The sequence below is a fragment of the Pseudomonas sp. PA1(2017) genome (assembly GCF_001945375.1).
Taxonomy (GTDB): Bacteria; Pseudomonadota; Gammaproteobacteria; order Pseudomonadales; family Pseudomonadaceae; genus Aquipseudomonas.
Map to the genome: position 1 here is coordinate 259,921 of NZ_MSXU01000009.1, position 88,429 is coordinate 348,349.

The following is an 88,429-nucleotide window of genomic DNA, read 5'->3' on the forward strand; positions in this document are numbered from 1 at the left end:
GAGCTAGGATAGCCTGCGCCAGTTGCGCATCGTCGGCTTGCAGGCTCGGCATGCGTTCGCGGATGTGCTGCAGGGCGTTTTCCAGGTGAGCGCCGCGCACGGCGCCAGCGCTGGCGACGAAGCTGGCAGCGTCGTCTCTGGCGGCCAGCACGACCTTGTTATCGACCACCGAAGAGGTCGCGTTGGAGGTGGTGTCGATGGTGGCGGCAAGTGCGTCGACCAGGGTGTCTGTGGTTACCACGAAGCTGCTGGCGCTGGCGCCGGTAGCGAGGCCGAACAGACTGACGAAGGCGAGGGTGCGGACATTGGGCATGGGCTTGGTCTCTACGGCTCACGGAAAGCCGCATTCTAACCGCTCTGCAAGCCTGGGAAGAGAAAGACCGACACAGTTTGTTTACAAGGCAGTGACGATGAGATTACCGCTGCCCATAACGACAAAACCCCGCCGGCGCTGCATGCCGGCGGGGTTTTGCGGGAGAAGCTCAGATGTTGCGATTAGCGCCAGAACGGCTTGCTCAGCTCGGCGTAACGCTGGCTCTCGCTGATACCGGCATCGGCCAGCAGACGAGGGTCAAGGCGTGCCAGTTGGCGGCGGCTGACGATCCGGCGCTGCCACAGGAGCAGGGTGGCCAGGATGTTCAGCGGCAGGCTGGTGGCAGATTTGGACGAGTTGTCGACAAGCAGATCGGAACTGAGGGTACGTTCCATGGCGTGCATCCTTCCGCTTTTGGCGGGACTGGTTAAGTTCTGGTGCCCATTTTCGTCCTCGCGCGGGGTTTGCAGTAGCCACAGCTGAAGTAAATTAGCTGAGCACTAGATAGGTTGCTTTTTAACTGTTCCTACCATTTAGATGGTAACTGTAACGGTGATTGTGAATTTGCCGTGACTTAGCGTGTTTGGCAGTTTTTTACGCTGAAAATATCTAAATTTTCAGTGAATTAATTGCGGTACAGTTACGATTGTTCGGTATAGTTGCTTAGCTATTTATTTTTTTGAGCAGTAATTCTCGTTACCAATCAGCGCTGCTGTATTTTTCCCTTGACGCCGAATTGCACTCGAAAGGGGCGCGACCGCTCTAGCGCGCCCCTTTGCGGGTCATTCTACGGCCTTGAGCATGTCCTCGATGACCTTCTTGGCATCGCCAAATACCATCATGGTCTTGTCCAGATAGAACAGTTCGTTGTCCAGTCCGGCATAGCCGCTGGCCATCGAGCGCTTGTTGACGATGATGGTCTTGGCCTTGAAGGCTTCGAGGATCGGCATGCCGGCAATCGGCGACTTGGGATCGTTCTTCGCCGCCGGGTTGACCACGTCGTTGGCGCCGAGCACCAGCACCACATCGGCCTGGCCGAATTCGGCGTTGATGTCTTCCATCTCGAACACCTGGTCGTAAGGCACTTCGGCCTCGGCCAGCAGCACGTTCATGTGGCCGGGCATGCGGCCCGCTACCGGGTGGATCGCGTACTTCACGGTCACGCCCTTGTGCGCCAGCTTCTCGGTCAATTCCTTTAGTGCATGCTGAGCGCGGGCCACGGCCAAGCCGTAGCCGGGCACGATGATCACGCTGTCGGCATTGCCGAGCAGGAACGCGGCATCGTCTGCGGAGCCGGATTTGACCGGACGTTGCTCGCCGCTGCCAGCCGCCGGGCCGGTATCGGTCGCGCCGCCGAAACCGCCGAGAATGACGTTGAAGAACGAGCGGTTCATCGCCTTGCACATGATGTACGAGAGAATCGCGCCGCTGGAACCGACCAGGGAGCCGGCGATGATCAGCATCGAGTTGTTCAGCGAGAAGCCGATACCGGCCGCTGCCCAGCCCGAGTAGCTGTTGAGCATCGACACCACCACGGGCATGTCCGCGCCGCCGATGGGGATGATGATCAATACGCCGATCACGAAGGCCAGGGCTACCAGTATGGCGAAGGCCGTGAGATTGCCGGTGAAGGTGAAGTACAGGCCCAGGCCGGCGATGGCCAGGCCGATCACCAGGTTGATCAGGTGCTGGCCGGCGAACTGTACCGGCGCCCCCTGGAACAGGCGGAATTTGTACTTTCCGGACAGCTTGCCGAAGGCGATCACCGAGCCTGAGAAGGTGATGGCGCCGATGGCCGCACCGAGGAACAGCTCTAGGCGATTGCCGTTGGGAATCGGATCGCTGATCGCGGCGACGATACCCAGGGATTGCGGCTCGACGACGGCCGCGATGGCGATGAACACCGCCGCCAGGCCGATCATGCTGTGCATGAAGGCGACCAGCTCGGGCATCTTGGTCATTTCGACGCGCTTGGCCATGATCGAACCGGCAGTGCCGCCGACCAGCAGGCCGACGATCACGTAGCCGATGCCCTGTACCGCCAGCTCGCTGCCGAGTTTATGGATGAGGCCGAGGGTGGTGAGCACGGCGATGGTCATGCCGATCATGCCGAAGGTGTTGCCGCGCCGCGAGGTGGTCGGGTGCGACAGGCCCTTGAGCGCCTGGATGAAGCACACCGATGCGACCAGATAGAGAAGGGTGATCAGGTTCATGCTCATCGCTTACTTCTCCACCGCCGCTTTGGCGGCCTTCTTCTTGAACATTTCCAGCATGCGTCGGGTGACCAGGAAGCCACCGAACACGTTGACCGCTGCCAGTGCCACGGCCAGGGTGCCCATGGTCTTGCCCAGCGGGGTGACGGTGAGTGCGGCGGCGAGCATGGCGCCGACGATGACGATCGCCGAAATGGCATTGGTGACCGCCATCAGCGGCGTGTGCAGGGCAGGGGTGACGTTCCAGACCACGTGGTAGCCGACGTAGATGGCCAGCACGAAGATGATCAGGTTGTAGATTCCGTCGGAAATCAGATCCATCGCTGTGATCCTTTCTTGTAGTCGTTGGCCTCTCCATAAGGAGAGGAAGGCATCATTTATTGAGGCGCTTGATCTCGCCGCCCGTGCACATCAGGCAGGCAGCGACGATGTCGTCTTCCAGGTCGAGGTGGAAGGCGCCGTCCTTGATCACCAGCTTGAGGAAATCGAGCAGGTTGCGCGCATACAGGGCCGAGGCGTCGGCGGCGACCAGGGCGGGCAGGTTGCCGTGGCCGACCAGGGTCACGCCGTGCTTGATCACCACCTTGTCCAGTTCGGTCAGCGGGCAGTTGCCGCCCTGAATGGCGGCCAGGTCGATGACCACGGAGCCGGGCTTCATCTCGGCGACCGTGGCCTCGTGCAGCAACGTTGGCGCCTTGCGGCCGGGAATCAGCGCGGTGGTGATGACGATGTCGGCCTGCTTGGCACGCTCGTGCACGGCCCTGGCCTGGCGTTCCATCCAAGATGCCGGCATCGGCCGGGCGTAACCGCCGACGCCTTCGGCGCACTCGCGCTCCTCGTCGGTTTCGAACGGCACGTCGACGAACTTGGCGCCGAGGGACTCGATCTGCTCCTTCACGGCTGGGCGCACGTCGGAGGCCTCGATCACCGCGCCCAGGCGTTTGGCCGTGGCGATGGCCTGCAGGCCGGCAACGCCAGCGCCGAGGATCAGCACGCGAGCGGCTTTCACCGTGCCCGCGGCGGTCATCAGCATGGGCATGAAGCGCGGGTAGTGGTTAGCCGCCAGCATCACCGCCTTGTAGCCGGCGATGTTGGCCTGGGAGCTGAGTACGTCCAGGCTCTGGGCGCGAGAAGTACGCGGGGCCGCTTCCAGGGCGAAGGCGGTGACGCCGGCAGCGTTGAGCCGGGCGATGGTCTCGTTGCTGAACGGGTTGAGCATGCCGACCAGTACGGCGCCGCTTCTCATCAGAGCCAGCTCGGCGTCGCTGGGGGCGACCACTTTGAGAATCAACTCGGCGCCGAATGCCGCGGCGGCATCGCCGATGCTGGCACCGGCGGCGGTATAGGCTGCATCGGTAATGCTGGCGGCAATGCCGGCACCGTTCTGAACAGTGACCTGGTGGCCTTGGCCGATCAGTTTCTTGATGGTTTCCGGCGTCGCGGCCACCCGCGTTTCGCCTGCCTGGGTTTCGAGGGGAACACCAATGTGCACGCTTGCATCTCCTGCGATCGTTGCAGATTCACCCAGAGGGCGGCAGAGGTACGGTGTCGACTAAAGTCGTACCGCGGCATTCTGCAAACAGTGCGCGTCGGTAAGCAATATTCATGGAGTAATTATTTTTCATGACTACAAGTTATCGGAGATATTGTTATTTTTCATGCCCGATTATCTCGATAAAATATTGTATTTAAGCCGCTAAAATCGCCTTACATGAGGATATCGTGAATAAATGTCTGAAAATATGACCGCTAATTAAGTAGTGAAGTGCGGCGCGATGTCGCACTGTTCAAAATCATTTACAGATAGATAAAACGGCGTTTTTGAGATTTTTGTAGTAATTTTTTATAGTCGCTACTGATGGGCGTTAGACGTGCTCAAGGGTCTCCCAGGTCAATCAGGCAGGTTGATGCTGTGGATTTTGGGCGGGATGGAACGAGCCTTGGAGCCTGTTCAAAGTCTTATCTGTACATGAAGCGGCAACTACAAGGCAGGAGCAGACACTCAAACCAACCTGTGGGAGCCCCGACCTCGGGGCGAAACGATTGCAGCCTGACTGCCTATTTCGGCGGTGCCTGAGCGATTCGCCGCGAGGTCGCGGCTCCCACAATGGATCGGATAACGGCCGCTACCGCCACTTAGCCGCCTAAGTCGCCGAACTTGTGCTTAAAGATTATGAACAGGCTCCTAGAGGAGGAGCGCGCGTAGCTGAGAGAATACAAGCGCCCGGTATTGGCAGGCGGTACCGGCGGCGCCATGAGCGCTGGTAGCGTCGGTTATCAGCCCGTGCGCCAGGTAATTTCCTGCACGCCATCGGCGCTGATGCGCAGCCATTGGTCGGCCTGCTCATCGCTCTCGTTCTCGTCCCAGCTGCCGGGAGCGCAACGGACCTCCACGCCCAGAGCCGTATAAGCTGCCTGGGCGCAGGCGAGGTCGTCTTCCCACGGAGTGGAATCGCTTTCCAGGTACAGGCTGTGCCATTTGCCTACGGCCTTGGGCAGCCAAGTCACCGGAATGTCGCCGGCGCGGCACTGGAAGGTCTGGCCTTTCTGCTGCCAGTCCGTGCAGGGGCCCAGGGCTTGGGTCAGCCAGGCGGCCACGGCCTGGTGGTCGGCGTCCTTCAGGTAGATTTCGATATCCGGTTGGCGCATGTGGGTTCTCATCTGGTCGGGGCGTTCAGGACGCGTCTCGCTCGATCCAATCGTAGCGGATGGCGACGCTCACTTCGAAGCGTTCGGCGATCACCGCTGCGCGGCGCTCGGCACTGGCGCGCCAGCCGTGGGGCGTCATCGCCAGCAGGTCGGCGCGGGCTTGCTCGGTCTCGAGCGGCAGCCGAAAACTCAGGGTTTCGCTGTGTGCCAGGTGCATGCCAGGCGGGATCAGTTCGAGGTGCTTGCTGTCATCGTAGTCGCGCACTTCGTCATAGAGCTTCTGGCGCAGCTCCATCAGGTGCTCGCGAGTCGGGCCCATGCGCAGCAGGCCACCGCCGGGAGCGAGCAGGCGCTTGGCCTCCTGCCAGTCAAGTGGGCTGAATACGCTGGCCAACAGCCCGCAGCTGGCATCGGCCAGGGGCACGCGGGCCATGCTGGCGATCAACCAGTTCAACTGCGGGGCGCGCTTGCAGGCTCGCTTGACCGCCTCGCGGGAAATATCCAGCGCATAGCCGTCGGCATCCGACAGAGCATCGGCGATCTGCGCGGTGTAGTAGCCCTCGCCGCAACCGATATCCAGCCAGCGCTGTGGCTGATAGCCAGCGGCCAGCGCTGCCAGGCGCTCGGCCAGCGGCGCATAGTGGCCGGCGCTCAGGAAGCGGCGACGGGCCTCGACCATGGCGGCGTTGTCGCCCGGGTCGCGGCTGTTCTTGTGCTGCACCGGCAGCAGGTTCAGGTAGCCCTGGCGTGCGCGATCGAAACGGTGGTTGGCCGGGCAGGCCACGCCATTGTCGACGGAGGTCAGTGGCGCCTGGCAGATCGGGCAGGCGAGCATCAGGCGAGCAGCTTGACCAGGGTCTGGTAGTAGATCTCGGTGAGCACCTCGAGATCGCTGGCCAGCACGCGTTCGTTGACCTGGTGGATGGTCGCGTTGACCGGGCCGAGTTCGACCACCTGGGTGCCCAGGGTGGCGATGAAGCGCCCGTCGGAGGTGCCGCCGCTGGTGCTCGGCGTGGTTTCACGGCCGGTCACGTTGCGAATGCTGGTGCTGACCGCATCGAGCAGCGCGCCCGGCTCGGTGAGGAATGGCAGGCCCGACAGCGCCCAGTCGATGTGGTAGTCCAGGCCGTGCTTGTCGAAGATGGCATTGACCCGCTGTTGCAGGCCTTCGACCGTCGATTCGGTGGAGAAGCGGAAGTTGAAGATGGCCGTCAGCTCGCCGGGAATCACGTTGGTGGCACCGGTACCCGAGTTGAGGTTGGAGACCTGGAAGCTGGTTGGCGGGAAGAAGGCGTTGCCGTCGTCCCAATGCTCGGCCGCCAGCTCGGCGAGGGCCGGCGCGGCCAGGTGGATCGGGTTCTTCGCCAGGTGCGGGTAGGCCACGTGGCCCTGGACGCCGCGTACGGTCAGGGTCGCGCCCAGGGAGCCGCGGCGACCGTTCTTCACCACGTCACCGACCAGGGTGGTGCTCGACGGCTCGCCGACGATGCACCAGTCCAGCCGCTCGTTGCGCGCGGCCAGGCGTTCGACCACCGCCTTGGTGCCGTGGTGGGCCGGGCCTTCTTCGTCGCTGGTGATCAGGAAGGCGATGCGCCCCTTGTGGTTCGGGTACTCGGCGACGAAGCGCTCGACGGCGATGATCATCGACGCCAGGCTGCCTTTCATGTCCGCGGCGCCGCGGCCGCAAAGCATGCCCTGCTCGTCGATCAGGGCGTCGAACGGGCCGTGCTGCCAGGCCTGTACCGGGCCGGTCGGCACCACGTCGGTATGGCCGGCGAAGCACAGCACCGGGCCCTCTTCATTGCCGTGGCTGGCCCAGAAGTTGTCCACGTCTTCGATACGCATCGCCTCGACGGCGAAGCCCAGCGCCGCCAGACGGCGCATCATCAGCTCCTGGCAGCCCTCGTCCAGCGGGGTGACCGAAGGGCGGCGGATCAGGTCGCAGGCGAGTTCGAGGGTGGGGGACAGGGCCGTCATGGGAGCTCCGGTAAAACAGTGCAGGGCGAGAAGGGCGCATAGCTTAAAGCAAAACGCCCGGGGCTCGTAGGCGTAAGGACGGTCGGGCTGCGGCGCAGCCAGCATCGACGTCGGTGCAAGGCGTCTCGATACCTAGAAAAACGGCGGCCAATGGCCGCCGTTTTCAGGTCGCGTTGCCGCGGATCAGGCTTTCTGCGCCTCGTTCTCGGCGTCGTCCTGTACCACCGGAATTTCCAGCGGCTTGGGCTGCGAGGAGAGCAGCGCCATGATCAGGGCGGCCAGATAGGGCAGCGACTGCACCAGAAGCATGATCACCCAGAACTTCACGTCGTAGCTGGGCAGGCCTTGCACGATGCCGATACCCAGGGCAGCGCCCCACAGCAGCAGCATGACGAACACCTCTTCGCGAGCCTCTGCCAGTGCGACCATCAGGCCATGGCTGGAGCGCATCTTCGGGGTGCGGAAGAACGGGATGGTTTTGGTGAACATGCCGTACAGCACCGCCTTGGCGATGGTGTGCGATAGCGCCAGCCCGGCCACCGCCGCGCAGAAGGCATCCTTGAGGTTGACGCCCACCGCCCGCTGGTAGAGGAAGATGATCTTGCCGACCTTGAACAGGAACAGCGCCAGGGGCGGAATCGCGAAGATCAGCAGTGGCGGGTCGACCCGTTGCGGCACGATGATCATCGCTGCCGACCACAGCAGCGCACCGGCGGTGAAGAAGATGTTCAGGCCGTCGGCGACCCACGGCAGCCAGCCGGCGATGAAGTGATAACGCTGGCCGCGCTTGAGCTCGCTGTCCTTGCCGGCCAGCAGCTGACGGGCGTGGCCCTTCATGATCTGGATGGCGCCGTAGGCCCAGCGGAAGCGCTGCTTCTTGTAGTCGATGAAGGTATCGGGCATCAGGCCCTTGCCGAAGCTGTCGTGGGCGTAGGCGGCCGAATAACCTTTCTCGAACACCCGCAGGCCCAGCTCGGCATCCTCGCAGATGGTCCAGTCGGCCCACTTCAGCTCGTCCATCACGGTACGGCGGATCATGGTCATGGTGCCGTGCTGGATGATCGCGTTGCGGTCGTTGCGGGTCACCATGCCGATGTGGAAGAAGCCCTTGTACTCGGCGTAGCAGAGTTTCTTGAAGGTGCTTTCCTCGCCGTCGCGGTAGTCCTGCGGCGACTGCACCACGGCGATCGACGGGTCGGCGAAGTGCGGCACCATGTGCTTGAGCCAGTTGCGATCGACGCAGTAGTCGGAGTCGATCACCGCCACCACTTCGGCGTCCGGCGCGGTGTGCGGCAGGATGTAGTTCAGCGCGCCGCCCTTGAAGCCATGCAGCGGTGCGACATGGAAGAAGCGGAAGCGCGGGCCGAGTTCTTCGCAATAGTCACGCACCGGCTCCCACACCGCCGGGTCCTTGGTGTTGTTGTCGATGATCAGGACTTCGAAGTCCGGGTAATCGAGGTCGGCCAGGGCGTCGAGGGTCTGTTTGACCATTTCCGGCGGCTCGTTGTAGCACGGCACGTGGATCGACACCTTGGGCCGGTAATGGCTGTCGCCGACCACCGGCGTGAATGGCCGGCGGCGTTGCGTCCACACCGTCTCGGCCAACTCGTGGGCCTCGGTGAGCAGCACGATGAACACGCCGATGGCGCCGATGCCGAGCAGCACGCCGACCAGAGTGCTGAACCAGGTGCTGTATTGCTGGCTGTAGTCGTAGCCGATCCACACCAGCGCTGACCCACCGGCGAACGCCACGAAGGTCAGGAAGGTGCGGCCGCGCTGGCGCAGGGCACTGCCGTCGATCAGCATAAGGGCCAGCGACAGCAGCGCCATGACCACCGAGGCGACGGCCAGCATGCGCCATTTCGGAATGGCGACTACCGGGCCTTCGAAGTTGAATTTCGGCTGGCGGTCGAGGTTGTAGACGCCCCAGTAGGCGCCCACCGAACCTTCGTCGCCGGCCTTCCATGGCTGGTCGAAGGCTTCGATGACGAAGTAGTTGTAGCCCTGGGCGTTCAATGTGGTGACCAGGGTGCGCAGGTAGATGGCCTGGTCGGCCTGGGTCGCCTCGGCGCCGCCGCGCACCCGGCCATTGCTCGGCCAGCCCACTTCGGACAGCAGCAGGGGCTTTTTCGGGAACAGTTTCTTCAGGTCACGGGCGCGGTCCAGGGTGAACTGGGTGGAGTCCTTCATGGGAATGAATTCCCAGTAGGGCAGCACGTGGGCGGCGATCAGGTCCGCGTGGTCGGCCAGCTCCGGGAATTCGTCCCAGATGTGCCACTGCTCGGAGGTGGTGACCGGCACCTTGACCGCCGAACGCACGCGGTCCATGTAGGCGGTCAACTGCTTGACGGTGACTTCGCGGCGGAACAGCGCCTCGTTGCCCACCACCACGCGAACCACGCTGCGCGAGTTGTTGGCGATTTCGATGGCCTTGGTGATTTCCCGTTCGTTGCGCTCCTCGTCCGGGCTGATCCACACGCCCAGGGTCACGCGCAGGCCGAACTCCTCGGCGAGGGCGGGGATCTTGTCGAGGTCACCGTCCACCGAATAGGTGCGGATGCTGTCGGTTTGCTTGGACAGCAACTCGAGGTCCTCGCGCATCTCCTGATCGCTCGGGTAGACGCCAGTTTGCGGGCTCTGCCCCTGCCGGAACGGCGAGAACGAGTAGCCGGAGATCTGTTCCGGCCAGTCCGGGGCCGTGACCGGGCGGTTGTAGAGCGCCCAGATACCGGTGAACAGGGCGGCAATAGCCAGGAAAACAACTAGATTGAGACCGAACTTGCGCGAAAGCATGCTGTGTAAGGTTCCGAAGGGTGGAACGGGGAGAAGACCGGCGAACGCCGGCTGGCGCGCATGCTACTCCGTCGATGAATGACTGTATAGCACAGCTCCGGGGAGCTGCCCGGTGATGTTCGAACGCTGTGCACTGGCGCTCTGCAGGTACCGGCCCGATGGTGCTTGGGAAGCGCTGCCAGCCTTTCTATAATGCGCGCCCGGAAAAGAGGAGCCCCCATGTCGTTCGATGAACAGCGTTTCGCCGGTATCGCCCGGTTGTATGGCCGTGAAGGTGCAGAACGGCTGGCCGCCGCCCACGTGGCCGTGGTCGGTATCGGCGGCGTCGGTTCGTGGACTGCCGAAGCGCTGGTGCGCTCCGGGGTGGGCGAGATTTCCCTGTTCGATCTGGACGATGTCTGCGTCAGCAACACCAATCGCCAGGCCCATGCCCTGCAAGGGCAGGTCGGGCGTGCCAAGGTCGAGGTGATGGGCGAGCGCTTGCGAGCCATCAACCCCGCGTGCGTGGTGCACGAGGTGGCCGATTTCGTGACCCGCGAGACCATGGCCGAGTACATCACGGTGGAGCTCGATGGCGTGGTCGACTGCATCGACAGCGTGGCGGCCAAGGCGGCGCTGATCGCCTGGTGCAAGCGCCGCAAGATCGCCCTGGTGACCACCGGTGGCGCCGGCGGGCAGATCGACCCGGCCCAGGTGCAGGTCGCCGACCTCAACAAGACCTTCAACGATCCCCTGGCCGCCAAGGTGCGTTCGACCCTGCGCCGCGACTACGGCTTCTCGCGCACGCCGGGGCGCACCTACAGCGTGCCCTGCGTGTTCTCCACCGAGCAGCTGCGCTACCCTGGCGCGGACGGCGGTGTGTGCCAGAGCAAGGCATTCGTCGGTGAGGGCGTGAAGCTCGACTGCGCCGGCGGCTTCGGCGCGGTGATGATGGTGACGGCGACCTTCGGCATGGTCGCCGCCGCGCGTATCGTCGACAAGCTGGTGGCCGGTGCGCGCCGCCCCAGCGAGCGCGTGGCCGCGAAGATTTAAGCCGCGTCGATCAGCCGGCGCATCTGTTGCACCACGGCGTTCATGCCGCTGGCCCGTGAGGGCGACAGCTGACGGGACAGGCCGAGCTGGGCGAACCAGTCGGCGATGTCCAGCCCGGCCAGCTCGCCTGCAGGCAATCCGTTGACCCGGGCCAGCAGTACGGCCAGCAGGCCGCGTATCAGGCGCGCATCGCTACTGGCGCGAAAGTGCCAACGGTCGTGCTGTCGTTCACCGCTCAGCCAGACCTGGCTTTCACAGCCGTGTACGCGATCCGCTTCATGCCGTTCGGCGAGCGGCTCCAGGCGTTCGCCCCATTGCATCAGCAGGCGCGCGCGCTGTTCCCAGCCGGGGCAGGCGGTAAAGGCGTCGAGTGCTTCTTGCGCGGTGGTCGGCAGGGTCATCGCAACAACTCCAGGGCTTTGTCCAGGGCGGCGAACAAACGCTGCAGGTCGGCCTCGTCGTTGTAAAGGCCGAGGGATACGCGAATCGCGCCGTTTACGCCCAGGCGCTGTCGCAGCGGCATGGCGCAGTGATGACCGACCCGCACGGCGATGCCTTGCTCGGTGAGCAGGTGGGCGAGGTCGCCGCTGTGGATGCCATCGACGGTGAAACAGGCCAGCGCCGTGTGCGGCTCGCCGAGTAGACGCAGCCCTGGATAACGCTGCAGGCCGGCGAGCAGCAGGTGATGCAGCGCCGCTTCGTGGCGGCTGACCGCGTCGGCGTCGAGACGCTCGAGGTAGTCCAGGGCCGCGCCGAGGGCGATCACCCCGGATACCGCTGGCGTACCGGCTTCCAGGCCGAGCGGCGCGGGACGGAAGGTCGCGGCGTGATAATCCGCCTGCTGGACCATCTCTCCGCCGAACTGCCAGTGGTTCAGCTGCTGCAGCGCGTCGTGCCGGCCGTAGAGCAGGCCGACGCCATCGGGCCCATACAGCTTGTGGCTGGAGCACACGTAGAAATCGCAGCCCAGTGCCTGCACGTCCTGGCGGCGATGCACCACGGCCTGGGCGCCGTCCACCACGGTCAGGGCGCCGTATTCCTGCGACTGGCGAATCAGCGGCTGCACGTCCTGCCAGCGCCCCAGCACGTTGGACAACTGACTGAGAGCGAGCAGGCGGGTACGTGGGCCGATCAGCGCGGTGGCCTCCTGCGGGTCGATATCGCCAGCGGGAGTGAGCGGCAGTATCACAAGCTTGAGGGATTTGCGTCCGGCCAGTTGCTGCCAGGGCAGCAGGTTGGCGTGGTGTTCGGCGGCGCTGACGACGATCTCGTCGCCGGCCATGAATATCGATTCCAGCCCATAGGCGAGCAGGTTGAGCGATTCGGTGGCGCCGCGGGTAAAGACGATCTCGTCGCGGCTGGCCGCATTCAGCCAGCGGGCTGCCTTGTCGCGGGTCGCCTCGAACGCGCGGGTGGCACGTTCACCCGGCAGGTGCTGGGCACGATGCACGTTGGCAGCGCCGCCAGCGTAGTAGGCCAGCAGGGCATCGAGTACGGCCTGCGGCTTTTGCGCGGTCGCGGCGCTATCGAGGTAGGTCTGGCCGTCGGCGTCGAAGGCCCCGAGGCCGGGGAAGTCGGCGCGCCAGGGGGAAATCAGGGTCATCCGGATCTCGTCACGCTGGATGTGAAAACGGGCTGTGCCCACGAAGACGTCAGTCTATCGCGCGCACAGCCCGTTCGGGCGAAGCCAGGGCTCAGTTGTGAGCGTGCAGGGCTTCGTTCAGCTCGATGGCCGACTTGTTGGTCTTGCACTCGACCGCGCCGCTCTGGGAGTTACGACGGAACAGCAGGTCAGCCTGACCAGCCAGATCACGACCCTTGACCACCTTGACCAGGTTGTTCTGGTCGTCGAGCAGGGCGATCTTGGTGCCGGCGGTGACGTACAGGCCGGCTTCGACGATGTTGCGGTCACCCAGCGGGATGCCGATACCGGCGTTGGCGCCGATCAGGCAGCCTTCGCCCACGGAGATGACGATGTTGCCGCCACCGGACAGGGTGCCCATGGTCGAGCAGCCGCCGCCCAGATCCGAACCCTTGCCGACGAACACGCCGGCGGACACGCGACCTTCGATCATGCCCGGGCCGGCGGTACCGGCGTTGAAGTTGACGAAGCCTTCGTGCATCACGGTGGTGCCTTCGCCGATGTAGGCGCCCAGACGAACCCGTGCGCTGTCAGCGATACGCACGCCGCTCGGCACCACGTAGTCGGTCATTTTCGGGAACTTGTCCACCGAGAACACTTCCAGCAGGTCGCCCTTGAGGCGAGCTTCCAGTTGGCGCTCCGGCAGCTCGGCCAGATCGACCGCACCCTGGCTGGTCCAGGCGACGTTGGGCAGCAGCGGGAAGATGCCGGTCAGGTTCAGGCCGTGTGGCTTGACCAGGCGGTGGGACAGCAGGTGCAGCTTGAGGTAGGCCTCGGGCGTGCTGGTCAGGGCGGCGTCTTCGGCCAGCAGGGTAGCGACCAGCGGCTTGGCGCTTTCGGCCAGGCGGGTCAGCAATGCTGCTTGCACGCTGTCGACGCCTTTCAGGGCGCTGGCCAGCTCACCGGCTTGCTGGTTGGTCAGGGCGATGGCCTGGTTGCCGCCGCTGTAGCCGAGTTTCTCGGTGACCTTGGCGACCAGCTCGGCGCTCGGGTTGAGCAGTGGCTGGGCATAGAACACTTCCAGCCAGGCGCTTTGACGGTTTTGGGTGCCGACCCCGAAGGCCAGGCTGAACAGAGTATTGGACATGAGCTTTTCCTTGCAGCGAATTCGATTGGGAGGCGATATCAGGCCAGTTCGGCGGCGTAACGCTCGGGTTTGAAACCGACCAGGGTGCGGGTGCCAAGGTCCAGCACCGGGCGCTTGATCATCGACGGTTGGGCCAGCATCAGGTCGATGGCCCTGGCCTGGTCGAGATCGCTTTTCTGCGCGTCGTCGAGCTTGCGGAAGGTGGTGCCGGCACGATTGAGGATGGTTTCCCAGCCGTGTTCGTCGCACCATTTCTGCAGGTTGCCGCGGTCGATGCCGGCGGTCTTGTAATCGTGGAACTGGTAAGTGGCACCACGCTCGTCGAGCCAGGTGCGGGCCTTCTTCATGGTGTCGCAGGCCTTGATGCCATAAAGCACGTAACTCATTGGTCTACCTCTGGAGGACTCCACTCGTCGAGTCCCCGTTGCTACTTGTGAATACCGAGGCCGCCGATTATGCCACGTCGATTCGGCTTGCGGCGCATCCGCCTGCACGCTGCTGGCGTTAGAATGCACCGGCCCTCGCCAGGCGGCCGTCATCGCAAAGGATCTCTCCCCTCATGCAGCTTCTCTACACCATCCTGATCATGTTGCTGGTGGTCAGTGGCACCCGTATCAGTGCGCAGTTCATTCCCTTGCCGCTGCCCATCCTGCAGATCCTCATCGGCGCCTTGCTGGCGGTGCCGGCGCTGGGCCTGCACGTACGCCTCGACCCCGAGCTGTTCCTGCTGCTGTTCATCCCGCCGCTGCTGTTCGTCGATGGCTGGCGCATGCCCAAGGGGCAGTTTCGCAAGCTGCGCACACCGATCCTGTTCCTGGCCTTCGCCCTGGTGTTCGTGACCATTCTGGGCGCTGGATATTTCATTCACTGGTTGCTGCCCCAGGTTCCCCTGGCAGCCTGCTTCGCCCTGGCGGCGGTGCTGTCTCCAACCGATGCGGTGGCGGTATCGGCGATCGCCCATGGGCGTCTGCCCAACACGTTGAACAATCTGCTGCAGGGCGAGGCGTTGATGAACGATGCCTCCGGCCTTGTGGCATTCAAGTTCGCCGTAGCGGCCACCCTCACCGGTGTGTTCTCGTTCGCCGATGCCAGCCTGCAGTTCGTGCTGGTAGCCGCCGGCGGCCTGCTGATCGGCATGGCGCTGAGTTACCTGCTTGGTCGTCTGCGCGCCTGGATGATCGCCCGTGGCTGGGAGGAACCGGCGCCCCATGTGCTGCTCATGCTGCTGCTGCCTTTCGCCGCCTACGTGGCTGCCGAGCACCTGGGGCTGTCGGGCATTCTCTCGGCGGTGGCAGCCGGCATGATGCAGAGTCGCCTCGACCTGCTGCCGCGGCAAACCACCACGCGGCTGCTCAACCGGGGCGTGTGGGCGATGCTCGAGTTCACCTTCAATGGCCTGATCTTCCTGCTGCTGGGCCTGCAATTGCCGGACATCATCAAGGCGGTGATCGGTGATCACGCCGATACCTGGCACCTGCTGCTGCCGGCGCTGGGTTACGTGCTGGCCGTGTATGCGGTGCTGATGGCGCTGCGCTTTACCTGGGTTTACTGCTATTGGCGGACCTCGGGCATGCTGCGCCGTTGGCGCGGCAAGTCGACCCGCTTTGCCGGGCAATCGCGCATCGCCCTGACCGCCGTACTGACCGTCGGTGGTGTGCGCGGTGCGGTGACCCTGGCGGGCGTGATGTCGCTGCCGCTGTTGCTCAACAGCGGCGAGGCCTTTCCCGAGCGGGACCTGCTGATCCTGATCGCGGCCGGGGTGATTCTGGTGTCGCTTCTGGTGGCCAGCGTGGTGCTGCCCCGACTGCTGCCGCTGTTGCCTCAGGACAACGTCGCGCGGCAGGAGGCGGAACTCAACCAGCACCGCGCCCAGGTGCTGCAGGCGGCGATCCGCTGCCTGGAAGCCGATGACGAAAAGGCCGCCGATACCGACAGCGCCATCGCCACGGCAGAGATCCGCGCCAAGCTGATGAGCGAGTACCGCGACCTGCTCGAACGCACCCGCACCCGCCGTGCCGAGGAGTCGCGCGAGTACCAGCGCCAGGCCGACCAGCTGGAATATCGCATGCGCCTGCACGCCTTGCGCACCCAGCGCCTGGAACTCTACCGGATGCGCAAGGAAAACCAGCTGGACGACGACATGCTGGCAGAGATCCTACGCGATCTGGATAACGCGGAGGCGCGGTTACTCAAGGGCTAGGGGCGTGCTTAAAAAACGTTCATGATCTTGCAGCCTAGGTTCGTCGATTTCGGCGGCTAAGTGGCGGGAGCGGCCGTTATCCGATCCATTGTGGGAGCCGCGACCTCGCGGCGAATCGCTCAGGCACCGCCGAAATAGGCAGTCAGGCTGCAATCGTTTCGCCCCGAGGTCGGGGCTCCCACAGGTTGGTTTGAGTGTCTGCTTCTGCCTTGTAGTTGCCGCTTAATGCGCAGATAAGACTTTGAACAGGCTCTTAGAGCGCGTAGTGCTTGAGCTCACGGGCGATCAGCAGGCGCTGGATTTCGCTGGCGCCTTCGTAGATCTGGGTGATGCGCGCATCACGGTAGTAACGCTGCACCGGGAAATCCTCCAGATAGCCATAGCCACCGTGCACCTGCAGCGCCTTGGAGCACACCCGCTCGGCCATTTCCGAGGCGAACAGCTTGGCCTGGGAGGCTTCCGACAGGCATGGCTGACCGGCGCTGCGCAGGCGCGCGGCATGCAGGGTCAGAAGCCGGGCGGCGTTGATCTGGGTGTGCATGTCGGCCAGCAGGTTGGCGATGCTCTGGTGTTTGCCGATCGGCTTGTCGAACTGCACCCGTTCGCGGGAGTAGAGCAGGGCAGCCTCGAAGGCCGCGCGGGCGATACCGACCGCCTGGGCGGCGATGCCGATGCGCCCGCCTTCGAGATTGGACAGGGCGATGCTCAGGCCCTTGCCGCGCTCGCCCAGCAGGTTGGCGGCAGGAATACTGCAGTCGTCCAGGGTGATGGCGCAGGTGTCCGAGGCGCGAATGCCCATCTTGTGCTCGCTGCGCTCGATGCGAAAGCCCGGCGTATTGGTGGGCACCAAAAAGGCCGAGAGGCCCTGCTTGCCAAGCGAGGTGTCGGTTACCGCGAAGACGACCGCCAGCCCGGCGCGGCGGCCGTTGCTGACGAATTGCTTGGCGCCATTGAGTACCCAGCGGCCGTCACGCAGCTCGGCACGGGTGCGCAGGTTGTGGGCTTCGGAGCCGGCCTGGGGTTCGGTCAGGCAGAAGCAACCGATCACCGCGCCACTGGCCAGGCGAGCCAGCCACTCGCCTTTCTGCTCGTCGCTGCCGTAATTGAGCAGCGGGCCGCAACCTACCGAGTTGTGTACGCTCATCAGGGTGCCGGTGGCGGCATCGGCGGCGGAGACTTCTTCCACGGCCAGGGCATAGGCCACGTAATCGAGATAGCTGCCGCCCCAGGTGTCCGGCACGATCATGCCCAACAGGCCCATGTCGCCCATCTGGGCCACCGCGGCGTCGTCGATCCAGCCGGCCTTTTCCCAGTCCTGGGCGTGGGGCGCGATGGCGCGCCGGGCGAACTGCCGGGTGCAGTCGCGGATCATGCGTTGTTCTTCGTTCAGCTCGATGTCGTGCATAGCGACCTCTCTGTTGTCATTGACCCGCGCCGGATCACGGCAGGCGGGTAGCCGGGCATTCCTGGATCACAGCAAGTGCCTGGCTACAGAGTCGCCCAGGAACGGGCGATTCGCAAACGTCGAAGAAAGGCGTGGTGACGGGCGTCACCACGCGGCAGGGTCACTGCGCCTGGCGCAACTGCTCGAGCAGGTCGAAATCCGGGTAGCCATCGGCTGGCCAGCCCAGGTGCAGCTGGAAGGCGCGGATGGCCTTGCGGGTGTTGGCGCCGATGATGCCGTCGGCATGCCCGGAGTCGAAGCCGCGGGCGTTCAGGCGTTCCTGCAGTTCGACGCGCTCGCTGCGGCCCAACTGGCGGTCGCCCTCGGGCCAGCTGCCTTGCACGGCGTTGCCGCCGCGCAGGCTGTCGGACAGCAGGCCGATGGCCAGGGCATAGGACGTCGAGTTGTTGTAGCGCAGGATGCTGCGGAAGTTGCTGAACAGCAGGAAGGCCGGCCCGCGGTGCCCGGCTGGCAGTAGCAGCGTGGCGCTGGCGTCGTCGCGAGGCGTGCTCAGCGGCTGGCCGACTGGGTGGATACCCAGCTCGCGCCACTGCGCCATGTTGCGGCGCACTTCCGGATCGGTCAGGGCGTAGTCGAAGCCCTTCGGCAGCTGTACCTCGAAACCCCAGGGCTGGCGCAGTTGCCAGTTGGAGCTCTGCAGGTAGTGGGCGGCCGACGCCAGGGCGTCGGCGGTGGACGTCCACACGTCACGCTTGCCGTCGCCGTCGAAATCCACGGCGTGCTCGTTGTAGGTGGTGGGCATGAACTGGGTCTGGCCCATGGCGCCGGCCCAGGAACCTACCAGGCTCTCGGGGGCGATGTCGCCATGCTGGAGAATCTGCAGCACGGCCAGCAACTGACCACGCCAGAAAGCCTGACGACGGCCTTCGTAGGCCAGGGTGGCCAGCGAGCGCACCACGTTGTGGCTGCCGATATTGCTGCCGAAGTTGCTCTCCAGGCCCCAGATGGCGACCAGGGTTTCGGCATCGACGCCATAACGTTGCTCGATCTGGTTGAGCATGGCGCGATTCTGGGTCAGCAGGATGCGCCCGCGGGCGACGCGGCTCGGCGACACCGCGCCCTTGAGGTATTCCCACACCGGGCGGCTGAATTCGGGTTGGCTGCTGTCGGCCTTGACCACATCAGGGTTCGGCACCACGCCGGCGAAGGCACGGTCGAACAGGGTCGGGCTGATGCCCGCGGCGATGGCGTCGCTGCGCAGCAGGTCGCGCCATTGTTCGAAGCTCAGTTGCTCTTCGACGGGTTGGCTGGGGGCAGCGTTGCTGGCCGTAGCGTTCGGCACGCCACTTGTGGAAGCCAATGGTTGGGCAGGGGCATCGGCGCAAGCCGTGAGCAAAAGCAGGAAGCTGGCCGCAGCGGTGGCAGGCAGGCCGCGAATGAACAGGTTGGGCATGGTCATCTCAACACGTTTTGCAGGCGACCACCTTAGCACGGATGAGTGGAAATTCGGGCCGGGCGAGTTTTTCAAGCCGCCACAAATGAACAAGCCTCCCAGTTTTGCTGGGAGGCTTGGCGGTTGTAGCTGCCTTTTCCTTTGCCGGGGCGTTCCTGGCGTGAGCGGAACAGCGGCTGGGCGATGATGGATTTGGCCTTGTTGGGGCGCTTCTTCTTGCTCATGGCAGATCCTCGATCGGTGCCCGCCCGGATAGCGAGCGGCGCGAATCATGCGCCGTTGGGCAGACAATGTCCATACGCGAGGTAGGCGTTAACAGGTTGTTGAAAAACTAGCTGCGTTACCATCGCAGCGTTAAAAACAAACTCAAAATGCTCATGTACTACTCGTACACTCCGCTTTTGACTCACTGCGTTCGCCCTGCGGGCCAGCCTTCGGCTGTTACTCCGCTGCGCTACGTTTCGCCTGTTTTGATGTTTTATGGGGCCGCCGCCGGTATTGCGCTGTCTGCCTCGCCTACGTTTTTCAACGGCCTGTTAAGCGCCGAGCTTCAGGCGTTGGCCGGCCATCATCAACACCAGGCGCGACAGGCTGGCCCAGGGATCGCCCGGCGCCTGGCCCTTGACCTGTGCATCGATCTGCTGGGCATCCATCAGCAGGGCATTCCAGCGTGCCGGCGTGTGACGCTGCAGGGCCTTGCTGACCAGCGGGCGACGCTTGTCCCAAACAGGCGGGCGGGCGGAGGCGAAGGCCTTGTCCAGCGGGATGCCCTGGCCATGCTGATAGGCGATATTGGCCAGTTGGCGCAGCTCACGGGCCAGCATCACCACGATGAACAGCGACTCCTGCCCCTCGCCGCGCAGGCCATCGAGCATACGCAGGGCGTGGGCGGCCTCGCCGTTGAGGATGGCGTCGATCAGGCCGAAGACGTCGTAGCGGGCACTGTCGGCAACGGCAGCCTGCACGGTGCCTGCATCGATCTGCTGGCCGTCGGCGAGCAGCTTGAGCTTCTCGATTTCCTGAGCGGCGGCCAGCAGATTGCCTTCGACCCGCGCGGCGATCAGGTCGACCGCATCGGCACTGGCGTTCATGCCGGCCTGGGCCAGGCGCTGGCGAATCCACTGTGGCAACTGATTGGCATCTACCGGCCAGATCTGCACGAACTGGCAGTTGGGCCCGTCGATCAGCGCCTTGGCCCACTTGGTCTTCTGGGTGCTGCCGTCGAGCTTGGGCAGGGTGATCAGCAGCAGGGTGTCTTCCGGCGGGCGGCCGAGGTATTCGAGAATCGCTGCCGCGCCCTTGTCACCTGGCTTGCCGTTGGGGATGCGCAGCTCGATGACACGTTTCTCGGCGAACAATGACAGGCTGGCGCCGGCTTCGTAGAGCATGCCCCAGTCGAAATTGGCCTCGGCATGAAACACTTCGCGCTCGGTGAATCCCTGGGCGCGGCTGGCGCTACGAATGGCGTCGGTGGCTTCCTGGCAAAGCAGGGCCTCATCGCCACATACCACGTAAACCGGGGCGAGGGTGCCTTGCAGGTGTTTGCCGAGTTGGGCGGGAGCGAGTTTCATGGGGCAGAGAGCCGAGGGGCCACCTGAGTGGCCCCGTCTGGCTTAACGAGCAGGTAGTTCGATGGGCGATTGCTGCGGCTGCGCGGCTTCACGCTGACGGGCTGCTTCCAGGGCGTCGGCTTCGGCTTTCGCCTTGGCTTCGGCGGTCTGTTGCAGCTCATCCAGTTGCGCCGGGGTGATCTGCTGCAGGCGCTGGGCCAGCTGCTGAACCAGGTCGCGGCGCATTTCGGTGCGCAGCTGATTGGCCTGCTGGTCGTTGCCGATCAGGTTGTTGGAGTCCTGCACGTAGTAGTTCTGCACTTCGAGCTTGTTGCTCAGCAACAGCAGATTCTTGGCGCCGCGGATCTCGTAATCCAGGCTCATGGTGCGCTCGTATTCGACGCTGCGTGCCGAGCTGGTGTAGCTGGCCGAACGCTGGCTTTCCTGCTCGCGGGCCAGGTACAGCTTGTAGGCTGCGCCCGGGAACACGCGAACGCCGTTGTTCTCCAGCACGTCCTTGACGTCACGCACGGTGTCGCCGTAGGTGTCGCGTGCGCTCACGTCGAGTTCCTTGAGGGCGAACTGCACGTCGCCGGTGCCACGCAGCTGGAAGCCGCACGCGCCGAGCAGGCCAGCCAGGCCGATTACCAAAAGATTGCGCTTGATCATCTCGTATCCCCTTGTCCTGCCGGCTCCGCTGGCCGGCATGGCCGAAACTCTAGACCGGATGCCGGTCGCCAGTGGCGACCGGCCGTTCCCTGTCGCCTCAACTGGCGACGATATTGACCAGCTTGCCAGGCACCACGATGACCTTGCGGATCGTCAGCCCTTCGGTGAAACGTTGTACGTTCTCGTTGCTGCGCGCTGCGGCTTCGACGGCTTCGCGGCTGGCATCGGCCGGCACTTCGATCTGCCCGCGCAGTTTGCCGTTGACCTGAATAACCAGGGTCAGGCTATCCTGCACCAGGGCCGACTCGTCCACCACCGGCCAGTTGGCGTCGATGATGGCTTCCTCATGACCCAGCTCCTGCCACAGCTCGTGGCTGATGTGCGGGGTGATCGGGGCGAGCAGCAGGGCGACGGTTTCCAGGCCTTCCTGGATCAGCGCGCGCTGCTGGTCGTTGTCCTGAGGGGCTTTTTCCAGCACGTTCATCAAGGTCATCACCTGGGCGATGGCAGTGTTGAATTTGTGGTGCTGGCCAACGTCCTGGGAGGCCTGCTTGATGGCCAGGTGAATGGCGCGGCGGATTTCCTTGCCGGCGTCGTCCAGCTTGGCGATATCCAGTACGCCCGGCAGGCCCTGGCTGACATGGCCCTGGGCCAGACGCCAGACTCGGCGCAGGAAGCGGTTGGCGCCTTCGATACCGGCATCCGACCACTCGCAGCTCATGTCGGGCGGCGAAGCGAACATCATGAACAGGCGGCAGGTGTCGGCGCCGTAGGCATCGATCATCGCTTGGGGGTCGACACCGTTGTTCTTGGACTTGGACATCTTCTCGGTACCGCCGATTTCCACCGGCAGGCCGTCGCTGGCCAGTTTGGCAGCGATGACCTTGCCCTTGGCATCCCGCTCGACGGTGACGTCGGCCGGGTTGAACCAGTCCTTGCCGCCGTTATCGAGCACTCGGTAGTAGGTTTCGGCGACCACCATGCCCTGGGTCAGCAGGTTCTTGAATGGCTCGTTGGAGGTCAGCAGGCCTTCGTCGCGCATCAGCTTGTGGAAGAAGCGCGCGTAGAGCAGGTGCAGGATGGCGTGTTCGATGCCGCCGATGTACTGGTCAACCGGCAGCCAGTGGTTGGCCGCCGCCGGGTCGACCATGCCGCCGGTATAGTGCGGCGAGGCGTAGCGGGCGAAGTACCAGGACGATTCCACGAAGGTGTCCATGGTGTCGGTTTCGCGCTTGGCCGGTGCGCCGCATTTCGGGCAGCTGCATTCGTAGAATTCTGGCATGCGCGCCAGCGGCGAGCCGGCGCCGTCCGGTACCACGTCTTCGGGCAGCACTACCGGCAACTGGTCTTCGGGCACCGGTACGTCGCCACAGCTGTCGCAGTGGATGATCGGGATCGGGCAGCCCCAGTAGCGCTGGCGGCTGATGCCCCAGTCGCGCAGGCGGAACTGGGTGCGCGATTTGCCGAGCTCCTTGCGCAGCAGCGCCGCCTCGATGGCGTCGAACGCGCCCTCGAAGTCCAGGCCGTCGAATTCGCCGGAGTTGATCAGCTGGCCATGCTCGCCGTAGGCGTCCTGCCATTCGCTGCCGACTTCATCGCCAGCGCTGGTGCGCACCACGGCCTTGACCGGCAGGTGGTACTTGCGGGCGAAGGCGAAGTCGCGCTCGTCGTGGGCCGGAACCGCCATGACCGCACCGTCGCCGTAGTGCATCAGCACGTAGTTGGCGACCCACACCGGCAGCTTCTCGCCGGTCAGCGGGTGCTCGACGAACAGGGAGGTCGGCAGGCCTTTCTTTTCCTGGGTGGCCATGTCGGCTTCGGCGACGCTGCCAGCCTTGCATTCGGCGATGAACGCCTGCAGCTCGGGGTTCTCCTTGGCGGCCAGAGTGGCCAGCGGGTGCTCGGCGGCCACGGCGACGTAGGTCGCGCCCATCAGGGTATCCGGGCGGGTGGTGAACACTTTCAGAGCACCGGCTTCGCCGATGGAGTCGACGTTGTAGGGGAACTGCACTTCCATGCCGCGGGACTTGCCGATCCAGTTGCGCTGCATGGTCTTGACCTGTTCCGGCCAGCCATCGAGTTCGTCCAGGCTACTCAGGAGTTCATCCGCGTAGGCGGTGATCTTGAAGTAGTACATGGGGATCTCGCGCTTCTCGATCACCGCGCCGGAACGCCAGCCACGGCCGTCGATGACCTGCTCGTTGGCCAGTACGGTCTGGTCGACCGGGTCCCAGTTGACGGTGCCGTTCTTGCGGTAGATCACGCCTTTTTCGAACAGGCGGGTGAACAGCCATTGTTCCCAGCGGTAGTAGTCCGGCTTGCAGGTGGTGACTTCACGAGACCAGTCGATGGCCAGGCCCAGGCTCTTGAGCTGGGACTTCATGTACTCGATGTTCTCGTAGGTCCACTTGGCCGGCGCCACGTTGTTCTTCATGGCGGCGTTTTCCGCCGGCATGCCGAAAGCGTCCCAGCCCATGGGCTGCAGCACGTTCTTGCCCTGCATGCGCTGGTAGCGGGCGATCACGTCACCGATGGTGTAGTTGCGCACGTGCCCCATGTGTAGCTTGCCGCTCGGGTAGGGGAACATCGACAGGCAGTAGAAGGTGTCCTTGCCGGGCTGTTCGCTGACAGCAAAGGAGTTCTGCGCGTCCCAGTGGGATTGCGCGGCGGCTTCGATTTCACGTGGCTGATACTGTTCGTGCATGGCTACTTGCGCTAGGGAAAGGGGCTTTCGGGAAACGCCGTAGCATACATGACCCCCCTCGGCAGAGGGAAACGCTGATTGCGCGGCGCGCCGTCGACGGCGCCATTTGTCGTTGCGGCAAGCCGGATGCGGGGTGGCGGCTACGCTCAGTGGAAGGCGCCCTGCCTGGAGGTGTGCGATGCAAGTCCCCGTAGATATCCATAACGAGAGTGACCCCTATGGGCGGTTGCTGGAACGCCTGACCGTGGCCCTGGACGAAGCCGACAACCTGGCGCAGCTGTCCAGCCAGCCGCCTCCGGACATGGAGGTGCGCGGCCTGTCGCCCGACGAGCTGGCGCTGATTACCGCATACCTCGCCAAGGACCGCGCCTGGCTCAATGGCTGGCACGCCACGGCGGCGCGTCAATACCAGTCGGCGGTTGCGCAGCCGCCATTCGAGCGTCAGCCGGCCTTGGCCTGTCGCGAGCCCGAGTGCCACAAGTCCTGACCCTGGCCGCAGGTCGCTCCGTCCGCTTGCGCTGAAACGTCAACAGGCCCTAGGCTTCGAGCCTTTTTGGAGGTGCTCGATGCCGCTGCGCTATCTGCTCAAGCAGTTCTTCATGCCGCCCGGCGTCCTGTTGCTGCTCATCGCCCTGGGCTGGTTCCTGCGCCGGCGTTTCCCGCGGCTGGCCCTGTGCTGTTTCATGCTCGGGCTGGGCGGCCTGTGGTTGATGAGCCTGCCCGTAACGGTGGAATGGATGGCCAGGGCCATCGAGCGCGAGCCGGCAATCGCCCAGCAACAGTGGAGCACCCTGGCGCAGCAGGCGGATGTCATCGTCGTGCTCGGCGGCGGGCGCGATTCGGACGACCCCGCCTGGGGCGGCGAGCAGCCCAGCGCCATGGCGCTGGAGCGCACACGCTATGCGGCGCGGCTGGCCAAAGCCTCCGGCTTGCCGGTGCTGACCACCGGCGGCCTGCACTTCGGTCGCCCGCCCAGCGAGGCTGCGCTGATGGCCGAGGTGATGCGCGAGGATCTGGGTGTCGAGGTGCGTTGGCAGGAGGAGCGCAGCCGCACCACCTGGGAAAATGCGACCGAAACTGCTGCGCTGCTCGAGCCTGAAGGCATCCGTCGGGTTTTGCTGGTGACCCAGGCCTGGCACATGCCGCGCTCACGCTGGTGCTTCGAGCAGGCCGGTTTCGAGGTGATGACGGCGCCGGTGGGCTTTCTCGGCGTGGCCAATGGCCGGCCGATGGGGGGCTGGCTGCCGGAAGGCAAGGCCTTCTGGCAAAGCACCTTGCTGCTCAACGAGGTGATAGGCGCGCTGGCTTATCCGCTGGTTTACGGGAGGTAGCGTTAAGTGGTGGGCTAAAGCCCACCCTACGTTGTGGAGTGCGCCGCTTCTCAAGTGTGGGAACGGGCCATGCCCGTGATTTTCGCGCGCATGGACTAGGCGCCCCAGTGCGCTCCCACAGGCTATAACGCCTATCCGGAAAAGACAAGAAGGGTGGGCAGGATGCCGATTCGCATCAGCCCACCACTCAGTTCGACCCTGCTTACTTCGCGTCCCGACGCCGCCGCACCAGCGCCCAGCCGGCCAGCAGGCTGCAGAGAATGATCAGCGGCCACGAGCGCCATTGCAGGTAGGGCGTCAGGTGCTGCATTGGCTGCACCTGGCCGTAGAGCGTGGCCTGTTCGAATTGCGGCAGGCGCTCGGTGATACGCCCGAACGGGTCGATCAGCACGGTCACACCGTTGTTGGTGGCGCGGATCATCCAGCGGCCGGCCTCCAGGGCGCGCATCTGCGCCATCTGCAGATGCTGCAGCGGGCCGATCGACTTGCCGAACCAGGTGTCGTTGCTGACCGTCAGCAGCAGGTCGCTCTGGGCCGCCATCTCGGCGGCGAATTCCGGGTAGACCACTTCGTAGCAGATGAACGTGGCGATGCGGTGCCCCTTGGCTTCGAGCAGCGGCTGGTCGTGCTCGCCGCGGGCGAAGTCGGACATCGGCAGGTCGAAGAAGGCGATCAGCCCGCGCAGCATGTCCTGCAACGGCACGTATTCGCCAAACGGCACCAGGCGCTGCTTGAGGTAATCGCCGCTGCCCTGACCGATCACGCTGACGCCGTTGTAGTAGCGAATGTCGCCGTCGGCATTGGGCTGGCGGATCGGCACGCCGGTGATCAGTGCGCTTTTCCGGTCGCTGGCGAAGCGATCCATCATGCTCAGGTAGCCGATGGCCTGTTCCTTGAGCACCGGCACCGCGGTCTCCGGCCACACCAGGATATCCACCGGCTTGCTGGCGAAGCTCATGTCGCGGTACAGCGCCAGTTGGGCGTTGAGCTGGGCCGGGTCCCACTTGAGGTTCTGTTCCACGTTGCCCTGGATCGCCGCCACGCTGAGCGGCTCGCCTGCCGGTGCGGTCCAGACGTGATCCTTGAATGCAGCGCCGAGCAGCCAGGGCGCGATCAGCAGCACCAGCGCCTCGGCCAGTTGTGGCTTGTTGCCGAGCAGGCGCGGCAGGTTGACCAAGAGCGCTGCGCTCAATGCCAGGGCGAACGACAGCAGCCACACGCCGCCAATCGGCGCCAGGCCGGCCATGGGGCCGTCGAGCTGGCTGTAGCCGACATATAGCCACGGGAAGCCGGTGAGGAACCAGCCGCGAAACGCTTCCTGGGCCACCCACAGCGCAGCGAATGCCAGGGCATCGCCCAATGGCGCGCTGTCGCGGCGCAGGCAAAGCGCCCACAGCCAGGTGGCGAGGGCGAAGAACAGGCCCAGGCCGGCGACGAAACCCAGGGTCAGGAAGGCGGCCAGCGGCGGTGAGGCCGCGCCGTAGTCGTGGATGCTCACGTAAACCCAGCTGGTGCCCGAGGCGAATAGCCCGAAGCCGTACCACCAGCCGCGCCAGGCCGCCTGGCGCGGCGTCAACGCACGCAGGCCGCGGTAGAGCAGGGCGATGGACAGCAGCGCCAGCGGCCAGATGCCATAGGGCGCCAGCGCCAGGGTGGTCAGCGCGCCGGCCAGCAGGGCGATCAGGTTGCCGGCCCAGCCGGGTTGGAACAGTCGGTTCATCGAGGGACTCACGATAAGGGAGAGCGAACACCCCGCCAGATGGCGGGGTGTCGGGTCAGCGGGCCAGCGGCGTCAGGCGTAGCAGATGCACGCGGCGGCTGTCGGCGTTGAGCACGCGAAAGCGGAACTCGCCGATCACCGTCACTTCATTGCGCTTGGGCAGATGGCCGAAGGCGCTCATCACCAGGCCGCCAACGGTGTCGAACTCGTCGTCGGAGAAATCGGTGGTGAAGGTTTCGTTGAAGTGATCGATGGGCGTCAGCGCCTTGACCAGGAAGTCGCCGCTGGGCAGCGGCTTGACGTAACTGTCTTCCTCGACGTCGTGCTCGTCCTCGATATCACCGACGATCTGCTCCAGCACGTCTTCGATGGTCACCAGGCCGGCGACGCCACCGTATTCGTCGATCACCACCGCCATGTGGTTGTGGTTGGCGCGGAACTCGCGCAGCAGCACGTTGAGACGCTTGGACTCGGGCACGAAGGTGGCCGGGCGCAGCATGTCGCGGATGTTGAAGTCGGGCTGATCATTGAGCAGCAACGGCAGCAGATCCTTGGCGAGCAGGATGCCGAGCACGTCGTCGAGGGTTTCGCCGATCACCGGGTAGCGCGAGTGCGCCGCTTCGATGATCACCGGGAGGAATTCCTTGGGGGGCTGGCTGGCCTTGATGGTCACCACCTGGGAGCGCGGCACCATGATGTCGCGAACCTGCAGGTCGGCGACCTGGATGGCGCCTTCGACGATGGCCAGAGCCTCGCTGTCGAGCAGTTTGTTCTGGTGGGCATCACGCAGGACTTCCAGCAGTTCCTGGCGGTTTTTCGGCTCATGAGCAAAAGCCTGGGTCAGTTTGTTCAACCAGGACTTCTGCTCGTTGCTCGATCGGTCTTCGCTCATGGCGTTTTACTCGGGATCCCTATAGTCATTCGTCGCCGGCATACGGGTCGGGATGACCCAGCTCGGCGAGCAGTATTCGTTCCAGGCTTTCCATCTCTTCGGCTTCCGCATCGTCGATGTGGTCGTAGCCCAAAAGATGTAGACAGCCGTGAATCACCAGATGCGCCCAGTGCGCATCCAAGGTCTTGCCTTGCTCGACAGCCTCGCGCTCGACCACTGGCACGCAGATCACCAGATCGCCGAGCAGTGGAATATCGAGTAATTCGTCGGGTACATCGGCCGGGAAGGACAGCACGTTGGTGGCGTAGTCCTTGCCGCGCCAGGTGCGATTGAGCTCGCGGCCTTCCTCTTCGTCCACCAGGCGGATGGTCAGTTCCGAGTCGGCGCTGCGCTGGCGCAGAGCGATCGCGCACCAGGCCTGAAAATCGGCCTGCGCGGGCAGGCGGCCAGCTTCGCTCGCGACCTGCAGATCCAGTTCGATCATGGCTCGGAGCGCGCTCCCGGATCGTTGTCCGCCGGGCGGCGGTCGAACGGCTGGTGGTCGGCATCGAAGCGCTCGTAGGCCTCGACGATGCGCTGCACCAATGGGTGGCGCACCACGTCCTTGGGCAGGAAGTGGGTGAAGCTGATGCCCGGCACGTCCCTGAGCACTTCGATGACGTGCTTGAGGCCGCTCTTGGTGCCGCGCGGCAGGTCGACCTGGGTAACGTCGCCGGTAATCACCGCGGTGGAGCCGAAACCGATACGGGTCAGGAACATCTTCATCTGTTCCATGGTGGTGTTCTGGCTCTCATCGAGAATGATGAAGCTGTTGTTCAGCGTGCGGCCGCGCATGTATGCCAGCGGCGCGACTTCGATCACCTGCTTCTCGATCAGTTTGGCCACCTGCTCGAAGCCGAGCATCTCGTACAGGGCGTCGTAGAGCGGGCGCAGGTATGGGTCGATCTTCTGCGACAGGTCGCCAGGCAGGAAACCGAGCTTCTCGCCAGCCTCGACCGCCGGGCGCACCAGCAGGATGCGGCGGATCTGCTCGCGCTCCAGGGCGTCCACGGCGGCGGCCACGGCCAGGTAGGTTTTGCCGGTACCGGCCGGGCCGATGCCGAAGTTGATGTCGTGGTCGAGGATCGCCTTGACGTAGCGCTGCTGGTTGGCGCCGCGTGGACGAATCATGCCCTTGCGCGTGCGCAGGGCGACGTCGGTGTGGCTGCTGGGGCTGTTGAGTTCCTCGATACCCGATTCCTGCAGGAACAGGTGCACCATGTCAGGCGACAGTTCGGTGCTGTCGGTTTCACGGTACAGGCGGCGCAGCAGGTTCTCGGCAGACAGGGTCTGCCCGGCCTCGCCAAGCAGCTCGAACTGGTTGCCGCGGTTGCGGATCTCGATGCCCAGGCGCGATTCGATCAGGCGCAGGTGCTCGTCGAATTGCCCGCTGAGGTTGGCGAAGCGCTTGGCTTCGAAGGGCTCGAGGGTGAAGCGATGAGGTGTCGAGGTGGTATTCAAGGTCGTTTTAAGGCCGCCGTCGGCTGAATGGAAGGGAGAGAATAGCGCTAGCCAGGGACGAGTGAAAGCGCGGCTGACCGCCGCGCTGCACCTGGCGCGTCATCACGATATGCGGACAGCCGGCTGATTGTTCAATGACGTTCGATGAGTGTGCCGCGTAAGGAGTGCGGAAGCGCCTCGTCGATATGCACGTCGACGAACTGGCCGATCAGGCGCGGGTTGTCGCACGGGAAGTTGACGAAGCGGTTGTTCTCGGTCTTGCCCTGCAGCTTGCCCGGGTCCTTTTTCGAGAAGTCGCTGACCAGGATGCGCTGCACGCTGCCGACCATGCGCCGGCTGTTCTCGAAGCCCTGCTGGTTGAGGCGGTTCTGCAGGATCTGCAGGCGCTGCTTCTTGACCTCATCCGGGGTGTCGTCGACCAGATCGGCTGCCGGCGTGCCCGGGCGCGAGCTGTAGACGAAGGAGTAGGAGAAGTCGAAGCCGACGTCCTGGACCAGCTTCATGGTCTGTTCGAAGTCCTTTTCGGTCTCGCCGGGGAAGCCGATGATGAAGTCCGAGCTGATGACGATGTCCGGCACCGCCGCCTTGAGCTTGCGGATGCGCGACTTGTATTCCAGCGCGGTGTGGTTGCGCTTCATCGCCGCCAGGATGCGGTCCGAGCCCGACTGCACCGGCAGGTGCAGGAATTTCACCAGTTCGGGGATTTCGGCGTGGGCCTTGATCAGCGCGTCGGAGAATTCCAGCGGGTGGCTGGTGGTGTAGCGGATGCGGTCGATGCCGTCGACGGCCGCCACCAGATACAGCAGTTCGGCGAAGTCGGCGATGCCGCCATCACGGGTTTCGCCGCGGTAGCCGTTGACGTTCTGGCCCAGCAGGGTCACTTCGCGCACGCCGTTCTCGGCGAGGTGGATGATTTCGCCAAGCACGTCGTCCAGCGGGCGACTGACTTCCTCACCGCGGGTGTAGGGCACCACGCAGAAGGTGCAGTACTTGCTGCAACCTTCCATCACAGAAACGAAGGCGCTGGGGCCATCCACGCGCGGCTCGGGCAGGCGATCGAACTTCTCGATCTCTGGGAAGGAAATGTCCACCTGGGCGGTCTTGGTCACCCGTGCGGCGTCGATCATCTCCGGCAAGCGGTGCAGGGTTTGCGGGCCGAACACCACATCGACGTAGGGCGCACGGTCACGGATCGCCGCGCCTTCCTGGCTGGCCACGCAGCCGCCGACGCCGATCACCAGATCGGGGTTCTCCAGCTTCAGCTCGCGCCAGCGGCCAAGCTGGGAGAACACCTTGTCCTGGGCCTTTTCGCGGATCGAACAGGTATTGAGCAGGATGACGTCAGCGTCTTCCGGCCGATCGGTGACTTCCAGGGCCTGATGCTCGCCCAGCAGGTCGACCATGCGCGAGCTGTCGTACTCGTTCATCTGGCAACCGTGGGTTTCGATATAGAGCTTCTTGGTCATGGCGATTCGTCGGCGGTGAAAAAATGACCGCGGATTATAGGTGGGTTGGCCGTTCGAGGCCACAGGCGCAGGACGGGAGGGGCGGCGAGGCGATGCAGCGGCGTGCTAAGATTCGCGCCCTTTCATAGCACAGCCAGCCGTTCGTTACCCATGACCAAGCGCGACCCCATCTACAAGGTGATCTTTCTCAATCAGGGCCAGGTGTACGAGATGTACGCCAAGCAGATCTTCCAGAGCGATCTGTGGGGGTTCCTGGAAATCGAGGAGTTCGTATTCGGTGAGCGCTCGCAACTGGTGGTCGACCCCAGCGAAGAGAAGCTCAAGGCGCAGTTCGACGGGGTAGTGCGCAGCTTTGTGCCGATGCATTCGATCGTGCGGATCGACGAGGTCGAGCGTCTGGGTACGCCAAAGATCAGCGAAGCCAAGGGCGGCGGCAACGTCATGCCATTTCCGATGCCGCCCTTGCCGGAAAAGTGAGAGGCGAAAAGCGCCGCTGATCGGTTGATTACTTGAGTGGGGCGAAGGGCGACAGGCTGTCGGCAGCCTGTAGCTCCTGCAGGTAATTACGGAAGATCTGCCCCAGCACCTGGGTGGCGACTTCCTGCTCGGCGCGGGGCATCTGCATGGCCACTTCGTCGGCACCGTCCATAGCTTCGTCCGAGCCGTTGACCGCGGCCATCTTTAGCACGATGTAGGCCTGCACGTTGTTGGCTGCCACGCCTTCGCCACGAAAGAACATCATGCCCAGGCGATATTGCGCCTGGGCATGGCCCTGCAGGGAGGCGTGTTCGAACCAGCTCAGCGCCTGGGGCAGGTCGCGTTCGCCGGAGCGGCCTTCATAGTAGAACTCACCCAGCTCGTACTGAGCCTGCGCATCGCCACCTTCGGCGCTCTGTTGGCAGGCTTGCAGCGCGGCGGGCAGGTCTTCGGCGGCGACGTTGAGCGAGCAGCTCCCGGTCGCCGGGATCAGCAATGAGTTTCCATCCGCCACGCCGAGCGTTGGCAGCAGGAGCAACAGGCAGCCCAGGGACAGGGTGCGGCCGGTGCGCTTCATGAAGATCCGGATACCTCGACAGGCTGACAGGTGGATGGATGACGAGGCCAATTGGGCTCGGCATCACATTATGAAATAAGCGGCACCGTTCTTACAAAGTGTTTGCCGGCTTTTCTGCCCCAAGCTGGCGCAAGGGCAGTCGCTACCGGTGCCCGATAGAGCGCGTCGATGCGCGGCGGTGGCCTACCAGAGAACCATTTGGGCCACCTGCCGTTCACCTCCGGCGCCGAACGGCGCCGTTTCGCTCACGCCTGCTTGAGGGCCGCGAAGGCGCGCTCGGCCGCGTCCAGGGTCAGTTTCAGCTCGGCTTCGCCATGGGCGATGGAGGTGAAACCAGCCTCGAAGGCGCTCGGTGCCAGGTACACGCCACCGTCGAGCATCAGGTGGAAGAAGCGCTTGAAGCGCTCGGCGTCGCTGGCCATCACGTCATCGAAAGTAACGATATCGTCGGCGCCGCTGAAGTACAGACCGAACATGCCGCCTGCCTGGGTGGTGACGAACGGGATGCCGGCGGCATCGGCGCGATCCTGCAGGCCCTGCAGCAGGCGACTTGTGTAGTCGGCGAGCTCGGCGTGGAAGCCCGGGCGGCTGATCAGTTTCAGGGTGGTCAGGCCAGCGGCCATGGCCAGCGGATTACCCGACAGCGTGCCGGCCTGGTAGACCGGGCCGAGCGGAGCGATGCACTCCATGATCGCGCGCTTGCCACCGAAGCAACCCACCGGCATGCCGCCGCCGACGATCTTGCCGAAGGTCGACAGGTCCGGGGTGACGCCGTAGTGGGCCTGAGCGCCGCCGAGGGCGACGCGGAAACCGGTCATCACTTCGTCGAAGATCAGCACCACGCCGTGCTGGTCGCACTGCTCGCGCAGGCCTTCGAGGAAGCCCGGCGCTGGCGGCACGCAGTTCATGTTGCCGGCCACCGGTTCGACGATGATGCAGGCGACGGTCTGGCCGACTTCGCTCAGGGTCTTTTCGACCGCGGCGATATCGTTGAACGGCAGGGTCAGGGTGTGCTTGGCGAAATCCGCCGGTACACCCGCCGAACTGGGTACGCCCTGGGTCAGCAGGCCGGAGCCGGCCTTGACCAGCAGGCTGTCGGAGTGGCCGTGGTAGCAGCCTTCGAACTTGATGATCGCGTCGCGGCCGGTGTAGCCGCGGGCCAGGCGGATGGCGCTCATGGTCGCTTCGGTGCCCGAGCTGACCATGCGCACCATCTCCATGGACGGCACGATCGAGCAGACCAGGTCGGCCATCTCGGTTTCCATGGCGGTCGGCGCGCCGTAGGACAGGCCGTGGTCGAGCTGGCGGCGCACGGCGTCGAGCACGTCCGGGTGGCTATGGCCGAGGATCATCGGGCCCCAGGAGCCGACGTAGTCGACGTAGCGCTTGTCGTCTTCATCGGTGACGTAGGCGCCTTCGGCGTGCTTGAAGAACAGTGGCGTGCCGCCCACGCTCTTGAAGGCGCGCACGGGCGAGTTCACACCGCCGGGAATGTGTTTCTGGGCGTTGGCGAATAGCGTTTCGGAGCGGGACATTGGGGTCTCCTGAAAAAAGGTCAGTCAGTTCGATTCGAACAGGGCGCTGAAGGCACGCGCGCGATGCTCGACCTCGGCGGGTGAATCGGCGGCGAACAAGGCGTGGATCACGGCGATCATGCTGGCGCCACGTTCGATCAGCGGGGCGGCGTTGTGCAGGTCGACGCCGCCGATGGCGACGATCGGCAGGGCCACGCGGGCTTTGGCGGCCTCGAGCAGATCCAGCGTGGCGGCTGGGGCGCCGGGTTTGGTCAGTGAATTGAAGAAGCGGCCGAAGGCCACGTAGCTGGCGCCTTCGCCGGCCGCCTGTTCGGCCAGGGCGAGTTGGGCGTGGCAGGTGCCGCCAATGATCGCCTGGCGGCCGAGCAGGGCGCGGGCTGCTGCCAGCGAACCGTCCTGCTGGCCGAGGTGCAGGCCGACGCCAAGGCGCGCCGCCAGTTCGGCGTCGTCATTGATGATCAGTTCGGCGCCGTGGTTTTCGCACAGCGTACGCAGTGCCTCGGCTTCGCGCAGGCGGCGTGCTTCGTCGGTGGACTTGTCGCGGTATTGCAACAGTCGTGCGCCACCGGCCAAAGCGGCCTCTACATAGGGCAGCAGCTTGCCGCCGGCGAGCAATTGGCTGTCGGTAATCGCGTAGAGGCCGCGCAGTTTGCCGTGCGTGGCCATCAGTTGAGATCCAGTGGCAGGCGGCGCGGCACGAACTGGCCGCGCCCTGGCTGTTCGGCATCGCGCAGGGTGCGCCAGGTGTAATCCAGGGCGGTCTGCACGGCGCCGATCAGATCCTGACCGAGGGCCAGGCGGCCGGCCAGGGTGCTGGCCAGGGTGCAGCCCGAGCCATGGTAGCTGCCGGGCAGGCGTGGGCAGGTGAAATCGTGGCGGCTGCCGTCGCGCAGGTACAGGCGGTTATGGACCTCGCTTTCGTCGCCGTGACCGCCGGTGATCAGCAAGTGCTCGATATGGGGCAGCAGCTTTTCAGCGCACTGGTCAGCGTTGCCATCGGGCAGCTCGGCGAGAATGCGCGCCTCGGGCAGATTCGGCGTGGCGATGGTGGAGGCGGCGAACAGGCGTTCGCGCATGGCGTAGCCGACATCCTCCTTGCCCAGGGCGCCGCCGCCGCCAGCGCGCAGCACCGGATCGCAGACCAGTGGGATACCGGGCAGCTTGGCCATGATCATGAGCACGGTGTCGACCATCTCCACCGAGCCGAGCATACCCAGCTTGACCGCGGCCACCGGCATGTCGGCGATCACCGCATGGGCCTGGGCCAGTACCCAGTCGCGGTCGAGCACTCGGAAGTCGCTGACGTCGACGGTGTCCTGCACGGTCAGCGCGGTGACTGCCGGGGCTGCGTGGCAGCCTTGGGCGAGCAGCGCTTCGATGTCGGCCTGCAGGCCGGCGCCGCCGCTCGGGTCGTGACCGGACAGGCACAGCACCACGGGGCGCGATGGAGCGAGGCGGGCGGTGCTGCGGGGGTAATCGGGGAGGCCAAAGTCGATCATCTGTGTCGCGGGTTCCGGTTTACGGGTACGGCGGTGGCCGCGGTACCGGGTTGATCGGGCTCGCACCGGCACATGGCAGGCGGCATTTGGATGGGGCGCGAGCTTATCATTTTATGGGCGGCGATGAGGCCAGGCCGGTTCGGCGGTCGGGGCACCGGGCACGCGATGGTCTTGAGGCCCGCCAGGGGTGTTTGTAGGATGGCCTTGCCCGCGGATCGCGAGGCCTGCACTTTTACGTATCGACAGGGAAGAAGGCGCCTGACATGAACAATCTGTTGCGTGGCGTCTCATTGTCGCTTTGCCTGCTGGCGGGCCTCGCCCAGGCCGAGCCGCGGGTGGTGGCGCTGAGCTGGGAGGCCACCGAGCATCTGCTCAAACTCGACATCACGCCGGTCGCCGTGGCCGATGCCGATCGGTATCGCGCCCAGGTGGCACGCCCGCCGTTGCCGGCTGAGGTACCCAGCGCAGGGCCGCAGCGTGCGCCCGATCTCGAGCGGGTGGCGGCACTCAAGCCGGACCTGATCGTCATCGGCGAGCCGCTGGAAGGCATGCGCGACAAGTTGGCGCGCATCGCCCCCGTCACCGCCTATGGCAGCCCGTCCCAGGAGCACGACAGTTATCTGGTCGCCCGTGACGACTACCTGGCGCTGGCCCAGCGCTTCGGCCGTGAGGATCACGCGCTGCGCGAACTGGCGGCCATGCAGGTGCAGGTCGATGAGCTGCATCGCCAACTGGTCGAGCACTTTCGCGGTCGATTGCCCAAGGTGGCGGTGATCCGTTTCAAATCGGCGAGCACGGTTCGCGTCGACGGCGGCGACGGCGACTCGATGATCGACCACGCCCTGCAGCAACTGCATCTGCAGCCTGCCTACCCGCAGCAGCGTGAGGCGCTGTTACCGGTGCAGGCCCTGGCGAGCATCGAGGAGGGCGTGGTGCTGTACATCGAGCCGTTCGCCGGGCAGGCGCAGCTGTTCGCGACACGCGAGTGGCGGGCCATGCCGTTCGTGCGTGCTGACCGTTTCGCGGCGGTGCCCGATACCTGGGCCCACGGCGGGGTGTTTTCCATCCAGTATCTGGCCGAGGCCATCACCAAGGCGCTGTTGAGCCTGCCGGCGCCCTGACCTGACGTTTGGTCGTCATCGCCCTTGCGATGCGTAAGCCAGAACCCTAGAGTTGCCGGCATTCATATGTCGAGCTGTGAACGGCGTTGTCATCTCGAAGGCGTGGGGCCTTCCGATATCGCATAACATGGTCATCTGCGGGGCTGCATGCGTTCTTTCCTGATCCTTCTTCTGGCGCTTTGCCCGTTGCTGGCCAGTGCGGCCGGGCCGGCGGTCTTCGACGAGCGCACTCGCGTCCTACCGCTCGGGGAGCACATCGCGGTATTCGAGGACGTGCGCGGCGACAAGAGCATCGACGACGTGACCTCCAGCGCCCTGCAGGGTAGCTTCCGGCAGCACGACAAGGCAGTGTTGAATGCCGGCTACTCGCGTTCGGCATTCTGGTTGCGCATCGACCTGCAGTACCAGCCTCGCGGCGCGGCCAGCGTCAACCCGCAGAGCTGGCTGCTGGAACTGGCCTACCCGCCGCTGGATCATCTGGAACTCTATGAAGAGGGTGCCGATGGCCGCTTTCGCTTAACTCATCGCACCGGCGATGCATTGCCGTTCTCCAGCCGCGAGATCCGCCAGAACAACTACCTATTCGCCCTCGAGTTCCAGCCCGAGCAGGTGCGCCGCGTCTACCTGCGCCTGGAAAGCCAGGGTTCGATCCAGGCGCCGCTAAGCCTGTGGTCGCCAGCCGCCTACCTGGAAGAACAGCCGGCGCGTATCTATGTGCTGGGCATCATCTACGGCGTGTTGCTGGTGATGGCGATCTACAACCTGTTCATCTTCATCAGCGTGCGGGACACCAGCTACCTCTATTACATCTTCTACATCGCCTCGTTCGGGTTGTATCAGGTGTCGGTAAATGGGGCCGGCATCGAGTTCTTCTGGCCGGACAATCCCTGGTGGGCCAACGCCGCCACGCCGTTTCTGATCGGCGCCACGGCGCTGTTCGGCTGCCAGTTCGCGCGCAGCTTCCTGCACACCCGCGAGCACAGCCCGTGGGTCGACCGCAGCCTGTTGCTGCTGATGCTCTGGGGCGCCCTGGTGATGGTGCTGGCGCTGTGCGTCAGTTATGCCCTGTCGTTGCGCCTGGCCACGGTGCTGGCCCTGGTGTTCACTCTGGTGGTGCCGATCGCCGGCGCACTGGCCTGGTGGCGCGGCATGCGGGTGGCGCGCTATTTTCTGATCGCCTGGGCGGCGTTCCTGCTCGGCGGGGTGGTCAATACGCTGATGGTGCTCGGCTACCTGCCCAACGTGTTCCTGACCATGTACGCCAGCCAGATCGGCAGTGCCATCGAAGTGGCGCTGCTGTCCCTGGCCCTGGCCGACCGTATCAACGGCATGAAAGAGGAGCGCGCGCGCATCCTGCAGAGCGCCAGCGCAAAGCTGGAGATGCTCAACCACGAACTGGCCGACAGCAACCGCCTCAAGGATGACTTCCTGGCCACCGTCACCCACGAGCTGCGCACGCCGATGAACGGCGTGATCGGCTCGCTGGAACTGATGCAGACCCTGCGTCTGGACCCCGAGGTCGAGCAATATCAGAAGACCGCGACCCGTTCGGCGCGGGACATGATGCAAATGGTCAACGACATTCTGGCGCTCACCGAACTGCAGGCCGGCCGGCTCTATCCGCGGCGCGAAACCTTCAGCCTGCGCGGGCTGCTCGACGGCTTGTGCGCGAACTTCGAGGGCCGGGCCCGTGCCAAGGGGCTGGACTTCAAGCTGGACCTCGACGAACGTCTGCCCGATACCGTCGAGGGCGACGGGCAGAAGTTGGCGCAGGCGCTGGGCTACCTGCTCGATAACGCCATCAAGTTCACCTCAGTGGGTAAGGTTCGCCTGCGCGTGCGCAGCAATGCCCAGGTCACGGCGGACAGCCTGCCGCTGAGCTTCGAGGTGATCGATGCCGGCATCGGTCTGGAAAACGTCCGCGAGACCGACCTGTATCGGCGTTTTCATCAGCTCGACACTTCGATGACCCGTGAATACGGCGGCTTGGGCATCGGTCTGAGCATCTGCCGGCAACTGGTCGATCTGCTGGGCGGCAGTCTCGCCTACGAGCCCAATCGCGCCGGAGCGGGCGGCAGCATCTTCCGCCTCGATCTCTCGCTGGCACTACCTGTAAAGACGCTCGCCGAAGAACCCACCGTGCGGCGTAGCGCCGGCACGGCGGTGCGTGCGCCCGAGCAGTGCACGGTGCTGGTGGTCGAGGATAACGCCATCAACCAGTTGGTGATTCGCGGCATGCTGCTCAAGCTCGGTTACCGCGTGCGCACCGCGGATAATGGCAACGAGGCATTGGAGTGCCTGCAGCGCGAGGCCATCGACGCGGTGCTGCTCGATTGCCAGATGCCGGTGATGGACGGCTTCGCCACTTGCCGCGCCATACGTCAGTTGCCGGCGTGTACCGCGTTACCGGTGCTGGCGATCACTGCCCACAGCCAGTCAGGGGATCGTGAGCGGTGCCTGGCGGCCGGGATGAGCGATTACCTGGCCAAACCGGTGAAATTCGACGAACTGCGCGTGCTGCTGCACGATTGGGTGCTGTGCCGCACGGTTTGACAGGGTCAATTACCCGCTCATAGCTACCAATCTCCAGAAAACCTGATGATGAAGCCAGGCGAGCGTTGCTCGGCCTGGCTTTTTCGTGCCTGAGGCAATGGGTTAGCTGCCGCTGATCCTTCAGGTTGAATCTTTTAACGCGCGCCATTCTCCCTATTCCATAAGGCCATGGCGCGTCGCCGGCCATTCCAAGAATCGTTTGAGCGCCACTTCGTTTCACGGCGCCTCCGAACTGCCCACGCAAGGCCCCGACCATGACGACTTTGATGCCGATTTTCACCACGCCAAGCCAGCGCTGCAATTTTCTCCAGGCCGGCCCGGCACGCGTGCTGTACGAGCGACTGATGCAGCCCGAACTGGACGAGGGGGCGTTAGGCGAGGCGCGCAGCTTTCTGGATGGCCAGCTGGCCAAGACCCAGGAGCTGCCTTGTGACGTTCCCACCCAGCCCGAGGCGCTGCTCGACTGGATGCGTACCGCCGCCCAGCGCACCACCGAGGCCTATGGGCAGTATCTGCAGGCGCGACGCCAGGGGGCGCCACGGCGTTATTTTCATAATCGCGCCCATGCCCTGTATTTTCTACGCCATGTCGCGCCCACCAAACTGGTCGACGGCGCCTGGCTATACGGGCTGTTGCGGCATTGGCAGGAGCAGCGCCTGCGGCCGTTGCTACGCACTTATCTCGAAGAACTGGGCGACGGCGTTCCCGTCATGAACCATGTTGTGCTGTACAAGCAGCTGCTGGCCCAGCACGGTTGCGACGAGTTGGCCGAACTGGAAGACGGGCATTTTCTGCAGGGTGCCCAGCAACTGGCGCTCGGTCATCTGGCCGATGATTACCTGCCTGAAGTGATCGGCTACAACCTGGGCTACGAGCAGTTGCCACTGCATCTGCTGATCACCAGCTATGAGCTGACCGAGCTGGATATCGACCCCTATTATTTCCAGCTGCACGTGACCATCGACAACGCCAGCACCGGCCATGCACAGAAAGCCGTGCACGCCGTGCTGGAGAATCTGCCGCTGGTCGGCGATCGCGAGGACTTCTACCGCCGCGTGATCCGCGGCTATCAGCTCAACGAGCTGGGCATCGGCTCTACGGCAGTGATCGCCGCTTTCGATCTCGAGGACGAAGTCTGCGCCATGCTCGAGCGCAAGCGTGAAGTGGCTACCCAGGTGCACTCCGATTACTGCCGAATCGAGGGGCGTACCGTCAACGAATGGCTCAGCGAGCCCGGCCAGGTGCGCGCCTTTCTCGAGGCACTTCAGAAGCGTGGCTGGATTCGCCGTGATGAAGACCCCCAGAACAGTCGTTTCTGGCAATTGGTGCAGGGCGATCGCGCGGCCATGTTCGGGGTGTTCAGCAGCTACGAACAGCAATTGCTGCACGACTGGATCGCTGATAGCTGGGCACCCGCACGGGGTCGTGGTCGGCCGCGTCGCCGCCCGGCAGCGGCCAGCACCGAGCAGGCCGGGGGCCTGGATGATGAAGCGCAGGCGCTGCACGCCGCACTTCGGGCTCTGCCGCCTCAGCAGGAGGCCAGCAAGCTGATCGGGCTGATGTCGCCCGCCAGCCACTTCACGCCGGCAGGCTTGCTGGCCACACGGCTGTTCAACGCTTATCTCCAATAACCATGTCCGGGGCATCGATGCATAGCGAGCAGAACACCGCACAACAGCAGGCGCTTTTGAGCCTTGGTCAGGCCCTCGGGCAACAGGGCTATCGATTCACCACCGGCACGCCGTTGACCCACGAGCGGGTCAACGCCCGTGCCGAAAACCGGCAGGCGCAGGCTCTGGCAGGTGTGTTCGGATGGAGCAGGCCGTTCGAGGCACAGGTGGTGGGTGGCGAGTTGCTCGAGCTGATGCGCGTGGGCGGCGTCTTGCAGCCGCAGGGCCATCAGCTGTCCAGCGCAGTACGTTGGTCAAGCCTCGGTGACAATCTGTTCGTGCATTCGGGTTACCCGACCGTACAGGCCGACGCCGTGTTCTTCGGGCCGGATACGTATCGCTTCGTGCGCGCCATCGACGCCTTTCTCGCCACGCCCTCGACTGCGACCGTATCGCGGGCCGTGGATATCTGCTGCGGCGCAGGGCCGGGCGCCCTGTGCATCGCCCAGGCGAGGCCCGCCGCCGAGGTGCTGGCGGTGGACATCAACCCGCGGGCGCTGGAATTCACCCGAATCAATACAGCGCTGGCCGGGGTGGACAACGTCGAGGCGCAATACAGCGATCTGTTGAAAAACGTCGACGGCCAGTTCGACCTGATCGTCGCCAATCCGCCCTACATGCTCGATGCCGACAGCCGTGCCTATCGCGATGGCGGTGGTGAATTGGGCGCCGGGCTTTCCAAGGCGATCGTCGAAGCATCGATTGGCCGCTTGGCACCAGGTGGCAGCCTGTTGCTGTACACCGGCGTGGCGATGACCGCGGCAGGCGACCCATTTCTGGCTTATATCGAGCGCACCCTGGGCGATGCGTCGCTGGCCTGGCGTTACGAAGAAGTGGATCCGGACGTGTTCGGCGAGGAATTGCTCAAGCCCGGCTACGAGCAGGTCGAGCGCATTGCGGCGGTGGTGCTGACCGTCACCCGTACGGCAGGTTGACGACGTGGCGCTGAGGGCTTTCGCTTGCCCTCAGCGCCCCACGCATCAGGTGTTTTCGATGAAGCGGCGAATGCGCTGCGCCGCTTCCACGCATTCCGCCAATGGTGCGACCAGCGCCATGCGCACGCGCCCGGCGCCCGGGTTGAAGCCATCCACGTCGCGCGATAGGTACGAGCCCGGCACAACGGTGACGTGTTCCTTGGCGAACAGCGCGCGGGTGAATTCGGCATCATCGCCTGGTGTCCTGGCCCACAGGTAGAAGCCCCCGTCAGGGCGCTGCACGTCCATCACGCCTTCGAGGATCGCCAGCACGGCATCGAATTTTTCGCGGTACAGGTCGCGGTTGGCGCGCACGTGCGCCTCGTCCTGCCAGGCTGCGATGCTGGCCAACTGGGTTTGCACCGGCATGGCGCAGCCATGGTAGGTGCGGTACAGCAGGAAGGCCTTGAGAATCTCCGCATCACCGGCCACGAACCCCGAGCGCAGGCCCGGCAGGTTGGAGCGCTTGGACAGGCTGTGGAACACCACGCAACGTTTGAAATCGCTGCGGCCCAGCTCCGCGCAGGCAGTCAGCAGGCCGGCAGGTGGATTTTGCTCATCGAAATACAGCTCGCTGTAGCACTCGTCGGCGGCAATCACGAAGTCGTACTGGTCGGCCAGGGCGATCAGCTTCTTCAGGGTCTCCAGCGGGATCAGGGCGCCAGTCGGGTTGCCCGGCGAGCATAGGAAGAGAATCTGGCAGCGTTGCCAGACGTCGGGCGCCACGGCATCGAAGTCCGGGTTGAAGCCATGTTCCTGCAGGCACGGCAGGTAATGGGGCTGGGTGCCGGCGAGCAGGGCTGCGCCTTCGTAGATCTGGTAGAACGGATTGGGGCTGACCACCAGGCCGTCCACATCGCGCTGCGCTACGGTCTGGGTAAAGGCGAACAGCGCTTCGCGAGTGCCGTTGACCGGCAGCACGTGGCGGGCGGCGTCCAGCCAGCCGGCCGGTACCTTGAAGCGTCGCTCGCACCAGGCGGCGATGGCTTCGCGCAATGCCGCAATACCCAGGGTGGTCGGGTAGACCGCCATCTGGTCGAGGTTGTCGGTCAGGGCCTGGGCGACGAAAGCAGGCGAACGGTGCTTGGGTTCGCCGATCGACAGGGCGATGGGCGAGCGATCCGCAGCGGGGGCGACGCCGGCGAGCAGGGCACGCAGTTTCTCGAAGGGGTAGGGCTGCAGCTGGGCGAGGGCGTGGTTCATGATGATCCGACGGGTCCTTTGTGAGGCGACGACAAAGTTGTCGACACTAGCACGTGGGCCGGCCGAGGAAAATTGCTTATCGGTGCGACAGGCGTTTACCGGCCGATGGAGTCGTAAACACGCGGCGAGTCGCCTGGTAGCAGGCAATGGATTGGCAGCTATCGATCCGGGCGGAATTGGTCAGCGAAAACGCGCGTGCGGCGCTCAAGAGCGCGCTTTCCCGTCGCCATTATTTTGGCTGACGCGGTGGTCAGATTTTTCATCAGACACGCTAAAGACGCACCGCTTCGGGTCGATAGCCTGTGGGTAATCCCTCCCGGCATCCCTTTCAGCGAGAGCTCCTTCATGCGCACCCTCAAATTCAGCCACAAGATCATGCTGGCTGCTTCCCTGGTGGTCATTGCGGCCTTCGCATCCTTCGCGCTGTACAACGACTACCTGCAGCGCACGTCGATTCGCGACAACCTGGCCAACTACCTCAACGATGTTGGCCAGGTTTCCACCGGCAACATCCAGCACTGGCTCTCCGGGCGCATGCAGTTGCTCGACAATCTGGCCGAGTCGGTGCAGGACGACAGCTCGCCAGCGCCGCTGGCCAGAAACCTGCAGCACCGCAGCGTCGCCTCGGCTTTTCTGTATGCCTACTACGGCCAGAACGACGGCACCTACACCCAGTTTCCGCCCAGCGAGCTGCCGGCCGGCTACGATCCGCGTCAGCGCCCCTGGTACAAAAGTGCCGCGGGCAGCAGTGGCCCGGGCCTGACCGAGCCCTACCTGGCAGCCGACCCGCGTGACGGCCTGCTGATCACCATCACCCGTCCGGTCAGCGTCGGCGGCACGCTGCAAGGCGTGGTCGGCGGTGACCTCAAGCTGCAGACCATCGACGACATCCTCAACTCCTTCGACCTGGGCGGCATGGGGTATGCCTTCCTCGTCGACGACAAGGGCACGGTGTTCGTTCACCCGGACAAGAGCCTGGTGCTGAAGAAACTCGCCGACCTGTTCCCGAGCGGTGCGCCGCGCCTGGAGCCCGGCCTGCAGGACGTTTCGGCTGCCGACGGCAGTGCGCGCATCGTCACCTTCCTGCCGGTGCAGGGCCTGGCAGGCGTGCGCTGGTACGTCGGCCTGTCGGTCGACGAGGGCAAGGCGTTCGCGGCGCTGCATGAGTTCCGCATCTCGGCGCTGACCTCCACGGTCATCGGGGTGATCGCCATCCTGCTGCTGCTCGGCGCCCTGATCCGCATCCTGCTGCGCCCGCTGCACGTGATGAGCCATGCCATGAGCGGCATCGCCGAGGGCGAGGGCGATCTGACCCAGCGCTTGAAGATCGACTCGGGCGACGAATTCGGCGAACTGGCCGGGGCCTTCAACCGTTTCGTCGAACGCATCCACGAGTCGATCCGCGAGGTAGCGTCGGCCACCCGCGAGGTGCATGCCCGGGTCAGCACCGTGGTGCAGGCATCCAACGCGTCCATGGGCAACTCCAGCGAGCAGGCCGCGCGCACCGACAGCGTTGCTGCGGCGATCAACGAGCTTGGCGCCGCTGCCCAGGAAATCGCCCGCAACGCCGCCGATGCGTCGGTGCAGGCCAGCGAGGCGCGTCGCGATGCCGAAGAAGGTCAGGGCATGGTCGAGCGCACCCTGGGTTCGATGGGCGACCTGTCGGACAAGATCCAGGCATCGGGCAGCCATATCGAACTGCTGAGCGAGAAGAGCAACGACATTGGCCAGATCCTCGATGTCATCAAAGGCATTTCCGAGCAGACCAACCTGCTGGCGCTCAACGCGGCCATCGAAGCGGCGCGCGCCGGCGAGGCGGGCCGCGGTTTCGCCGTGGTGGCCGACGAAGTGCGCAACCTGGCCCAGCGTACGCAAAGCTCGGCACAGGAAATCCAGCAGATGATCGAGCAGTTGCAGGCCGGGGCCCGCGACGCCGTGGCGACCATGGGCGAGAGCCGCCGCTTCAGCGACGACAGCGTGCGCATCGGCGGCCAGGCCGGTGAGAACCTGCGTGGCGTGACCCGTCGAATCGGCGAGATCGATGGCATGAACCAGTCCGTGGCCACCGCCACCGAAGAGCAGACCTCGGTGATCGAAAGCCTGAACATGGACATCACCGAGATCAACACGCTGAACCAGGATGGAGTACGCAACCTGCAGGCCAGCCTGAGTGCCTGTACCGAGCTGGATCAGCAGGTCGGGCGGCTCAAGCAACTGGTGGACAGCTTCCGGATCTGATCTGGTGACCACCGGGCTCGCGCCGCGCTCGGTGCAAATGCCCTCGTGTAGGAGCAGCGCCCCCGCGGCGAATGGCGGCCATGTCGCTGCTCCTGCTCAATGACCTGGTATCCATTCGCGCCGAGGGCGACGCTCCCACACTGAAGTGTGCGGCGGGCGCCGCTCCTGTCGTCAGATGCTGATCTGTAACGGACTGGTGCTGCTGGTCGCTGATAGCTTGGTGATGATGGTCTGTTGAAGGCGCGCGCACAGCTCGGGGTCGGACAGCGGCTGGTTGTTGGCGTCGGTGACGAAGAACACGTCTTCCACGCGCTCGCCCAGGGTGGCGATCTTGGCGTTTTGCACCGACAGGTCGAAGTCCAGGAAGATGCGCCCGATCTTGGCCAGCAGGCCTGGGCGATCCGGCGCGGTCAGTTCCACCACGGTGACCGGCCGCTGGGCATCGTTGTGAATGGTCACCTGAGGCGCGAAGGCGAAGTGCTTGAGCTGGCGCGGGACACGGCGCTGGATGATGTTCGGATACTCGTCCGGGTGCATCAGGGTATCGACCAGGCTCTGGCGGATTTGCTGGATGCGCTTGGGATTGTCACCGATCGAGCCGCCTTCTGCTTCGAGCACGATGTAGGTGTCGAGGGTGAACTGGCTGGTTGACGTGAGAATCCGCGCGTCGTGGATGTTCAGGTTCAGCTGCGCCATGGCCGCCACCGTTACCGCGAAGAAATCGTGCTGATCCGGTGCGTAGATGAAGATCTGCGTGCCGCCTTCGAACTCGCGCTGGGTGGTTTCCTTGATGAGTACCAGTGGCCCGCCATCGTCCGGGTGCTGGAGGATCGCGTCGGTGTGCCAGGCCACGTCGCTGGCGGTGTGGCGCAGGAAGTAGTCATCACCCAGCTGCGACCACAGCTGCTCGACGTCATCCGGGTCAGTGCCACCATTGACCAGGGTGTCGAGCGCGGCGCTTTGGGTCAGGCGGATCTGTTCCTCGCGTTCCACCGGGTTTTCCAGGCCACGGCGCAGGGCGCGCTTGGTTTCGGTGTAAAGCTGGCGCATCAGGCTGGCGCGCCAGGAGTTCCACAGTGTCGGGTTGGTGGCGTTGATGTCCGCCACGGTGAGCACGTAGAGGTAATCCAGATGCGTCTGGTCGCCCACGAAGGCGGCGAAGTCGTTGATCACCTGCGGGTCGGACAGGTCCTTGCGCTGGGCGGTGGTCGACATTGCCAGGTGATTCTGCACCAACCAGACGATCAGTCCGGTGTCCCAGGCGGGCAGGTGATGGCGCTGGCCAAAGGCTTCGGCGTCCAGGGCGCCGAGCTCCGAATGGTCACCGCCGCGGCCCTTGCCGATGTCATGATAAAGCCCGGCCAGGTAGATCAGCTCGGGTTTGGGCAACTTGTCGATGAGCTGGCTGGCCAGCGGAAACTTCTCCGCCAGCTCCGGCCACTTGAACTTGCGCAGGTGCTTGATCAGGTTGAGGGTGTGGGCGTCGACCGTATAGATGTGGAACAGGTCGTGCTGCATCTGCCCGACGATATGGCCGAATTCGGGCAGGTAGCGCCCCAGAATGCCGTAGCGGTTCATGCGCCGCAGGTTGCGGTGGATGCCCTGTTCGCACTTGAACAGCTCGATGAACAGGCTGGTGTTGCGGATATCGCGGCGGAACTCGTCGTCGATCAGGTAACGATGGTCGCGTAGCAGGCGGATGGTATCGGCACACACGCCATTGAGCTCTGGATGCTGGGCCATCAGCACGAAGATCTCGATGATGGCGAACGGCGTGCGCTTGAAGACGTTGGCGTGGGTCACTTCGATGTAGCCGTCGCGCACCTGGAAACGGCTGTTCAGGGGCTTGGCCGGCGTGCTGTCGCCGGCGCGGAGGATTTCTTCCTCGAAGTGCTGGTTGATCAGGTCGCTCAGCTCGGCAATGGCCATCACCACGCGGTAGTACTTCTGCATGAAGCGCTCGATGGTGCGCTTGGTGTCGCTTTCGTTGTAGCCCAGCAGTTCGGCGACCTTGCTCTGGTGATCGAACAGCAGCCGGTCCTCGGCACGTCCGGCGAGCATGTGCAGGGCATAGCGCACCTTCCAGAGAAACTCCTGGGAGGAGGCGAGCAGGGCGTATTCGCTTTCCAGCAGGAAGCCCTGGCCGACCATGGCGTGCAGGTTGAGGGTGCCGAAGTGCCGCCGCGCCACCCACAGGATGGTCTGGATATCGCGCAAACCGCCCGGCGAGCCCTTCACGTTGGGCTCCAGGTTGTACTCGGTGTCGTTGTACTTGGCATGGCGGGCCTTCTGTTCCTCGCGCTTGGCCAGGTAAAACGCCTTGCTCGGCCACATGTGGGCGGTAGAGGTCGCTTCCTGCATGCGCTCGCGCAGGTGTTCGGGCCCGGCGATGGTGCGGCTTTCCATCAGGTTGGTGATGACGGTCAGGTCGGCGCGGGCCTCGATGCCGCACTCGGCCACCGAACGCACGCTCTGGCCGACCTCCAGGCCGATGTCCCAGAGCAGGGTGAGAAAGCCTTCGATGGGCTCGCGGAAGGTTTCCTGATCGTCGCCGCCGAGCAGGATCAGCAAGTCGATATCGGAATAGGGGTGCAGTTCGCCACGGCCATAGCCGCCCACCGCCAGCAGGGCGATTTCCGCTTCGCTGCTCCAGGTGAACCGGTTCCAGGCTTCGAGCAGGATCTGGTCGGTGAAGCGCGCGCGATCCTCGACCAGGCGGCGCACGTCACGGTTGTCGCGAAAGCGCGCATCGAGCACCTCGTGGGCGCGACGGATGGCTTTCTTGAAGGCGCCGATGGGGCTGGACTTGAGGGCCAGTTCCGCCTGGAACTGGCCGCGATCGAACAATTCGGCGTCTAGCAGCGACATGCGGCGGCCTTCCTTCATCTATAGGTGGGGGCTCGTATCAGGCTGAGGTGCGGGCGATGGTGTCGTCGCTGCGCAGGGTGAAGATCTCGTAGCCGTCGGCGGTGACCAACAGGGTGTGCTCCCATTGGGCGGACAGCTTGCGATCCTTGGTGATCGCGGTCCAGCCGTCGCCCAGTACACGGGTTTCCGGGCGGCCCTGGTTGATCATCGGCTCGATGGTGAAGGTCATGCCTTCCTTGAGCTCCATGCCGGTGCCCGCGCGGCCGTAGTGCAGTACTTGCGGGTCTTCGTGGAACACAGAACCGATGCCGTGGCCACAGAACTCGCGAACCACCGAGAAACCGTTCTTCTCGGCGTGCTTCTGGATCACTTCGCCGATGTCGCCGAGGCGCGCGCCAGGGCGAACCGCTTCGATGCCTTTATAGAGGCATTCCTGGGTGACGCGCGACAGGCGCTCGGCCCACTCCGGCACCTTGCCGACGTGGAACATGCGGCTGGTATCACCGTAGTAGCCGTCCTTGATCACGGTGATGTCGATGTTCATCACATCACCTTCCTTGAGCGGCTTGTCGTTGGGAATGCCGTGGCACACCACGTGGTTGAGCGAAGTGCAGATGGATTTCGGAAAGCCTGGGCGACCCGGTGCCGCGCCGTAGTTGAGCGGGGCGGGGATGGCCTTCTGCACGTCGACGATATAATTGTGGCAGATGGTATTGAGTTCGTCCGTGGTGATGCCGGGTTTGACATGCTCGGCGATCATCTCCAGCACGTCGGCGGCCAGGCGACCGGCGATGCGCATTTTCTCGATTTCGTCGGGCGTCTTGAGGGTGACGGTCATGGTGATCTCGGTAGCTCTGTAAAGGGCAGCATGTTAACAGTTTGCGCCGGTAACCTTGAAGCGCCCGCGCCTTGCGGGGCCGATCATCGATACCGAATGTGCATGTAGCCCAAATCCGGTTTTCATGGTATAAAACGCGCCGCTTTGCGGGGTAGACCCCGAAAGCCTAACCCCACACACGTATCGACACGATTTCCTGGGTGCCCGCAAGGGTTGGAAATTGGGATGCGTGGAGGCCTAACCCGACTTATCAAGGAACTATCATGTCCCAAGTCAATATGCGCGATATGCTGAAGGCCGGTGTGCACTTCGGCCACCAGACCCGTTACTGGAACCCGAAAATGGGCAAGTACATTTTCGGCGCGCGCAACAAGATTCACATCATCAACCTCGAAAAGACCCTGCCGATGTTCAACGACGCGCTGTCGTTCGTTGAAAAGCTGGCTGCTGGCAAGAACAAGATCCTGTTCGTCGGCACCAAGCGTTCCGCTGGCAAGATCGTTCGCGAAGAAGCGGCTCGTTGCAACTCGCCGTTCGTCGATCACCGCTGGTTGGGCGGCATGCTCACCAACTACAAGACCATCCGTGCCTCGATCAAGCGTCTGCGCGATCTGGAAGTACAGTCCCAGGACGGTACCTTCAGCAAGCTGACCAAGAAAGAAGCCCTGATGCGCACCCGTGATCTGGAAAAACTGGATCGCAGTCTGGGTGGTATCAAGGACATGGGCGGTCTGCCGGACGCTCTGTTCGTCATCGACGTCGATCACGAGCGCATCGCGATCACCGAAGCCAACAAACTGGGCATCCCGGTCATCGGCGTTGTCGATACCAACAGCAGCCCGGAAGGCGTTGACTACATCATCCCGGGTAACGACGACGCCATCCGCGCCATCCAGCTGTACATGGGTGCCATGGCCGACGCCGTGATCCGTGGTCGCAGCAACACCGGCGGCGCTACCGAAGAGTTCGTCGAAGAAGCTCCGGCTGCAGAAGCTGCCGAAGGCTAAGCGGTAACGCAGAGCATCTAGTGTTATGCGCTGCGCAAAAAGGGGGCTAGGCCCCCTTTTTGTCACTCAAAGATTTGATCGCCCGCCTTGCGGGTGATGGTTGAAGACCTACCAAGAGGATTTTCAAGATGGCAGAGATTACTGCAGCACTGGTCAAGGAACTGCGCGAGCGTACCGGCCAAGGCATGATGGAGTGCAAGAAGGCCCTGGTTGCCGCTGGTGGCGATATCGAGAAAGCGATCGATGACATGCGCGCTTCGGGCGCCATCAAGGCTGCCAAGAAGGCTGGCAACATCGCTGCTGAAGGTTCCATCGCCGTTCGCGTCGAAGGTAACCGCGGCCTGATCATCGAAGTCAACTCGCAGACCGACTTCCTGGCTCTGCAGGACGACTTCAAGGCCTTCGTCAAGGAAAGCCTGGATGAAGCCTTCGAGAAGAACCTGACCGAAGCCGCTCCGCTGATCGCCTCGCGCGAATCCGCTCGTGAAGCCCTGGTTGCCAAGTGCGGCGAGAACGTCAACATTCGTCGTCTGACCGCTGTTTCCGGTGACACCGTTGGTGCCTACCTGCACGGCCACCGCATCGGCGTTCTGGTCGTCCTGAAGGGCGGCAATGACGAGCTGGCCAAGCACGTTGCCATGCACGTTGCTGCGTCCAATCCGGCCGTTGTTTCCGCCGACCAGGTTTCCGAGGAACTGGTTGCCAAGGAAAAGGAAATCTTCCTGCAGCTGAACGCCGAGAAGATCGCCGGCAAGCCGGAAAACATCGTCGAGAACATGGTCAAGGGCCGTATCGCCAAGTTCCTGGCCGAAGCCAGCCTGGTCGAGCAAGCCTTCATCATGGATCCTGAAGTCAAGGTCGGCGACCTGGTGAAGAAAGCCGGTGCCGAAGTCGTTTCCTTCGTTCGTTACGAAGTGGGCGAGGGCATCGAGAAGGCCGAGACCGACTTCGCTGCCGAAGTTGCTGCTCAGGTTGCTGCCAGCAAGCAGTGATAGCTGTTAGGGTCTGTTGCCGTTTCACGCACGGCCGCGCCGGCGCCCGTTTTGCCGCGAGGCAAGGCACGAGCCGCGAAGTTTGGCTGGCCAAATGAGCCGGCGAGAAACGCAGTATCGCGGCAACGCGGCTCGCGTTGAAATGGCAACAGACCCTCGCTAGCGCCCCAGAAGAGGCTGCCCGCTCACGCGCGCGGCCTCTTTTTCAAAGGGGATTTTTTTCGAAACGATGGTTGGTGCCCGTGGCACTCACGGTCGTGAGCGCTGTCGAAGCGCTCGATATGCGAGCTACTCGGTTCGCAGGTTTTTCTTACGCCGCAGGAGAGAATGGTAATGGCTCAGCAGGTGAGTGGTCGTCAACCGCGCTACAAGCGCATTCTGCTCAAACTCAGCGGCGAGGCCCTGATGGGCTCGGAAGATTTCGGCATCGATCCCAAGGTGCTCGATCGCATGGCGCTGGAAGTCGGCCAGTTGGTCGGTATCGGCGTGCAGGTGGGTGTGGTGATCGGCGGTGGCAACCTGTTCCGTGGTGCAGCGCTGAGCGCCGCCGGTATGGATCGGGTCACCGGTGACCACATGGGCATGCTGGCCACGGTAATGAACGCCCTGGCCATGCGTGACGCCCTGGAGCGCTCGAACATTCCCGCGCTGGTCATGTCGGCCATCTCCATGGTCGGCGTTACCGACCACTACGATCGCCGCAAGGCGATGCGCCATCTGAAAACCGGTGAGGTGGTGATCTTCGCCGCTGGCACTGGTAATCCGTTCTTCACCACCGACTCGGCCGCCTGCTTGCGCGGTATCGAAATCGACGCCGATGTGGTGCTGAAGGCAACCAAGGTGGATGGTGTGTACACTGCCGATCCATTCAAGGATCCGCATGCGGAAAAATTCGATCGCCTCACCTATGACGAGGTGCTGGATCGCAAGCTGGGCGTGATGGACCTGACGGCCATCTGCCTGTGCCGTGATCACAACATGCCGCTGCGTGTTTTCAATATGAACAAGCCGGGTGCCCTGCTCAATGTCGTGGTGGGCGGCGCCGAAGGAACTTTGGTCGAGGAAGGTAAAGAATGATCAACGAAATCAAGAAGGACGCCCAGGTTCGCATGCAGAAGAGCCTGGAATCGCTGGCTCACGCATTCAGCCGCATTCGTACCGGTCAGGCTCACCCCAGCATCCTCGGCGGCGTGATGGTGCCTTACTACGGCGCGGACACCCCGCTGAACCAGGTCGCCAGCGTAACCGTAAAGGATTCGCGCACCCTGCAGGTCGTGGCGTTCGAGCGCAGCATGCTGAGCGCGGTCGACAAGGCCATCCAGAGCTCCGGCCTGGGCTTCAACCCGACCAACCTGGGCGAGCTGCTGCTGGTCACCATGCCGGCCCTGACCGAAGAAACCCGCAAGGGCTTCACCAAGCAGGCCCGTGATGCCGCCGAAGACGCCCGTGTTGCCGTGCGCAACATCCGTCGCGACGCCATGAGCCAGCTCAAGGATCTCGTCAAGGAAAAGGAAATCAGCGAAGACGAAGAGCGTCGCGCTGCTGACGACGTACAGAAGCTGACCGACAAGTTCGTGGCCGAGATCGACGTCGCCGTGAAGCAGAAAGAAGCGGACCTGATGGCCGTCTGACGGCCAGGAAGTCGCCATGGACAATTCCAAAGTCGGTGCCGTGATGGCCGTTCCACGGCACGTGGCGATCATTATGGATGGTAACAACCGCTGGGCGCGCAAGCGCCTGCTGCCCGGTGTGGCCGGGCACAAGGCGGGCGTCGATGCGGTAAGAGCGGTCATCGAGGTCTGCGCCGATTCGGGCGTGGAAGTGCTGACCCTGTTCGCTTTCTCCAGCGAGAACTGGCAGCGCCCGGCCGATGAGGTCGGTGCGTTGATGGAGCTGTTCCTCAGCGCTTTGCGTCGCGAGGCACGCAAGCTCGACGAGAACGGCATCAGCCTGCGCATCATCGGCGACCGCTCGCGGTTCCATCCCGAGCTGCAGGCCGCCATGCGCGAAGCCGAAGCGGCGACCGCTGGCGTGGCCGGCGAAAAACGCTTCATCCTGCAGATCGCCGCCAACTACGGCGGTCAGTGGGATATCGCCCAGGCCGCGCAGCGTCTGGCGCGTGAAGTGCAGGGCGGTCATCTGCAACCCGAGGACATCACCCCGCGCCTGCTCCAGGGCTGCCTGGCTACTGGTGAGTTACCGCTGCCGGATCTGTGCATTCGCACGGGCGGCGAACATCGGGTCAGCAATTTCCTGCTCTGGCAGATGGCCTACAGTGAACTGTACTTCTCCGACCTGCTGTGGCCGGACTTCAAGCACGACGCCATGCGCGCAGCGCTGGCCGATTTCGCCAAGCGTCAGCGACGTTTTGGCAAAACCAGTGAACAAGTCGAAGCCGAGGCCCGCGCCTGATGCTCAAGCAACGAATCATTACGGCGCTGATCCTGCTGCCGGTCGCCCTGGCAGGGTTCTTCCTGCTCGAAGGTGGCGCGTTCGCGCTGTTCCTCGCCGTCGTGGTCGTGCTCGGTGCCTGGGAATGGGCCCGTCTGGCGGGCTTCGAAGCTCAGCCGTTGCGTGTCGCTTACGCCGCCCTGGTGGCGGTACTGCTTTATCTGCTTTACAGCGCCCCTGCGCTGGCGCCGTGGCTGCTGGTCGCTGGCGTACTGTGGTGGGCCTTCGCGACCTTTCTGGTGCTCAATTACCCGGATAGCAGCCGCTACTGGGGCGGCCTGCCGGGGCGCTTGGCGATCGGCTTGCTGATTCTGCTGCCGGCCTGGCAAGGACTGGTGGTGATCAAGCAGTGGCAGCTGGCCAACTGGCTGATCCTGGCGGTGATGGCGCTGGTCTGGGTGGCGGACATCGGCGCCTATTTCTCCGGCAAGCGTTTCGGCAAGCGCAAGCTGGCACCGCGGGTCAGCCCCGGCAAAAGCTGGGAAGGCCTGGTCGGTGGCCTGCTGCTGAGTTTGCTGCTGACGGTAGTGGTGGGCTTTTATCGCGATTGGTCGTTCGCGCAGTTTCTTCTCGCGCTGCCGGCCGCTGCGCTGGTGGTGCTGATCTCGGTGGTCGGTGATCTTACCGAGAGCATGTTCAAGCGCCAGTCCGGCATCAAGGACAGCAGCAACCTGCTGCCTGGCCATGGTGGTGTGCTCGACCGCATCGACAGCCTGACGGCGGCGGTTCCCGTATTCGCCATGTTGCTGTGGCTGGCTGACTGGGGCGCATTGTGAGCCAGGTTCAACAGATCACCGTTTTGGGGGCTACCGGTTCAATCGGCCTGAGCACCCTCGACGTCATCGCGCGCCATCCGTCGCGTTACCAGGCATTTGCCCTGACCGCCTTCAGTCGCCTGGCCGAGTTGGAAGCGCTTTGCGTCATCCATCGTCCGCGTTTCGCCGTGGTCGCCGATGCCGTAGCGGCAGCCGATCTGCAAGCGCGCCTGAAGCAGGCTGGGCTGGATACTCGCGTATTGTCTGGCGAGGCCGGATTGTGCGAGGTCGCGGCCCATGCCGAGGTGGACGCCGTGATGGCGGCCATCGTCGGTGCGGCGGGGCTCAAGCCGACCCTGGCGGCTGTCGAAGCTGGCAAGAAGGTGCTGCTCGCCAACAAGGAAGCATTGGTGATGTCCGGCGCGTTGTTCATGCGCGCGGTGCGCCAGAATGGCGCCGTCCTGCTGCCGATCGACAGCGAGCACAATGCGATCTTCCAGTGTCTGCCTCAGGATTACGCGCGCGGTCTGCAGCCGGTCGGCGTGCGACGCATCCTGCTCACCGCTTCCGGCGGGCCGTTCCGTCAGTCCTCACCCGAGGCGCTGCATGCGGTAACGCCCGAGCAGGCCTGTGCCCACCCTAACTGGTCGATGGGTCGCAAGATTTCAGTCGACTCGGCCAGCATGATGAACAAGGGTCTGGAACTGATCGAAGCCTGCTGGCTATTCGACGCACGCCCCGAGCAGGTCGAGGTGCTGATCCATCCCCAGAGCGTCATCCATTCCCTGGTCGATTACGTCGACGGCTCGGTGCTCGCCCAGTTGGGCAATCCCGATATGCGCACGCCGATCGCCCACGCTCTGGCCTGGCCGCAGCGTATCGACTCGGGCGTCGCACCGCTGGATCTGCTCGCCGTGGCGCGCCTGGATTTCCAGGCCCCGGACGACGTTCGCTTTCCCTGCCTGCGTCTGGCCCGTGAGGCGGCGGAGGCGGGCGGCAGCGCGCCGGCGATGCTCAATGCCGCGAACGAAGTGGCGGTAGCGGCATTTCTCGAGCGGCGGATTCGCTTTACCGATATCGCGCGTATCATTGGCGGCGTTCTCGAGGCCGAGCCGGTCGTTGCGGTGGATTGCCTCGATACCGTGCTCGAAGCCGACCGCCGTGCGCGGGAGCTGGCCGGGCAGTGGTTGAATCGCGGAGAAGTGGCATGAGCGCACTCTATATGATCGTTGGCACCCTGATCGCGCTTGGGGTGCTGGTGACCTTCCATGAATACGGCCATTTCTGGGTAGCTCGCCGCTGCGGCGTCAAGGTACTGCGTTTCTCCGTGGGTTTCGGCACGCCGCTGGTGCGCTGGCATGATCGCCAGGGCACCGAGTTCGTGATCGCCGCCATCCCACTGGGCGGTTACGTGAAAATGCTCGACGAGCGCGAAGGCGACGTGCCGCCGGAGTTGGTCGAGCAATCGTTCAATCGCAAGACCGTCAAGCAGCGCTTCTCCATCGTGGCTGCGGGCCCGGCGGCCAACTTCGCCTTGGCGCTGGTGTTCTTCTGGCTGGTGGCCATGCTCGGCAGTCAGCAGGTGCGGCCGGTCATCGGCGCTGTGGAGGCGGGGAGCCTTGCTCAGGTTGCCGGCCTGCAGGCGGGTGAGGAAATCGTTGCGGTCAACGGCAAGGCCACCACAGGCTGGTCGGCGGTCAACCTGCAACTGGTGCGCCGTCTCGGTGAAAGTGGTGAGCTGCTGATCACTACGCGACATCCCGATGGTGGTGCCGACACGGCCCATCGCGTCGAACTGGACAACTGGCTGCGCGGCGCCAATGAGCCTGATCCGATCGCCTCGCTGGGCATCCGTCCATGGCGTCCGAGCCTGGCGCCGGTGCTCGCCGAATTCGACCCGCAAGGGCCGGCCCAGGCCGCCGGCCTGCGAATCGGTGATCGCCTGCTGGCGCTGGACGGGCAATCCCTGAGCGATTGGCAGGATCTGGTCGATCGCGTGCGCGGGCTGCCGGGCAAGTCGGTAAGCATCGCCCTGGAGCGTGATGGGCAGCGCCTGGATGTACCCGTGACCCTGGCCTCGAAAGGCGAGGGCGAAGCGGCCACCGGTTACCTCGGCGCCGGCGTGGCACCGGCACAATGGCCGGCGCAGATGCTTCGCGAAATCAGCTATGGGCCACTCGAGGCGGTCAGTGAGGCGGGCGCGCGAACCTGGACGATGAGCCTGCTGACCCTCGATTCATTGAAGAAAATGCTCTTCGGTGAGCTCTCGGTAAAAAACTTGAGCGGGCCGATAACCATTGCTAAAGTGGCGGGCGCTTCGGCCGAGTCGGGCCTTGGGGACTTTTTGAATTTCCTCGCCTACCTGAGTATCAGCCTCGGCGTTCTCAATTTGCTGCCCATCCCGGTTCTGGATGGCGGACATCTGCTTTATTACCTGGTCGAGTGGGTGCGAGGCCGCCCACTGTCCGAACGGGTGCAGGGTTGGGGGATGCAGATTGGTATCAGCCTGGTGATCGGGGTGATGCTGTTGGCTCTGGTCAACGACCTTGGTCGCCTGTGAGCTCAGCTGAATTATATATCTTTCGTCTCGAACGACTGATTTCTTATCGTTAGTTGGAATAAGAAAGGACTTCATGAAACGTCTGCTGCTACCTGCGGTTCTTTCCGCATTGATGATCGCCGAAGTTCACGCCGAGTCCTTCACCATCTCCGATATTCGCGTTAACGGCCTGCAGCGCGTGTCCGCGGGCAGCCTGTTTGGCGCACTGCCCCTGAACGTCGGCGAGTCGGCCGATGATCGCACGCTCACCGAAGCGACGCGCGAACTGTTCAAGACCGGCTTCTTCCAGGACATTCAACTGGGCCGCGACGGTAACGTTCTGGTCATTACCGTGGTCGAGCGCCCGTCGATCTCCAGCATCGAGATCGAAGGCAACAAGGCCATCAGCAGCGATGATCTGCTCAAGGGGCTGAACCAGTCCGGCCTGGCCGAAGGCGAAATCTTCCAGCGTGCGACCCTCGAAGGTGTGCGTAACGAGCTGCAGCGCCAATATGTGGCCCAGGGCCGTTACTCCGCCGAGATCGATGCCGAAGTGATTCCTCAGCCGCGCAACCGCGTGGCGCTGAAGATCAGTATCAATGAAGGCAGTGTCGCGGCCATTCAGCACATCAACGTGGTCGGCAACAAGGTTTTCTCCGATGAAGACCTGCAGGACCTGTTCGAGCTGAAGACCACCAACTGGCTGTCGTTCTTCCGCAACGACGACAAGTACGCCCGCGAAAAACTCTCCGGTGACCTGGAGCGTTTGCGTTCTTATTACCTGGACCGCGGCTACATCAACATGGATATCACCTCCACCCAGGTATCCATCACGCCGGACAAGAAACACGTCTACATCACCGTCAATATCGATGAAGGCGAGAAGTACACCGTTCGTGACGTGAAGCTGTCCGGCGACCTCAAGGTGCCGGAAGAAGAAGTGCGCGCGTTGCTGCTGGTCAAAGAGGGCCAGGTCTTCTCCCGCAAGGTGATGACCAGCACCAGCGAACTGATCACCCGCCGCCTGGGTAACGAGGGTTACACCTTCGCCAACGTCAACGGCGTGCCCGAGCCGCATAACGACGACAACTCGGTATCGATCACCTTCGTCGTCGATCCGGGCAAGCGTGCCTACGTCAACCGCATCAACTTCCGCGGCAACACCAAGACCGAAGACGAAGTGCTGCGCCGCGAGATGCGTCAGATGGAAGGCGGCTGGGCATCGACCTACCTGATCGACCAGTCGAAGACGCGTCTGGAACGTCTGGGCTTCTTCAAGGAAGTCAACGTCGAAACCCCGCAAGTGCCGGGCACCGACGACCAGGTCGACGTCAACTACAGCGTCGAGGAGCAGGCGTCCGGCTCGATCACCGCGAGCGTGGGTTTCGCCCAGAACGCCGGTCTGATCCTCGGCGGTTCGATCACCCAGAACAACTTCCTGGGTAGCGGTAACCGCGTCAGCCTCGGCCTGACCCGTAGCGAATACCAGAGCCGCTACAACTTTTCGTTCACCGACCCGTACTGGACCGAAGACGGCGTGAGCCTTGGCTACAACGCCTTCTATCGCACCACCGACTACGACGAACTCGATGTCGACGTATCCAGCTACTCGGTCGACAGCCTCGGCGCCGGCATCAACATCGGTTACCCGATCAGCGAGACCGCGCGCCTGACCTACGGCCTGACCGTGCAGCAGGACGAAATCAACACCGGCCGCTACACCGTCGACGAAATCTTCGACTTCACCCGTCAGGAAGGCGAGAAGTATCTCAACTTCAAGGCCTCCGTCGGTTGGTCCGAGTCCACCCTGAACCGTGGCGTACTGGCCAACCGCGGTCATTCCCAGAGCCTGGTCTTCGAGACCACCGTGCCGGGTAGCGACCTGTCGTTCTACAAGCTCGATTATCGCGGCCAGGTCTTCAAGCCGTTGACCGACACCTACACCATGCGCTTCCACACGCAGCTGGGTTACGGTGGCGCCTTCGGTTCGACCGACAAGCTGCCGTTCTACGAGAACTACTACGCTGGTGGCTTCAACTCGGTACGTGGCTTCGAGGACAGCAGCCTGGGCCCACGCAGTACGCCAAGTACCGGTACCAATCCGGGTACGCTGGCTGACCCGGATCAGGATCCGCTGCCGTTCGGTGGTAACGTGTTGATCCAGGGCGGCGCCGAATTGCTGTTCCCGCTGCCGTTCGTCAAGGATCAGCGTTCGCTGCGTACCGCGCTGTTCTGGGACGTGGGTAACGTCTTCGACACCGATTGCAGCGCCGGCCAGAAGCGCCGTGGCGACAGCTGCGACATCGATTTCGGCAACCTGGCCAGCTCGGTGGGTGTTGGCGTTACCTGGATCACGGCACTCGGCCCGCTGAGTTTCAGCCTGGCGATGCCGGTCAAGAAGCCGGACGATGCCGATACCCAGGTATTCCAGTTCTCCCTCGGCCAGACGTTCTAAGCGTCTGCTCACGAATCACCAAGACAGTTTTTCTGCAGGAGTTGCACCGTGCGTAAGTTGACTCAATTGGTTCTGTTAAGCGTCACCATGCTGGCCACTCCGGCCTTCGCGGAAATGAAGGTCGCCGTGCTCAACTACCAGATGGCCCTGCTCGAGTCCGACGCGGCCAAGCGCTACGCCGTCGACGCCGAGAAGAAATTCGGCCCGCAACTGAACAAGCTCAAGACGCTGGAAAGCGACGCAAAGCGCATTCAGGATCGCATCGTCAAAGATGGCGAGAAGATGCAGACCGCCGAGCGCGAGCGTCTCGAGCTGGACTTCAAGCAAAAAGCCCGTGACTTCCAGTTCCAGTCCAAGGAGTTGAACGAAGCCAAGGCCGTTGCCGATCGCGACATGCTCAAGAAGCTCAAACCCAACCTGGACAAGGCCGTTGAAGAAGTCATCAAGAATGGCAACTTCGACCTGGTGCTCGAGCGCGGCGCGGTCATCGATGTCAAACCGCAGTTCGACATCACCCGCCAAGTTATCGAGCGCATGAACCAGATGCGTTGATGATGTCCACACCGGTATTCACGCTCGGCCAGTTGGCCGAGCAGCTGGGCGCCACCTTGCGTGGCGCGGCTGATCAGATGGTCGACGGGCTGGCAACCTTGCAGGATGCCGGCCCGTCTCAGCTGACGTTCCTGTCCAATGCGCAGTATCGCAAGCACCTGGGCAGTTGCCAGGCGGCGGCGGTGCTGCTGACGGCGGCGGATGCGGAAGGCTTCACTGGCAATGCGCTGATTGTCGCCAACCCTTACCTGGCCTACGCGTCGCTGTCCCACCTGTTCGATCGCAAGCCTAAGGCTGCGCCGGGTGTTCACCCGACGGCCGTGGTCGCCGGCGATGCGCAGGTCGACCCGAGCGCCGCGATTGGTCCGTACGCGGTGATCGAGGCGGGCGCGAAGATCGCTGCCGGTGTCACCGTCGGTGCCCATTGCGTGGTCGGTGCGCGCTCCGAAATCGGTGAGGGCGGCTGGTTGGCGCCGCGGGTCACCCTGTATCACGACGTGCGTATCGGCAAACGTGTGGTTATCCAGTCCGGTGCGGTGATCGGTGGTGAGGGCTTCGGCTTCGCCAACGAGAAGGGCGTCTGGCAGAAGATCGCCCAGATCGGCGGCGTGAGCATCGGTGATGACGTCGAAATCGGCGCCAACACCACCCTCGATCGCGGTGCGCTGTCCGATACGCGTATCGGCAATGGCGTGAAGCTGGATAACCAGATCATGATCGCGCACAACGTACAAGTCGGCGACAACACGGCGATGGCTGCCTGCGTCGGGATTTCCGGCAGCACGTCGATCGGCAAGAACTGTATGATCGCCGGCGGCGTCGGCATGGTCGGTCATATCGATGTGTGTGATGGCGTATTCGTGACCGGCATGACCATGGTCACGCGTTCGATCACCGAGCCCGGTGCCTATTCATCGGGTACCGCCATGCAACCTGCAGCCGAGTGGAAGAAAAGCGTGGCGCGTATCCGCCAGCTGGACGACATGGCGCGGCGTGTGAAGCAGTTGGAAAAACAGCTCGCTGCCGTGACCTCGAGCGGGAATGCCTCATCTGATGCCTGAGCCAATGGCTGGCTCTCTTCTTTTTATTACGGGCTTCTCTGGAAATGATGGAAATCAACGAAATTCGCGAGTACTTGCCGCACCGTTATCCGTTCCTGCTGGTGGATCGGGTCACGGATCTGGATCTTGAAGGCAAGTGCGTTCGTGCCTATAAGAATGTCAGCGTCAACGAGCCATTCTTCAACGGCCATTTTCCCGAGCACCCGATCATGCCGGGCGTTCTCATCATCGAGGCAATGGCTCAGGCGGCCGGTATCCTCGGCTTCAAGATGATGGACGTGAAGCCTGCCGATGGCACGCTCTACTACTTCGTCGGCTCCGATAAGCTACGCTTCCGTCAGCCGGTCGTGCCTGGCGATCAGCTGATCCTCGAGGCCAAGTTCCTCAGCAGCAAGCGCAGCATCTGGAAGTTCGAATGCAAGGCCACGGTCGATGGTAAAGAAGTGTGCTCGGCCGAAATCATCTGTGCGGAACGCAAGTTATGAGTTTGATTGACCCTCGCGCCATCATCGATCCCAGCGCCAAGCTGGCAGACGACGTCGTCGTCGGCCCTTGGTCGATCATTGGGCCCGACGTAGAAATTGGCGAGGGCTGCGTGCTGGGTCCCAATGTGATCATCAAGGGCCCTACCCGGATCGGGAAGCACAACAAGATCTACCAGTTCGCCTCCCTGGGTGAAGACACCCCGGATCGCAAGTACAAGGGCGAGCCTACGCGCCTGGTCATTGGTGATCACAACATCATCCGTGAAGGCGTGACCATGCACCGCGGCACCATTCAGGATCGTGACGAAACCACCATCGGTGACCACAACCTGATCATGGCCTATGCCCATATCGGCCACGACAGCGTGGTCGGCAATCACTGCATTCTGGTCAATAACGTGGCCCTGGCAGGGCACGTGCACATCGGCGACTGGGCGATTCTGTCCGGCTACACCCTGGTGCACCAGTTCTGCCACATCGGCGCGCATGCCTTTGCCGGCATGGGCGCGGCGATCGGCAAGGACGTCCCCGCTTACGTGACGGTATCCGGCAACCCGGCCGAAGCGCGCAGCATGAACTTCGAGGGCCTACGCCGTCGTGGCTTCAGTGCCGAGTCGATGCAGGCGCTGCGCCGTGCCTACAAGATCGTCTACCGCCAGGGCTTCACCATCGAAGAAGCGCTGGTCGAGCTGGAAGAAGTGGCTGCCCAGTTCTCCGAAGTGGCGGTTTTCCGCGATTCGATCCTGACGTCCAGCCGCGGCATTACTCGCTGAACCATGGCTGAGGTATTGCGTGTCGCGCTGGTTGCCGGCGAGGCATCCGGCGACATTCTCGGTGCAGGCCTGATGCAGGCGCTCAAGATCAAGCACCCAAGCGTCGAGTTCATCGGCGTGGGCGGCCCGCGCATGCAGGCCGAGGGGCTGGTCAGCGATTTCCCCATGGAGCGCCTGGCGGTCATGGGCCTGGTCGAAGTATTGGGTCGGCTGCCCGAGCTGCTGTCGCGCCGCCGCCGCCTGATTGCCAGCCTGATCGAGCGCAAGCCCGATGTGTTCATTGGCATCGATGCGCCGGATTTCACCCTGGGCGTCGAGCTCAAGTTGCGTCAGGCCGGCATTCGCACCGTGCACTACGTCAGCCCGTCGGTATGGGCGTGGCGGCAGAAGCGTGTACTGAAGATCCGCGATGCCTGCGACCTGATGCTCACCCTGTTTCCCTTCGAGGCGCAGTTCTACGAGGCGCACCAGGTGCCGGTCTGCTTTGTCGGCCATCCCCTGGCCGATGCGATTCCCCTGCAGGCTGATCGCACTGCAGCCCGGGAACAGCTGGGCCTGCCGGTCGATGCGCCGGTGGTGGCGTTGCTGCCAGGCAGCCGGGGGGGCGAAGTGTCGCGCCTGGGCAGCCTGTTTCTCGATGCTGCCGAGCGATTGCGGGCGCTGCGTCCCGGCGTGCGTTTCGTACTGCCCTGTGCCAGCCCGGAACGTCGGCAGCAGCTCGAACAGATGCTTGGCGATCGCGATCTACCGCTGCAATTGCTCGATGGCCGCTCTCACGAGGCGCTGGCCGCCTGCGATGCGGTGCTGATCGCTTCCGGCACCGCGACCCTCGAGGCACTGCTTTACAAGCGACCGATGGTGGTGGCGTATCGGGTGGCGCCGCTGACCTTCAGTATTCTCAAGCGTCTGGTGAAGAGCCCGTACATCTCGCTGCCCAATCTACTCGCCCAGCGGCTGCTGGTCCCCGAGCTGATCCAGGACGCGGCTACTGCCGATGCCCTGGCGCAGACGGTGGCGCCGCTGCTGGTGGACGGCGAGGTGCAGACCGAAGGGTTCGATGCAATCCACCGTACCCTGCGCCGTGACGCGTCCGAGCGTGCTGCGGCGGCGGTGCTCGATCTGCTGGGGCGTGGCTGATGCAGCTGGGGCTGGATTTCGCTACCGTCGAGGAGCTGGTTGCCGGCGTCGACGAAGTGGGCCGCGGCCCGCTCTGTGGTGCGGTGGTGACCGCTGCGGTGATTCTCGACCCGACGCGGCCGATCCTCGGGCTCAACGACTCCAAGAAACTGACCGAGGCGCGGCGCGAGAAGCTGTTCGATGAAATCCGCGAAAAGGCGTTGGCCTGGTGCATCGCACGCGCGGAGGTGGAAGAGATCGATCGCCTCAATATTCTGCACGCCACCATGCTGGCCATGCAGCGCGCGGTCGAAGGTCTGAGCGTGCAGCCGAAACTGGCGCTGATCGACGGCAATCGCTGCCCTAAACTCTCGGTGCCCAGCGCGCCGGTGGTCGGCGGCGATGCTCAGGTGCCAGCCATCGCTGCGGCTTCGATCCTCGCCAAGGTCAGCCGCGATCGCGAAATGCGCGAATTGGACGCCCTCTACCCGGGGTACGGCATTGCGCTGCACAAGGGCTATCCGACGCCCGTTCACCTTGAGGCCCTGACCCGTCTGGGGCCGACTCCCATCCACCGGCGCTCCTTCGCGCCGGTCCGCCGCCTGCTGGAAGCCACGAGCGACAACTGAGCGTACTCAGGCCGCTGTCCATCCTTCCAGTTACGGTACAATCCGCGTTTTGTCGCTTTTCCTGCAGGGCTTCTTCATGGCTGTTTCCTTCGTTCATCTTCGCCTGCACACCGAGTACTCCCTGGTCGATGGCCTGGTTCGCGTCAAACCTCTGGTCAAAGCCGTGGCCGGTGGCGGCATGCCCGCCGTGGCGGTCACCGACATGAGCAACATGTGCTCGCTGGTGAAGTTCTACAAAGCGGCCATGGGCGCCGGCATCAAACCGATCTGCGGTGCCGACATCTGGCTGGCCAGCGCCTACGAAGACGGCCCGCTGACGCGCATGACCCTGCTGGCGATGAATCCCAAGGGTTACCGCAACCTGACCGAACTGATCTCGCGCGGCTGGAGCGAGGGGCAGAGCAACGACCTGGTGATCATCCAGCGCGACTGGGTGAAAGCCGCCAGCGAAGGGTTGATCGCCCTGTCCGGCGCCAAGGAAGGCGAGATTGGCCATGCGCTGCTCGATGGCGAGTCGGCCAAGGCCGAAGCGCTGCTGCAAGAATGGCAGGCAGTGTTTCCCGAGCGCTTCTACCTTGAGGTACAGCGCACCAGCCGTGTCAATGACGAAGAACACCTGCACGCCGCCGTGGCCCTGGCCGACAAGACCGGCGCGCCGCTGGTGGCCACCAATGATGTTCGCTTTCTCAAGCAGAGCGATTTCGAAGCTCACGAAACCCGCGTGTGCATCGGTGAGGGGCGCATCCTCGACGACCCACGCCGCCCGCGCATCTACTCCGACCAACAGTACCTGAAATCGCCAGAGGAAATGGCCGAGCTGTTCAGCGACCTGCCCGACGCCCTGCAGAACACCGTCGAGATCGCCAAGCGCTGCAACATCGAGGTGCAGCTGGGCAAATACTTCCTGCCGGACTTCCCGGTACCGGAGGGGATGACCATCGATGAGTATTTCCGCAAGGTTTCGTTCGACGGCCTCGAGGAGCGCCTCGAGGTACTGCTGCCCAAGGACACGCCGGATTACGACGCCAAGAAGCAGGTGTACATCGACCGTTTGAATTTCGAGCTGGATATCATCATCCAGATGGGCTTCCCCGGTTACTTCCTGATCGTGATGGACTTCATCCAGTGGGCCAAGAGCAATGGCGTGCCAGTTGGGCCGGGACGTGGTTCAGGTGCCGGTTCGCTGGTGGCCTACGTACAGAAGATCACCGACCTCGATCCGCTGGCCTATGACCTGCTGTTCGAGCGCTTCCTCAACCCCGAGCGGGTTTCCATGCCCGACTTCGACGTCGACTTCTGCATGGACGGTCGCGACCGGGTCATCGATTACGTGGCCGAGAAGTACGGGCGTAATGCGGTGAGCCAGATCATCACCTTCGGCTCCATGGCGGCCAAGGCGGTGGTGCGCGACGTTGCGCGGGTGCAGGGCAAGTCCTACGGGTTGGCGGATCGCCTGTCGAAGATGATCCCCTTCGAAGTCGGCATGACTCTGGAAAAGGCCTTCGAGATGGAAGAGCCGCTGCGCGACTTCCTCAAGGTCGACGAAGAGGCCGCCGAGATCTGGGACATGTCCCTCAAACTCGAGGGCATCGTGCGCGGTACCGGCAAGCACGCCGGCGGCGTGGTGATCGCGCCGACCAAACTGACCGATTTCGCGCCGATCGCCTGTGACGAGGAGGGCGCCGGCCTGGTGACCCAGTTCGACAAGGACGACGTCGAGCAGGCCGGTCTGGTGAAGTTCGACTTCCTCGGCCTGCGCACCCTGACCATCATTAAGTGGGCACTGGAAACCATTCACCGCGACCAGCGCGCGGTCGGCGTCGCCGAAGAGGATCTGGTCAACATCGACTTCATCCCGCTCGATGACAAGCCGACTTACCAGATGCTGCAGAAGGCCGAGACCACGGCAGTCTTCCAGCTCGAATCGCGCGGTATGAAGGAGCTGATCAAGAAGCTCAAGCCCGACTGCCTGGAAGACATGATCGCACTGGTGGCGCTGTTCCGCCCCGGCCCGCTGCAGTCCGGCATGGTGGACGACTTCATCAACCGTAAGCACGGTCGCGCCGAGCTGTCCTACCCGCACCCTGATTACCAGTACGCGGGCCTGGAGCCTGTGCTCAAGCCGACCTACGGAATCATCCTTTACCAGGAACAGGTCATGCAGATCGCCCAGGTCATGGGCGGTTACACCCTCGGCCAGGCGGACATGCTGCGCCGCGCCATGGGCAAGAAGAAGCCCGAGGAAATGGCCAAGCAGCGCGGCGGCTTCATCGAAGGTTGCGCCAATAACGGCATCGATGCCGATCTGGCGGGTAACATCTTCGACCTGGTGGAAAAGTTCGCCGGTTACGGCTTCAACAAATCCCACTCCGCCGCCTATGGCCTGGTGTCCTACCAGACCGCCTGGCTCAAGGCGCATTACCCAGCGCCCTTCATGGCCGCGGTGCTGTCGGCGGACATGCACAACACCGACAAGGTGGTGATCCTCATCGAGGAATGCCGCAGCATGAAGCTGCGCATCGATCCGCCGGATGTGAACGCCTCGGAGTTCAAGTTCACTGTCAGCCACGACGCGAATCAGACCCAGCGCATCCTCTATGGCCTCGGCGCGGTCAAGGGTGTGGGCGAAGGCCCGGTAGAGGCCATCGTCGAGGCCCGTCAGGACGGCCCGTTCAAGGATCTGTTCGACTTCTGCTCGCGTGTCGACCTCAAACGCATCAACAAACGCACCATGGAGGCGCTGATTCGCAGCGGCGCGCTGGATCGCCTCGGCCCGCACTTCCACGACGAGATCAAGGCCTACCAAGCCAACATCGACCGCAACCGTGCCGTGCTACTGGCAGCGATGGAAGAGGCGGTACAGGCCGCCGAGCAGACCGCACGCAGCCACGATAGCGGCCATATGGACCTGTTCGGCGGCGTGTTCGCCAGCCCCGAAGCGGACGTCTATGCCAACCATCGCAAGGCGCGCGAGCTGTCCCTCAAGGAGCGCCTCAAGGGCGAGAAGGACACCCTGGGCCTGTATCTGACCGGCCACCCGATCGACGAATACGAAAGCGAGGTGCGGCGTTTCGCTCGCCAGCGCATCGTCGATCTCAAGCCGGCCCGTGACACCCAGACGATCGCCGGTCTGATCGTCAACCTGCGGGTGATGAAGAACAAGAAGGGCGACAAGATGGGCTTCATTACCCTGGACGACCGCTCCGGGCGTATCGAAGCCTCGCTGTTCGCCGATGCCTTCGCCAGCAACCAGGCCTTGCTGCAGAGCGACGCTTTGGTGGTGGTGGAGGGCGAGGTCAGTAACGACGACTTCTCCGGTGGCATGCGCCTGCGCGCCAAGCGGGTGATGAGCCTGGAAGAAGCGCGTACCGGCCTGGCCGAAAGCCTGCGCGTCAAGGTGCAGGCCACGGCGCTCAAGGGCGACCGGCTGCGCTGGCTGGGCGAGTTGTGCCAGCGCCATCACGGTGCCTGCCCGATCACCCTGGACTACACCGGCGCCGATGCCAAGGCGCTGCTGCAGTTCGGTGAGGACTGGCGAATCGACCCGGCCGACAGCTTGATTCAAGCTTTGCGTGACCAGTTCGGGCGAGAAAACGTCTTCCTGCAATACCGCTAGAATAGCGGCGCTGAAAGTCCGGGCTCAGGCCCTGTCTTTCGGCCCTGACACCGCATGCTTGCCTCCGCTGCGACCAGATCCGCGTGATCTGGCTGCCGAGCGAATGCCTGGCGCATTTGCCGGCATTTTCGCCGGAAGTGCACAGCAGGTGTCGACCTGAAGGCGCCTGTTCCTATAAGGTAGGCGCCAATTGGATACACGCTCCCCGGCCTTTTTGGCCGTCGACGCATGACGGATGCCTATGAACCCGAATTATCTCGATTTCGAACAGCCGATTGCCGACCTGCAAGCCAAGATCGAAGAGCTTCGTCTGGTTGGTAACGACAACTCTCTGAACATCGGCGACGAAATCGCCCGCCTGCAGGACAAGAGCAGCACGCTCACCGAGAGCATCTTCAGCAATCTGACCAGCTGGCAGATCGCTCGCCTCGCGCGTCATCCGCAGCGTCCGTATACCCTGGATTACCTGCAGCACATCTTCACCGAGTTCGACGAGCTGCATGGCGACCGCCACTTCTCCGACGACGCGGCCATCGTCGGTGGCGTCGCGCGTTTGAATGGTCAGCCAGCGATGGTCATCGGCCATCAGAAGGGCCGCGAAGTCCGCGAGAAGGTGCGCCGCAACTTCGGCATGCCGCGCCCGGAAGGTTACCGCAAGGCCTGCCGCCTGATGGAAATGGCCGAGCGCTTCAAGATGCCGATCCTGACCTTCATCGACACCCCGGGCGCCTACCCTGGCATCGACGCCGAAGAGCGTGGCCAGAGCGAGGCGATCGCCTGGAACCTGCGCGTCATGGCACGCCTGAAAACGCCGATCATCTCCACCGTGATCGGTGAGGGCGGCTCCGGCGGCGCATTGGCCATCGGTGTGTGCGACAACCTCAATATGCTCGAATACTCGACCTATGCTGTGATCTCGCCGGAAGGCTGCGCCTCGATTCTGTGGAAGACCGCCGAGAAGGCGCCGGAGGCCGCCGAAGCCATGGGTATCACCGCCGAGCGCCTGAAAGGCCTGGGTATCGTCGACAAGGTGATCGCCGAGCCCCTGGGTGGCGCACACCGTGATCCGGCCGCCGCTGCCGAATCGATCCGTCAGACACTGGTCGCTCAGCTCGAGGACCTGAACAAACTCGATACCGACGCGCTGCTGGCCCGTCGTTACGAGCGCCTGATGAGCTACGGTATCGCCTGATGCCGCTTCACCCCGCAAGCAGGCCAATCGCCCCGATGGCCGCCATGCTTGCGGGGTCGCTTCGCTGATCTCCGCATGTCTCTCGAATCCGCCGTGCTGTCACGCCTCGAGGCGTGGCGAGATGCACCTGCCTGGCGTGTAGCCTTCTCTGGTGGGCTCGACTCCACAGTCCTGTTACACGTGCTGGCCAGTGCTGCCCGGTGCCATGGTCTGCCAACCATTCGCGCTGTCCATGTTCATCATGGGTTGCAGGCGGCTGCCGAGCAGTGGCCTGCGCATTGTCAGCGGGTGTGCGACAGCCTGGGTGTCGCTCTGGATGTCCGGCATGTACAGGTCGAGCCGGGCGCCAGCGTGGAACGCGCCGCTCGCGAGGCGCGCTATGCGGCTTTTTCCGCGCTCATGGTGCCGGGCGAGGTACTTGTGCTGGCCCAGCATCAGGATGACCAGGCGGAAACCCTGCTTTATCGGCTGCTGCGCGGTGCCGGGGTGCGTGGGCTGGCGGCCATGGCACAGAGTCGTCCGCTGGGGCGGGGGCATGCCGTGAGGCCGCTGTTGGATGTGCCCCGCAAGACGCTCGAGGCCTATGCATCTCGTCATGGGCTGCACTGGGTGGAAGACCCCTCGAACGGCGACAGTGGCTTCGCCCGCAACTTCCTGCGTCAGGACATTCTGCCGCGTCTGGCCGGCCACTGGCCTGGCGCGTCTACGGTGCTGGCCCGTGCGGCAGCCCACCAGGCCGAGGCTCAGGCTCTGCTCGATGAGCTCGCTGACATCGATCTGCAGCGTTCATGCGCTTCGCTCGGTCTTCCATGGTTGAGCATCCCCTGTCTCGACTTGCAGCTGCTTCGCCAACTCTCCGAGGCTCGCCAGCGCAATCTGCTCAGGCACTGGCTGGGCGACCGGACTCGCCTGCCGGACAGTCGGCATTGGCAGGGTTGGGCTGATTTGCGTGATGCTGCCGCGGATGCGTCGCCGGTCTGGCGGCTGGAAAGCGGCGAGCTGCGTCGCCATGGTGAGCGGTTGTTGTGGCTGGAGGCCGCGTGGAACGCTGCCTGGGCGAACCAGGAGCAACCTTGGCTGGATGGTCGGCATCCGCTCCAGTTGCCCGGCAACGGCATGGTCGAATTTATCGGGCAGGTTCCTGCTGGGCGGTTGAGCATCGCTTACCGGCAGGGTGGTGAGGTGCTCGATCTTCCGGGGCGAGGTCGGCGTGATCTCAAGCGCTTGCTGCAGGAGGCCGGTGTGCCCGGGTTCATTCGACCCCGGCTGCCGTTGTTGCGGCGCGATGGTCAGGTGATAGCGGTCGCCAATTTGCCGCTCGATCCCGCTTGCGGTGAACTGCGTTGGCAGTTTTTATCGTGGGTGCGGCCAGTCGCGTCAAGCTGATCACGGAACAGCTCGAGTCAGCATGCAAGGTTTTGATTCGCTGGGTATTTCCTGCGAAATCCGTATTCTGTCGGCAGCCGTTTTAGCGCTGCACTGGCTTGCCGTTCTTCCCCCCTCAGCACGTTTCCGGTAGACTACGCTCCCGTCTCTATTCAGGTATTCGCTGCTTCTTCCAGAAGCGGTGGATGTTTGCTATTTGCCGGCATGGTTCGCCATGTTTGCTAAGGTGAACCAAGGCCTTCTCTGCTCCCCGGCGGCTCGACCGCCACTGCTGACTTCTTAGGGTTTTTCATGACGCGCTTCATTTTCGTCACGGGTGGTGTTGTTTCTTCATTGGGGAAAGGCATCGCCTCGGCATCCTTGGCGGCAATCCTGGAGGCGCGGGGCCTGAAGGTCACGATGCTCAAACTGGATCCGTACATCAACGTCGATCCGGGCACCATGAGCCCGTTCCAGCATGGTGAGGTGTTCGTCACCCACGATGGCGCCGAGACCGACCTCGATCTGGGTCACTACGAGCGTTTCATCCGCACCACCATGACCAAGGGCAACAACTTCACAACCGGCCGCGTTTACGAAGACGTGCTGCGCAAGGAGCGCCGTGGTGATTACCTGGGTGCGACCATCCAGGTCATCCCGCACATCACCGACGAGATCAAGCGCCGCATCATCAAGGGTGCCGGCGACGCCGACGTGGCCATGGTCGAGATTGGCGGCACGGTCGGGGACATCGAGTCCCAGCCGTTCCTGGAAGCCATCCGCCAACTGCGCGTGGAAGTGGGCGCCAAGCGCGCCATGCTGATGCACCTGACCCTGGTGCCGTACATCGCCACCGCCGGCGAGACCAAGACCAAGCCGACTCAGCATTCGGTCAAGGAGCTTCGCTCCATCGGCCTGCAGCCCGACGTACTGGTATGCCGCTCCGATCACCCGATCGATGTGTCGTCGCGCCGCAAGATCGCCCTGTTCACCAACGTCGAAGAGCGTGCGGTGATCAGCCTGGAAGACGTGGATACCATCTACAAGATCCCGGGTGTGCTGCATGCCCAGGGCCTGGATGACTTCGTCGTCGAACGTTTCGGCCTGGATTGCCGCGGCGCCGACCTTTCCGAGTGGGACCGCGTGGTGGATGCCAAGCTGAACCCTTCGAGCGAAGTCACCATCGCCATGGTCGGCAAGTACATGGAGTTGTTGGACGCCTATAAGTCGCTGATCGAAGCGATGAGCCATGCCGGCATCCAGAACCGCACCAAGGTCAACCTTCGCTACATCGATTCCGAAGACATCGAGAACCAGGGCACCGATCTGCTGCAGGGCGTCGACGCGATTCTGGTGCCGGGCGGTTTCGGCCTGCGCGGCGTGGAAGGCAAGATCACCACGGTCAAATATGCCCGTGAGAACAAGATTCCGTACCTGGGCATCTGCCTCGGTATGCAGGTGGCGGTCATCGAATTCGCCCGTAACGTGCTGGGCTGGAGCGACGCCAACTCCACCGAATTCGACATCGCCAGCGGCCACCCGGTGGTCGGCCTGATCACCGAATGGCAGGACGCGACCGGCGCCACCGAATCGCGCTCCGAGGCGTCCGATCTAGGCGGTACCATGCGCCTGGGTGCCCAGGATTGCCAGTTGCTGCCGAACTCGCAGGTGCATGCCTGCTACGGCAAGGACGTGATCGTCGAGCGCCATCGCCACCGCTACGAAGTGAACAACAACCTGCTGCCACAGCTCATCGAGGCGGGCCTCAAGGTGACCGGCCGCTCCGGTGACGGCGCGCTGGTCGAAGTGGTGGAGAGCGCCGACCATCCGTGGTTCGTGGCCTGCCAGTTCCACCCGGAATTCACTTCCACGCCCCGTGACGGTCATCCGCTGTTCAGCGGTTTCGTCAACGCGGCGCTCGCCCATCAAGCGAAGAAGGCCTGATCCATGGCACAGAAGACCGTCCGTGTCGGCAAGATCGACGTCGCCAACGACAAGCCTTTCGTGCTGTTCGGCGGCATCAACGTGCTGGAGTCTCGTGACCTGGCCATGCGTGCCTGCGAAGAGTACGTGCGGGTGACCGACAAGCTCGGCATCCCTTACGTGTTCAAGGCCAGTTTCGACAAGGCCAACCGCTCTTCGGTGACTTCCTTCCGCGGCCCTGGCCTGGAAGAAGGCATGAAGATCTTCGAGGAAGTGAAGAAGACCTTCGGTGTGCCGGTGATCACCGATGTGCACGAACCTTACCAAGCGCAACCGGTGGCCGATGTCTGCGACATCATCCAGCTACCGGCCTTCCTGTCCCGGCAAACCGACCTGGTCGTCGCCATGGCCAAGACCGGCGCGGTGATCAACATCAAGAAGGCGCAGTTTCTCGCTCCCCAGGAGATGAAACATATTCTCGCCAAATGTGTCGAAGCCGGGAACGATCAGTTGATCCTCTGCGAGCGCGGCTCCTCTTTCGGGTACAACAACCTGGTGGTGGACATGCTCGGCTTCGGCATCATGAAGGCCTTCGAATACCCGGTGTTCTTCGATGTCACCCACGCCCTGCAGATGCCAGGCGGCCGAGCGGACTCCGCCGGTGGGCGTCGCGCCCAGGTCACCGAGCTGGCCAAGGCCGGTATGAGCCAGGGCTTGGCAGGTTTGTTCCTCGAAGCGCATCCGGATCCGGAAAACGCCAAGTGCGACGGCCCTTGTGCGCTGCGCCTGGACAAGCTGGAGCCTTTCCTCGCCCAGCTCAAGCAGCTGGATGATCTGATCAAGAGTCAGGATCCGATCGAAACTGCCTGATGGCGTTTCTCGGCCTCGTCTGTTCCACCGCCCGGCCTGTTGGCCGGGTTTGTATGTCCGCCTGACCGCCATCGAGCATGGCCGTTGGCGGGCGCCGAATGCTGCAGTGCGTTTTCGATAACTTCTGGAGAGCTTACAAGAATGGCAAAGATCGTCGACATCAAGGGTCGTGAGGTTCTCGACTCCCGTGGCAACCCCACCGTGGAAGCGGACGTAATCCTCGACAATGGCATCGTTGGCAGCGCCTGTGCGCCGTCTGGTGCCTCCACCGGTTCGCGCGAAGCGCTGGAACTGCGTGATGGCGACAAGAGCCGTTACCTGGGCAAGGGTGTCCTGAAGGCCGTCGCCAACATCAATGGCCCGATCCGTGACGCACTGCTGGGCAAGGACCCGGTCGACCAGAAAGCCCTCGACAAGACCATGATCGAGCTCGATGGCACCGAGAACAAGGCCAAGCTGGGCGCCAACGCCATCCTCGCCGTGTCCCTGGCTGCTGCCAAGGCTGCCGCCCAGGATCAGGACCTGCCGCTGTACGCGCACATCGCCAACCTCAACGGTACCCCGGGCCAGTACTCCATGCCGGTACCGATGATGAACATCATCAATGGCGGCGAGCACGCCGACAACAACGTCGACATCCAGGAATTCATGGTGCAGCCGGTTGGCGCCAAGACCTTCTCCGACGGCCTGCGCATGGGCACCGAAATCTTCCATCATCTCAAGGCCGTACTCAAGGCTCGTGGCCTGAACACGGCGGTGGGCGACGAGGGCGGTTTCGCGCCGAACCTGGCGTCCAACGAAGACGCTCTGTCCGCGATCGCCGAAGCCGTGGCCAATGCTGGCTACAAACTGGGCAGCGACGTGACCCTGGCCTTGGACTGCGCGGCTTCCGAGTTCTTTGAGGACGGTAAGTACAACCTCTCCGGCGAAGGCAAGTCGTTCGACGCCGAAGGTTTCGCCGAGTACCTCAAGGGCCTGACCGAACGCTTCCCGATCATCTCCATCGAAGACGGCCTGGACGAATCCGACTGGGCGGGCTGGAAGATCCTCACCGACAAGATCGGCGCCAAGGTTCAGCTGGTCGGCGACGACCTGTTCGTGACCAACACCAAGATCCTCAAGGAAGGCATCGACAAGGGCATCGGTAACTCGATCCTGATCAAGTTCAACCAGATCGGCTCGCTGACCGAAACCCTTGAAGCCATCCAGATGGCCAAGGCCGCCGGCTTCACCGCGGTGATCTCTCACCGTTCGGGCGAAACCGAAGACAGCACCATCGCCGACCTCGCCGTTGGTACTGCCGCTGGTCAGATCAAGACCGGTTCGCTGTGCCGCTCCGACCGCGTGTCCAAGTACAACCAGCTGCTGCGTATCGAAGAGCAACTGGGCGCCAAGGCGCCGTACCGCGGTCGCGGCGAGTTCCGCGGCTGAGTCGGGGTCGCGCGGCGCAGATGAGTATCTGTCGCCGCGCGGGCTTCTCTGGAGCTCCGCTGGTCTCACTGGCGGCCTTGCCGGATATCGATGACGCAGGGAGAATCCACGGATGTCCGCCGCAGCGACCATTTCCTACCCGAGTGCATCACCTGCCATGCGTAGTCCTTACTGGCTGTTTCTCGTTCTGATCCTCGTGCTTGCTGGCTTGCAGTACCGTCTGTGGGTGGGTGAGGGCAGCTTGGCGCAGGTAACCGAGCTTCAGCAGGATATTGCCGATCAGCAAGGCGAAAACGAACGCCTGCTCGAACGCAACCGCATCCTCGAAGCCGAGGTGATGGAGCTGAAGAAAGGCATGGAGACCGTCGAGGAGCGTGCCCGCCATGAGCTGGGTATGGTCAAGGACGGCGAAACCCTCTATCAGTTGGCAGAATGAACAAACCTGATCTGCCGTCGTTCTGGGCGGTGATTCCGGCCGCCGGCATCGGTAGCCGCATGCGTGCCGACAGGCCCAAGCAGTATCTGCAACTGGCCGGCAAGAGCATTCTCGAACACACCCTTCACTGTTTTCTCGATCATCCATGCCTGCATGGCGTGGTGGTCAGCCTGGCCGAGGACGATCCCTTCTGGCCATCGCTCGAATGCGCCCGTGACGGGCGAATCCATACGGCCGCCGGCGGTGCCGAGCGCGCCGACTCGGTGCTCAACGCCTTGTTGCGCTTGACCGAACTGGGCGCCGGTGAACAGGACTGGGTGCTGGTGCACGACGCCGCCCGGCCTAACCTGGCGCAAGCCGACCTCGACCTTCTGCTCGCCGAACTGGCTGACGATGCCGTGGGCGGGCTGCTCGCCGTGCCGGCCCGCGATACGCTCAAGCGCGTGGGCAGTGATGGTCGCGTGCGTGAGACCATCGATCGTTCGGTTATCTGGCAAGCCTATACGCCGCAGATGTTCCGTCTCGGTGCCCTGCACCAGGCACTGGCCGAAGCCTTGGTGTCGGATGTGGCGGTCACCGACGAGGCCTCGGCCATGGAATGGGCGGGGCAGTCGCCGCGGCTGATCGAAGGCCGGGCGGACAACCTTAAGGTCACCCGCCCGGAAGACTTGCATTACCTGGAGCGCCTCTGGCGAGGCCGTCACTGACGCCGCTGCCCTACTTGTAGGATCCCTACCCTCGGAATGGTGCAGGCGACGCAGGCACCGCGGTAAGGCCTCCACCGATTCGCGCCGAGGGCGACGCTCTCACGCAATCACCGCTGCTCTATCTTGTAGGAGCTCCGCCCCAGGGCGAATGGTGCAGGCGGCGCCGGCAATGCGGCAAAGCCTCCTTCAATTAGTACCGGGGCGACGCTCCTGTAGGCGCAGGTGGACCGCTCTCAGTGAATCCATTTCTTGGCATTCCTGCCGATGTTGCGCTCCAGCACCGACGTCAGCTTGTTCATGGCGCCATCGATGGCCTGCTGCAGCTCGCAGGCGTCATAGGAAACCGACATCGGGTCGCGACCCTTCATTCGTGCTTCGACCTTGCAGCGTTTGTCCTGGGGGCCGCTCTTGAGAGCGTTTTCGTCCGAGAGGTGGATTTCCACCCGAGTGAGATGCTCTTCGTAGCGCTGGAGTTTGTCGCGCACTCGACTGCGAATATCAGTCTTGAATGCCATTGAGGTGTCGACGTGTTTTCCGCTGTTGACCATGACTTGCATAACCATGTCCTCATGCTGGGGGTTCGCATCGACCCGAAAAGGGGCCTCATGGGTTACGACGGAACCTCACCGGCAGGGTTCGCTGGCGGTTGTGACATTCTATGAGCGCGGTGCGCGAAACCAGGCTTTCAGGCGTATTCCGGGCGCTGAGCGAGACCGTAACGTAATGCGTCGATCAGTTGCCTGACCTTGGGCGACAGGTGCCGCTGCTGGGGATACAGCGCCCACACTGCGGTGTTGGGCGGTTGATGATTGTCGAGCAGCGAAACCAGGGCGCCACTGCGCAGATGCTCGAGCACGTAGTAATCCGGCAACTGGCACAGGCCGAGCCCCGCCAGCGCAGCATCCAGAACGGCCTGGCCGCTGTTGCAGCGCCAGTTGCCATTGATTCGCTGTGAAGCTTCGCGGCCTTCGAGCTGGAAGGTCCAGACGTCGCTGCTGCCGATCAGGCAATTGTGCCGAGCCAGTTCCGACAGGCTGTGCGGGCGTCCGTAGCGTTGCAGGTAGTCCGCCGACGCGCACAGGTACATGCGCCTTGGCGCCAGTCGGGTTGCCAGCATGCGCGAGTCCTGCAGGCGGCCCAGGCGAATGGCGATGTCGAAACCGTCCTGCACCAGATCGAGAGTGCGATTACTCAGCTCGATTTCCACGCAAAGACGCGGGTGAAGCGCCATGAATGCGGTCACCAACGGCACGATGAAGCGCTCGCCGTAGGCCACCGCACAGGTCATGCGCAGCAGGCCTTTGGGCTCGCTGCCTAGATCGCCGATAGCGTTCAACGCTTCTTCGCGAGCGTCCTGCAAGCGCTGGCAGTGTTGCAAGAAGGTATGGCCGGCCTCGGTCAAGGCCACCTTGCGCGTGGTGCGGTAGAACAGGCGGGTGTGCAGGCGTTCTTCGAGGCGGGCGATCTGCCGGCTCACTTGTGAGGACGACAAGCCCAGGCGTTCTGCCGCTGCCGTGAACTGGCCGCATTCGGCAACGGCGACGAATTCATCCAGCCCTTCCCAGCGGTTCACTGCATCTCTCGCTTCATTAATTATCCCTGTAGAGCAATAATGTTTTGCATTCTGCCTGATTATCTCGGTCGATGGCTCTACTACACTCGTCGCCATCGCAATTCATCTGGAGAGCCGGAACATGATCAAGTCGCGCGCCGCTGTAGCCTTCGCCCCCAATGAGCCGTTGAAAATCGTCGAAGTGGATGTCGAGCCGCCAAAGGCCGGCGAAGTGCTGGTGCGCATCGTCGCCACCGGCGTGTGCCACACCGATGCCTACACCCTGTCCGGTGCTGACTCCGAAGGCGTGTTCCCGTCTATCCTCGGCCATGAAGGCGGCGGCATCGTCGAAGCCATCGGCGAGGGCGTGACCTCGGTGGCTGTCGGCGATCATGTGATCCCGCTGTATACCGCCGAATGTCGCAAGTGCAAATTCTGCCTGTCCGGCAAGACCAATCTGTGCAGTTCGGTGCGCGCCACCCAAGGCAAGGGCCTGATGCCCGATGGCACCACACGTTTCAGCTACAACGGCGAGCCGATCTATCACTACATGGGCTGCTCGACCTTCTCCGAGTACACCGTGCTGCCGGAAGTGTCCCTGGCCGTCATCCCGAAAGAAGCGCCGCTGGAAAAGGTCTGCCTACTCGGTTGCGGCGTGACCACCGGCATTGGCGCCGTGCTCAACACCGCCAAGGTGGAAGAGGGCGCCACCGTGGCGATCTTTGGCCTGGGCGGCATCGGCCTGGCGGCCATCATCGGCGCCAAGATGGCCAAGGCCTCGCGCATTATCGCCGTCGACATCAACCCGGCCAAGTTCGACGTGGCTCGGGAGTTGGGTGCGACCGATTTCGTCAATCCCAAGGATTACGACAAGCCGATCCAGGACGTCATCGTCGAGCTCACCGACGGCGGCGTGGACTACAGCTTCGAGTGCGTCGGCAACGTGCAACTGATGCGTGCTGCGTTGGAGTGCGCGCACAAGGGCTGGGGCGAGAGCGTGATCATCGGCGTGGCCGGCGCTGGGCAGGAAATCAGCACCCGTCCGTTCCAGCTGGTGACCGGTCGCGTCTGGCGCGGTAGCGCCTTTGGTGGCGTCAAAGGCCGTACCGAGCTGCCGACCTACGTCGAGAAGTCGCAGAGCGGCGAGATTCCGCTGGATACGTTCATCACCCACACCATGGGCCTGGACAAGATCAATGACGCCTTCGACCTGATGCATGAAGGCAAGAGCATCCGCACCGTCATCCACTACTGATCAGTGGGGTAGGCAACGCCGTCCCAGGACGGCTTGCCCACCGCCCGTGAGGATTTGCCATGACTTTGGAAATCGTATCCAGTAACAAGAGCTTCGGCGGCTGGCACAAGCGCTACAAGCACCGCTCTTCCAGCCTCAACTGCGACATGGTGTTCGCCGTCTATCTGCCGCCCCAGGCCGAGCAGGGCGCCAGGTTGCCGGTGCTGTATTGGCTGAGCGGCCTGACCTGCACCGACGAGAACTTCATGCAGAAGGCCGGCGCCCAGCGCAGGGCCGCCGAGCTGGGGTTGATCATCGTCGCGCCGGACACCAGCCCGCGGGGCGAGGGCGTGCCGGATGACGCCAATGGTGCTTATGACTTCGGCCTTGGCGCCGGTTTTTATGTCAACGCCACCCAGGAGCCCTGGGCCCGCCATTACCGCATGTATGACTATGTCGTGCAGGAATTGCCGGCGCTGATCGAGGCCAACTTCCCGGTTTCGGACAAACGCGGTATCGCCGGTCACTCCATGGGCGGCCACGGCGCGCTGATCTGTGCGCTGAAGAATCCGGGGCGCTATCGGTCGGTTTCGGCGTTTTCACCGATCGCCAATCCGGTCAATTGCCCGTGGGGCGAGAAAGCCTTCAGCAACTACCTGGGTGAGGACCGTTCGCGCTGGCGCGAGTGGGATGCCAGCGTGCTGATCGCCGAGGCCTCGGAGAAGCTGCCGATTCTGGTTGATCAGGGCGATCGCGATGATTTCCTCGACGGCCAGCTAAAACCCCATGTGCTCGAAACGGCGGCGAAGGCAGCGAATCACCCGCTGACGCTGCGCCTGCAGCCGGGTTACGACCACAGCTATTACTTCATTGCCAGCTTCATCGAGGATCACTTGCGTCACCATGCCGAAGCGTTGGCTGGCTGACGTAGTTCTTCGATAGGAGAGACTTTCTCGGGTATGAATTAGGCGTCCCCGCCCGCTCCCACAGATAGTTGCTGAGTGGCTTTTGTGGGAGTGCACCATGCGCGAGAAGCGATAGCGAAGGCATAGAACGAAAAAAAGGGCGCTGCAGATCAGATCTGCAGCGCCCTTTTTCTATCGCCGGACGATTATTCGCCCAGGCTGGAACGCAGCATCCAGGCGTTCTGTTCATGCACGCCGATGCGCGCCACCAGCATGTCATGTGTGAACAGGTCGCCAGCCTCTTCGGCCAGCTCCGCAAACTCGCTCATGCGTCGGGCAACGGTTTCGTTGTCCAGCACCAGTTGCTTGATCATCTGCGGCGTGGTGCCGTGGGGCGCCTCGTTGTCGATCACCGTCAGCGAGCGGAAGGTTTCCCCGCCAGTCGGTACCAGCTTGCCCAGCGCACGAATGCGTTCGGCGATCTCGTCGGCGGCCTGGTGTAGCTCGTTGTACTGCTCGTCGGTCAGCTTGTGCAGGCCATAGAAGTTGCCGCCCTGCACGTTCCAGTGCACACCCAATGTCTTCACGTACAGGGTGTAACTGTCGGCCACTGCCTTGGTCAGAGCCTCGGCGACTTTCTCGCGCGCACCGCGATCGACGCTGGTGTTGATGCTCAGGCCATCGCCCTTGAGTTTCGATGGTGCGGTTTTCGGCGCTGCTTTTGCCTTGGGTTTAGCTACTGCCGGTTTCTTTGCTACGGCCATGATGTTCTCCATGGTTGCGGGAAATCTCTGCTACCTCTTGTCGACTCCTGCAAACGGCAAAACATTCCCATGTTTTTCATCGTGGCCCATTCGCGGCGTATGGCGTAGGTGCGGGCTAATGGCGCCGCGCTTGCCGGCAGATCGCCGGCGGCCGGAGATTTCCAGGTTCATGGCCTCCTCGCTTGCCGGGCAAGTCCGCCTCGGCCCGCGGTTTCGGGTAGAATCGACCTTTTTGCGAGGGCAACGGCTCATGCGGATCGGCCATGGTTACGACGTGCATCGCTTCGGCGACGGGGATTTCATCACCCTGGGCGGCGTACGCATTCCCCACAAGTTCGGCCTGGTCGCTCATTCCGATGGCGACGTGGTGCTGCACGCGCTGAGCGATGCGTTGCTTGGCGCCGTGGCGCTCGGTGACATCGGCAAGCATTTCCCCGACACCGACCCGAACTTCAAGGGCGCCGATAGCCGTGTGCTGCTTCGCCATGTGCTTGGTCTGGTGCATGCCAAGGGCTGGAAGGTCGGCAATGTCGACGCCACCATCGAAGCCCAGGCGCCGAAGATGTCGCCGCACATCGAGACCATGCGTGCGTTGATCGCCGAAGACCTGCAGGTCGAGCTCGATCAGGTCAACGTCAAGGCCACGACGACCGAGAAGTTGGGTTTTGTGGGCCGCGAGGAAGGCATCGCCGTACACGCCGTCGCGCTGCTGGTCAGCGCATGACGGAACTGGAATTGCTCGGCCCGCGCGCCCATGGCGAACCCTGCGGGCATGCCGTGCTCAAGGCCACCGCCGAGGATTTTCAGGTCGACGAGGTGCTCGACATCGAGCTTTCCGGGGTGGGCGAGCACCTGTGGCTGTGGGTCGAAAAGCGCGGGCTGAATACCGAGGATGCTGCGCGTCGCCTGGCGCGGGCCGCAGGTGTGCCGATCCGGATGATCAGTTACGCCGGTTTGAAGGACAAACAGGCGCTGACCCGGCAGTGGTTCAGCCTGCATCTGCCGGGCAAGCAAGACCCTGACTTGGCGACGGCTCAGGACGAAACCCTGGCGATCCTCAAGCAGGTGCGACATACCCGCAAGCTGCAGCGCGGTGCTCATGCCGCCAATGGCTTCACTCTGCGCCTGACCGGGTTGCAGGCCGACAAGGCCACCCTGGACCAGCGCCTGCACATCATTCGCGAGCAGGGCATTCCCAACTACTATGGTGCCCAGCGCTTCGGTTTCGACGGCGGCAACGTGGCCCATGCCCGGCATTTCGCCGAGCACGGTGAGTTGCCGGAAAAGCGTAACGTGCGTTCGCGGGTGCTCTCGGCGGCGCGCAGCTTCGTGTTCAATCGGGTGCTCGCCGAGCGTGTTGCAGCCGGCACCTGGAACCAGGCGTTGCCTGGCGATCTTCTGGCGTTCACCGACAGCCGCAGCTTTTTCGCCGCTGGTGAGGCCGAATGCAAGGATCCCCGCCTGGATGCGCTCGATCTGCATCCCACCGGGCCTTTATGGGGTGAGGGCGCTTCGCCTGCTCAGGGCGCGACGGGCGATCTCGAACAGCGTATCGCCATTGCTGAGGCACAGCTCACGCACTGGCTCGCACAAGCGGACATGGCGCACGAACGGCGTATCCTGCGCCTCCCCATTAGCGGTTTGACGTGGCATTATCCCGAGCCTGACATTCTGCAACTGGAATTCGTCCTGCCGGCTGGATGTTTCGCCACCGCTCTGGTGCGCGAAATCGTCGAGCTTTTACCGGCAGGGCAGACGGACAACCCATGCGTATTCTGATTTCTAACGATGACGGCGTGGCCGCACCGGGCCTCGCCGCGTTGCACGCTGCGCTGGCTGATTACGCCGACTGCACGGTGATCGCCCCCGACGGCGACCGCAGCGGCGCCAGCAGCGCGCTGACCCTGGATCGCCCGCTGCACCCCTGCACCCAGGCCAATGGCTATATCAGCCTCAATGGCACGCCCACCGACTGCGTGCACCTGGGCATTAACGGCCTGCTGCCCGATGTGCCGGATCTGGTCGTGTCGGGCATCAACATGGGCGCCAATCTGGGTGATGACGTGTTGTATTCCGGCACCGTAGGCGCCGCGCTCGAGGGCCGCTTTCTGGCCCGCCCGGCATTCGCCTTTTCGCTGGTCTCCCGTTCGGCCGAGAATCTGCCCACCGCGGCTCATTTCGCCCGCAAGCTGGTCGAGGCTCACGAACAGCTCGATCTGCCGCCTCGTACGGTGCTGAACGTCAACGTGCCTAACCTGCCGCTCGAGCGTATCCGTGGTGTGCAGCTGACCCGCCTGGGCCATCGTGCCCGCGCCGCCGCACCGGTCAAGGACGTCAACCCGCGAGGCAAGGCCGGCTACTGGATCGCTGCTGCCGGGGATGTCGAGGATGGCGCTGAAGGCACCGACTTCCACGCCGTCATGCAGGGCTACGTGTCGGTCACGCCGTTGCAGCTCGACCGCACTTATCAGGATGGACTCAACCGCCTCAAACCCTGGCTGGAGGGGTTGATGAAATGAATCGGGAGCATGACCGCCACGGGATTGGCATGACCTCGCAGCGCACGCGCGAACGCCTGATCCAGCGACTCTACGAAGAAGGCTTGTCCAACGCCGGCGTGCTCGAGGTGATCAGGCGCACGCCGCGTCATCTGTTCGTCGACGAAGCCCTGGCCCATCGCGCCTATGAAGATACGGCGCTGCCGATTGGCCACAACCAGACCATCTCGCAACCCTACATGGTGGCGCGCATGAGCGAGCTGCTGCTCGCCGCCGGCCCGCTGGACAAGGTGTTGGAGATCGGCACGGGCTCCGGTTACCAGACGGCCATCCTGGCGCAACTGGTCGAGCGGGTGTTCACCGTCGAGCGCATTCAGGGGCTGCAGGAACGGGCGAAGGAACGATTGGTCAAACTCAGCCTGCGCAACGTGGTCTTTCGCTGGGGCGATGGCTGGGAAGGCTGGCCGGCCCTGGCGCCCTACAATGGGATCATCGTTACCGCCGCGGCCTCGGAAGTGCCCCAGGCGCTGCTGGATCAGCTGGCTCCAGGCGGCCGTCTGGTGATTCCCGTCGGTTCAGGTGACGTTCAGCAATTGTTATTGATCATTCGCGAGGAACAGGGTTTCTCCCGGCACGTACTCGACGCAGTACGGTTCGTGCCCCTGCTCAACGGCCCGCTGGCCTGATTCGAATCGAACGGAAGGATGCATGAAGAAGACCTTGCTGCTGTATACCAAAGGAATGGCGATGGGCGCGGTCGATGTGGTGCCTGGTTTCTCCGGCGGCACCGTTGCCCTGATCACCGGTATATACGACAAGCTTCTCGCCTCGTTCGCCGCCATGCCCCAGGCCTTGATGCTGCTCGCACGCGGGCGCATCGCCGCGGCGTGGCAGGCTTGCAATGCCAGTTTTCTGCTGGTGGTTTTGCTGGGCATTCTCAGCAGTATCTTCACCCTGGCTCGGGCCATCAGCTACCTGATGAACGAGCACCCGGTGCCGCTCTGGGCGTTCTTCTTCGGGCTGGTGCTGGTATCCGTCTATCTGGTGGGGCGCGAGGTGCAGGCCTGGCGCGGTAACCGGTTGGTCGGCTTTGCCGTCGGCCTGGCATTCGCATTGTGGATTACCCTCGCAGTGCCCATGCAACTGTCCGCCGACCCGCTGATGTTGTTCTTCGCCGGTGCCATCGCCATCAGCGCGATGATCCTGCCGGGTATCTCGGGCAGCTTCATCCTGGTGCTGCTCGGTCTTTACCCGGTAGTGCTAGGGGCCGTGAAGAATTTCGATCTGGCCGTGCTGGCGGTGTTTTGCGCCGGTTGCGTGCTAGGTCTGCTGACCTTCTCGAAGGTGTTGAGCTGGCTGCTCGCCAACATGCGCGACCTGACCATGGCCTTTCTGGCCGGGTTGATGCTCGGCTCGCTGGTCAAGGTCTGGCCTTGGAAACAAACCCTGACATGGCAAACCAATCGTCATGGTGAATCGTTTCCACTCGAACAGGTCAATCTATTGCCGTGGCAGTTCGCCGATGTCAGTGGAGACGACGCGCAATTGCTGCTGGCCATCGTGTTGAGCCTGTGCGCTATCGCGTTGGTATTGGGCGTTGAGTGGCTGGCGCGCCGCCGCCAGGTTGAAGAGGTGTGACGTTTCGGCGTTCTTTACCGGTCGCTCGAGGCCGTCTGCAAGGGAGATTGGGGTGAGTTCCACAGCCAAACAAGGACATCGTTCCTCGGGCATGCTGCGCAACCTGCTGGTGATGACTGCCGTAGGTGCGCTGCTGGCCGGCTGCGCCAGCTCGCCATCGGGTGGTGTGCAGGTCGTCGATCGCAATAGCGCTGCTTCACAGCGCCAGCCGGTCACCTCTGGCCAGTACCGAGTGCAACGTGGGGACACACTTTACTCCATCGCCTTCCGCTATGGCTGGGACTGGAAAGCACTGGCTGCACACAATGCCATCGCGCCTCCGTACATGATCCGCGTGGGCCAGGTGATTCGCTTCGGTTCTGGCAGTTCTGGCGGGCCCGTCACCGCCTCCACGCCGCCTGCCTCGAGACCCGTCGCAACCACGCCAGGTCGGCCTTCCACGCCGGTGCAAGCGCCTCCGGCACAAACCACCACTCGTCCAACGACGCCGATCGTGACGACACCTGCCACCACCCCCGTGGAGCCGGTTCAGCGTTCCGCAACAGGTTGGGCGTGGCCGGCGAGCGGTGCGATTATCGGCCGTTTTTCCTCAAACGGTAGTTTGAATAAAGGCATTGATATAGCAGGTGAATTGGGACAGCCTGTCCTTGCTGCGTCTGGTGGATCCGTTGTCTACGCCGGGAGTGGGTTACGGGGCTACGGCGAATTGGTGATCATCAAGCACAGCGATACCTACGTGAGTGCCTACGGTCACAACCGCAGGCTGTTGGTACGTGAGGGGCAGCAGGTCAAAGTCGGGCAACAGATTGCCGAGATGGGTTCCACGGGAACTGACCGGGTGAAGCTTCACTTCGAAATTCGCCGCCAGGGTAAGCCTGTAGATCCAATGCAATACCTGCCACGTCGTTGATCTGTCGCTCGTTCACCCGCTCACGTGGGATGGACGGGCTCTGATGTTGCCAAGGACAAGCGCACATCGGAGCTTGCTGGTCGAACTCAGCAAGGGACGGAACAATAAAATGGCACTCAATACCAAGGCAGCGCCGGAGTTTGACATCGATGACGAAGTGCTCCTGATGGAGCCGGACATCGATCTTGACGAGGCTAACGACAAGGCGGCTACTGCCAAGGTCGCCACGCGTAGCAAGGCCAAGCAGCCTACCGGCAGCAAGCAGCACAAGTACATCGACTACACCCGGGCGCTCGATGCCACTCAGCTGTACCTCAACGAAATCGGTTTCTCTCCACTGCTCACTCCTGAAGAAGAGGTGTTCTTCGCGCGTTTGGCGCAGAAGGGCGATCCCGCCGGGCGCAAACGCATGATAGAAAGCAACCTGCGGCTGGTGGTGAAGATCGCCCGGCGCTACGTGAATCGCGGGTTGTCGCTGTTGGACTTGATCGAAGAAGGCAATCTCGGCCTGATTCGCGCCGTCGAGAAATTCGACCCGGAGCGCGGCTTCCGCTTCTCCACCTACGCCACCTGGTGGATCCGGCAGACCATCGAGCGGGCGATCATGAATCAGACCCGCACCATTCGTTTGCCCATTCATGTGGTCAAGGAACTCAACGTCTACCTGCGTGCTGCGCGGGAGCTGACCCAGAAGCTCGATCACGAACCTTCCCCCGAGGAAATCGCCAATCTCCTGGAAAAACCGGTGGGCGAGGTCAAGCGCATGCTTGGCCTCAACGAGCGGGTGTCTTCGGTGGATGTATCCCTGGGGCCAGACTCCGACAAGACGCTACTCGACACCCTTACCGATGATCGCCCCACCGATCCTTGCGAGTTGCTGCAGGACGACGATCTATCCCAGAGCATCGACCAATGGCTGTCGGAGCTGACCGAGAAGCAACGCGAGGTTGTGGTACGACGCTTCGGTCTGCGTGGCCACGAAAGCTGCACGCTCGAGGAGGTTGGCCAGGAGATCGGCCTAACGCGTGAGCGCGTGCGGCAGATTCAGGTCGAAGCACTCAAACGACTGCGCGAGATACTCGAGAAGAACGGCCTTTCCGCCGACTCGCTGTTCCAGTAACACCCGGCCTGCCAGGCCCTCGGCCAGTCAGCTTGCTGACTGGCTTTTTTATTGTCGCGGGCACTGAACTGAAGAAATGAAAACGGCGCCTCCAGGGCGCCGTTTTCGACAGGCCTTGATCAGGCCGGCAGGGCATCTCGCAACTGCAGCAGCGTATCCGACTGTGCCTGAACGGCGCGGTATTGCTCGGCGTCACTGACCAGCGTCGCGGCGGGTGCCGGGAACATCTCGTTCAGCTTGCTGCTCCACTCGGCTGACGCCGATTGCTCAGGGAAGCAGCGGCGGATCAGGTCGAGCATGATCGAGACGGTCACCGAGGCGCCAGGGGAGGCACCAAGCAGAGCGGCAATGGAGCCATCCTGAGCAGCCACGAGCTCGGTACCGAATTGCAGAATGCCGCCTTTCTTGGCGTCCTTCTTGATGATCTGCACGCGCTGGCCGGCAATCTCCAGGCGCCAGTCGCTGGCCTTGGCCTGCGGGTAGAAGCTGCGCAGGGTATTGAGGCGCTGCTCCTGGGACTGCATGACTTCCTTGACCAGGTAACGCGTCAGGTCGAAGTTGTCGCGGGCCACCGCCAGCATCGGGCCAATGTTGTTCAGGCGCACCGACATCGGCAGGTCGAGGAACGAGCCCTTCTTCAGAAATTTGGTGGTGAAGCCGGCATAGGGCCCGAACAGCAGCGATTTCTTACCGTCGACCACGCGCGTATCCAGGTGCGGCACCGACATGGGCGGCGAGCCGACTTCAGCCTGGCTGTACACCTTGGCCTGATGCTGGTTCACCACGTCAGGGTTGTCGCAGCGCAGCCACTGCCCGCTGACCGGGAAGCCACCGAAACCCTTGCCTTCGGCGATGCCGGACATCTGCAGCAGGGGCAGAGCGCCGCCGCCAGCACCGAGGAACACGAAGCGGGCCTGGATCTGGCGATGATTGCCGCTCTTCTGATTCTTGGTGCTCACGCGCCAGCCGTGCTCGTTGCGAGTGAGGTCGGTAACGCGCTGGTTGAAGGTCACCCGTGCCTCGTTCTGCTGAACCAGGTGGTCGAGCAGGCTCTTGGTGAGCGCGCCGAAATTGACGTCGGTGCCATTGGCCACACGGGTCGCTGCGATCGGCTCGTTCGGGTCGCGGCCAGGCATCATCAGCGGCATCCATTCGTTCATGGTGGCGCGGTCTTCGCTGTACACCATGTCTTCGAAGGCGTGGTGCACATGCAGCGCCTCGAAGCGCTTCTTGAGGTAGTCGATGCCTTTCTGGCCACGAACGAAGCTCAAGTGCGGAACAGGATTGATAAAGGACTTGGGCGAGCCGAAGGTGCCTTTCTTGACCAGGTAGGCCCAGAACTGTTTGGACTCCTCGAACTGCGCGTTGATGCTCACTGCCTTCTTGATATCGATGGAGCCGTCGGCAGACTCGGGGGTGTAGTTGAGTTCGCACAGGCCGGCGTGCCCGGTACCCGCGTTGTTCCACGGATTGGAACTCTCTGCCGCACCGAAGTCCATTGCCTCGACGACTTCCAGCTTGATACCCGGATCGAGCTCCTTGAGCAGCACCGCCAGCGTTGCGCTCATGATGCCGGCACCGACCAGCACTACATCTACAGCTTCGTAATCGTTCTGCGCCATTACCACATCTCCAAAAAATCAGCGTCCAGTCATAGGCCGTCGGCCTGGGCGGCAAAGGCGCCTGTCAGCGGTTGCCGAGCTGTATTGAGGATTGGGATAACGGGAGGAGGTCGCCGTGTCCTGCCGCAAGATGATTCATATGTTCGCCACACTCTTGTGAAGTTATTGAAACCGTTTTTTCACGTCCTTTTGGAACGCGAACCTCAAAAGTTCATGTGCCTGTTGGGCCGTTCCAGCCGGCAGATGTTCCGCGAAAACGCGGCCATCGCATGGAGGAGGGCCTTCGATATCGAGCAGCACGAAGTGGGCGACTCTCTGTGGCGTTGCCGATGGCATGACTGCATCAGCGGTACGGCGATGCCGATCAGGAGGCGTCCTTATAATCGGGGCGCGATTATAAGGCGAAAGCGGGGGAAGTGATCAGGTGCGTGTGACTTTTATTGCACATGCAGCGAAGCAGGCGGATGCCCGAGCTGGCGCTCAATGGCGGGCAAATGCGCTTTTCGGCAAGGGCGCGCCGAGCCAGGTCAGACGCTGCTCCTTGACCTCGTGCCAGCCCGCGGGGCCCGGTGGCTGGGCACTCTGGCGAAACGCGCGGCAGATGCCATGCTCATCCAGGCAGGCGTAAATGCGTGGGTTCGGGGTGGCGGCAAATTTCTGCAGAAGTGCGCGCATCAAACAAGCTCCGTTCATGCAAAGCGACCAAAGTCTTATACCTCCAGCATGTGACGAGAGCGTGACGCGGAACCGCGCTCACCGTTTGCAGGTCGATTCGTTATACTTCGCGAGCCTTAAGCGCCCCTCATGGAGAACCGAGTATGAATCGCCTGTTGTTTGGTCTGGTTGCCGTTATCAGTCTGGCTCTTGTCGGTTGTGCCCACAGCCCGCAACAGCTCAGCCCACAGCCCAGGCTGATTGGGTCACTGACTCCCGTTGGCCAAGGCCAGCCGGTGGTGGTGCGCGTGGTGGATGGGCGTCCTTCTCCGGTACTGGGCACTCGCGGCGGTCTGTATCCGGAGACCAGCGCCATCAGCGTATCGGGCCAGGACGTGTTGCCCAAGCTGCAGGCTCAGGCCGAGGCAGCCGTACGCCTGCTGGGCTTCACCCCGTCGGCCAATGCCTACAACGCGCCACAACTGACCCTGACCCTGGCCGAACTGAAGTATCAGTCGCCCAAGGAAGGCATGTACGTGACAGAGGCCGATATGACCGCCAGCTTCCGTGCCGATGTGCAGAACAGCAACCGTCGTTACAGTGGCCGTTATGGCGCTTCGCTGAACCAGCGTTTCGGCATGGCGCCTAACCAGGAAACCAACACCAAGCTGGTCAGCGACGTGCTGAGCGATGCCCTGACCCGAGCTTTCAAGGACCCGACCCTGGGGCAGATTCTCAGCGGTCAGTGATCTGACGGCAGACAAGAAAAAGCCCCGACACGTCGGTAATGCTGTTCACTTAAGCATTTGAGTCCAAGCCGGGGTTTCTAGAAAATCCGATACCAGCCTCCTGGTATCGGATTTTTTATGCCTATTCAGCAGCAGTTACTCGACCTCGGCGATCTCTTCAACTTCTCCGACCTCAGCACCTTCACTCAGAACATTCCTGTCGAATGGGTCGCCAGTGCGCTCAATCTCTCCGCTCAAGCCACTATTCGGCGCAGGCGTCTGCCGAGTGATCAGGTGCTT

Annotated in this window: 80 protein-coding genes and 1 pseudogene; 45 read left to right on the forward strand and 36 right to left on the reverse strand. The window is 63.3% G+C overall.

Features of this window, described 5'->3' with window-relative positions:
* From BVH01_RS08305 to BVH01_RS08345, 9 genes are all read right to left on the reverse strand, one after another.
* Positions 1-313: DUF2388 domain-containing protein (locus tag BVH01_RS08305; RefSeq protein ID WP_075930977.1), on the reverse strand; the 313-nt coding region annotated here is incomplete at its 3' end.
* Positions 314-495: 182 nt separating this feature from the next.
* On the reverse strand, positions 496-708 hold the full coding sequence (locus BVH01_RS08310; RefSeq protein ID WP_074881216.1) for a DUF1127 domain-containing protein: 213 nt from the start codon (positions 706-708) through the stop codon (positions 496-498).
* Between the two features lie 387 nt (positions 709-1,095).
* On the reverse strand, positions 1,096-2,532 hold the full coding sequence (locus tag BVH01_RS08315; RefSeq protein ID WP_075929891.1) for an NAD(P)(+) transhydrogenase (Re/Si-specific) subunit beta: 1,437 nt from the start codon (positions 2,530-2,532) through the stop codon (positions 1,096-1,098).
* Positions 2,533-2,535: 3 nt separating this feature from the next.
* Positions 2,536-2,847, reverse strand: a complete 312-nt coding sequence (locus tag BVH01_RS08320) for an NAD(P) transhydrogenase subunit alpha (protein WP_074881214.1) — start codon at positions 2,845-2,847, stop codon at positions 2,536-2,538.
* A 52-nt stretch (positions 2,848-2,899) separates the two neighbouring features.
* Positions 2,900-4,018 (reverse strand): Re/Si-specific NAD(P)(+) transhydrogenase subunit alpha, encoded by a 1,119-nt coding sequence (locus BVH01_RS08325; RefSeq protein WP_075929892.1) that lies wholly within the window; start codon positions 4,016-4,018, stop codon positions 2,900-2,902.
* 785 nt (positions 4,019-4,803) lie between these two features.
* The gene (locus tag BVH01_RS08330) at positions 4,804-5,175 is read right to left on the reverse strand and encodes a hypothetical protein (RefSeq protein WP_075929893.1); all 372 of its coding nucleotides are present in this window, start codon (positions 5,173-5,175) and stop codon (positions 4,804-4,806) included.
* A 25-nt stretch (positions 5,176-5,200) separates the two neighbouring features.
* Positions 5,201-6,010 (reverse strand): putative RNA methyltransferase, encoded by an 810-nt coding sequence (locus BVH01_RS08335; RefSeq protein WP_075929894.1) that lies wholly within the window; start codon positions 6,008-6,010, stop codon positions 5,201-5,203.
* Positions 6,010-7,152, reverse strand: a complete 1,143-nt coding sequence (gene dapE, locus BVH01_RS08340) for a succinyl-diaminopimelate desuccinylase (RefSeq protein ID WP_075929895.1) — start codon at positions 7,150-7,152, stop codon at positions 6,010-6,012. Before dapE ends, BVH01_RS08335 begins: the two co-directional genes overlap by 1 nt.
* Before the next feature lie 183 nt (positions 7,153-7,335).
* Complete coding sequence (locus BVH01_RS08345) at positions 7,336-9,945, reverse strand: glycosyltransferase (RefSeq protein WP_075929896.1); 2,610 nt, start codon at positions 9,943-9,945, stop codon at positions 7,336-7,338.
* A 219-nt stretch (positions 9,946-10,164) separates the two neighbouring features.
* On the opposite strand from BVH01_RS08345, the gene tcdA reads away from it, so the two are divergent.
* A complete protein-coding gene (gene tcdA / locus BVH01_RS08350) occupies positions 10,165-10,977 on the forward strand; it encodes a tRNA cyclic N6-threonylcarbamoyladenosine(37) synthase TcdA (RefSeq protein ID WP_075929897.1) in 813 nt (270 codons plus the stop codon).
* Here the strand turns inward: tcdA and BVH01_RS08355 are convergent.
* From BVH01_RS08355 to BVH01_RS08370, 4 genes are all read right to left on the reverse strand, one after another.
* Positions 10,974-11,378, reverse strand: a complete 405-nt coding sequence (locus BVH01_RS08355; protein ID WP_075929898.1) for a SufE family protein — start codon at positions 11,376-11,378, stop codon at positions 10,974-10,976. The two genes, tcdA and BVH01_RS08355, sit on opposite strands and share 4 nt — an antisense overlap.
* A complete protein-coding gene (locus tag BVH01_RS08360; protein ID WP_075929899.1) occupies positions 11,375-12,580 on the reverse strand; it encodes an aminotransferase class V-fold PLP-dependent enzyme in 1,206 nt (401 codons plus the stop codon). Before BVH01_RS08360 ends, BVH01_RS08355 begins: the two co-directional genes overlap by 4 nt.
* Positions 12,581-12,671: 91 nt before the next feature.
* Positions 12,672-13,706 (reverse strand): 2,3,4,5-tetrahydropyridine-2,6-dicarboxylate N-succinyltransferase, encoded by a 1,035-nt coding sequence (gene dapD, locus BVH01_RS08365; protein ID WP_075929900.1) that lies wholly within the window; start codon positions 13,704-13,706, stop codon positions 12,672-12,674.
* A gap of 38 nt (positions 13,707-13,744) precedes the next feature.
* Positions 13,745-14,092: an ArsC family reductase gene (locus BVH01_RS08370; protein WP_075929901.1), complete on the reverse strand. Its 348-nt coding sequence runs from the start codon at positions 14,090-14,092 to the stop codon at positions 13,745-13,747.
* A 173-nt stretch (positions 14,093-14,265) separates the two neighbouring features.
* On the opposite strand from BVH01_RS08370, the gene BVH01_RS08375 reads away from it, so the two are divergent.
* Positions 14,266-15,906, forward strand: coding sequence for a Na+/H+ antiporter (locus BVH01_RS08375; protein ID WP_075929902.1), 1,641 nt, complete (start codon positions 14,266-14,268; stop codon positions 15,904-15,906).
* Positions 15,907-16,159: 253 nt separating this feature from the next.
* Here BVH01_RS08375 and BVH01_RS08380 read toward each other — a convergent pair whose 3' ends face one another.
* The 6 genes from BVH01_RS08380 to leuS form a co-directional block, all read right to left on the reverse strand.
* Positions 16,160-17,311, reverse strand: coding sequence for an acyl-CoA dehydrogenase family protein (locus BVH01_RS08380; protein ID WP_075929903.1), 1,152 nt, complete (start codon positions 17,309-17,311; stop codon positions 16,160-16,162).
* Between the two features lie 160 nt (positions 17,312-17,471).
* Positions 17,472-18,764 (reverse strand): lytic murein transglycosylase, encoded by a 1,293-nt coding sequence (locus BVH01_RS08385; protein WP_075930978.1) that lies wholly within the window; start codon positions 18,762-18,764, stop codon positions 17,472-17,474.
* Between the two features lie 71 nt (positions 18,765-18,835).
* Positions 18,836-18,988: an alternative ribosome rescue factor ArfA gene (gene arfA, locus BVH01_RS08390; protein WP_075929904.1), complete on the reverse strand. Its 153-nt coding sequence runs from the start codon at positions 18,986-18,988 to the stop codon at positions 18,836-18,838.
* Positions 18,989-19,300: 312 nt separating this feature from the next.
* Complete coding sequence (gene holA, locus BVH01_RS08395; RefSeq protein ID WP_075929905.1) at positions 19,301-20,335, reverse strand: DNA polymerase III subunit delta; 1,035 nt, start codon at positions 20,333-20,335, stop codon at positions 19,301-19,303.
* 42 nt (positions 20,336-20,377) lie between these two features.
* Complete coding sequence (gene lptE / locus BVH01_RS08400) at positions 20,378-20,983, reverse strand: LPS assembly lipoprotein LptE (protein WP_075929906.1); 606 nt, start codon at positions 20,981-20,983, stop codon at positions 20,378-20,380.
* A 97-nt stretch (positions 20,984-21,080) separates the two neighbouring features.
* Entirely contained in the window at positions 21,081-23,687 is a 2,607-nt protein-coding gene (leuS, locus tag BVH01_RS08405) for a leucine--tRNA ligase (protein ID WP_075929907.1), read from the reverse strand.
* Positions 23,688-23,865: 178 nt separating this feature from the next.
* Between leuS and BVH01_RS08410 the strand changes: the two genes are divergently transcribed.
* Both BVH01_RS08410 and BVH01_RS08415 read left to right on the forward strand, forming a co-directional pair.
* On the forward strand, positions 23,866-24,174 hold the full coding sequence (locus tag BVH01_RS08410; RefSeq protein WP_139317799.1) for a hypothetical protein: 309 nt from the start codon (positions 23,866-23,868) through the stop codon (positions 24,172-24,174).
* 79 nt (positions 24,175-24,253) lie between these two features.
* Positions 24,254-25,018: a YdcF family protein gene (locus BVH01_RS08415; RefSeq protein WP_075929909.1), complete on the forward strand. Its 765-nt coding sequence runs from the start codon at positions 24,254-24,256 to the stop codon at positions 25,016-25,018.
* A gap of 202 nt (positions 25,019-25,220) precedes the next feature.
* Here the strand turns inward: BVH01_RS08415 and lnt are convergent, their stop codons facing one another.
* From lnt to miaB, 5 genes are all read right to left on the reverse strand, one after another.
* Positions 25,221-26,738 carry an apolipoprotein N-acyltransferase gene (gene lnt, locus BVH01_RS08420; protein WP_075929910.1) on the reverse strand — a complete coding sequence of 506 codons (1,518 nt, stop codon included), beginning with the start codon at positions 26,736-26,738 and terminating at the stop codon, positions 25,221-25,223.
* 55 nt (positions 26,739-26,793) lie between these two features.
* The gene (locus tag BVH01_RS08425) at positions 26,794-27,630 is read right to left on the reverse strand and encodes an HlyC/CorC family transporter (protein ID WP_075929911.1); all 837 of its coding nucleotides are present in this window, start codon (positions 27,628-27,630) and stop codon (positions 26,794-26,796) included.
* A gap of 25 nt (positions 27,631-27,655) precedes the next feature.
* Positions 27,656-28,114 carry an rRNA maturation RNase YbeY gene (ybeY, locus tag BVH01_RS08430; protein WP_075929912.1) on the reverse strand — a complete coding sequence of 153 codons (459 nt, stop codon included), beginning with the start codon at positions 28,112-28,114 and terminating at the stop codon, positions 27,656-27,658.
* A complete protein-coding gene (locus BVH01_RS08435) occupies positions 28,111-29,130 on the reverse strand; it encodes a PhoH family protein (RefSeq protein ID WP_075929913.1) in 1,020 nt (339 codons plus the stop codon). The genes ybeY and BVH01_RS08435 overlap by 4 nt, the downstream gene beginning before the upstream one ends.
* Before the next feature lie 131 nt (positions 29,131-29,261).
* Entirely contained in the window at positions 29,262-30,596 is a 1,335-nt protein-coding gene (gene miaB, locus BVH01_RS08440) for a tRNA (N6-isopentenyl adenosine(37)-C2)-methylthiotransferase MiaB (RefSeq protein WP_075929914.1), read from the reverse strand.
* 150 nt (positions 30,597-30,746) lie between these two features.
* Here miaB and BVH01_RS08445 point away from each other — a divergent pair, with 150 nt between their 5' ends.
* Entirely contained in the window at positions 30,747-31,073 is a 327-nt protein-coding gene (locus BVH01_RS08445; RefSeq protein WP_070884132.1) for a DUF1820 family protein, read from the forward strand.
* 28 nt (positions 31,074-31,101) lie between these two features.
* On the opposite strand, the gene BVH01_RS08450 is transcribed toward BVH01_RS08445, so the two are convergent.
* The 4 genes from BVH01_RS08450 to BVH01_RS08465 all read right to left on the reverse strand — a co-directional run bounded on the left by BVH01_RS08450 (position 31,102) and on the right by BVH01_RS08465 (position 34,684).
* Positions 31,102-31,650: a tetratricopeptide repeat protein gene (locus tag BVH01_RS08450; RefSeq protein WP_075929915.1), complete on the reverse strand. Its 549-nt coding sequence runs from the start codon at positions 31,648-31,650 to the stop codon at positions 31,102-31,104.
* Between the two features lie 245 nt (positions 31,651-31,895).
* The gene (gene hemL / locus BVH01_RS08455) at positions 31,896-33,185 is read right to left on the reverse strand and encodes a glutamate-1-semialdehyde 2,1-aminomutase (RefSeq protein ID WP_075929916.1); all 1,290 of its coding nucleotides are present in this window, start codon (positions 33,183-33,185) and stop codon (positions 31,896-31,898) included.
* 24 nt (positions 33,186-33,209) lie between these two features.
* Positions 33,210-33,851: a thiamine phosphate synthase gene (gene thiE / locus BVH01_RS08460; protein WP_075929917.1), complete on the reverse strand. Its 642-nt coding sequence runs from the start codon at positions 33,849-33,851 to the stop codon at positions 33,210-33,212.
* Positions 33,851-34,684, reverse strand: coding sequence for a bifunctional hydroxymethylpyrimidine kinase/phosphomethylpyrimidine kinase (locus BVH01_RS08465; RefSeq protein WP_075929918.1), 834 nt, complete (start codon positions 34,682-34,684; stop codon positions 33,851-33,853). The genes thiE and BVH01_RS08465 overlap by 1 nt, the downstream gene beginning before the upstream one ends.
* 263 nt (positions 34,685-34,947) lie before the next feature.
* Between BVH01_RS08465 and BVH01_RS08470 the strand changes: the two genes are divergently transcribed.
* From BVH01_RS08470 to BVH01_RS08485, 4 genes are all read left to right on the forward strand, one after another.
* Positions 34,948-35,805: an ABC transporter substrate-binding protein gene (locus tag BVH01_RS08470; RefSeq protein WP_075929919.1), complete on the forward strand. Its 858-nt coding sequence runs from the start codon at positions 34,948-34,950 to the stop codon at positions 35,803-35,805.
* Between the two features lie 147 nt (positions 35,806-35,952).
* The gene (locus BVH01_RS08475; protein WP_075929920.1) at positions 35,953-38,358 is read left to right on the forward strand and encodes a hybrid sensor histidine kinase/response regulator; all 2,406 of its coding nucleotides are present in this window, start codon (positions 35,953-35,955) and stop codon (positions 38,356-38,358) included.
* Positions 38,359-38,612: 254 nt separating this feature from the next.
* Complete coding sequence (locus tag BVH01_RS08480; protein ID WP_075929921.1) at positions 38,613-39,989, forward strand: iron-containing redox enzyme family protein; 1,377 nt, start codon at positions 38,613-38,615, stop codon at positions 39,987-39,989.
* Positions 39,990-40,006: 17 nt separating this feature from the next.
* A complete protein-coding gene (locus BVH01_RS08485; RefSeq protein WP_075929922.1) occupies positions 40,007-40,963 on the forward strand; it encodes a class I SAM-dependent methyltransferase in 957 nt (318 codons plus the stop codon).
* A 45-nt stretch (positions 40,964-41,008) separates the two neighbouring features.
* Here the strand turns inward: BVH01_RS08485 and dapC are convergent, their stop codons facing one another.
* A complete protein-coding gene (dapC, locus tag BVH01_RS08490; RefSeq protein ID WP_075929923.1) occupies positions 41,009-42,205 on the reverse strand; it encodes a succinyldiaminopimelate transaminase in 1,197 nt (398 codons plus the stop codon).
* A gap of 375 nt (positions 42,206-42,580) precedes the next feature.
* Here dapC and BVH01_RS25165 point away from each other — a divergent pair.
* Positions 42,581-43,588: pseudogene (locus BVH01_RS25165) on the forward strand (cache domain-containing protein); the annotation flags it as partial.
* A 90-nt stretch (positions 43,589-43,678) separates the two neighbouring features.
* Positions 43,679-44,443 (forward strand): methyl-accepting chemotaxis protein, encoded by a 765-nt coding sequence (locus BVH01_RS25170; protein WP_371915295.1) that lies wholly within the window; start codon positions 43,679-43,681, stop codon positions 44,441-44,443.
* Between the two features lie 171 nt (positions 44,444-44,614).
* Here BVH01_RS25170 and BVH01_RS08500 read toward each other — a convergent pair whose 3' ends face one another.
* Entirely contained in the window at positions 44,615-47,311 is a 2,697-nt protein-coding gene (locus tag BVH01_RS08500; RefSeq protein ID WP_075929925.1) for a [protein-PII] uridylyltransferase, read from the reverse strand.
* A 37-nt stretch (positions 47,312-47,348) separates the two neighbouring features.
* On the reverse strand, positions 47,349-48,149 hold the full coding sequence (gene map, locus BVH01_RS08505) for a type I methionyl aminopeptidase (protein ID WP_075929926.1): 801 nt from the start codon (positions 48,147-48,149) through the stop codon (positions 47,349-47,351).
* A gap of 263 nt (positions 48,150-48,412) precedes the next feature.
* Between map and rpsB the strand changes: the two genes are divergently transcribed.
* The 23 genes from rpsB to ispD all read left to right on the forward strand — a co-directional run bounded on the left by rpsB (position 48,413) and on the right by ispD (position 74,504).
* Positions 48,413-49,156: a 30S ribosomal protein S2 gene (gene rpsB, locus BVH01_RS08510; protein WP_075929927.1), complete on the forward strand. Its 744-nt coding sequence runs from the start codon at positions 48,413-48,415 to the stop codon at positions 49,154-49,156.
* A 128-nt stretch (positions 49,157-49,284) separates the two neighbouring features.
* A complete protein-coding gene (gene tsf, locus BVH01_RS08515; protein ID WP_070884114.1) occupies positions 49,285-50,148 on the forward strand; it encodes a translation elongation factor Ts in 864 nt (287 codons plus the stop codon).
* A 333-nt stretch (positions 50,149-50,481) separates the two neighbouring features.
* Positions 50,482-51,225 (forward strand): UMP kinase, encoded by a 744-nt coding sequence (pyrH, locus tag BVH01_RS08520; protein WP_013792516.1) that lies wholly within the window; start codon positions 50,482-50,484, stop codon positions 51,223-51,225.
* The gene (frr, locus tag BVH01_RS08525; protein WP_075929928.1) at positions 51,222-51,779 is read left to right on the forward strand and encodes a ribosome recycling factor; all 558 of its coding nucleotides are present in this window, start codon (positions 51,222-51,224) and stop codon (positions 51,777-51,779) included. The genes pyrH and frr overlap by 4 nt, the downstream gene beginning before the upstream one ends.
* A gap of 16 nt (positions 51,780-51,795) precedes the next feature.
* Positions 51,796-52,560: a polyprenyl diphosphate synthase gene (uppS, locus tag BVH01_RS08530; RefSeq protein WP_075929929.1), complete on the forward strand. Its 765-nt coding sequence runs from the start codon at positions 51,796-51,798 to the stop codon at positions 52,558-52,560.
* Entirely contained in the window at positions 52,560-53,375 is an 816-nt protein-coding gene (locus tag BVH01_RS08535) for a phosphatidate cytidylyltransferase (RefSeq protein WP_075929930.1), read from the forward strand. Before uppS ends, BVH01_RS08535 begins: the two co-directional genes overlap by 1 nt.
* On the forward strand, positions 53,372-54,565 hold the full coding sequence (gene ispC / locus BVH01_RS08540; protein WP_075929931.1) for a 1-deoxy-D-xylulose-5-phosphate reductoisomerase: 1,194 nt from the start codon (positions 53,372-53,374) through the stop codon (positions 54,563-54,565). Before BVH01_RS08535 ends, ispC begins: the two co-directional genes overlap by 4 nt.
* Positions 54,562-55,914, forward strand: a complete 1,353-nt coding sequence (rseP, locus tag BVH01_RS08545; RefSeq protein ID WP_075929932.1) for an RIP metalloprotease RseP — start codon at positions 54,562-54,564, stop codon at positions 55,912-55,914. Before ispC ends, rseP begins: the two co-directional genes overlap by 4 nt.
* 73 nt (positions 55,915-55,987) lie before the next feature.
* A complete protein-coding gene (gene bamA, locus BVH01_RS08550) occupies positions 55,988-58,348 on the forward strand; it encodes an outer membrane protein assembly factor BamA (RefSeq protein WP_075929933.1) in 2,361 nt (786 codons plus the stop codon).
* A gap of 48 nt (positions 58,349-58,396) precedes the next feature.
* Positions 58,397-58,900: an OmpH family outer membrane protein gene (locus BVH01_RS08555; protein WP_075929934.1), complete on the forward strand. Its 504-nt coding sequence runs from the start codon at positions 58,397-58,399 to the stop codon at positions 58,898-58,900.
* Positions 58,900-59,961: a UDP-3-O-(3-hydroxymyristoyl)glucosamine N-acyltransferase gene (gene lpxD, locus BVH01_RS08560; protein WP_139315640.1), complete on the forward strand. Its 1,062-nt coding sequence runs from the start codon at positions 58,900-58,902 to the stop codon at positions 59,959-59,961. The genes BVH01_RS08555 and lpxD overlap by 1 nt, the downstream gene beginning before the upstream one ends.
* Before the next feature lie 44 nt (positions 59,962-60,005).
* A complete protein-coding gene (fabZ, locus tag BVH01_RS08565; protein ID WP_013792507.1) occupies positions 60,006-60,446 on the forward strand; it encodes a 3-hydroxyacyl-ACP dehydratase FabZ in 441 nt (146 codons plus the stop codon).
* Positions 60,443-61,219: an acyl-ACP--UDP-N-acetylglucosamine O-acyltransferase gene (gene lpxA / locus BVH01_RS08570; protein WP_075929935.1), complete on the forward strand. Its 777-nt coding sequence runs from the start codon at positions 60,443-60,445 to the stop codon at positions 61,217-61,219. Before fabZ ends, lpxA begins: the two co-directional genes overlap by 4 nt.
* Before the next feature lie 3 nt (positions 61,220-61,222).
* Positions 61,223-62,356, forward strand: a complete 1,134-nt coding sequence (lpxB, locus tag BVH01_RS08575; RefSeq protein WP_075929936.1) for a lipid-A-disaccharide synthase — start codon at positions 61,223-61,225, stop codon at positions 62,354-62,356.
* The gene (gene rnhB / locus BVH01_RS08580) at positions 62,356-62,964 is read left to right on the forward strand and encodes a ribonuclease HII (protein WP_075929937.1); all 609 of its coding nucleotides are present in this window, start codon (positions 62,356-62,358) and stop codon (positions 62,962-62,964) included. Before lpxB ends, rnhB begins: the two co-directional genes overlap by 1 nt.
* Positions 62,965-63,040: 76 nt before the next feature.
* Positions 63,041-66,580 carry a DNA polymerase III subunit alpha gene (gene dnaE, locus BVH01_RS08585; protein WP_075930980.1) on the forward strand — a complete coding sequence of 1,180 codons (3,540 nt, stop codon included), beginning with the start codon at positions 63,041-63,043 and terminating at the stop codon, positions 66,578-66,580.
* A gap of 241 nt (positions 66,581-66,821) precedes the next feature.
* The gene (gene accA, locus BVH01_RS08590) at positions 66,822-67,772 is read left to right on the forward strand and encodes an acetyl-CoA carboxylase carboxyl transferase subunit alpha (protein WP_075929938.1); all 951 of its coding nucleotides are present in this window, start codon (positions 66,822-66,824) and stop codon (positions 67,770-67,772) included.
* Positions 67,773-67,847: 75 nt separating this feature from the next.
* Positions 67,848-69,158, forward strand: a complete 1,311-nt coding sequence (gene tilS, locus BVH01_RS08595; RefSeq protein ID WP_075929939.1) for a tRNA lysidine(34) synthetase TilS — start codon at positions 67,848-67,850, stop codon at positions 69,156-69,158.
* 291 nt (positions 69,159-69,449) lie between these two features.
* Positions 69,450-71,081 (forward strand): CTP synthase, encoded by a 1,632-nt coding sequence (locus tag BVH01_RS08600; RefSeq protein ID WP_075929940.1) that lies wholly within the window; start codon positions 69,450-69,452, stop codon positions 71,079-71,081.
* A gap of 3 nt (positions 71,082-71,084) precedes the next feature.
* Entirely contained in the window at positions 71,085-71,930 is an 846-nt protein-coding gene (gene kdsA, locus BVH01_RS08605) for a 3-deoxy-8-phosphooctulonate synthase (protein ID WP_075929941.1), read from the forward strand.
* A 141-nt stretch (positions 71,931-72,071) separates the two neighbouring features.
* Positions 72,072-73,361, forward strand: a complete 1,290-nt coding sequence (eno, locus tag BVH01_RS08610; protein WP_075929942.1) for a phosphopyruvate hydratase — start codon at positions 72,072-72,074, stop codon at positions 73,359-73,361.
* A 157-nt stretch (positions 73,362-73,518) separates the two neighbouring features.
* Positions 73,519-73,797 carry a cell division protein FtsB gene (gene ftsB, locus BVH01_RS08615; protein WP_075929943.1) on the forward strand — a complete coding sequence of 93 codons (279 nt, stop codon included), beginning with the start codon at positions 73,519-73,521 and terminating at the stop codon, positions 73,795-73,797.
* Complete coding sequence (gene ispD / locus BVH01_RS08620) at positions 73,794-74,504, forward strand: 2-C-methyl-D-erythritol 4-phosphate cytidylyltransferase (protein WP_075929944.1); 711 nt, start codon at positions 73,794-73,796, stop codon at positions 74,502-74,504. The genes ftsB and ispD overlap by 4 nt, the downstream gene beginning before the upstream one ends.
* 233 nt (positions 74,505-74,737) lie before the next feature.
* On the opposite strand, the gene BVH01_RS08625 is transcribed toward ispD, so the two are convergent.
* The gene (locus BVH01_RS08625; protein WP_371915591.1) at positions 74,738-75,067 is read right to left on the reverse strand and encodes an HPF/RaiA family ribosome-associated protein; all 330 of its coding nucleotides are present in this window, start codon (positions 75,065-75,067) and stop codon (positions 74,738-74,740) included.
* 122 nt (positions 75,068-75,189) lie between these two features.
* Complete coding sequence (locus BVH01_RS08630) at positions 75,190-76,077, reverse strand: LysR family transcriptional regulator (RefSeq protein WP_075929946.1); 888 nt, start codon at positions 76,075-76,077, stop codon at positions 75,190-75,192.
* Positions 76,078-76,198: 121 nt separating this feature from the next.
* Between BVH01_RS08630 and BVH01_RS08635 the strand changes: the two genes are divergently transcribed.
* Together BVH01_RS08635 and fghA are read left to right on the forward strand one after the other, a co-directional pair.
* On the forward strand, positions 76,199-77,311 hold the full coding sequence (locus tag BVH01_RS08635) for an S-(hydroxymethyl)glutathione dehydrogenase/class III alcohol dehydrogenase (protein ID WP_075929947.1): 1,113 nt from the start codon (positions 76,199-76,201) through the stop codon (positions 77,309-77,311).
* Positions 77,312-77,370: 59 nt separating this feature from the next.
* Positions 77,371-78,216 (forward strand): S-formylglutathione hydrolase, encoded by an 846-nt coding sequence (gene fghA / locus BVH01_RS08640; protein ID WP_075929948.1) that lies wholly within the window; start codon positions 77,371-77,373, stop codon positions 78,214-78,216.
* 185 nt (positions 78,217-78,401) lie between these two features.
* On the opposite strand, the gene BVH01_RS08645 is transcribed toward fghA, so the two are convergent.
* Entirely contained in the window at positions 78,402-78,959 is a 558-nt protein-coding gene (locus BVH01_RS08645; protein WP_075930981.1) for a Dps family protein, read from the reverse strand.
* Positions 78,960-79,209: 250 nt separating this feature from the next.
* Between BVH01_RS08645 and ispF the strand changes: the two genes are divergently transcribed.
* From ispF to rpoS, 7 genes are all read left to right on the forward strand, one after another.
* Positions 79,210-79,683, forward strand: a complete 474-nt coding sequence (gene ispF / locus BVH01_RS08650; RefSeq protein ID WP_075929949.1) for a 2-C-methyl-D-erythritol 2,4-cyclodiphosphate synthase — start codon at positions 79,210-79,212, stop codon at positions 79,681-79,683.
* Positions 79,680-80,738, forward strand: a complete 1,059-nt coding sequence (truD, locus tag BVH01_RS08655) for a tRNA pseudouridine(13) synthase TruD (protein WP_075929950.1) — start codon at positions 79,680-79,682, stop codon at positions 80,736-80,738. The genes ispF and truD overlap by 4 nt, the downstream gene beginning before the upstream one ends.
* Positions 80,726-81,478 (forward strand): 5'/3'-nucleotidase SurE, encoded by a 753-nt coding sequence (gene surE / locus BVH01_RS08660; protein ID WP_075929951.1) that lies wholly within the window; start codon positions 80,726-80,728, stop codon positions 81,476-81,478. Before truD ends, surE begins: the two co-directional genes overlap by 13 nt.
* 29 nt (positions 81,479-81,507) lie before the next feature.
* On the forward strand, positions 81,508-82,143 hold the full coding sequence (locus tag BVH01_RS08665) for a protein-L-isoaspartate(D-aspartate) O-methyltransferase (RefSeq protein ID WP_168172916.1): 636 nt from the start codon (positions 81,508-81,510) through the stop codon (positions 82,141-82,143).
* A 22-nt stretch (positions 82,144-82,165) separates the two neighbouring features.
* Positions 82,166-83,095 carry a DUF368 domain-containing protein gene (locus BVH01_RS08670; RefSeq protein WP_075929952.1) on the forward strand — a complete coding sequence of 310 codons (930 nt, stop codon included), beginning with the start codon at positions 82,166-82,168 and terminating at the stop codon, positions 83,093-83,095.
* 52 nt (positions 83,096-83,147) lie between these two features.
* The gene (locus BVH01_RS08675; RefSeq protein WP_371915292.1) at positions 83,148-84,005 is read left to right on the forward strand and encodes a peptidoglycan DD-metalloendopeptidase family protein; all 858 of its coding nucleotides are present in this window, start codon (positions 83,148-83,150) and stop codon (positions 84,003-84,005) included.
* Between the two features lie 109 nt (positions 84,006-84,114).
* A complete protein-coding gene (gene rpoS, locus BVH01_RS08680) occupies positions 84,115-85,125 on the forward strand; it encodes an RNA polymerase sigma factor RpoS (RefSeq protein WP_075929954.1) in 1,011 nt (336 codons plus the stop codon).
* 119 nt (positions 85,126-85,244) lie between these two features.
* On the opposite strand, the gene mqo is transcribed toward rpoS, so the two are convergent.
* Together mqo and BVH01_RS08690 are read right to left on the reverse strand one after the other, a co-directional pair.
* Entirely contained in the window at positions 85,245-86,747 is a 1,503-nt protein-coding gene (gene mqo / locus BVH01_RS08685) for a malate dehydrogenase (quinone) (RefSeq protein ID WP_075929955.1), read from the reverse strand.
* Between the two features lie 480 nt (positions 86,748-87,227).
* Positions 87,228-87,422 (reverse strand): hypothetical protein, encoded by a 195-nt coding sequence (locus BVH01_RS08690; RefSeq protein WP_075929956.1) that lies wholly within the window; start codon positions 87,420-87,422, stop codon positions 87,228-87,230.
* Positions 87,423-87,565: 143 nt separating this feature from the next.
* On the opposite strand from BVH01_RS08690, the gene BVH01_RS08695 reads away from it, so the two are divergent.
* Positions 87,566-88,150 carry a YajG family lipoprotein gene (locus tag BVH01_RS08695; RefSeq protein WP_075929957.1) on the forward strand — a complete coding sequence of 195 codons (585 nt, stop codon included), beginning with the start codon at positions 87,566-87,568 and terminating at the stop codon, positions 88,148-88,150.
* Between the two features lie 123 nt (positions 88,151-88,273).
* Positions 88,274-88,429, forward strand: a 156-nt coding sequence (locus BVH01_RS08700) for a transposase domain-containing protein (protein ID WP_177344610.1), incomplete at its 3' end; no start/stop codon positions are given.

What these genes read in the sequence shown, in the direction of transcription:
- BVH01_RS08310 (WP_074881216.1), bottom strand. Translation starts at nt 708, where the DNA reads ATGGAACGTACCCTCAGTTCCGATCTGCTTGTCGACAACTCGTCCAAA.
- BVH01_RS08315 (WP_075929891.1), bottom strand. Translation starts at nt 2,532, where the DNA reads ATGAGCATGAACCTGATCACCCTTCTCTATCTGGTCGCATCGGTGTGC.
- BVH01_RS08320 (WP_074881214.1), bottom strand. Translation starts at nt 2,847, where the DNA reads ATGGATCTGATTTCCGACGGAATCTACAACCTGATCATCTTCGTGCTG.
- BVH01_RS08330 (WP_075929893.1), bottom strand. Translation starts at nt 5,175, where the DNA reads ATGCGCCAACCGGATATCGAAATCTACCTGAAGGACGCCGACCACCAG.
- BVH01_RS08335 (WP_075929894.1), bottom strand. Translation starts at nt 6,010, where the DNA reads ATGCTCGCCTGCCCGATCTGCCAGGCGCCACTGACCTCCGTCGACAAT.
- dapE (WP_075929895.1), bottom strand. Translation starts at nt 7,152, where the DNA reads ATGACGGCCCTGTCCCCCACCCTCGAACTCGCCTGCGACCTGATCCGC.
- BVH01_RS08345 (WP_075929896.1), bottom strand. Translation starts at nt 9,945, where the DNA reads ATGCTTTCGCGCAAGTTCGGTCTCAATCTAGTTGTTTTCCTGGCTATT.
- tcdA (WP_075929897.1), top strand. Translation starts at nt 10,165, where the DNA reads ATGTCGTTCGATGAACAGCGTTTCGCCGGTATCGCCCGGTTGTATGGC.
- BVH01_RS08355 (WP_075929898.1), bottom strand. Translation starts at nt 11,378, where the DNA reads ATGACCCTGCCGACCACCGCGCAAGAAGCACTCGACGCCTTTACCGCC.
- BVH01_RS08360 (WP_075929899.1), bottom strand. Translation starts at nt 12,580, where the DNA reads ATGACCCTGATTTCCCCCTGGCGCGCCGACTTCCCCGGCCTCGGGGCC.
- dapD (WP_075929900.1), bottom strand. Translation starts at nt 13,706, where the DNA reads ATGTCCAATACTCTGTTCAGCCTGGCCTTCGGGGTCGGCACCCAAAAC.
- BVH01_RS08370 (WP_075929901.1), bottom strand. Translation starts at nt 14,092, where the DNA reads ATGAGTTACGTGCTTTATGGCATCAAGGCCTGCGACACCATGAAGAAG.
- BVH01_RS08375 (WP_075929902.1), top strand. Translation starts at nt 14,266, where the DNA reads ATGCAGCTTCTCTACACCATCCTGATCATGTTGCTGGTGGTCAGTGGC.
- BVH01_RS08380 (WP_075929903.1), bottom strand. Translation starts at nt 17,311, where the DNA reads ATGCACGACATCGAGCTGAACGAAGAACAACGCATGATCCGCGACTGC.
- BVH01_RS08385 (WP_075930978.1), bottom strand. Translation starts at nt 18,764, where the DNA reads ATGCCCAACCTGTTCATTCGCGGCCTGCCTGCCACCGCTGCGGCCAGC.
- arfA (WP_075929904.1), bottom strand. Translation starts at nt 18,988, where the DNA reads ATGAGCAAGAAGAAGCGCCCCAACAAGGCCAAATCCATCATCGCCCAG.
- holA (WP_075929905.1), bottom strand. Translation starts at nt 20,335, where the DNA reads ATGAAACTCGCTCCCGCCCAACTCGGCAAACACCTGCAAGGCACCCTC.
- lptE (WP_075929906.1), bottom strand. Translation starts at nt 20,983, where the DNA reads ATGATCAAGCGCAATCTTTTGGTAATCGGCCTGGCTGGCCTGCTCGGC.
- leuS (WP_075929907.1), bottom strand. Translation starts at nt 23,687, where the DNA reads ATGCACGAACAGTATCAGCCACGTGAAATCGAAGCCGCCGCGCAATCC.
- BVH01_RS08410 (WP_139317799.1), top strand. Translation starts at nt 23,866, where the DNA reads ATGCAAGTCCCCGTAGATATCCATAACGAGAGTGACCCCTATGGGCGG.
- BVH01_RS08415 (WP_075929909.1), top strand. Translation starts at nt 24,254, where the DNA reads ATGCCGCTGCGCTATCTGCTCAAGCAGTTCTTCATGCCGCCCGGCGTC.
- lnt (WP_075929910.1), bottom strand. Translation starts at nt 26,738, where the DNA reads ATGAACCGACTGTTCCAACCCGGCTGGGCCGGCAACCTGATCGCCCTG.
- BVH01_RS08425 (WP_075929911.1), bottom strand. Translation starts at nt 27,630, where the DNA reads ATGAGCGAAGACCGATCGAGCAACGAGCAGAAGTCCTGGTTGAACAAA.
- ybeY (WP_075929912.1), bottom strand. Translation starts at nt 28,114, where the DNA reads ATGATCGAACTGGATCTGCAGGTCGCGAGCGAAGCTGGCCGCCTGCCC.
- miaB (WP_075929914.1), bottom strand. Translation starts at nt 30,596, where the DNA reads ATGACCAAGAAGCTCTATATCGAAACCCACGGTTGCCAGATGAACGAG.
- BVH01_RS08445 (WP_070884132.1), top strand. Translation starts at nt 30,747, where the DNA reads ATGACCAAGCGCGACCCCATCTACAAGGTGATCTTTCTCAATCAGGGC.
- BVH01_RS08450 (WP_075929915.1), bottom strand. Translation starts at nt 31,650, where the DNA reads ATGAAGCGCACCGGCCGCACCCTGTCCCTGGGCTGCCTGTTGCTCCTG.
- hemL (WP_075929916.1), bottom strand. Translation starts at nt 33,185, where the DNA reads ATGTCCCGCTCCGAAACGCTATTCGCCAACGCCCAGAAACACATTCCC.
- thiE (WP_075929917.1), bottom strand. Translation starts at nt 33,851, where the DNA reads ATGGCCACGCACGGCAAACTGCGCGGCCTCTACGCGATTACCGACAGC.
- BVH01_RS08465 (WP_075929918.1), bottom strand. Translation starts at nt 34,684, where the DNA reads ATGATCGACTTTGGCCTCCCCGATTACCCCCGCAGCACCGCCCGCCTC.
- BVH01_RS08470 (WP_075929919.1), top strand. Translation starts at nt 34,948, where the DNA reads ATGAACAATCTGTTGCGTGGCGTCTCATTGTCGCTTTGCCTGCTGGCG.
- BVH01_RS08475 (WP_075929920.1), top strand. Translation starts at nt 35,953, where the DNA reads ATGCGTTCTTTCCTGATCCTTCTTCTGGCGCTTTGCCCGTTGCTGGCC.
- BVH01_RS08480 (WP_075929921.1), top strand. Translation starts at nt 38,613, where the DNA reads ATGACGACTTTGATGCCGATTTTCACCACGCCAAGCCAGCGCTGCAAT.
- BVH01_RS08485 (WP_075929922.1), top strand. Translation starts at nt 40,007, where the DNA reads ATGCATAGCGAGCAGAACACCGCACAACAGCAGGCGCTTTTGAGCCTT.
- dapC (WP_075929923.1), bottom strand. Translation starts at nt 42,205, where the DNA reads ATGAACCACGCCCTCGCCCAGCTGCAGCCCTACCCCTTCGAGAAACTG.
- BVH01_RS25170 (WP_371915295.1), top strand. Translation starts at nt 43,679, where the DNA reads ATGGGCAACTCCAGCGAGCAGGCCGCGCGCACCGACAGCGTTGCTGCG.
- BVH01_RS08500 (WP_075929925.1), bottom strand. Translation starts at nt 47,311, where the DNA reads ATGTCGCTGCTAGACGCCGAATTGTTCGATCGCGGCCAGTTCCAGGCG.
- map (WP_075929926.1), bottom strand. Translation starts at nt 48,149, where the DNA reads ATGACCGTCACCCTCAAGACGCCCGACGAAATCGAGAAAATGCGCATC.
- rpsB (WP_075929927.1), top strand. Translation starts at nt 48,413, where the DNA reads ATGTCCCAAGTCAATATGCGCGATATGCTGAAGGCCGGTGTGCACTTC.
- tsf (WP_070884114.1), top strand. Translation starts at nt 49,285, where the DNA reads ATGGCAGAGATTACTGCAGCACTGGTCAAGGAACTGCGCGAGCGTACC.
- pyrH (WP_013792516.1), top strand. Translation starts at nt 50,482, where the DNA reads ATGGCTCAGCAGGTGAGTGGTCGTCAACCGCGCTACAAGCGCATTCTG.
- frr (WP_075929928.1), top strand. Translation starts at nt 51,222, where the DNA reads ATGATCAACGAAATCAAGAAGGACGCCCAGGTTCGCATGCAGAAGAGC.
- uppS (WP_075929929.1), top strand. Translation starts at nt 51,796, where the DNA reads ATGGACAATTCCAAAGTCGGTGCCGTGATGGCCGTTCCACGGCACGTG.
- BVH01_RS08535 (WP_075929930.1), top strand. Translation starts at nt 52,560, where the DNA reads ATGCTCAAGCAACGAATCATTACGGCGCTGATCCTGCTGCCGGTCGCC.
- rseP (WP_075929932.1), top strand. Translation starts at nt 54,562, where the DNA reads ATGAGCGCACTCTATATGATCGTTGGCACCCTGATCGCGCTTGGGGTG.
- bamA (WP_075929933.1), top strand. Translation starts at nt 55,988, where the DNA reads ATGAAACGTCTGCTGCTACCTGCGGTTCTTTCCGCATTGATGATCGCC.
- lpxD (WP_139315640.1), top strand. Translation starts at nt 58,900, where the DNA reads ATGATGTCCACACCGGTATTCACGCTCGGCCAGTTGGCCGAGCAGCTG.
- fabZ (WP_013792507.1), top strand. Translation starts at nt 60,006, where the DNA reads ATGATGGAAATCAACGAAATTCGCGAGTACTTGCCGCACCGTTATCCG.
- lpxA (WP_075929935.1), top strand. Translation starts at nt 60,443, where the DNA reads ATGAGTTTGATTGACCCTCGCGCCATCATCGATCCCAGCGCCAAGCTG.
- lpxB (WP_075929936.1), top strand. Translation starts at nt 61,223, where the DNA reads ATGGCTGAGGTATTGCGTGTCGCGCTGGTTGCCGGCGAGGCATCCGGC.
- rnhB (WP_075929937.1), top strand. Translation starts at nt 62,356, where the DNA reads ATGCAGCTGGGGCTGGATTTCGCTACCGTCGAGGAGCTGGTTGCCGGC.
- dnaE (WP_075930980.1), top strand. Translation starts at nt 63,041, where the DNA reads ATGGCTGTTTCCTTCGTTCATCTTCGCCTGCACACCGAGTACTCCCTG.
- accA (WP_075929938.1), top strand. Translation starts at nt 66,822, where the DNA reads ATGAACCCGAATTATCTCGATTTCGAACAGCCGATTGCCGACCTGCAA.
- tilS (WP_075929939.1), top strand. Translation starts at nt 67,848, where the DNA reads ATGTCTCTCGAATCCGCCGTGCTGTCACGCCTCGAGGCGTGGCGAGAT.
- BVH01_RS08600 (WP_075929940.1), top strand. Translation starts at nt 69,450, where the DNA reads ATGACGCGCTTCATTTTCGTCACGGGTGGTGTTGTTTCTTCATTGGGG.
- kdsA (WP_075929941.1), top strand. Translation starts at nt 71,085, where the DNA reads ATGGCACAGAAGACCGTCCGTGTCGGCAAGATCGACGTCGCCAACGAC.
- eno (WP_075929942.1), top strand. Translation starts at nt 72,072, where the DNA reads ATGGCAAAGATCGTCGACATCAAGGGTCGTGAGGTTCTCGACTCCCGT.
- ftsB (WP_075929943.1), top strand. Translation starts at nt 73,519, where the DNA reads ATGCGTAGTCCTTACTGGCTGTTTCTCGTTCTGATCCTCGTGCTTGCT.
- ispD (WP_075929944.1), top strand. Translation starts at nt 73,794, where the DNA reads ATGAACAAACCTGATCTGCCGTCGTTCTGGGCGGTGATTCCGGCCGCC.
- BVH01_RS08625 (WP_371915591.1), bottom strand. Translation starts at nt 75,067, where the DNA reads ATGGTTATGCAAGTCATGGTCAACAGCGGAAAACACGTCGACACCTCA.
- BVH01_RS08635 (WP_075929947.1), top strand. Translation starts at nt 76,199, where the DNA reads ATGATCAAGTCGCGCGCCGCTGTAGCCTTCGCCCCCAATGAGCCGTTG.
- fghA (WP_075929948.1), top strand. Translation starts at nt 77,371, where the DNA reads ATGACTTTGGAAATCGTATCCAGTAACAAGAGCTTCGGCGGCTGGCAC.
- BVH01_RS08645 (WP_075930981.1), bottom strand. Translation starts at nt 78,959, where the DNA reads ATGGCCGTAGCAAAGAAACCGGCAGTAGCTAAACCCAAGGCAAAAGCA.
- ispF (WP_075929949.1), top strand. Translation starts at nt 79,210, where the DNA reads ATGCGGATCGGCCATGGTTACGACGTGCATCGCTTCGGCGACGGGGAT.
- truD (WP_075929950.1), top strand. Translation starts at nt 79,680, where the DNA reads ATGACGGAACTGGAATTGCTCGGCCCGCGCGCCCATGGCGAACCCTGC.
- surE (WP_075929951.1), top strand. Translation starts at nt 80,726, where the DNA reads ATGCGTATTCTGATTTCTAACGATGACGGCGTGGCCGCACCGGGCCTC.
- BVH01_RS08665 (WP_168172916.1), top strand. Translation starts at nt 81,508, where the DNA reads ATGACCTCGCAGCGCACGCGCGAACGCCTGATCCAGCGACTCTACGAA.
- BVH01_RS08670 (WP_075929952.1), top strand. Translation starts at nt 82,166, where the DNA reads ATGAAGAAGACCTTGCTGCTGTATACCAAAGGAATGGCGATGGGCGCG.
- rpoS (WP_075929954.1), top strand. Translation starts at nt 84,115, where the DNA reads ATGGCACTCAATACCAAGGCAGCGCCGGAGTTTGACATCGATGACGAA.
- mqo (WP_075929955.1), bottom strand. Translation starts at nt 86,747, where the DNA reads ATGGCGCAGAACGATTACGAAGCTGTAGATGTAGTGCTGGTCGGTGCC.
- BVH01_RS08690 (WP_075929956.1), bottom strand. Translation starts at nt 87,422, where the DNA reads ATGCGCGCACTTCTGCAGAAATTTGCCGCCACCCCGAACCCACGCATT.
- BVH01_RS08695 (WP_075929957.1), top strand. Translation starts at nt 87,566, where the DNA reads ATGAATCGCCTGTTGTTTGGTCTGGTTGCCGTTATCAGTCTGGCTCTT.